The following is a 113457-nucleotide window of genomic DNA, read 5'->3' as shown; positions in this document are numbered from 1 at the left end:
CCACAGCCGCACCGTGTGCTCGTAGGCTGCGATGTCGATGGTACCGTCCGCGTTGCGATACGGCAGCAGGTTGATCGAGGCCAGGTTGCAGGCGGTGTCGTCGAGGAACATGTATTCCGAGCACGGATTGGACGCCCGGATCGCACCGGCCGAAGCGCAGGTGTGCCAGTCGTTCATCGTCGTGTTGAAGTGGAGGCCCGGATCGGCCGACGCCCAGGCGGCATAGCCGATCTTTTCCCATAGATCCCTGGCCTTCAGCGTCTTCAGCACCTTGCCGTCCTTGCGTGCGGTGAGGTGCCAGTCGCCGTCCTGCTCTACGGCGCGCAGGAAATCGTCTTTCAGCGAGACCGAATTGTTGGAGTTCTGGCCCGAAACGGTGAGGTAGGCATCCGAATCCCAGTCGGTGTCGTAGGTCTTGAACGACATCGAGGTGTAGCCCTGCTTGGCGAACTGGATGACGCGGTAGATGTAGTTCTCCGGCACCCCGTCCTTCTTGGCCAGCTTGATCTCGCGCTTCAACGCGGTGTTGATCGCAGGATCGAAGCAATCGTCGTCCTGGCCTTCGCAGTTGATGCAGGCCTTCATGATCGCTTCGAGGTGCTTCTTCACGATCTTGGAGCCGGTGACCAGCGAGGCAACCTTCTGCTCCTCATTGACCTTCCAGTCGATGAACTCCTCGATATCGGGATGGTCGGCGTCGACGATGACCATCTTTGCAGCGCGGCGCGTCGTGCCGCCCGACTTGATGGCGCCCGCGGCGCGATCGCCGATCTTGAGGAAGCTCATCAGGCCGGACGAGCGGCCGCCGCCGGACAGCTTTTCGCCTTCGCCGCGCAGGAACGAGAAGTTGGAGCCGGTGCCGGAGCCGTATTTGAACAGGCGCGCTTCACGCACCCACAAATCCATGATGCCGCCTTCGTTGACGAGATCGTCCTGCACGCCCTGGATGAAGCAGGCATGCGGCTGCGGATGCTCGTAGGAAGACTTCGACTTGGTCAGCTTGCCGGTGAACGGGTCGACATAGAAATGACCCTGGCTCGGACCGTCGATGCCGTAGGCCCAGTGCAGGCCGGTGTTGAACCATTGCGGCGAGTTCGGCGCGACGCGCTGGGTGGCCAGCATATAGGCGAGCTCGTCGCGGAAGGCGCGCGCGTCTTCCTCCGACTTGAAATAGCCGCCCTTCCAGCCCCAATAGGTCCAAGTACCGGCGAGGCGATCGAAGACCTGGCGGGCGTCGATCTCGGAGCCGTAGCGTTCGGCCTCGGGCAATTTTGCCAGTTCGGCCTCGTCGGCAACGGAGCGCCAGAGGAAGGAGGGGACGTCGTTCTCCTCGACCTTCTTCAGCCGAGCCGGCACGCCGGCCTTGCGGAAATATTTCTGCGCCAGGATGTCGGCGGCAACTTGGCTGAACTGCGCCGGCACATCGATATTGTCCAAGCGGAACACCACCGAGCCATCCGGATTCTTGATCTCCGAAAGCGCCTTGCGGAATTCGATCTCCGCGTAAGCCGATTGACCCTGCTTGGTGAAACGACGCTCGATGCGCATTGGCCCTTTTCCTTTTGTCTATATATAGCGCTTTTCCCCGGGGATTTCTGCCCCCAATGCGAAACGCGCATGTCCGCCGTCTGCCGGCGTTCGAAAACGACCGGCTCCTTTTCACAGCCTCCGCCCGCTCTGCTGGTCAAACTCCTTGCGAAGTCCCTGATCCAACGCGCCGGCGAACCCTGTGGGTCCCTCAAAACTGAAACTTTTTCGACTCCCTCAATCGAGGGGAAGTCCACACTATCTAGCGCCGAACCTACCTGCAAACACTAAATATAGTGTTAACAACAATTTATTCCAGTCCGACAATTTTCCCTTTCGTCTCCCCAAGCCCACTAATCCCAGCGCTTCCGCCGGCCTCGTAACCAGGCGGAAATGCGGGCAAAACGCACAAAATCCGGGAAAAAGACCGGGCTCAGAACTTTCCGGTCACGCTCTCAACAGGAGCGCATGGCCTATAAAAGGCGACTCGTTTTGCGCCGTCAAGGATTCGTTTGTGCCGCTTTTGTGACCCCCAACATCTTGTGTGTCACACATGTGGATAACGGGGATAGAAAGCAGCGCGGAAGGTTTCGATTTTGCTCACGCGCAGGCGACGCGGCTTTGGCTGCTGGGGCCTATGTCCAACTCAGGAGAATTGGCGCGGGTCGGCACAGAAATAGGCGATGATCTGGCAAAGGTCCGGCTCGTTGACCATGCGCACCGCCTCGGCGGGGCTGACCCATTTGCGGGTGCGCGACCGCTTTTCCTTCCACCGGTCGGCGATCTTGTCGACCTGCAGCGGAAACACCAGGACTTCGCAAGGCACTTCCTCGCCGGAAGACAATGCCTTGGCATAGAAGTAGCGACCGGCTTCGTGGTGGGAGATCGTGCCGCGCAGTCCGGCTTCCTCGCCGGCCTCGCGCGCCGCCGCCTCGCAAAGCAGTTCCTTGGCCTCAGGCCAGCCCTTGGGAAGCACCCAGCGGCCGGTATCGCGACTGGTGATCAGCATGATCTCGATGCCATGTCCGGTATCGCGCCAGGGCAATGCTGCAACCTGCAGGCGGCACGGCGCTGCACCGAAGAGCCGCTGGACCCTTTCGGCCAAATGGTTGTGCGTTGCTGGCGTCGTCAACATCGGAGAAGCTTGCCCCAGCCTCCAGAATCATCTGCCGTCTCGTGAATCTTACGGCTAATCATGGGCAATAAAAGTAAAAAACCTCATACGCACTGGTTAACCACGCCAAGAGGCGTCGATTCGGGAAATATCGTGCGCCGCTGCGTTCTTTCAAGAAGCGGTGGTCGGCAAGAAGCGGCGCCCGGCAATTCCAGGAGAAAAGCGGTTGCTGCGAATCAGCCGACGTGGTCGTCGGCGATCGGCTTTTGGTAGGTGAAGCCCATATCCCACGGAAAATAGATCCAGGTGTCCTGGCTGACTTCGGTGACGAAGGTATCGACCAGCGGCCTGCCTTTCGGCTTGGCGTAGACGGTGGCGAAATGCGCCTTGGGCATCATGGCCCGCACGATGCCCGCGGTTTTGCCGGTGTCGGTGAGATCGTCGATGATCAGCACGCCGGCGCCGTCATCGGCGAGCAGTGCAGGCGTGACCTCCTTCAGCACCTGCAACTGCCCCTGGCTGGTGTAGTCGTGGTAGGAGGCGACGCAGACCGTCTCGATGATCCGGATCCCGAGTTCACGCGAGATGATGGCAGCCGGAACCAGCCCGCCGCGCGTGATGCAGACGATCGCCTTCCATTGGCCTTTGTTGGCGCCGGCAAGCCGCCAGGCGAGCGCACGCGCGTCGCGGTGAAACTGATCCCAGGAGACGGGAAAGGCCTTTTCGGGAAGGGACATTTTTCTGCGCACTCCGCAGCGCGCGAAAACCGCGCGCAGACACTTGAGGGGATGCGCGCGGAATTAACTGGAAAGCCTAGGTGTTGGCAAGTGGCGGCGGCCAGCGATCCCTGTGGACTCGCCACCTATGGACTTGCCCCTCGCGGACCTAACGCGACAGGAAAGCTGCCACCGGCACCGTGCGCAGCACGGTGCGCGTGACCCCACCGAACAGAAGCTGGCGCAGCCAGGAATGGCTGTAGGCGCCGAGCACGAGCAGGTCGGCGCCGGTTTCGGCAACCCTGGTCTGGATCACGTCGTCGACCGAGAGGCCGCCCGATTGCAGGACCGAGACGCTGACCGCGGCGCCATGCCTGGACAGGGCAGCGGCGATTTCGGCGCCGGCCGCCTCCGGCGCCGCGTCGAGCGTATCCGGTGGGTCGATGACGACAACATCCGTCTTCTCGGCCTCGATAATGAAGGGCAGGGCGTCGAAGGCGGCGCGCGCGGCTTCCTTGCTGCCGTTCCAGGCGAGCAGCACATGCTTGAAACTGGTGACGAGCGGGCCCGAATGCGGCACGACCAGCACCGGCCGGCCGGCGTCGTAGACCAGCGTGTCGACGTCGGCGCTCGGATCGCCGCCCGACTCGCGCTGCGCGGCGATGATCAGGTCCGCCGTGCGGACGGTCGGGATACCGGTCAGCGCACTATCTCCGGAAAAGCTTTCAAGGCTGCGCCACTCGAAGGACAGGCCGGAATCCTCGACATGCCTGAGGAAAACCGCCCGCAATTTTTCAGCGCGTTCCTTGTTCATGTCGGCTGAAACCTGCAGGAATTCGGTGTCGGGAAAGCCGGTAGCCGAGGTGTAGGGGACGGGAAGCGCTTCTGCATGAATGCCGATGAGATGGCTCTCGAACTTGTCGGCAAGCGGAATGGCGCATTCGAGCACGCGCTCGGCATCCTGTTCGTTCTGCAGTATGGCGACGATGGTCTTGAATCGCATGGTAATCCCTCATTTTACGGCGATCGAAACTCGCCCGCGAGAAACGTTACAGTACCATGCTTGGTTCCGGCCTGAGGCATGTCGCTCAAAGTCCGCAGCGGTTTGGGACAGCGACATGCATGAAACAAGAACCTAAAGCCGTCGCATGGATTCCTTCAGACGACGCGCTTTAGCTCAATTGGCCGCGCTGGCGAGGCCTGCGACCATTGCCTCGACGTCGGCGCGGGCGGCGTCCAGCGCTTCCTGGCTGCGGGCACGGACGACCAGCTCAGTCCAGAATTTGCCGTCGCCATATTTCGGGTAGGACCCGATGATCGTATCCGGATGCGCCTTCTGGATGTCGCCCAGCGGTCCGCCGACAAGGCCTTCGCCAAAGGGACAGTGCACCGTGGCCGACAACATTATGGTGCCGGCCTTCAGCGTCGGCACCACATTGTCGAGCATCGCCTGGAAAATCGACGGCACGCCGGCCATCACATGGACGTTGCCGATGCGAAAACCCGGCGCGATGGACACAGGATTGTCGATATGGTCGGCGCCGCGCGGCATCCGTGCCATGCGCTTGCGCGCCTCGGTGTATTCGATGCCGCGCGCGGCGTAGCTCGCTTCCAGCATGGCATAGGCCTTGGCATCGTATTCGCAGGGCACGCCGAAGGCCCTGGCGATCGAATCCGCGGTAATGTCGTCATGCGTCGGACCGATGCCGCCGGTCGTGAAGACATAGGTGTAGCGGGCACGCACGGCATTCACCGCAGCGACGATCTCGTCTTCCTCGTCGGGAACGATGCGCACCTCCTTCAGGTCGATGCCGATCGCCGTCATGATGTCGGCGAGGTGGCCGATATTCTTGTCCTTGGTGCGGCCGGACAGAATCTCGTCGCCGATGACGAGCATGGCGGCGGTAACGATTTCAGGCATGGGAGACTCCGGCAAAGGTCACCTGAAGCAGACAGGGGTCGCGCCTGAGGCAGACAGGGTCGCCTGAGGCAGACAGGGGTCGCCTGAGATAGCGCGGCAGATGGCCGGCGGCAATGCGGTATTGATGGCGCTGCCGCAGCAGAGCAATCGCTTGAGGTTTGCGCTGCCCGTCATTGCCCTGCCGGGTGTTGCTATACGAGAGAAGGTCCCGGTACGCGGAGGCCGGCAAGGCGGCGCGGCCGACGACATGCGGTGAACATCACGTCACAAGTTTGCTGCCCGGGGCAAACAAGAGACGGGCCGAGGCCCGCCTCTTGTTTGGCGCCCGATCAATGCAGGCGGCCGCTGGCGTGGGCAAGCATCGTGTAGACCTTACCGGTGTCCGATGTCAGGTAAGTCTGCGCCATCATGTTGTCGCGGTCGTTGCGCGACACATCCTTGAGCAGCTTTTCGAAATCGTCGCAGTAGCGGTCGACGGCGGCACGGAATTCCGCCTCCATCTGGTATTTGCGGCGGATCTCGTCGAAGGTCTGCTGGCCTTTCAGCGTGTAGAGACGCCGCGTGAACACGTCACGCTCGCCGCGCCGGTAGCGGTTCCACAACTCGATCGAGGCATCGTGATCGATGGCGCGGGCGATGTCGACGGACAGCGAGTTGAGCGACTCCACGACATGAAGCGGCGAGCGCTGGGCAGGTGCCGAGCGTGGCGCTTCCGAGGGCGCCGCGGGCTTGGCGACCTCTTCGCGCGATGCCCCGGTCAAGAGATCGCGCACCCAGCCGCCCTGCGGCGCACGGCCGGGGTCGCGCTGGCGCGGCGCCGTCTCAGCCGGGCGTTCCAGGTCGAGCGTGCCGCGCAGTGCGGTGTCACCCGATGGCGCCTGCGGGGCACGAGGGTCCGGTTGCGGGGCGGAAGGACGGCGCTGCGGTTCAGCGGCGCGCGCGGCAGGCGCTTGCGGTGCCGGACGCAGATTGCGCGGTTCCGCGGAGTCAGTGCTGCGGCCCGATTTGGCAACGATTTCAGATAGTTCTTTCAGCGCGTTGATCTGCTCGGAAACGGCGCGGCGGATGGCCGTGGTCGATTCCTTTGCCTCCTCGGGCATCTCGATGACGCCCTTCTTGAGCTCGGCGCGGGTGAGGTCGAGCTCGCTTTTGATCGAGCCGGCGGTGCGTCGCATCTCCTCGGTCGCGTCGGCGAAGCGCTTCGTTGCCGAATCGACGACGTCGGAGATGGCGGTACGGATCTTGTCCGCAGATTCCAGCGTCTTGCCTTCGGCATTCTGCAACGTCTGGCCGACCAGAGTCTCGAACGAGCGCATGACCTTTTCGAGATCTTCCGATTTCTTGACCAGGCCGACGGCGAGGTCTTCAAGCGACGACTGCCTTTCCAGCGTGTGTTCGAGGTTGCTCTGGGCCGAACTCAACAGGTCCGAAGCACTGGACAGCAATCGGCTGTGCTCGTCGAACTTGGTGGCGATCGAGGCGACCTCGCGCAAGGTGGCAGACGACAATTCGGTAAGCCGTGTCGTATTCGAATCGACCAGGCGCGCCGAACTGGCGAAGGTCTGTGCGGCTTTTTCGGTGGTTGCCGCGAAGCTCTGCGTGCTGCCGCTCAGGCGTTCATCGACCTGGCCCAGATTGGCCGCCGCCTGCTCGATCAGCTGACCGAGCTGCGCGCTGGAGTTGCTCATGCGGCCGATAAGATCAGCGACACTGTCGGCAAGCGTCGAGCGCGCTCCTTCGACGGCCGACAATGTTTCGGCCGTGCGGCTGGCGAGCGCGTCGACCAAGGCGGCGTTTTCGCTGCGCAGTTTCTCGGTGGCGCGCTCGGTCACCTCTTCCATGCTCTTTTGCAGTTCCGAGCCACCCTGGGCGAAGCGCTCGACCAAAGGCCGTGCCGTTTCGTCGAGGATCTTCGAGATTTCCGCCGAACGCGCCGCAAGCATGGTGTTGAGCTCGCGGGTGTTGGTGCCGATCGTCTTCGCCGCATCGTTGGTGCTCTGGCCGATATGCTGGCCGACCGCAGTGAAGGTTTCCGCGATCGAATTGGCGCGCGAAATGAGTTGCGCCTCGGCGGTCGAAACCTGCTCGTTGAGCTTTTGGCCCAACGTCTCGGTGGTGTAGGCGAGACGGTTCTCGACGTTGGCAACCTGCTCTTCGACGCGAGCCGCCGCAGCCGCGGCGCTGGACGCCAGGCGCTCGTCGGCGCCGGCCAGCGCCTGCTCGATTTCGCGGGCATGGACGGCAAGTTCCTGACCGGTTTGCCTCGCACGTTCGGCAACCCGCTGCTCGGTGCTGGCAAATGCCCCCACGATGTTCTCGGTATGCTCTCCGATCGTCGACGAACTGTCGGCGATGCGGGACACCAGACGGTGATCCGCCTCGTCGAAGATACGGCCGATCTCGGATGCGCGGGCCGACAGCGCTTCCGAACCTTCGGCAATGCGCGACATCAGCTGCTGATCGGCGGCATCGAAAATGCGGCCAAGGTCTGACGCCCGCGCCGCGAGCGCTTCGGCCGATTCGCCGATGCGCACGCCGAGCCGTTCGTCGGCGCCTTCGAAATTGCGCAGGATATCGCCGGCGCGTGCGGCCAGCGACTGCGCCGTTTCGACTGCGCGGGCAACCAGCTTCTGGTCCGCCGCATCGAATGTGCCGGCGATCTCGCTGGCACGGACTGCCAGCTGGTCGGCTGTTTCCTGGGCGCGCGCCAGCAACGAGTTCGACGTATCGTCGACACGGGCGATGATTGCGCTCGATGTATCCTCGGCGCGGGCAATGAGCGCGCTTGACCTGTCCTCGGCACGTTCGGCGAGGCGGCGGTCCGCCTCCTCGAAGGTGCGGGCGATATCCTCCGCCCTGGCGAGCAGGGCGGCCGAAGTCTGCTCGGCACGCTCGGCGATCTTGCGATCGGCGTCGCTGAACGCCGCGCCTGCCTGTTCATGCAGCGCGCTGGTGACTTCCATCACCTTTTCACGCAGCGCTCCCGCAACGAAGACGGCGCTCTTTTCGAGCACGCTGCGGACGTTGTCGACACCGGTCGACAGCGCGCGCTCCATGGTTCCGGCGCGCTCCTCGATGATGCCGGTCTGGCGGCTGAACGCCTGCTCGATCTTTTCGACATCGGCGGCAATGGCATCGGAGATGTCGCTGCTTCTGGCGGCGATCTGGTCGATATGACCGGACAAGGAACGGTCGACTTCCTTGCGTGTGTCGGCGAGTTTGGAGAGATCGTCCTCCAGCGCACGGGTCAGCGCGTCACGGCCTTCGGCCAGCTTGCCGACATGCCCGGCGATGATCTCGTCTACGTCGCTGCGGCTCACTGCGATTTTCTGCAAATCTGCTTCCAGCGCGCGTCTGAGGATGTCGCGCCCTTCGGCCAGTTTCTCGACTTGGCCGGCAACCAGCCCGTCGATGCTCGACCGGCTCTCTGCCAGTTTGGCGAGATCGTCTTCGAGCGCCTTCGACAGAGTCGAGCGATCCTGGATGAGCTTCTCGGCGTGGCTGTTTACAAGGCCGTTGACGCTGCCGAGATCAGCCTCCAGCGCCCGAGCAAACTGTGCCCGGTTGTCGGTCAGCTGCTGCGACTGGTCGGCGACGACGCCCTTGATAGTGTTGAGGTCTGCTTCCAGCGCACGTCTGAGGATATCGCGGCCTTCGGCCAGCTTCTCGACCTGGCCGGCAACCAGCCCGTCGATGCTCGACCGGCTTTCCGCCAGCTTGGCGAGATCGTCTTCGAGCGCCTTCGACAATGTCGAGCGCTCCTGGACGAGTTTTTCGGCGTGGCTGTTGACAAGATTGCTGACGGTGCCGAGATCGGCCTCGATCGCACGGGCAAACTCTGCGCGGCTGTCGGTCAACTGCTGGGACTGGTCGGCGACGACGCCCTTGATAGTGTTGAGGTCCGCTTCCAGTGCGCGCCTGAGGATGTCGCGCCCCTCTGCCAGCTTCTCGACTTGGCCGGTCACCAGCCCATCGATGCTGGAGCGGCTTTCCGCCAGCTTGGCAAGATCGTCTTCGAGCGCCTTCGACAGGGTCGAACGATCCTGAGCAAGTCTGTTCATATGGTCGGAGATGAGGCTGTTTACGCTCTGCAAATCGGCTTCCAATGCCTGTGAGAGCTGACCACGGTCCTCCGCCAGCCTTTCCGACTGGCTCGATATGACGTCCTTGATCGTGTTGAGATCGGATTCCAGCGCGCGCTTGAGGATGTCGCGGCCTTCGGCCAGCTTCTCGACCTGGCCGGCGACCAGTCCGTCGATACTCGACCGGCTTTCAGCCAATTTGGAAAGGTCAGCCTCGAGCGTCTGCGAAAGCAGGCTGCGATCGTCGGCGAGTCTGCCCGAATGGTCCTCGATTAGCCCTCGGATGCCGGAAAGGTCAGTTTCAAGTGAGCGCGAAAGCTGCGTGCGATCTTCCGCCAGCTTGGCGGAATGGCTCTCGATGAGGCCCTTGATGCCGATAACGTCGGCCTCCAGCGCCTTGGCGAGTATGGCGCGACCTTCGGCGATCTTCTCGACCTGACCGGCGACCAGCCCGTCGATGCTGGCGCGGCTGTCGGCCAGCTTGCCGAGATCGGCTTCGAGAGCGCGTGAAAGAATGCTGCGGCCTTCGGCGAGCTTTCCAACATGGCCGGCAACCATTTCGTCAATGATCGTACGGGCTTGCACAAGTTTTCCGGAGTCTTCGTTCAAAGCCTGTGAGAGCCTGTTGCGACCCTCTTCGAGCCTTTCGAGATGGCTGCCGAGCGAAGCATCGATAGTGGCACGCGACTCGTTGACCTTGCGCAAATCCTCTTCGAGAGCGCGCGAGATCAGGTTGCGGCCTTCGGCAAGCTTCTGCACCTGGTCGGTGACCGCTGCGTCGATGCCGGCGCGGCTTTCGGCGAATTTCGCCAGATCGGCTTCCATTGCCGCCGCCATGCGTTCGCGGCTTTCGGAAAGCTTGCGGCTGTGGTTCTCGACGGCTTCCTCGATGCCGACGCGGGCATCGGCAAGCCGCTGGATGTCGGCGTCGAAGGAGCGCGACACCACATGACGGGCCGCTTCCATGCGCCCGGCGAAGTCGCCGGCGCGCGCTTCAAGCATAGACGAGGTCGACGAAACGATGTCGGCCATGTCGGCGCCGATCTGGGTTTTGCCCTGATCGATCATCGCCGATAGCGTCTCTTTGCTTTCCTGGAAGGTATGGGCGATTTCACGCGCGCGTTCGACCAAGGTCTCGTTGATCTGGCGTGCGCGGGCCTCGAGCGCGGCGTTGAGCTTCTGTGTGCCGGTGTCCAGCGCTTCGGCGCGAGTTTGGAATTCGCTAATCAGCGCCTGGCCGCGTTCGGCCAGGGTCCGCTCGATGCCGTCAAGGCTAGCTTCGAATTCGGAGTTGAGCGTGCGCGCGGCGCCGCCAAGCAGCGAAACCATGCCGGAGGTCCGATCGTCGAGCAGATCGGTCAACGACCGGGTGAGGCCGTCGGTCGTGTCCGTCAGCTTGGCAATGCGTGTATCGAGGAGACTGGCGAAGGCTTCGCCGGAAGTCGACAGCCGGTCCGTAATCGATTCGAGACGGCCTTCCACCGAATCGAAGATCGACATCGAACTTTGGTTGATCCTGTCGATCAGCGTGTCGCCTGAGTTGGTGATGGTCATCGACAGGTTGGTCGAGGCGTTGAGGATGCTGTCGCGGATGATGTCGCTGGCAGCCCCGATTTCGTCCTTCAGCGTCTCATGTGCGCCGGTGATCGAGGCGCGCACGCGTTCGGCGTGGGTGACCACCGCTTCGCGCTCGCTGCCCAGCCCGTCGACAAGCGAGCGGATGCGGGATTCATTCTCCGAGTAGGAGCGCTCGATCTGGTTGACTTCGCTGTGCACCAGGGTTTCGAGCTCGACGGCACGCGCAAGCGTACGCTCGATGCCTTCGCCCATGGCTGCGACCTCGCGGCGAACCGCCTGCCCGATCATCATGACGCGATCCTGGGCGATATTTTCCGGCTCGGTGAGGCGGAAGGCCACTTCCGTCATCGACTGAGCGGCGATGCGCATTTCCTGCGCGCGGCGAATCATGGCTGCAAACGCCCAGAACAGGAGGAGGGGCAGAATTGCAGCGGCCGCCAGGCCGATCAGTTCGGGACGGGCGAAAAACTGGTCGGGCGTGCGGATCTGCCAGATGCTTGGTCCAAACAGCATATTGGCCAATGCACCGGCACCGGCGATCCAGACGAGCGAAACGAGCGCCACGACCCAATAGATCGTGTTGGAAGCACGCCGATTGAGGGTGTGCAGCAGCGTTTTGTAATCTTTTTGACGGGGATCATTGGCTGGCGTGAAACCAGCCGGCTGCTGGCCATTGCGCGTTTCCACAGGGCGCAGTTCAGCCGGCTTGGCCTTTGCAGCGGGCTTTGCCTGGTCCTGGGCTTGGTCCTGGTTGGCGACGGGCTCCGCCTTCTGGCTCTGGTCCGCGACAGGCTCGGCGTTCGGGCTTTGACTGACGACAGGCTCGGCATTCTGGTTGCGGCCTTCGCGTGCCAGCTCGTCGGCAGCCTGCGATATCTGGGCTTCCAGATCTTCCATCGACGCCGCGATATCGAGATCGCCGCCGACGTCCCCGCTCAGGTCGATTTCAAGTGCTTTTTCGAGTTCCCTGGCTACGTCGCTGTCGAGCGTTCTTGCCGTCGTTGTTTTCTTCGCCATGCCTTCGCTACCCTGTACAAGCTGCCGCGGGACTTATTGATTCTGCTTGTCGTGTCCCACGCAAGAGGCTGAAAATGGACCTGTCGTATCGTAATGACACACCCGGGTAAAGAAAACATGCATTCGGCGCGATACGTAAAACTTTAAATATAAGGTTAACAGAACCGTGATTCCGGCGCCGTTATCGGGACATTTTTCCGGGCCAATCATTAACCCGTTATCCACAGGATGCGCCTAATTTTCCCGGCGGTCGAAGAACGGAGTTGCAGATTCATGCGTGGCGAAAACGGCATTGCCTTCTCTATGCCCGGAGGCGACGTGTCGGGAACAGCCGGGTCGCGGCCGGTGGACCTGGCGCACCTCGCACGCCAGACGATGGGCGACCGCAGCCTTGAACAAGAGGTGCTGGCGCTGTTCGTGCAGCAGGCGCTTTCCGTTCGCGATAAGATCGTCGACGCCGATGTGGGGCAAAGATTGCTTCTGGCGCATGGGCTGAAAGGCTCGGCGCGCGGTGTCGGCGCTTTCGCTATCGCAGACTGCGCCAGCGCGATCGAACATCAGCCTGAAGACACCAATACCCTCAAGCGGCTTGGCTCGCTGATCGAAGAAGTCCGCGATTTCGTCGCCGCCATCAGCCGTTAAACCCATTTCCGAGAAAAGCGGCATAGAACGCCGCTTTCGCGCGGCAGTTGACTTGTCTGCCGGAGTGATTATCTCGGCTGGGACTTCCTTCAGGTGACAAATGACCAAGCTGACCTTCATCGCCCATGACGGCACACATTTTGACGTGGATGCCGAAAACGGCTCGACCGTCATGGAGAACGCGATCCGCAACGCCGTGCCGGGGATCGAGGCCGAATGCGGTGGCGCCTGCGCCTGTGCGACCTGCCACGTCTATGTCGACGAGGCATGGACGGCGGAGGTCGGCGAGCCGGAAGCAATGGAAGAGGACATGCTGGACTTCGCCTACGACGTCCAGCCGAACTCACGGCTCTCCTGTCAGATCAAGGTGCGCGACGCTCTCGACGGCCTGGTTGTGCGCGTGCCCGCCCGCCAAGGCTGAAGAGTGAAGGCTGAAGCGCGGGTATATGGCCGATTTTTTCGGCCCCCGCTTGGCAGCGGGCCAATGGTCATGCAGTGTCGCGCCGTTCTCTACAGCGTTGCGCGCCTCTTGGACACGCAAAGTACGGCTGTAGCACCGTGATCTGGCGCATGGTCCCAACGGAAATCGATTCTGATTTTCGGGGTCATGCGCATCAAAGGCGCATTCATGACCGATATCACCAGAACGGACGTATTGATTGTCGGGGCAGGGCCTGTCGGCCTGTTCGCCGTGTTCGAACTCGGCCTCTTCGACATGAAGTGCCATCTGATCGACATACTCGACCGGCCCGGCGGGCAATGCGCCGAACTCTATCCGGAAAAGCCGATCTACGATATTCCCGGCTGGCCATCGATCTCGGCGCAGGGGCTGATCGACAAGCTGCTTGAGCAGATCGCGCCGTTCAAACCCGACTTCACCTTCAACCGCATGGTCTCGAGCCTCGAAAAGCTCGAGGACGGTAGCTTTCGCGTCGTCACCGACGAGAACGAGGTGTTCGAGGCCAAGGTTGTGGTTATCGCCGCCGGCGGCGGTTCGTTCCAGCCGAAGCGGCCGCCGATTCCCGGCATCGAGCTTTATGAAGGCAAGAGCGTCTTCTACTCGGTTCGCCGAATGGAGGAATTTCGCGGCCACGACCTTGTCATCGTCGGTGGCGGCGATTCGGCGCTCGACTGGACGCTGAACCTGCAGCCGGTGGCCAAGAGCGTGACACTGGTCCACCGACGGCCGGAGTTCCGCGCGGCACCCGACAGCGTCAACAAGATGTACGCCATGCAGGAGATGAAGGAACTGGATTTCCAGGTCGGGCAGGTGACCGGACTGACCGGCAAGGACGGCCAGCTTTCCTCCGCGACCATCAAGGGACCGGACGGTGACACCGAGGTGCCGTGCACGCGGATGCTGCCGTTCTTCGGCCTGACCATGAAGCTCGGGCCGATCGCCGAGTGGGGGCTCAATCTTCATGAGAACATGATCCCGGTCGACACCGAGAAATTCCAGACGTCGGTACCGGGCATCTTCGCCGTCGGCGACATCAACTGGTACCCCGGCAAGCTGAAGCTGATCCTGTCCGGCTTCCATGAGGTCGCGCTGATGGCGCAGGCAGCCAAGCGCATCGTCAGCCCCGGCGAGCGCATCGTATTCCAGTATACGACGTCGTCGACCAGCCTGCAGAAGAAGCTCGGCGTCGCCGGCTAGCGGTGAAGGCCTGACGCTTGGTACCCGAGTCGTGAGCTGTCGGAGCCGACATCACCCCGCGGCCCAACGATGTCAACGCTAGATCTTTTCGATGAGGGTGACGACTGGCAGGCTCTCGAAATGCTTGTCACAAGTCAGGAGCGTCGCGTCATGCGCCCGAGCGGTCGCGAAAATGATCGCATCTGCGATCGTCAATTTGTGCTTCCGGCAGGCTTCGGCGACCGCGAGGGCGATTTCCCTGTCGAGCGGACCACCGTACAAACCTGCGTAAAGGCGATGGTCTGATCGGCTTTGTCTTCGCCTGCTTCGCGAGTGAGCCATTTTGCGAGTTCCAACTGCACCATGGTCGGAATGAGCCAGTCGGCTCGCTCGGGCAGATGCTCGGCCACTTGCTCTCCAGTTGGAGAGCCTATCAGCCATTCGATCCACGCCGAGGTATCGACGAGCACCATCAGAAACGGTCCGACCGGTCGCGATATTCCGTCGCCGCAGCGTCCTTCGCCAGCCCCTTCAGCGCTTCCCGCTTCGGCACAGGGACGAGTAGCACGCCCGTTCCCTTCGGGATGAAGGCAAAGGTCAAACCCGCTTCCCAATGCTGGGCGGTCCGGATCGCCTTGGGGATCGATATCTGGAATTTCGAGGACAGGGTTGCAGTCTCCGGCATTGTCATACCCTCACTTAATCGATGCGCCAAACGTAAGACGCAATAAGGGCCAGTGCGAGGAGCTTACGGCAGCCTTCTGGCCTCGGTACATTATTGAGACATCACGGATATACGGTAGCCCGGCTTGGGGATGTCAAATGCGGACGTGGGGCACGCAGGAGAAAGTGAGACGGCGCACTCCAGACAATTCCGCGCACGATAGGTCTCAGTAGGGTTGCTTCTTGCCATCCACCGGTCAGTGTCAGACTTTCACCACCAGCAGCGGGGCTTCGAATCCCGCGAGGCGGGACCGCCGGACTACCGACCGGCATGCGTTTAGTCTAACAGCGGCGTGGCAGTAGCAGGCGATCCCCGACGTGTCGAGGCGAAGGTCCTGCCAGTGCCTAAATCGTTACCGTCTGGCGCAGGCTAGCCCGGCAGCCGGCCGTTTTCGATGCGCTCCATGCGATAACGCAGCAGCCTGAGGATGCGGCTTTCGAAATTGATGGTCTCGACGCGATCGAATTGCACCTGGGCCCGATCGTGCTTGGCAAGAATTGCAGCGGCTATCTCCGCAGCCTTGGTCTTGGCCTCCTGGCAATTCTTCCGCGGGTAGGTCGCTTTCAGCGCATCCTCGAGTTCGCGGGCATGGTTCTTGGCGATCTCGACATGGCGGTCCTCGTGGCGCTTGATGTCGGCGGACAACGTGTCCCAGAACAGCCTTACGCCCGCATCGGCTTTGCGCGAGCGGCGCCACTCGGGAAGGATCACCTTGACCTTGACGATGACGTTGGCGTCGGCAATCCGGCAGGAATTCGATTTTTCCGCGTAGCTGACGCGGGTGGTGAATGCCATCTGTGTAGCGCCCGGATGCCGCATCCCGGTGCTTTTCACTTGGGGTCCGAGTTTCGTAAGCTGGGTTCCGATGTCGTCGAGCGTCCTGCCGCCGATGCTGAAGTAGCTATATGTTTTTACCAGACTCGCCGTGCCCGCCGGCAAGGCGGAAAAAGCGAGCATCAGGGCACAGAGCAGGGAGCGTTTCATCATGTTGCCTCTTTGCCCACCTTGCGTTACGGCCGTTGCCGACGCAATGGAATTGATCTTTGATGGATCACACATGGTTGATGGACAATGACGACAGGGCGATGGCAGCTGGCGCATGGGGCCCGTCTCGACCTTTGCGGCAAGGCTGTGATCGTCGGCATTCTCAACGTCACGCCGGACAGTTTTTCCGACGGGGGGCTGTTCGTTGCGCCCGAACAGGCGGTCGCCCAGGCGCGCCGGATGGTGGAAGAGGGGGCCGCCGTCATTGACGTCGGCGGGGAATCGACACGCCCCGGCGCATCTCCGGTAACCGCCGAGGAAGAGCAGGCCCGCGTGCTGCCGATCATCGAGGCGCTCACCAGATTTGGCAAGGCACTGATTTCGGTCGATACCTATCGCGAGGACACCGCCCGGCTTGCCGTCGCCGCCGGCGCTCATATCGTCAACGATGTCTGGGGCCTGCAGCGCGAACCCGGCATCGCGCGGGTCGCGGCCGAGACCGGTGCCGGGCTTATCATCATGCACACGGGGCGTGACCGGCAGAAACTGCCCGATGTGATCGACGATCAGTTTTTCTTCCTCAGGAAATCACTGGAAATCGCCCGGCGAAGCGGCATTGCCGACGACCAGATCGTGCTTGATCCGGGCTTCGGCTTTGCCAAGGAAACAGCGGAAGAAAACCTCGACCTGATGGCACGGTTTTCCGAACTCGGTGCGTTGGGTTTTCCGCTGATGGCGGGCACTTCGCGAAAGCGCTTCATCGGCGCCGTCACCGGCCGCGACGCCTCGGCCAGAGGCGCCGGAACGGCGGCGACGAGTGTCATCCTGAGACTCAAGGGCGCGCAGCTATTTCGCGTCCACGATGTCGCAATCAATGTGGATGCGCTGGCGCTTGCGGATGCTATGCTGGCGCGTGAAACCACCGCATAGGTTCGGAAATCGGAATCGATTTCGGCGCGATGCGTAAATTTAAAGCGTTAGAGCATGTGCGTCCAGGCGGACGCACGTCGCTCTAATCGAGCGGGACGCTGAGCGATGTATGTCATCCGCATGAAGAACTGCGCCTTCTTCGCCCGGCACGGCGTGCTGGATGAGGAGGAGACGCTCGGCCAGCGCTTCTATGTCGACGCTGCGCTCACCGTCGAACCCGGCCGCGCGCTGGTCGATGATTCCATCGAGGACACCGTCCACTATGGTGTCGCCTTCGGGGTGATCGAAAGGATCATAACCGGAGAGAGGCGTTTTCTGATAGAAGCGCTGGCGCTGGAGGTGGCCCGGGCGCTGACGGCCCGGTTTCCCCAGATCAAAAGGGCCGAGATCACAGTGCGCAAGCCGAACGCGCCGGTGCCCGGCGTGCTCGATTACGTCGAGGTGACCGTTGTTTGGCCAGAATAAAAACAACAATAATAACACTGTCTATCTCAGCCTTGGTGGCAATATCGGCGACCCGGCAAGGTCGATGGGCGCGGCGCTGCGCATGATGGACGCAGACCAGGACACGCGTGTCGTCGTCGTCTCCTCGCTTTATCGCACGCCACCCTGGGGCAAGCTCGATCAGCCGGATTTTCTCAATGCGGCGGCCGAAATTTCGACCGCACTCGCACCACATGCATTGCTCGATCTTTGTCTCGACGTCGAACGCAGATTGAAGCGGGTGCGTGAGGAACGCTGGGGGCCACGCCTGATCGATATCGACATTCTGGTGTTCGGCGATCGGATCATTCACGAAACCGGGCTGGAAGTGCCGCATCCGCGCATGCTGGAGCGCGCCTTCGTTCTGGCGCCGCTGGCCGAGATCGCGCCTGGCCTCACCGTCGGCGGCAGAAGCGTGCCGGAGCGGCTAGCCGCTCTCGACAGCGCCGGCATCGAGCAATTGCCGTCTGGCCGGGATTGGTGGCGGGCCTGAAGCATCGGACCCAAACCGGTAACCACCTGTGGGTCCGACGCACTGAACTCAGCCGGAAAATCCGCCTCCGTCGAGGAACACCTGTTCTTCCGCCGTCGTTTCGCGGCCAAGCATTCTGTTTCGATGCGGAAAGCGGCCGAAGCGCTGAATGATCTCCAGGTGCTCAACCGCATATTTCAGATAGGATGGGGCTTTGGCGGTAAACAGCTCCATCGATTTGAGCTGGTCGCCGAGATCTTCCGAATGCTCATACGGCAAATAGAGGAAGGCGCGCAGGTCTTCGTCCAGCGCCAGATCCTGGCCGGCGGCGATGGCTTTTGCAGCGAAATGCCTTGCCAGCGGGTCGGTGGCATACATGTGGCCGGTGCCACGAAAGCAATTTCGCGGGAACTGGTCGAGCAGGATCATCAGCGCCAGCGAGCCTTCGGCATGCTCCGACCAGTCGTCACATTCACGCCGTGCGGCTGCGTAGTGCAGTTCGAGAAACCGGTTGCGGAACTCCGTGTCGAAGGCGTCATGCTTCTCGAACCATGCATCCTTCCCGGCGTCACGCCAGAATTTGGTGACTGAAATGGCTTGCGTGTCGATGTCCATGAGCGATTCCTCGGTCAGTCCGCAGGTTCGGATTTATGCAGCACGCCGGCGGTCTCCTCGTTGAGCGCCTGGCCGGTACGACGTGGCGGGGTGAGCGGTGTCGGAATGGGCGTGCCGATATTGCCCTTCAGGAAGCGTTGTCCGGCCCGAATGCCTTCGGCAAGCTGCGTTTCGATGCGGGCAGTATCGCGTCGTCGGACATCCTCGATCACTTCGGCGACCTCTTCCGGGTCGACACCCAGGGCTTCGAGGGTGGAACCACCGAAAACGAGGGCTGATTCGAAGGTTTCCCGGAGCTGGAAGTCGACACCTACACGAATCAATTGCAGCGCCGTGCCCCGGTCGAAGGCTCTTGCCAGCACCGTGAGTAAGGGGAACTCCGCCTTGATGAGTTCGGCAATGCGGATGGCGACATCTGCCTTGTCGACGCATATGAGCACGGCGCGTGCACGGCCGGCGCCCGCGGCATGGAGGATATCCAGCCGCGTGCCGTCGCCATAGTAGACCTTGAAGCCGAAATCGGCGGCCGCCTGGATCATTTCGACGTCATTGTCGATGATCGACACGTCGATCCCGCGCAACAGCAGCGGCTGGCTGGCGATCTGGCCGAAGCGTCCAAAGCCGATGATCAGCACGCTGCCGGTAAGGCCATCGGCAATGTCGACGCCTTCAAGCGATTGCTCGTCGCGCGGTGTCAAGTACCGCAACGCCACTATGGCCAGGGGCGTCAGCGCCATGGAGATGATGACGATCGCCGTCAGGGTCGCATTGGCCTGGCTGTCGATGATGCCGACCGCTGCTGCGGCGGAATAGAGAACGAAGGCAAATTCGCCGCCTTGCGCCATGAACACGGCACGCTCGAGCGCTTCGCGGTGACCGGTCTTGAGGATGCGGGCGACGAGATAGATGCCGATCGCCTTAATCGCCATGTAGGCGACGACGTAGACGGCGACAAGCTGCCAGTTCTCGACGACCACATGCAGGTCTAGCGACATGCCGACCGCTAGGAAGAACAGCCCGAGCAGGACACCGCGGAATGGTTCGACATCGGCCTCCAGCTGATGGCGGAAGGTGGATTCCGACAACAGCACGCCGGCCAGGAAAGCGCCCATCGCCATCGAGAGGCCGCTGAGCTGCATGACAAGCGCTGATCCTAGAACGACCAGAAGAGCGGCCGCCGTCATCACCTCGCGGGCGCGGGCATCGGCCAGGATGCGGAAGAACGGATTGAGCAGGAAACGCCCGGCCAGCACCAGTCCGAGGATGGCAGCAAGGCCGATGCCCACCTCGGTCAGCCGCTGCGTCAGGCTCATATCGGCGCCGCCCGGTGCCAGGAAAGCAATCAGCGCCAGCAGCGGCACGATCGCCAGATCCTCGAGCAGCAGGATAGAGACGATGCGCTGGCCTTTGGGCGCTGCAATCTCTCCGCGTTCTTCCAGAAGCTGCATGACGATCGCCGTCGAGGTCAGCACGAAGCCGGCGCCGGCGACAAAGGACTGCGCGATCGGAAAACCGCCTGCCAGTCCGACGCAGGTGAGCAACAGCGCGCACACGCCGACCTGCAATGCCCCAAGGCCAAAGATCTCTCGCCTGAGGCCCCATAGCCGTGACGGCTGCATCTCCAGCCCGATGATGAACAGGAACATGACGACGCCGAGTTCGGCGACGTGAAGAATGGCTTCCGATTCGGAAAAGATACGAAGTCCGAACGGCCCGATCACCACGCCGGCCGCCAGATAGCCTAGGATGGAGCCAAGCCCCATGCGCTTGAAAATCGGCACGGCGACAACACCTGCGGCCAGCAGCGCCACCACGTGGATAAGATCGCTGCCCGCTGCCTCTGCCGCCATGCCTGCCATTCCGTTCTCTAGAGGACCGCTGCATGTGCTGCGGCATCGAGCGGCCAAGATAGGGGCTTCGGCGGAGAACGAACAGTCCGAATCCGGAAACTGGTGCGGCAGTGTTGCAGGCGCGCTCCACAGCTTTTACGCACCCGGCACGCGCGTCCTATCGAACGCGCAAAATAATCACTCAGTTCGGCGCGATGGAGCCGACCTCGAGCGCATCGACCCGCTTCAGCTTCATGCCGATGACCGGCACCAATTGCTGGTCGACACGCACCGCAACCGTGACCGTCATAGAATTGTCGTTGGGGACGAGGGCTTGCATGACGCCGCGCAACTGGTTGCGGTTGATGGTGAAGACGACCTTGTTGGCGCTGACCACATTGCCGCCGACGATGTCGAGGCCGGAACCGGCGGCGCCGCCCATGAAACTGCCCTTATAGCCTTCGCGGCCCTTGCGCTGGATAGTCGCCGACATCTGCTGGGTGAACATGCCGACCCGGCAACCGCCGTCGAGCGACATGCCAATCTTGCCGTCGGGTGTCGAGCCGGTGAAGCTGCAGGTGAATTTCGTCCCCTTGTACTTGCCGGCGACGATTTCTCCGGGACCGACCCATTTGCCTTCCACTGATTGAAAGAACTGCTTGTCCGGTTCTGCTGCAAAGGTCTTTTCGACCAGGCCAGCAGTTGTTGAAACGATGACCGCCAGGGCCAGGACGTTGGACAAGATCACGCTTTTCATCGACGACACCCGGCAACAAAGAGACTGTTTTGGAACCCGTCCGACCATGAACAAGATTGGTTAATGCTTCGTCACCGCTGGTGCATGACCCGGAACCGAAGGACTGCGTCAGTGCTTACAGCATCCTTTGCGCGCCACTGAAGCTGGAGGCGGCTGTCACGCGTCGGAAGCGGATGTTTCCTTCTGCTTTTTGGTTGCGAACGACGTCAGAGCGGACAGAAAATCGCCCATGCCGGGCCGTTTCGTGGCGCTGAAGGGCAGGGGCCTCGCGGTTTCCATCGCCGCAATGCCTATACGCGCCGTCATCATCCCGTTGACGACGCCTTCGCCAAGCTTTGCCGAGAGTCGGGCAGCGAGGCCGTGGCCGACGATCTGCTGAACGAAACTATCGCCCACGGCAATCGAGCCGGTCACTGCCAGATGGGCGAGAACGCTGCGGGCCAGCCGGAAGAATCCCAGCGTGCCCGGCCGACCGCCATAAAGTTCCGACAGTCGGCGAATCAGCCGGCCGGCTTCGAACACGACATAGGCGACGTCGACCAGGGCGCGAGGGCTGACCGCCGTCACCAGCGACACACGCTTTGCCGCTTCGAGGATCATCACCTTGGCGCGCGCATCGAGGGGGCCGAGGATTTCGGTCTCGGCCAGGCGCACCAGATTGCCGCCGTCGATGATCTCGTCGCGCAATTCGGCCAGCGCGCGTCGCCCGGCTGCGGTTTCTGGCTTGGCCGCGACAAACGCCGAGAGCTCGTCGACCACGGCGCGGGCGGTCTTCGGGTCGTCGCGGGCGACGGCATCGAGCGCCCGCTTCTGCAGCTTTTCGACCTCGGCAAGGCGGGCGATCGCCAGGAATTCACGGACAAGGATGACCAAAAGCGCCAGCACCGCGATCACGGCCATCCCGGCAGCCAGCCAGCCCAGCCATTCGGCGCGTGCAAACAGATCGCGAATCAGCTGGTCGGTCCAAAGCCCGAGGGCCAGCGAAACCAGAACACTCAATGCGCCGAAGAACAGGCTGCCAAGCAGCGAACGCTTCGGCGCGGTCGCCGGCGGCGGTTCGGCGGCGACGATGTCGGGCTCGTCGAAGACATCGATCTCGGCCGGCACGACGACTGCGCCATCCGTCTTCACCGCGCGCGGCTTTCGCGCTGACGGGGCGTCGGGCTGGCGGAAGGCCGCCTGTTCCTTTGGCGGGGTTTCCGGCTCGATGCGAAATGCCGCCGGCTTGCGGGGCGCTATCATGCCAGATGATCTCCGATCAGGAACTGCAGGGCGCGGTCAAGCCTGATATGCGGCAGCGACAGCGTGATGCCCTCAGCAGTGCGTTCGAGTTTTGGCGGGCGAAAGCGCACGAAACGGATCGCCGGGTCGTCATTATTCTGCCGATGGTCTGGTCCAGGGTCACCGAACACCGCATCAATTTTCTCCGGTAAATCACCGGGAAATATGGCCGTTTCGGTGTTTCCGTCAAATGTTTCGCCGTTGATTCTCTCGCCTTTCAACGGTGTGCCGATGATGACCGGCAGCGTTTCGCGGCCTTGCTTGACCGTGCCTTCGCGGGTCGCGCGCACGGCCGCCAGGGCAACCACGTCGACATCGGCACCGGTGAAATTCGCTCGCGCCACGGCACGGTCGGCAAGCCGCCGCACGATCGCCTGCAGCCGGTCGTGGCTTTCGTGGTGCAGATGGTCCGCCTTTGTCGCCGCCACCAATATGCGGTCGATGCGCCTCGAAAAAAAGTCTGTCAGGAAATTGCCGTGGCCGGGGCGGAAACAGGCGAGGATTTCGGTCACCGCACGTTCGAGATCGGCCATCGCGCCGGGGCCTGCGTTCAAGGCCTGCAGGGCGTCGATCAGCACGATCTGGCGGTCGAGGCGTGTGATGTGTTCCCGAAAGAACGGCTTGACGACATGGGTCTTGTAGGCCTCGTAGCGCCGTTCCATCATCGCCTGAAGCGACCCCGAACGCGCCCGCCGCTCGCTCAGGTCCGGCAAAGGCGCGAAGGTCAGCGCCGGCGAGCCCTCAAGATCGCCGGGCATCAGGAAGCGACCCGGCGGCAAGGTCGAAAGCGCCCGCTCATCAAGCTTGCATGCCTTGAGATAGGCGGCGAAGCTCTCGGCCAGGCGGCGCGCCGTCATCTCGTCGGCTTCTGCATTCGGGTCGACTGCGGCCGAGAGCTGGCGCCATTCCTGCGAAAGGTCGACGCGCACCGGCAGCGCCGCCATCTCGAAAGCTTCGCGCGAGAAATCGCCGTAGGACTTGCCGAGCAGCGGCAGATCGAGCAGCCATTCGCCTGGATAATCGACGATATCGACCGACAGTCTGCCTGATGAAAACATGCGGCTCCAGCCGGAGGCCGATTCATATTCGATGGTGAGCCTCAACTCGGAAATGGCACGTGTCGAATCCGGCCAGAGGCGGTCGTTGACCAGGGCTGCGATGTGATCTTCGTACTGGAACCGCGGCACGGCGTCATCCGGTTGCTCTTCGAGGAAGGCACGGGCGATGCGTCCCGATTTCTGCGCCTCGAACAGCGGCAAGCGCCCGCCATGGATCAGATTGTGGACAAGGGCCGAGATGAACACCGTCTTGCCGGCTCGGGAGAGGCCGGTAACACCCAGCCGCAGCGATGGCGAAAAAAGCCCGGTAGCGCGCCCCGACAGCGTATCCAGGGCAATCTTCGCCTCGTCGGTGAAAGTGGTCAGCGATGATGCCAAATCGGTTCTCTCGGCTTCGGTACGCTCCGATATAGACGTTGCCGCCTAGTGTGGCGAATCTGAAATTCGCAGCAAATCCACCACGCTAGGTTCGAAATGGCGTCAGAAATCGGCCGGCGTCACGAAGGCTTCGAGATAGCCGGTGCCTTGCGCGGCGTTGGCAAGACTGCCTGGAAAACGGACGGCCGCAAGGCCGGAGGTTGGGAACCCGTAGTTCAGCATTGCCCTCGCAGCCTCGTCGCCGTCGCCCGAAAGCGCGATCGCGAGATCCTCCGTCATCGGATTGTGACCGATGAGGAGCAGCGAGCCTGGCCCGCCATTGCCGCGGATGATCGAGAGATAACCGGCGGCATCCTCGCTGTAGAGCGTGTCCAGGAACAGGACCCTGCCTGTATCGGTGTGGCCGGCAACGCCCTCCAGCGTTTGCAGCGCTCGCTTTGCTGTGGAGCAAAGGGTGAGGTCCGGAATGTAGTTGTGGGCCCGCATGGCCGCACCCATAGTTTCGGCATCGGCGAGGCCGGATGCGTCGAGCGGACGATCGAAATCACGCACGCCCGGCAGGGCCCATCCGGCCTTCGCATGCCTCAACAGATAAAGCTTGCTCACCGGCCCCTCGCTTGTGCCAAATACCGAAACCCGTCAAAAAGGCGCTGCAGGATTAGCCATGAGAAAAGCTCGGTTTACAATGGCCGGCACCCTTCAAAACCAACGAAACGTAGGCGAATTCGGTCGCACCCTTCATGCGAATGATGCCGCCAATACCTTTTTGGCCGACATTAACAATTGCGTGAAACTGTCGTCGATTACGCTTGTGCAGCATTCGGTCCGCGAATATATAGGCGCCAAATTTGGGGCTGTTTGGGTGAGTCGAATGAACGACATCGTTACCGCCAATTACGTACCCTCCGAAGACGAGCCGTTCATGAACGAGCGGCAGAAATCCTACTTTCGCCTGAAGCTCGTCACCTGGAAGAACGACATACTGCGCGAAGCGCGCGAAACTCTCGAAATCCTGCAGCAGGAAAACGCCAACCACCCCGATCTCGCCGATCGGGCCTCCTCCGAAACCGATCGCGCCATCGAACTTCGCGCCCGCGATCGCCAGCGAAAACTCATTTCAAAGATCGATTCCGCGCTGCAGCGCATTGATGAAGGCACTTACGGCTATTGCGAGGAAACCGGCGAGCCCATCGCGCTGAAACGGCTCGATGCACGGCCGATCGCGACCTTGTCGATCGAGGCGCAGGAGCGCCACGAGCGTCGCGAGAAAGTCTATCGCGACGACTGAAGCAAGACGCGAAACGTCTACCACGCCTTCGTCATCCCAGGGCGGAGCAGGAGCGAAGCGACGTCGCGGAGACCCTGGGATGACGAACGGAAGGATGCTTCGGCAATATCGCTGGGCGCTTACCTTTTCTGGCTGGACAGCTCCCCGAGAAGCTTCGTCATCTCGTCGTCGAGAGACGGCGCCGCTTTTGCCGCCGGCTTGTTTTCCGGCCGGGCGGGCTGCGGGTCATCAAGCGAGACCTCGAGCTCCCTCATCAATGTATCGTCAATAGAATCCCGGGAGTCCTGCCTGGTTGGGGATTCGTGCCTAGTCGGGGTGTCCTGTCTTGCCGACGACGGCGCGTGCCGAACGGCATTGGCGTTCGCCGATTCGAAGGCGGGCAGCGGCGTGACGGTTGCCGACTGATGGCTTTGCGCTGCCGGTGCCGCCTGATGGGATCGGGCAGGCGTTGAGGCCGCGCTCACCGGCTGTGGAGGCGGTGCTTGCCTCACTGGCGCAGGAGCGGGTTGAGGCGCGCGCGGCCGCGGGGCCGGCTGATGGCCGCCGCCATCTCCGGTCAATGCAGGACGGCGCAGCGCCGACAGCCTGATGTCGCGTTCGACGACGACGTCGGTCGGGCCTCCGATCAGCAGCAGGTGCTCGATATCGTCGCGGCGCACCAGCACCAGCCGGCGGTGACTGTCGACAGCTGTGGCGTCCATGACGGCCAGCCGTGTCTTGCGATTCCTGCCGCCGGCGACGAATGTTCCAAAGGTCAGATTGCGGATCAGCTTTACGATGAGGAGAATGACGGCCAGGAGGACAAGCGCGACAAGCGTCCACAGGATTGCCGGGGCATAACCAGGACCCGCCACGCTATCCAGCCACTGCAGCATTGGTGCCCCCAATATCGGCTATCGAAGAAGACGCGACACTAGACTGTTGCGGCACGCCACCGCAAGTTGCCTTTCGCGCTTCGTGAACGGCTTGACGGCGTCAGCGTTCCGGAACTGCAAATCCAACACGCTGGATTTTTTCAGCAAGTTGCTGGCGTGATGAAGCCGAAATTTCGCTCTGCGCTGCGCCAATGTGGTGCGAATTTCGGATTCATCACACCGGGCGCCGAACGGGCGTCATTTTTAGCGGACATTTGCCGCCAAGGCCTTTTCCAGGCCCTGAGAATGTGATTCAACCGGGCAGGGGCAAGTACCGGAATTCACGAACAAGGGGGCACATGGCCAAGGAAGCGCGCGGCGATTTCTATCCGGTACCGATCGTCGACCAGAACACGCGACCGGGTGCGGTCACCCGGCTCATCGTCTTCATCGCCGTTCTGACGGGTGCCGCGATCGTCTTCGGCCTTTTCCGCGAACGTCTTGGCGATCCCTTCCTGCTTGGAATGCTTGGTGTGCTGGCGATGATCGGCGTCGGCTTCCTGTTCGCTACCGCCATCGGTTTCGTGCAGATTACGCCGCGCTCGACGAGTGACGAGCTGTCGAAAGCCTTCGTCGATTCGATGTCGCAAGGTCTTCTCGTCACCGACACCAAGGGGCGTGTCGTCTACGCCAATCGGGCTTATGCCGATATGACCGGCGCGGCGTCGGCGGCGGATCTCAAGACAGTCGAAGGGTTGCTGTCCGATGTTCCCGAGGCCTCGGTGACCATATACCGGCTGGCCTCCGGTCTGCGCGACGGCCAGCCCGGCGATGGGGAGTTTCGGCTTGCACAATCCATTCGACCCGGCGCCGAGCCGGGCGCGCGCTGGTATCGTGCCCGCGCCCGCGCCTTCAGCGTCCCGGGCCAGCGGTTGCCCTTGCTCGCCTGGCAACTCGCCGACATCTCGGAAGAACGGGCCGAGCAGGAGCGGTTCTTCCTCGATCTGCAAAAGGCCATCGATCATCTCGATCATGCGCCGGCCGGCTTCTTTTCGGCCGACCAGGAGGGCCGCGTCACCTACATCAACGCCACGCTTGCCGAGTGGCTGGGCATCGACCTGACGAGCTTCACGCCCGGTGCCGTAACGCTTCCGGAGATCGTCGCCGGCGACGGTATGGCGCTGGTCCGCTCGGTCAAGGCCGATCCCGGCACCACGCGCAACGCCGTCATCGATCTCGATCTGACGACAGTGAAGGGCGAGGCGCTGCCCGTGCGTTTCATGCATCGGGTTTCGGCCAGCCGCGAGGGCGTCAGCGGTCCGACGCGCACCATCGTTCTCAACCGGACGCAAGGCGAGGACGCTTCCGCCGATCTTCGCGCCTCCGAGGTCCGCTTCACCCGCTTCTTCAATTCGACGCCGATGGCAATAGCGGCCGTCGACAACAGCGGGCGCATCTTGCGCACCAACGCGCCCTTCCTGTCGCTGTTTTCCTCCGTCGTCGACGGGGACGCGGTCGATCGGCGCGTGCGGCTCGACACGGTGATCCATGAGCGCGACCGGCCCGCTTTTGCCGCGGCGTTCGAGAAAGCGCGACAACGGCAGGCCGACATCGAACCGATCGATACGCTTCTGCCCGGCAATGAAGAACGGCACATGCGCTTCTACGTCAACGCGGTTGCCGACGGTACCGGCGAGGGCGCCGAAGAATCGGCCATCGTCTACGCCGTCGAAACCACCGAGCAGAAGGCGCTCGAGGGCCAGATGGCGCAAAGCCAGAAGATGCAAGCGGTCGGCCAACTCGCCGGCGGCATCGCACACGACTTCAACAATGTGCTGACCGCCATCATCATGGCGTCGGATCTTTTGTTGACCAACCACCGCCCGTCTGACCCGTCCTTCCCCGACATCATGAATATCAAGCAGAACGCCAACCGGGCGGCCTCTCTGGTGCGGCAACTCCTGGCCTTCTCGCGCAAGCAGACGCTGCGGCCGGAGGTGCTCAACCTGACCGACGTGCTTGCCGATCTCCGGATGCTGCTGGCCCGCTTGGTCGGCAACGACATCAAGCTGAAGGTCGACCATGGCCGCGACCTGTGGCCCGTGAAGGTCGATATCGGGCAGTTCGAGCAGGTGGTGGTCAATCTGGCGGTCAATGCGCGCGATGCGATGCCGACCGGCGGCGACCTTACCGTGCGCACCCGGAATGTGACCACGGAGGAGAGCAAGAGCCTTTCCTACCGCGAACTGGTGCCGGCCGACTATGTCGTGGTCGAAGTCGAAGACACCGGCAGCGGCATTGCCCCCGAAGTGCTCAAGAAGATTTTCGAACCCTTCTTCACCACCAAGGAGGTCGGCAAGGGCACCGGCCTTGGCCTGTCGATGGTCTATGGCATTATCAAGCAGACGGGCGGCTTCATCTTCTGCGATTCCGAAGTCGGCAAAGGATCGGTGTTCCGCATCTTTCTGCCGCGCTACATTGCAGAGGCGAGAACGGCGGGCGAACCCGGTGAGGCGCCGGCTGCACCGGCAAAGATCGCCGATGTCGCCAAGGATTTGTCGGGCTCGGCAACGGTGCTGCTCGTCGAGGACGAGGATGCCGTGCGCATGGGCGGCATGCGAGCGCTGACGTCGCGCGGCTACACTGTCCACGAAGCGTCGTCGGGCGTCGAGGCGCTGGAAGTGTTCGAGGCGCTCGGCGGCAAGGTCGACATTGTCGTTTCCGACGTGGTGATGCCTGAAATGGACGGGCCAACGCTGCTCGGCGAATTGCGCAAGCGGCAGCCTGACATTAAATTCGTCTTCGTTTCAGGTTACGCGGAGGACGCGTTCGCCAAAAACCTGCCGGCAGACGCGCATTTCGGCTTCCTGCCGAAGCCGTTTTCGCTCAAGCAATTGGCCACGATCGTCAAGGATGTGCTCGAATCCTAGACCAACAAGTGCTTAGCGCTCTTGGCGAAATAATCCAAGGCGCACGGCCTGAATGTGATCCAGCGCACAGACGCCAGAACCATGCCGTTTACACTTGGCGGCGCCGGAGAGCGAACCGTCCGTTCATAACCAGTGAGGTCCGGCCACTGGGGTTTCGCAATCGTGGCTTGCGTATCGACGCCAGCCTGCCATGATTGCGACGACAACGCGGCGGGGATTTGGGGTAGATGCCGTGACGCCGCACAACGAGGCAAGCAGGGGCGATTATGCCGAAACGGTGCTGTTGCCGGGTGACCCGCAGCGCGCCGAATGGATGGCCGAGACTTTTCTCGAGGCGCCGCGCTGCGTTAACCGCCGCAGGGGCGCCCTCGGTTTCACCGGTCTTTTCCAAGGCATGCCGGTCAGCATCCAGTCGACGGGGATCGGTGTCTCGTCATTTCTCATCTACGCGCATGAATTACTGGACTTCCATCGCGTCAGGACGCTGATCCGCACCGGTACCTGTGGGGCCTTGACCGCCAAGGTCGGGCTGCGCAGCCTGGTGATCTCGCAATCGGTTCATGGTGAAAGTGCGGGGAGTGGCCAGGTCTATGGGCTCTACGACGCCGCTGCTGGCCCCGATCCGGTGCTGCTTGCCCGCGCTGTGGCCAGGGCTGGCGAACTCGGCATCGAACATCATGCCGGGCTGACCGCCTGCAGTGACATATTCTATCATCCGGAGGGGTGTGCCCGCTTTGCCGGGGTGCAGGCTGAAGGCGCGCTCGCCGTGGATATGGAGACCAGCGCGCTTTATCGCATCGCTGCGCATTTCGGCGCCCGGGCCCTGTCGATCCTGACTGTCGTCGACAACGTGGTGACCGGCGAGCAAACCGACTATTCCGAACGCCAGGCGCTTTTCACCGATATGACCCGGCTGGCGCTCGATGTTGCAGCTGAAAACTAAGCCGCCTGCCGCTTGGGCGCCGTGTGTTCTTCGATGCCTGGCCGATGGCCTTTCAGATAGAGAGCACAGGTCGTGCGCAACATCGAGGCGAAGTTCGGAATCTGGCCGTTGATTTCGATAGCCTCGTCATAGAGCTTCGAGATGAATTTCGGCGTCGTCAGGCCCTGGCTGTCGGCGATCTCGTCGAGCAATGCCCAGAACGTCGCCTCAAGCTGGATGCTCGTCGAGTGCCCATCGATACGGATCGATCGGTTGATCTGTCGATAGCCCTCCGGATCCTGCCCGGCAAAAACCCTGCACATCTTTACCTCCCGTTCTATTCGTTTGGCCGTTCTTATTGGTCTTGGCCATTCTTGTTGATTTTGGGCGCAATCAGCAGCGATTCGCGCCTTTGAGCAATGCCTGTCGTAGCCGATTATCTTCAGCCGGAAAGCGGAAAACAGCAATCGGACTTTCGTCCTTAAACGGTCTTTCATCCCGCCGTTAGCGTAGCGCGTGGTAATCGGCTGCCACCACCTTTGCAGTAACCCGCGCATAATCACCCCGACGCGCATAAGGCGCCGCTGCGACGGAGTGTCATTTGGCGAAGACGATTCACACCATGATCCGGGTTCTGGACGAGGCCCGGTCCGTCGACTTCTATCGGAAAGCCTTTGGGCTTGATGTCGCCGAACGGCTCGATTTCGAAACCTTCACGCTCGTCTATTTGAGCAATGCCGAGGCGGAGTTCGAAGTCGAGCTCACCGTCAATAAGGGCCGACAGGAGCCCTATTCGCTCGGCGACGGCTACGGCCATATCGCGGTTTCGGTCGTCGATCTGGACGGCGAACACGACCGGCTTGGCGCGCTTGATCTGAACCCGAAGAAGATCGTCGAGTTCAATCGCGACGGAGCGCTGCTCGCGCGCTTCTTCTTCATCGAGGATCCCGACGGCTACAAGATCGAGGTCCTGCAGCGTCAGGGCCGGTTCAAATAGGAGACATCAGGTCGCGCCGGCCAGCGCGGTGCCAGCCACGGCACCTTTACGGTGCAAATAGCAAGCAAGGGAGGAAGAAATGGTCACGATTTACGAAAGCAAGCCCGGGCTGTCGCGCCGCGAACTTCTGAAACGCGGCGGTGTCGGCGCGTTGCTGGTCATTTCGGGCAGCGCCGTCATCAGCCCGCAACATGCCTGGGGTCTCGAAACCTCGGCGCTCAAGCCTGAAACCATGGCGACCCTGATCCAGATGGCGCGCGACATCTACCCGCACGACCAAGTGCCTGACAAATATTACGCAATCGCCGTCAAGGCTCATGACGGGCAGGCCGGTAAAGACCCAGCCCACAAGGATCTCATCGAAAAGGGCATCGCCGATCTCGACTTGAAGTCGGGCAAGGACGGTTACACCGGCCTCGGCTGGGAGGAGCAGCGCGTCGCGGTGCTGAAGGAGATCGAGGACACGCCGTTCTTCCAGGCGGTCCGCGGCGGACTTGTCGTTGGACTCTACAACCAGAAGGAGGTCTGGCCGATCTTCGGCTACGAGGGCGAGTCCTACTCCAAGGGCGGCTACATGGCGCGCGGTTTCGACGACATCGAGTGGCTCTGAGCCCGTCGTCCCGACCGCATACAACAGACATCATGGGAGGATACCATGGCAGCACCATTTGATCTCAAGAACGATGGCGTGGTCGTCATCATCGGCTCGGGCGCCGGCGGCGGCACGCTTGGCAACGAACTCGCCCAGAAGGGCATCGATGTCGTCATCCTGGAGGCGGGCGCCCGCCACGAATACGAGGATTTCATCAACGATGAGTGGGATTCGTTCGCCCAACTCGCCTGGACGGACAAGCGCACGACCTCGGGCGACTGGCGGGTGGCGAAGGATTTCCCCAACCTGCCGGCGTGGATCGTCAAGTCTGTCGGCGGTTCGACGACGCACTGGGCAGGCGCCTCGCTGCGCCTCCAGGAGCACGAATTCAAAACGCTTTCGACCTACGGAAAGCTGGAAGGCGCCAACCTGCTCGACTGGCCGATCACGCTGACCGACCTGGAGCCCTACTACGCGAAGGCTGAAGACAAGCTCGGTGTGACGCTCACCAACAACATCCCAGGCCTTCCCGGCAACAACAACTTCAAGGTGATGAAGGCCGGCGCCGACAAGCTCGGCTACAAGGAGTGCCACACCGGTCGGATGGCGATCAATTCCGAGCCGCGCGACGACCGCAATGCCTGTCAGCAGACCGGCTTCTGCTTCCAGGGCTGCAAATGGGGCGCCAAATGGTCGACGCTGTATACCGAAATCCCAAAGGGCGAGGCGACCGGCCATCTCGAGGTCAGGCCAAATGCCATGGCGATCAAGATCAACCACGATGCGTCAGGCAAGGTGACCGGCGTCGTCTATGCCGACAAGGACGGCAAGCTTCAGGAACAGAAGGCCCGCATCGTCGCCGTCGCCGGAAACTCGATCGAGAGCCCGCGGCTGCTGCTCAACTCGGCATCGAGCCAGTTTCCCGACGGCCTTGCCAATTCGTCGGGACAGGTCGGCAAGAACTACATGCGCCACACCACGGGCTCGGTCTACGGCATCTTCGACAAGCCGGTGTATATGTATCGCGGCACCACCATGGCCGGGATCATCCGCGACGAGGCACGCAACGATCCTTCGCGCGGCTTTGTCGGCGGCTATGAGCTGGAGACGCTGTCGCTCGGCCTGCCATTCATGGCCGCCTTCCTCAATCCCGGCGGGTGGGGACGTTCCTTCACCACGGCGCTCGATCACTACGACCATATGGCAGGCATGTGGATCGTTGGCGAAGACATGCCGCGCGAGGAAAACCGCATCACCCTGCATGCCGATATCAAGGACGAGCACGGCATGCCGGTGGCGGATGTCCATTTCGACGACCACGCCAACGACACGGCGATGCGCAACCACGCTTACAAGCAGGGCTCGGCCCTTTACGCGGCGGTGGGCGCGACGCGGACCTTCCCGACGCCGCCCTATCCTTCGACTCACAATCTCGGCACCAACCGGATGAGCGAAAAGGCGGCCGACGGCGTCGTGAACAAGCATGGCCAGGCGCACGACATCAAGAACCTGTTCGTGTCGGACGGCAGCCAGTTCACCACCGGCGGTGCCGAAAATCCGACATTGACGATCGTGTCGCTGGCGATCCGTCAGGCCGATTATATCGCCGAACAGATGTCGGCGAAGAGCATCTAGCCGTAGCCCTCCCGGCTGCTTGCTGGCGCGGAGCCTCGCAAGGTTCCGCGCCTCTTTTTGTCGGCGCCAGAGCTACGCGCCGACCGGCTTGCCATCCTTGCGGCGGATGGCGACCACGGCGGGCCGCGGCGGTTGGCCGTCCTTGAAGTCGGGCCACAGCGTCGCGGCCTTGTCGAGTGTCTCGGCGTCCTCGGCCGGGTGCTGGACCGATAGGAACAGCGTCGTGCCATCCGGCGTGAAGCAGGGGCCACTAGCCTCGGCGCCCTGCGGGCAGGTGAAAAGCAGCTTTGGCAGGCCGCGTGCCGGACCTTCGGTGTCTATGCCGTAGACGCCATCCGGCAGGTCGAAGTCGTTGGCGCCATCGGTTCCGACCCAGAGCCGCCCGGCCGGATCGAAGGTGATGTTGTCGGGGCAGACGAACCAGCCATCCTCCGACGTGTCCGCATGGAAGGTCGCGCCGACTGCCGCGTCCTTGGGATTGCCACAGAGCACGAACAGGTCCCATTCGTATTTTTCGGCGGTATGGTCGGCCTCGGCGCCACGGCCGCCGGGCGGGATCAACTCGACGATATGGCCCCAGAGGTTTTCGGGCCGCGTGTTGGCCGGATTGACCTTCGACTGGTCGCGTTTCTTGTTCTTGGTCATCACCGCATAGACGCGGCCGGTCACCGGGCTGGTCTCGATGTCCTCTGGCCGGTCCATCGGCGTGGCACCCAGTGCATCGGCAGCCAGCCGTGTCTTCAGCAGCACCTCGGCCTGATCGGCAAAGCCGTTTTCGGTGGTGAGCTTGCCCTGGCCGTGAACCAGCGGCAGCCAGGTCATGGTGCCGTCGGCATCGAAACGCGCCACCGACAGCACGCCGTCATCGAGAAGGTCCTTGCCGGAGGCCGGGTTCGCCGGATCGTAGGCCTTGTTCGAGACGAAGCGGTACATGTATTCGAAATAGTCGTCGTCGCCCATGTAGACGGCAACGCGGCCATCCTTGTTGACGACGACAGTGGAGGCTTCGTGCGACATGCGGCCGAGTGCAGTGCGCTTCACCGGCTTCGAAGTCGGATCATAGGGATCGATCTCGACCACCCAATCGAAACGGTTCGCCTCGTTCGGCTCCTTGTCGAGGTTGAACCGGTCATGGAAACGGGCGCGGCCATAGAAGTCGGAGCCGTCGAAAGCGTAGCGATCGAGGATGTCGGCAATGGGTGCCTTTTTCGGATCGCCACCGAAAATGTCGGAAACGCCTTCCTCGCAGGTGAGCACCGTGCCCCATGGGGTGACGCCTCCGCCGCAATTGTAGCTGGTGCCGAGAACCTTGGTGCCGGTTGCATCCGCCGAGGTTTTCATCAGCGCATGGCCGGCGGCGGGACCGGATACGGTCATTTCGGTGTTGGCCGTGATGCGGCGGTTGAGCGGGCTGTCCTCGACGGTCGCCCACTTGCCATCTTTCAGGACAATCTCGACGACCGAATGGCCCATCGCGGCCATGCCGAGGTCGACCTGTTCCCTGGTCATCGTCTTGCCGGCATCGTCCTCGGTCATGCCGGGAAACATCACATTGGGAGAGATGTACTCGTTGTTGACGCAGAGCAGGCCGTGGTCGGAATTGACCGAGCCTTTCGGCAGCGGCATGAAGGCGATGTAGTCGCAATTGTAGCCGAAGCGCTTCTCCTGCTCGTCGGCGGCGACCTTGTTGCCATCGAAATCCGGCAGGCCGGTTGCGAGCGCGTCGCCCCAGCGTGCCACGATCGTGGTCTCGTACCCTTCGGCGGCGGCATGGGTCTTGTCGTAGACGCGCTTCAGCTCGGGAAAGCCCAGCGTCGAGAGCGCAGCAGCGGCATGTGTTTCGCCGGCAAACAGTGAGCCGACGAAGCTGCCGCCGGCAATCAGCGCGCCGGATGCAAGGCCGCCTTTCAGCAGACCGCGGCGTGAGACGCGGTCGGCGATGACGTCGCGAATGACAGGGGAGGGTGATGACGGGGAGTTGGCCATGATGTCTGCCTCTCTGGGTGGATGGTGACGGCGCAGCGCTGCCTATGCTGCTTCGGCAACATCCGGATGACATGAGAGGAAAAATACTTCTTGGTAAGAGGTCGGCGGCCCTGAGCCGTCGCTCAACGTTTTGTGCAGGTTGAGGCGGTGAAGGCGCCGTCAGGTTGCTTCATGATGATGTCGAAGGACGGGCTGGTTTGACCGTCCAGAGTGGCTTGCGTGAGCGAGATCGAGTTGCCGCCGGTCGTGTAGCCGCCCAACGGGCCCAGCCAGGTGATCTCGCCATTTGCATTCATCTGATAATTGTAGCCCTGCCGGGCGGCTCCGAAGGTCACCGGGCCGCTATAGACATTTCCCTTGATGGTGATCTCGCCGAGACTGAGGAACATGCCCAGCAGATAGACTTCGCAGTGATAGGCCCCGTCGGGCAGTTTGCCGTCGGTGAAGTCGGCGCGTGCGCTGCCGGTGGCCGCAACCAGAAGCATGGTGATGAAAATACGAGAGATCCTGGAGGGCATGACGTCGCTCTTTTGAAGATCGAATTTGCCCTATTTTCCCGCAAAGCTGCAACGGGTCATCGCTCGTAATATAGGATTGCTCAAAATTTACGCACTAATTGGCACTTGGGCAAAAATTAGGCGGTGGTTTGCGGTTTTTTCTCAAGCGGAACACGGATGACAGCGCCCACATCTGGCCGCTAATATACTAACCAGCTGATAGACCTAGGAAATCTCAGCGCGTTCAATTTTGCTCCCGCGGTTGGCACAGCCGTTGCATGGTCTGTTGCGATGCGATCAACCAGCTTGGGAGTGTGGAATATGAGGGGCAGTTTCTCGACAATAACAAGAATGGTTTCGGCAGGCGTGGTCACGGCCGGCCTGCTGACGAGCGTCCCGGCCAAGGCGGCCGACGATACCATCAAGGTGGGCATTCTCCATTCGCTGTCGGGGACCATGGCGATTTCGGAGACGACGTTGAAGGACGCCATGCTGATGCTCATCGAAGAGCAGAATGCAAAGGGCGGTCTGCTCGGCAAGAAACTCGAAGCGGTCGTCGTCGACCCGGCTTCCAACTGGCCGCTGTTCGCCGAAAAGGCACGCGAGCTGATTTCCAAGGACAAGGTCGCGGCGGTGTTCGGCTGCTGGACTTCCGTGTCGCGCAAGTCGGTGCTGCCGGTGTTCAGCGAGCTCGACAACATCCTGTTCTACCCCGTCCAGTATGAGGGCGAGGAGAGCGAGCGCAACGTGTTCTACACCGGAGCGGCGCCGAACCAGCAGGCCATTCCCGCGGTCGACTATCTGATGAGCGAGGACGGCGGCTCGGTGAAACGCTGGGTGCTTGAAGGCACCGACTACGTCTATCCGCGCACCACCAACAAGATTCTCGAGGCCTATCTGAAGGCCAAGGGCGTCGCCGCCGAAGACATCATGGTCAACTACACGCCGTTCGGCTTCTCCGATTGGCAGACCGAGGTGTCGGCGATCAAGAAGTTCGGCTCGGCCGGCAAGAAAACCGCCGTCGTCTCGACCGTCAACGGCGATGCCAACGTGCCGTTCTACAAGGAGCTCGGTAATCAGGGCATCAAGGCCGAGGACATCCCGGTCATGGCCTTCTCGGTCGGCGAGGAAGAGCTTGCCGGTCTCGACACCGCGCCGCTGGTCGGCCATCTCGCTGCCTGGAATTACTTCCAGAGCATCGACACGCCCGAGAATGCGAAGTTCATCGCCGACTGGCACAAGTTCATCAAGAACGACAAGCGCACCACCAACGACCCGATGGAAGCCCACTATGTCGGCTTCAACATGTGGGTGAAGGCGGTCGAGAAGGCCGGCACCACAGATCCTGACAAGGTCATCGATGCCGTGATCGGCGTCTCAGTGCCGAACCTGACCGGCGGCTATTCGACCATGATGCCGAACCATCACATCACCAAGCCGGTGCTGATCGGCGAAATCCAGGCCGACGGCCAATTCGAGACCGTCTCGCAGACGCCCGGCCTGGTGATGGGTGACGAGTGGTCCGACTTCTTGCCCGATTCGAAGGACCTGATCTCCGATTGGCGTGCGCCATTGTCCTGTGGCAACTTCAATGTCGCCACCGGCAAGTGCGGCGGCAAGGGAACCAACTGATCCTCCCGGGTCTGACGGTCGTGGATTTCTCCACGACCTAGACCGCGATGCGTCCGGGCGAGCTCCTCTCCTCCAGCCCGCCCGGACGCCAAATTCAACCCTTCGAGAGTCGCCAGAAACCGATGATCTTCATCCGCGCGATTGGGCTGACGCTGCTGCTCCTCCTGGGGATGCTGTTGCCGTCGAACGCTGCCGAAGCGGATCTGCGCGCCATCATCGCCAAATTTGCCTCCGCCTCGAATTTTTCGGCGATCGAAGCCGTCGTGGACGAGCTCGCGGCCACCGGCGATACTGCCGTCGAACGCCCGCTTGGCGCGCTTGCGGAGGGCAATCTCTACGTCCGCAAGGCCGATTCCCTGGTTTTCATCGGCAAGGAAGGTGGCGGTAGCGTTGAGTTGCTCGATCCGCTGAGCGGTGAAAAATCCGGCGATGCGGCCAAGGGCGAGATCACCAAGATCAAGGTCAACAACACGCTGCGCCGCGCCGTCCGCGATGCTCTGGGCACACTGACGCTCGGCGCGAAGGACCCGGCTGCGCGCATCGCTGCCGCCGACACAATGTTCAAGACGCCCGATGCCACAAACATCGAGCCCCTCGATGCCGCGATCGCCAGCGAAACCGTGGCAAGCGTCAAAGCGTTGCTCGAACAGGCCCGCGCCGCATCCGTTCTGGTATCGGACAGGCCGGAGGCCGACAAACTGGCGGCCATCGCCCTGATCGGCGCGCGCGGCGACCGCAACGCGGTGTCCCTGCTCACCTCCGTCGAGGCCAATTCCGAGGGCACGGTCAAGGACGCGGCGACGGCGGCGATCGGTAACATAAATTCGACGCTGGCGCTGTGGGATGCTGGCCAGAACATCTGGTACGGCATTTCGCTGGGGTCGGTGCTGCTGCTCGCGGCGATCGGCCTCGCCATCACCTTCGGCGTCATGGGCGTCATCAACATGGCGCATGGCGAGATGGTCATGCTCGGCGCCTACACCACCTTTGTCGTGCAGGAAGTGATCCGCAATTCCTTTCCCGGCCTGTTCGACTGGTCGCTGGCCATCGCACTGCCGCTCGCCTTCCTCGTCGCGGCGCTCGTCGGCCTTGCCATCGAGCGCGGCGTCATCCGTTTCCTATACGGCCGCCCGCTGGAGACGCTTCTGGCGACATGGGGCGTCTCGCTGATCCTGCAGCAGGCGGTGCGCACCATCTTTGGACCGACGAACCAGGAGGTCGGCAATCCCTCCTGGATGTCCGGATCGTTCGATGTCGGCCAGCTTGCAATCACCTGGAACCGGCTCTGGATACTGGTATTCGCGCTCGGCGTGTTCGCGGTGCTGCTCTATGTGATGAAGCGCACGCCCTGGGGCCTGCAGATGCGCGCCGTCACCGCCAACCGCCGCATGGCCGCGTCGATGGGCATCAGGACGCCATGGGTCGACGCACTGACCTTCGCATTGGGCTCCGGCATCGCCGGCATCGCCGGCGTCGCGCTCAGCCAGATCGACAATGTCTCGCCCAATCTCGGCCGCGGCTACATCATCGACAGCTTCATGGTCGTCGTCTTCGGCGGCGTCGGCAATCTCTGGGGCACGCTGGTCGGCGCCTTCTCGCTCGGCATCGTCAACAAGTTCCTCGAACCTTATGCCGGGGCAGTCCTCGGCAAGATCGTCGTCCTGGTCCTCATCATCCTATTCATCCAGAAACGCCCGCGCGGCTTGTTCGCGCTGAAGGGCAGGTCGGTGGAAGCATGATCACGGGACGCTTCTTCGCCGCCGGCGCCGACCGCCGCATCGCCATCACCATCTTCATCCTGCTGGCGGTCGCCATCATCGTGCCGCTGCTCAATCTTGCGGTCTCGCCGACGAGTGCGTTCTACGTGCCGTCCTATATCGTCGCGCTCACCGGCAAATATCTGTGTTACGCGCTGCTAGCCTTGGCGCTCGATCTCGTCTGGGGCTATTGCGGCATCCTTTCGCTCGGCCACGGTGCCTTCTTCGCGCTCGGCGGTTATGCGATGGGCATGTATCTGATGCGCCAGATCGGCTCGCGCGGCGTCTACGGCAATCCTGTGCTGCCCGATTTCATGGTTTTCCTGAACTACAAGGAATTGCCATGGTTCTGGTACGGTTTCGACCATTTCTGGTTTGCCGCGATCATGGTGCTAGCGGTGCCCGGCCTGCTCGCCTTCGTGTTCGGCTGGTTCGCCTTCCGCAGCCGCGTCACCGGCGTTTATCTTTCGATCATCACCCAGGCGATGACCTATGCGCTGCTGCTGGCGTTTTTCCGCAACGACATGGGTTTCGGCGGCAACAACGGCCTGACCGATTTCAAGGATATTCTGGGCTTCAACGTGCAGGCCGATGCGACACGCTCGGCGTTGTTCGCGGCCAGCGCCGTCACGCTCGCGCTCGCCGTCTACGTCACCTGGGCCATCGTCGGTTCCAAATACGGCAAGCTGCTGATGGCGGTGCGTGACGCCGAGAGCCGCACGCGCTTTCTCGGCTGGCGGGCGGAGAACGTCAAACTGTTCGCCTTCACCGTTTCGGCCGTCATGGCCGGTATCGCCGGAGCGCTCTACGTGCCGCAGGTCGGCATCATCAATCCGGGCGAGTTTGAACCGTCGAATTCGATTGAGGTCGTGGTGTGGGCAGCCGTTGGCGGACGCGGTACCATCGTCGGGCCGATCATTGGTGCGCTTGTGGTCAATGCCGGAAAATCCTGGTTCACCGGCGTGCTGCCCGAGTTCTGGCTGTTTGCGCTGGGCGGGCTGTTTGTCGCCGTCACGCTGTTCCTGCCCAAGGGCATTATCGGCATGTGGGATTCCTGGCGTGGCAATGCCAAGGCGCTCCGCGCGGCCTCGATCGCCGAGGAAGCCGGCACCGATCCTGACGTCCCGGCGCCACCGAAGGTCGTTCGCGGTGCGGCGAGAGCGCCCGGCGATTGGTCCGCTTCCGGCCCTGAACCGCAGCCGGCGGAGTAGAGCGATGTCGAAGTCGAACACGATCCTCTATCTCGACGGCGTCTCGGTTTCCTTCGACGGCTTTCGCGCCATCAACAATTTGTCGCTGGTGCTCGACAAGGGCGAGATGCGCGCGATCATCGGTCCCAACGGCGCCGGCAAGACCACGATGATGGACATCGTCACCGGCAAGACGCGGCCCGACCAGGGCGAGGTTTACTTCGACGGTCAGGTCGACCTGACGAAACATGACGAGGCCGAGATCGCCATGATGGGCATCGGCAGGAAATTCCAGAAGCCGACCGTCTTCGAAAGCCACACGATCGAAGAGAATCTGATGCTGGCGCTGAAAGGCCCGCGCTCGATTTTCCCAGCGCTGTTCCATCGCCGCTCGGCGGCGGAAGTGCGGCAAATCGAAGAGATCCTCGGCGTCATCCGGCTCGGCGACAAGCGCGACGAAATCGCCGCCAATCTCAGCCATGGCCAGAAGCAATGGCTCGAGATCGGCATGCTCTTGGCACAGGATCCAAAACTACTGCTGGTCGATGAACCGGTCGCCGGCATGACCGACGCCGAGACCGAGGAAACTGCGCGGCTGCTCAAGGATATTGCGCGCGATCATTCGGTCATCGTCGTCGAGCACGACATGCATTTCGTGCGCGAGCTCGGCGTCAAGGTCACCTGCCTGCACGAAGGCTCGGTCCTTTCCGAAGGCTCGCTCGATTTCGTTTCGGCCGACGAGCGTGTCGTCGAAGTCTACCTGGGGAGATGAATATGGTCTGGCGCGTTCCGTTCCATCATTTCGACCTTTCGTTCTTCAGGCGTTGGAGAAGGCGCTGACCATGCTCGAAGTCTCCAACGCCACGCTCCACTATGGCGCCGCCCAGGCGCTGCGCGGCGTCTCGCTCAAGGCCGGCGCGGGCAAGATCACCTGCGTGCTCGGCCGCAATGGCGTTGGCAAAACCAGTTTGATGAGATCGATCGTCGGCCACCACCGGCTGACGAGCGGAAGTGTTGCCTTCGAGGGGAAGGCGCTCGACCGGAGCGCGGCGTATGATCGCGCCCGGTCGGGCATCGCATTCGTGCCACAGGGCAGGGAGATCTTCCCGCTGCTCACCGTGCGGGAAAACCTCGAATCGGGCTTTGCGCCGTTAAAGCGCGCCGATCGCAACATTCCCGGCCACATCTTCGAATTGTTTCCGGTGCTGAAGCAGATGCTGGCGCGCCGCGGCGGTGACCTCTCCGGCGGCCAGCAGCAGCAGCTCGCCATCGGCAGGGCATTGGTGATGCGGCCGAAGCTCTTGGTGCTCGACGAGCCGACTGAAGGCATCCAGCCGTCGATCATCAAAGACATCGGCCGCGCCATCCGCTATCTGCGCGACCAGGCAGGCATCGCCGTGCTTTTGGTCGAACAATATCTGGATTTCTGCCGGGAACTGGCGGATGAGGTCAACATCATGGACCGCGGCCAGATCGTCCACACCGGCCCGGCCGAGGATCTCGACCGGGCGGACGTCAGGAAGTTCCTGACCGTCTAGTCGCAAACCTCCAGGATTAGCCGAAACATCTCTCCCGTCGCCATCTTAGGGCGAAGCAAGGAGCGAAGCGGCGTGGCGCAGACCCAGGGATGACGAAATCACAAAGGCCTACGAGATTTTCTTCAATCCCACCGTTTGCAACTCTGGCGCGCTGAAGATTGCATGCTAGGCTTTACTTGGCCTTGTTGAGTCGGCCGCTTTCCGTATCAGTCTCGTTGACAGATCAAGGTGAGGCGCGGGCTCAGCCGGCATGTTCCATGCGAGCAGCCCCATTCCTGCGATCTGATCGTTGTTCAATACATTGGGGCATTTGGCGCCAGGGACAGCCGATGGAACGTTATGTCGAGGACTACCAGAAACGACGGCTCATCGAGCGCGTCGACATCATGACCGCCATCAATATTCTGAAATCGCAAGGATACGATCACGACGAGCTGATTGCGGAGATCACCAAGGTCTTCTACGTCGATCTCGATGCCTACAACGAAATCGTCATGGCAGCATAAGAGCTGGCGGAGGGGGCGGCTGCCCGCCGCAAGCGGCTAGCTCGCTCGTAGCAATGTCGAGGCCGCGACGCGGTTGCGGCCGCTGCGCTTGGCCGTATACAGCGCCTTGTCGGCGGCGCTGAGCACTTTGTCGAAGCTCATCCCGTCCTTGCTGCCGAAAGCGTATCCGGCGCTGACCGTACATGTCAGCGGACGGGTTTCGGTCACGATGACGCGCGCGGCGAAGGCGCTGCGTATACGCTCGGCGGTGAATTCCACCGTTTCGGGCAGCGTCCGCTTCAGAACCAGCGCGAATTCCTCACCGCCCATGCGCGCGGCGACATCGGTCGGGCGAAGGGCCTCGGTGAGTTCCTCGGCGAACACTTTCAGCACCTGATCGCCGGTAGCGTGGCCGAATTCATCATTGATGGCCTTGAAGCCGTCGAGGTCGAATACGACGACCGCCGTGAAGGCTCCGATCGGGGCGTCGCCATTGAGATCGAACAGGGCGCGGCGATTGAGAAGGCCGGTCAGCGGATCGGTCAGCGCATCCAGACGGTGATGCCGAGCCAGACGGCCCTGGTTGAGCGCCAGCGAAAGCGCGCCAATGCCGGTCAGGCCGGCAATGACGATGACGAGGCTCAGATCCTCGGCCCAGTTGCTGGGCGCATGTCCGAGGACAAGCTTCCCATCCCATGCCAGAGCCATGGCACACAGCAGGAAGGAAATGCCGGTGGTCGAGTAGAGCACGGCGAGGCCGACGATCGGGACGGGGGCCTCGGCGCGCCCGATCCAGTACTGATAGGCCGTTGCAAACAGCAGCAGGGCGGCAAGGGAATTTTCGAAAATGAAGCCGAGGCCGTCATAGCCGAGCGCCATCGGCGGTAGCGCCAGGGCAAGTGTGATGCAGCTGCCGAGAACCGTCAGCGGGATCGGCGATCGGCCCGACCTGAACTGGTAGGCGGCGCCCAGCATGGTCGAGAACCCCACCAGGAGCAGCGTGAACGTCGCGATGCCGAGAATGCGTCCGGGCGTCTCGATATAATCTTCGTAGATAAAAACGTCGCCGACGATCAACAGCGCACTGATCGACCATGTCAGCAGGAACTTTTCGGTTCGCGCAGTCAGCCAGATGCCGAACAACGTCAGGCTCAGGCAGGCGGCGGAAAAACCGACGGCCAGCAGAAGTGAGTGGTAGTCGAGCGACATGCCCTAACCCGCGGCTGCCCTAGCTCCGCGGATTCATGCAGCAAGGAGGTATCGATAAGGTTACGATGGTGATGAAGATGTCACAATTCCAGGCCGTTAGCCTGTAACACGCTTCATCAGCGCCATGGCGCCGAACGGCGCGCGGACCTTGCCCTCGGTGATAAAGTAGACGAACACATCACGCGGTTTGACCGGTGCATCGGTTGCCGCATCGGCGCGCGGCAGATCGGCCGGCGCCTGGCCTTTCGCCCAGACCTTCGCCCGCGCCGCCCACTCGTCGAGCCCCTTGGGCGTATAGCAGTCGGGATTGTCGTCGCTGCCGGTCTGCAGCCGGGCATAGATGAAATCCCCGGTGACGTCGGCAATACCAGGATATTTGGCGTGGTCGGCATAGACGATCGCGACCTTGTATTTGCGTGCCAGCGCGGCGAATTCCGGCACGACAAAACTGTCGTTGCGCACCTCGATCGCGTGGCGCAGCGCAACGCCGTCCTGTTTTTCCGGCAACAGTTTGAGGAAGGCTTCGAAATCGTCCGGATCGAACTTTTTCGTCGGCGCGAACTGCCACAGGATCGGCCCGAGCTTATCGCCGAGTGCGGCGACACCCGATCCCAGAAAGCGCATCATCGACTCGCCGGCCTCGCCGAGCACGCGGCGGTTGGTGACGAAGCGGTTGCCTTTCAGCGAATAGACGAAGCCGTCCGGCGCCTCGTTAGCCCATTTGACGAAGGTCGGCTCCTTGAAACTCGAATAATAGGTGCCGTTGACCTCGATGCTCGGCACCTGCCGGCTGGCATAGTTCAGTTGCTTGGCCTTGGGGAGCTTGTCCGGATAGAAGGACGTATCCCATGGCTCGAAGGTCCAGCCGCCCATGCCGGCGCGGATTGTTCCATGGCTGCTCATTGTCGTCCTCCCTAAAAAGCGATCAAGCCGGCTCACGGTTTCGACCGGCTTTGCCATGTCGACGACCATCCATCCCGGCCGATAGGGGTTTGGCCGGCGGCCTGTCTCGCGAAAGCCGTAGGCTGTGTAGAGCGCAATGTTCCGTTCCATCCTGGCGTTGGTGTAGAGCCGCACCTCCGGCAGATGCCACAGCCGTGCCTGCTCGTCAGCGAAGTTGAGCAGCGCGATGCCGAAGCCCTTGCCCTGGAAGGCTGGCGCGACCGCGACGCTGAAAATCATCGCGTGATCCGGGTGCCGTTCGAGAACCAGAAGTCCGGCCACCTCCTTGCCGTTCTCCAGCAGCCAGACTTCGCCACGTTCGATCCGTGGAGCATAATCCTCAGTGACCGGGATTGGCGGCGCGCCAAGCAAGGCGGTGTAGGGCGCATAGGCCGCTTCGGTCAGCCGGACGACTGCATCAAGATCACCGGCAAGCGCTTTTCTGATCTTCATTTAAAAGTTCTTCCAAACGCCAGCCAGTCCTCATTCACTCCGCCGCTTCGCGCTTGCCTCCGGGCCGCCGCTCCAGCAATTCTCGCAGGAACTGGCCGGTGTAGCTGCGCTTCTCGCGAACGATGTCCTCCGGCGTGCCCGACGCCACCAACTCGCCGCCACCGTCGCCGCCTTCGGGACCGAGGTCGAGCACCCAGTCGGCGGTTTTTATCACCTCGAGATTGTGCTCGATGACGACGACCGTGTTGCCTTGATCGACCAGTTCGTGCAGCACTTCGAGCAGCTTGGCGACGTCGTGGAAATGCAGTCCGGTGGTCGGCTCGTCGAGAATGTAGAGCGTCTTGCCGGTCGCCTTGCGCGACAGCTCCTTGGCGAGTTTGATGCGCTGCGCCTCGCCGCCCGACAAAGTCGTCGCCTGCTGGCCGACATGGATGTAGCCGAGGCCGACCTGCTTCAGAGTCTCCAGTTTGTCGCGCACGCCGGGCACGGCGGCGAAGAAATCGACGCCTTCCTCGACCGTCATGTCGAGGACGTCGGCAATCGACTTGCCCTTGAACAAGACGTCGAGCGTTTCGCGATTGTAGCGCTTGCCATGGCAGACGTCGCAGGTGACGTAGACGTCGGGCAGGAAGTGCATCTCGATCTTGATGACGCCGTCGCCCTGGCAGGCCTCGCAGCGGCCGCCCTTAACGTTGAACGAGAAGCGACCTGGCTGATAGCCGCGCGCTTTGGACTCCGGCAGCCCGGCGAACCAGTCGCGGATCGGCGTGAATGCGCCGGTGTAGGTGGCGGGATTGGAGCGCGGCGTCCTTCCGATCGGCGACTGGTCGATATCGATGACCTTGTCGAGGAATTCGAGCCCCTCGATGCGGTCATGCTCGGCCGGATGCTCGCGCGAACCCATGATGCGGCGCGAAGCCGCCTTGAACAGCGTCTCGATCAGGAAGGTCGACTTGCCGCCGCCGGACACGCCGGTGACGGCGGTGAACGTGCCGAGCGGGATTTCGGCGGTGACGTTCTTCAGATTGTTGCCGCGCGCGCCGACGATCTTCAGGCGCCGGTTCTTCTTGGCCTCGCGCCGCACCGCAGGTGTGGCCACTTCAAGCTCGCCCGACAGATATTTACCGGTGATCGAAGCGGGGCTCGCCATGATCTGCTGCGGCGTTCCCTGGGCGATGATGTGGCCGCCATGGATGCCGGCGGCTGGGCCGATATCGACGACATAGTCGGCATGCAGGATGGCGTCCTCGTCATGCTCGACGACGATCACCGTGTTGCCGATGTCGCGCAGATGCTTCAGCGTGTCGAGGAGCCGCGCATTGTCGCGCTGGTGCAGGCCGATCGACGGCTCGTCCAGCACATAGAGCACGCCGGTCAGGCCGGAGCCGATCTGCGAGGCTAGCCGGATGCGCTGGCTCTCACCGCCCGACAGCGTGCCGGAATTGCGCGACAGCGTCAGATAGTCGAGCCCGACATCGTTGAGGAAGCGCAGCCGCTCGCGGATCTCCTTGAGCACGCGCACCGCGATCTCGTTCTGCTTGTCGCTGAGCGAGGCGGGCAGCTCGGTGAACCAATGGTCGGCTTTGCGGATCGACAGCTCGGTGATCTCGCCGATATGCTTTCCGGCGACCTTCACCGCAAGCGATTCCGGCTTCAGACGGTAGCCGCGGCAGGCCGGGCAAGGCGTGGCCGACATAAAGCGCTCGATCTCTTCGCGCATCCAGGCCGATTCGGTCTCCTTCCAGCGCCGCTCCAGATTGGGAATGACGCCCTCGAAGGTTTTCGTCGTCTTATAGGAACGCAGGCCGTCATCATACTGGAAGGTGACCTCGCGCTCGCCGGTGCCATGCAGGATGGCATGCTTTGCCTCTTCGGTCAGATCCCTGAACTTGTCGCCGAGCTTGAAGCCATAGGCCTTGCCGAGCGCTTCCAGCGTCTGCACGTAGTAGGGCGAGGTCGATTTCGCCCACGGGCTGACGGCGCCGGCACGCAGCGACAGGTTGTCGTCGGGCACGATCAGGCTGGCGTCGATGGCGCGCTGGCTGCCGAGGCCGTCGCAGGTCGGGCAGGCGCCGAACGGGTTGTTGAAGGAGAACAGCCTGGGTTCGATTTCGGGGATGGTGAAGCCGGATACCGGACAAGCAAATTTTTCCGAGAACAGGATGCGCTCATGCGTCTCGTTCTTCGACTTGTTGACCGAATCCTCGCCGGTCTGGCTGGCGTCGAGCGGCCGGTCGGCAAATTCGGCCACCGCCAGCCCGTCGGCGAGCTTCAGCGCGGTTTCGATGGAATCCGCAAGCCGCGTCGCCAGATCGCCGCGCACGACGATGCGATCGACGACCACGTCGAGGTCATGCTTGTACTTCTTGTCCAGCGCCGGCACGTCGGCGATTTCGTAAAAGACACCGTCGACCTTGACCCGCTGAAAACCCTTCTTCTGCAGCTCCAGCAGTTCCTTGCGGTACTCGCCTTTGCGGCCGCGCACCATCGGCGCCAGGATGAACAGGCGCGTGCCTTCTTCGACCGCCAGCACGCGGTCGACCATCTGCGACACCGTCTGGCTCTCGATCGGCAGGCCGGTGGCCGGCGAATAGGGGATGCCGACGCGCGCGAACAGCAGCCGCATGTAGTCGTAGATCTCGGTGACGGTGCCGACCGTCGAGCGCGGGTTCTTCGACGTGGTTTTCTGCTCGATGGAGATAGCCGGCGACAGACCGTCGATCTGGTCGACATCAGGCTTCTGCATCATTTCGAGGAATTGCCTGGCATAGGCCGACAGGCTCTCGACATAGCGGCGCTGGCCCTCGGCATAGATGGTGTCGAAGGCGAGCGACGACTTGCCGGACCCCGACAGGCCGGTCATGACGATCAGGCTGTCACGCGGCAGGTCGAGATCGACATTCTTCAGATTGTGTTCGCGCGCCCCGCGAATGGAAAGATATTTATGGTCGGCCATCGCCGGTCGCCGCCTCAGATCTGGAATCTCATGGGATGGCAGGTTGTCCCGGCCATCCCCTATGTAGGTAATTTCGTCACCTTTTCGAGAGACGCCACAACTCTCGACCAAAGCCTTTAACCGTCTTTCGCGCGAGCGAGCAAGCGGAAAGAACAAAGACCGAACACGCTCCTGACAAAAGCGTCCATGAAACCAGCTTCACAAAGCGCCCGATCAAGTGGACTTTGAGTTCCCAGACTTTGTCAGCTTGCGAACGCAGCAAGTAGCGTTCTAATCCAAGGCCGACGCCGCGCTGCTCAAAACGGATGCAAATTTCGGATTCGCCACACGAGCGATCACATTTTCTGTAATCGGCTATCCAACTGTTGACGTTCCGGCCTCGCAGAGTCAGACTCCCAATGTCACCGGAGCCGACCGTCTTTCGATGGCCTCGCCACCTTATGGCGGCCTGCGAGACGCCGCAGGCTTTTGCGATGTGCGCTTCGGGCGACACCGGTCGCAATGGACAGAAAAGGAGAGCAGAGGAATGACTCCACCGGACAGTCCCTTGAGGCTCCACGTGTCGCTGGAGCCGCGGCAGGCATAAGTGCCAGGGCCAGGCGTGTGCGCCGCCCGACAAACCGTGACCTGCCGATCCCACTAAAATCAGAGACTACTAGTCGGATCGTCGGCTGAACGCCGCGAAGCATCCGAAATCAAAAGCCGGCAGTGTACTCCCGGCGAATTGGATTTTAGATCCAAGAAAGCCCCGACCGTATGCGGAAGCAGCGGCGGGGCTGTTCATTTCAGACAACCGCGAGCACGAGCACCTTCAGATTGTGCCAGCGATGAAGACTGTCTATCGCCTGGGCGCGTTGACCGCGCCGGCGCCGACATCGAAGGTTATGCTGCCGGAAATCCTGACATCGGTATCGCCGATCTTGAACTCGCCGTTACCGTTGCCGGGCACGGCATCGTCGGGCTCGGGAGCCGGCTTGGCGATGCGATAGTCGTCGGCCACGCCGGGCAGCGTGTCTTTTTGCGGCGAACTGTCATCGGCAAACGCGTTGCCGGTCAGCAAGCCGGCACTGGCAAGTGCTGCGGCGGCAAGGCGCAATGGTCTTGATGAGCGGCTGTCGGTCATTTTGCGGACTATAGTGTTACGCCGCGCACCAGGCCAGACCGCTGCGATCAAATTGCCGCGTGTGAGCCGGCTTGCTTCACGCCGCCTTCTTGCGCGTATCAAAAACATGGTCGACAAGGCCCCATGTCTTTGCCTCCGCGGCGGTCATGAAATAGTCACGGTCGAGCGTGCGTTCGACCTCTTCATAGGTGCGGCCGCAGTGATGCGCATAGAGTTCGGTCATGCGCTTCTTGGTGCGCAGGATGCCTTCGGCGTGACGCTGGATATCGGAAGCCTGGCCCTGAAAACCGCCCAGCGGCTGGTGCAGCACGATGCTGGTGTTGGGCAGCGCGATGCGTCGCCCCGGAGTGCCAGCCATCAGCAGGAACGAGGCCATCGACGCGGCAAAGCCCATGCAGACGGTGGATACGGGGCAAGAGATGTATTGCATCGTGTCGTAGATGGCGAAGCCGCTGGTCACCACGCCGCCCGGCGAGTTGATGTAGAGCGAGATCTCCTTGTCTGGATTGTCGGATTCCAGCGACAGAAGCTGCGCACAGACCAGCGCCGACACGCCGTCGTTGATCTCTCCGTTGATGAAGACGATGCGCTCGCGCAGCAGCCGCGAAAAAATGTCGAAGGCGCGTTCGCCGCGGCTCGACTGCTCGATCACCATCGGCACCAGATTGGCAAAACCGCTCATCGCTTTTCTCCGTTGTGTCGCTCAGGCCGCGCGCAGGAAGAGGCGAGGCGTGTTTGCGGCAATGGTCTGTTTGGGGCGGTGTGCGTTGAGCGAAAGCCGGCAACCGGCGCCCACCATCGCAACCGCAGGCGTAGCGACCCGCGCAAATCCATCGTGGACGATGCGCAGATGCGTGCCGCCCGACACGGTGCGGTCGAGCGTGAAGGTGACGATACTGTCAAACGGATCCGGTGCATTGCCCGGCGCTGCTCGCTCCCGCCAAGAATAGCGCAGCAGGCGTCCGGGCTCGGCGTCGAGGATTTCGCACTCGATCGCGCATCCGCCTTGGCAAAGGCAAAGCGGCTGCCGATCTCGGGCTTGATGTCGTTCGGCATCATCCAGGCCGCGAGCAGGTCCGGCACCGTCAGCGCCCGCCACACTTTTTCCGGCGGGTCTGGAAGCTCGCACTCGAACTCGATCGAGTCTGCTGCGATGTCCGAATGCTGTTTTACCGTCATTGGTCCATATCCTTCAAAACCGCCTTGAGCCGTTCGATACGCTCGGGCCAGAACGCACGGTAGCGTTCGATCCAGCCGAGCAGAGGGTCAAGCCCTTGCGGATCGGCGCGATAATAGGCGTTGCGGCCGGCCCGCCGCTCGGCCACAAGGCCGGCGCCGCGCAATACCGCGAGATGCTGCGACACGGCCGGTTGCGACACGGTCATGCCGCTGCGCAGTTCCGACACCGTCATCTCGCCGGCGGCGAGCCGTTCGTAGACGGCGCGGCGTGTCGGGTCGGAAAGTGCTCGAAAAATCTCTGCTTCGATCATGGGGGAAGCATAAGTCTACACTTATCGATTTGGCAAGCGGTCTTTTGCGCCCATATGAAATGGCGTGGCCAACCCAGCGATTGCTGACATTCCTTGACAGTTCACGGTAGAACTCCTAGAACGAAAAGAGAACAAAAACCTTGTGGGAAAAGGCAGCCACGGCAGGCGGCGATTGTCCGCAGTCTATAAGGTATGCGACAGAAATTTTGTTTCGGATGAGCGCGGAGAAGTATGATGGCGGGTAGCGTCAACAAGGTCATTCTGGTGGGCAATCTCGGGGCGGACCCGGAAATCCGCCGTTTGAATTCGGGTGAGCCGGTCGTCAACATCCGCGTCGCCACGTCGGAAAGCTGGCGCGACAAGACTTCCGGCGAACGCAAGGAAAAGACCGAGTGGCACAATGTCGTCATCTTCAACGACCAGCTCGCCAAGGTCGCCGAGCAGTATCTGAAGAAGGGTGCGAAGGTTTATGTCGAGGGCCAATTGCAGACGCGCAAATGGCAGGACCAGACCGGCAATGATCGCTACACGACCGAAATCGTGCTGCAGAAATTCCGCGGTGAGCTGCAGATGCTCGACGCACGCGGGCAGGGCGAGGGCGGTCAGGTCGGCAGCTATGCCGGTGGCGGCAGCAGCCGCGGTTCCGATTTCGGCCAGTCGGGCCCGGGCGAGAGTTTCAATCGCGGCGGCGGTGGCGGAAACAAGGGTGGTGGCGGCGGTTCGTCGCGCGAACTGGACGACGAAATCCCGTTCTGAATCCTAAGGGCGGATGGCCCTTACGCGGGCGAAAAACGCCAGCTACTTGAGGCCACGAATTGGCGTCCCGAAAATCTGTCTTGGATTTTCGGGACGTTCTGCGTTTGAGTGGTGCGCGGTGAAAGGACATATCAGGTGAAAGCACGGGTCAAATGGGTCGAGGAGCGCACCTTTGTCGGCGAGTCCGGCAGCGGTCACAAGCTGGTGTTGGGAACCGCGTTCGGACCGGACGGCAAGACGCCGGGGCCGAGCCCGATGGAACTGGTGTTGCTCGGCACCGGCGGCTGCGCGGCCTATGATGTGGTTCACATCCTCGAAAAGGGGCGCGAGGCGGTCGAAGACTGCGTGGTCGAGCTCGACGCCGACCGGGCGGAAGTCGATCCCAGGGTGTTCACGCGCATCCATATGCATTTTATCGTAAAGGGCCGGGCGCTTTCGCCCGACAAGGTGAGGCGGGCGATCAACCTTTCGATCGAAAAATACTGCTCGGCCTCGGCAATGATAGCCAAGACCGCCGAGATCACCCACGACTTCGAAGTCATCGATACGACGGCTAGATAGGATAGCGCCTGGTGGCGGCGGTTCGCCGCGCGAGCTGGGGCGCCGAAAATGACGGCCTCGGCAGTCAAGCGCGAGGCCGCTTTCATTTTCATCCTGCCATCAGCGCCTTGACGCCATCGGCGACGAACTGCACGGCGAGCGCCGCCAGGATGACACCGAGCAGCCGGGTCATGATCGGCGCCTTCTAGAACCCCTGCCAGCACTCATTTTCGAAATGAATCGTCAGATTATCCTAGTCGATATAGGGTCACTATTCGGTTGAGTTTTCATACTGGATTGGCGCTCTGGCGCACCGCAACAGGCCAATGGCCACCAGCGGATGCCCTATGGTAATCTGCGGTTCTGGAGAGGAACGTGGAGCGCCGTCTCGCAGCAGTCCTATTCGCCGACGTGGCGGGTTACAGCCGCCTCATGCAGGCAAGCGAAGCCGCTACCCTTGCGGCCTTGAGGGCGCGCCATGCTGAAATCATAGAGCCAGTCGTTGCTTTGCACAAAGGACGAGTGGTCAAGCTCATTGGGGACGGTGTCCTTCTGGAGTTTCCAAGTGCCGTCGGGGCAGTGGAATGCGGCGTCGAGCTACAGGCAGCGTTGGCCACAGCCAACGTCGGGATAACGCCTGACAGGCAACTGGTCTACCGCATAGGAATCAGTTTGGGCGATGTGATCGTCCAAGGTGACGACCTTTACGGGGAAGGCGTCAACATTGCGTCGCGCTTGGAACATCTCGCGGTTCCGGGGAGCGTTCTCGTGTCGGAAGCTGTTTACAGCCAGGTTCGGGGCAAGGTCGGCTTTCACCTCGAAGACATGGGCGAGAAGACGCTGAAGAACATCGCTCAGCCAGTGCGGGCGTACATGGTTTCTAACCCTCCGTCCGGCCAGTCGCGGCTAGGGGGGTCGAAGGAAGTCCATAAGGCGGGCATTTCAATCGCCGTGCTTCCGTTCGCCAATGTGAGTGGCGACCCTGAACAGGAGTATTTCAGCGACGGCATTACCGACGACATCATCACTGACTTGTCCAAGATATCGGCACTCAAGGTGCTCTCCCGCAGCACGGCATTTACGTTCAAGGGCAGGGCCGTCAATGTCGGCCACGCCGCCAGGGAACTGCAGGTCGCTTATGTGCTCGAAGGCAGCGTTCGCAAGTCCGGCGGACGCGTCCGTATCAGCGCGCAGCTCATCGACGCAGCCAGCGACGCACATGTGTGGGCAGAGCGATACGACCGTAACCTAAGCGATGTTTTTGAACTTCAGGACGATCTTTCGCTGGCTATCGTTTCAGCTCTGAAGGTCAGGCTCCTGCCGGAAGAAGAACGCGCGATCGAGGCCAGGTCGACCTACGACACTGAGGCCTATCGGATGTACCTGATGGGCCGCCGCTATTTGAACCTGCGCGGCGCGAGGAACTACGAGATCGCCCTGCGTTTCTGCCGGCAGGCTCTCCAGTCAGACCCGGAATACGCCCGCGCATGGGCCTTGTCCGCGCTCTGCCTTTCGTATCTCAATCACAGCGGCCGGACGTCGGATTCCGGATTCGAAGCCGCCCAGAAGGCCTTGTCCGCCGATCCGACGTTGGCGGAAGCACACGCCGCAATGGGACGCATCATGGCGGAAGAAGGCAAGTTCGAGGAGGCCCTCGCCGCGCACCGCGAATCTCTGCGGCTTGAGCCGGATTCATTCGACGTGCACCACAACTTCGGCACCACCTATCTCGAACTCGGAAAGTACGAGGAAGCTGTAGGTCATTTCGAGGAGGCGTCCCGGTTACTTGAATCAGACCATACTTCGCTGAACCTGCTCGCCCTGTCGCTAAAGTCGCTCGGCCGCAATGAGGAGTCCGCGACCGCGACATACCGTGCGCTTGAGCGCATCGAGAGGGAGGTAGCAGCCCGGCCCGACAACGCCAACGCCCTCGCGCACGGGGCGCTCGCCCTTGCCAGGCTCGGCGAAAAGGAACGCGCCAGCGAGTGGATCCACCGCGCGCTGATCATCGAACCCGACGACGCGACCGATCAATACAACCTTGCCTGTGCGTTTGCCCAAATGGGAGAGCCGGAGCGGGCGATGGACCTTCTTGAAGCCAGCATCCCCAGGAAGCCAACCGAATTCCTCCTGTGGATGAAACTGGACCTCGATCTCGAGCCGATCCGGGACCACCCACGATATTTGAAGCTTTCGGCAGACTGCGAAGCAAGGATGGCACATGCCAGTGAAGCACAGGATGTCGCCTGATCCGGCTTTACGCGAAATCACGTACGATCGGATTGTCCACTGAAGCGCGGAAGTCAGTGAAGAACTCAGTCTCGTGGAACGTGAAAGGCACACGGGCAGGCTTGGCGTCGCTGTGCTTCAGCGCTCTCACGGCGGCAACAAGTTCCAGGGCATCGAGCATTTTTTGGTCAACCCGGTTTTGCATGACCCAGTCCCGGGCCGCTGCCGAAACACGGTTATCGGGATGGCGGGCGTTGAAGGCGTCGAAGCAGTCTCCGAGGTTCCGGCGTGGGTAGAACGTACGGATCGCGATCTCGGCCAGTTCCCCGCGGACGTCCTCGGTGATTCTTCCGTGCGCGGCGGCGTTGGCCAGCGTGTAGCGAATGTTGACGAGCGCCTCGGAGACAGGAGGGTAGCCGAGTTCGGCAGGGCCGTGTTCGATCGCGACTTCGTCGTCCCTGGAGAGGCGTCCGTTTGCGAAATCTCGGAAAATCGCGCCGATCCCGACCATTCCGAACGGATGCAGTTCCGCGGCACGAAGCGCGCCCATGCTCGCCGCGCCGAATACGGCGCAGCCGCGTTCAAGGGCCCAGAGTATTTCTTTGTGAAGCACGGCGGGAACGTTTCCGAAAAATCCGTCGATCAGGCCTATGACGGAAACGTCCGGACTGCTTGCTGCCAGATAGATGTCGCCACGCTTCGCGGGCGGCCACCATTTGATCTCCGGATCGGCAACAGTCCCCCGAAGTCCCGGCCGAAGAGTTGGTCCCGAAAAGACGACCGTATTCATGACCGAATCCTTGCCTTTGTCGCTCGTGCTCCGGGCCTGTATCCTCGAGAGTGCGGAAACCCCTCCAAACCCGGAACGACAACCCTGGCGAACGCGAGTTCCGGCGATTTGCTCTTCAGGTCGACGGTCACCGCCCGGGAGAAACCGGCGTCTTCCAGCCGTTCCAGGATGAACCCGATCATCCCGTCGGCTGACGACTTGCAACCGGTTTCCGCGGGAAACCGGGATTCCGTTCCCCTGTCTTCGGGAGCAGGGTTTCTGGCGGAATAAAACCGCGCTCGAATGTCGTCGCGCGCCCCCGAGACGAGCAGCACCCTTGTCTGGATCGCCTCCATGAAAGCGCGCCTCAGCGCGACGGCCGGATCGGGATGGCAACCGGCCCCGTCAGTGGAGCTTGCAAGGCTGGATGGCCCCTTACTGCGCTCGACAAGCCGACAGTAGAAGGCCGGCACCATGACGTCGGTCGTGATGTCCCAAGCTGCGGCGCTGACACCGCGTATGCGGCAGGCATCCAAAAGGCGGCACACTGTCGGGTCTTCGACCGAATCCCAGGCGACCCTGGAGAAGGAGTCAGGCGAAGATGTCCGGTAGAGCGCGACCGCATCGCCTTCAATGGCCTCGCACAGTCCATGCGCTATGGCCTCGCCGCTGGAGCTTCCGCCCCCGAGGCCGTTGCTGCTGACGAGAAAGCCGTCGTTGTTCCTGACGGCTTCAGTCGAGAAATCGGCGTGGACCAGGTCAAAGGGAACCGCCGCCTGAACTCCTGAGAACAGGTCGTACCCGACAGCCATCCTCGGTAAGCTATCGGTCTGGCACTTGCCGCCCGGTCGGACAGATTTCGGGAAACCGCCAAGGTCTGGCGCGGCCGCAAGATGCGAGACCTCGCCGAACGGCAGCCAGTCGGAAAATTCTTCCGCATGGAAGAGTTCAAGCGCTTCCATGACTCCGGAAACGCGTGCCTCCAGATCGGTCGTTCCCTTGCCCGATGACACGCTCATCGATCGGGAGTTTGGGCGAACCACCGACACTACAGGGAGGCCGATACCGTCCAGCCCGCTTATGTCTGCGATCCGCGTGATGCCGGCGTGACGCCGCAAGGCAAGCGCCGCATCGAACGTTTGTCGCAGGCCGCGGTTTGGCAATAGTTCGGTTAATGTCCCGACCGGAAGTTGCTCAGGCCCTGCCCATGATGACCATTCCGTCTCCAATGACGATCGGTTCGTAAATGGGATAATCATCGTCGCCTAGCCTGAGATGCACCGCGCCCGTTACGTTTATGACGTTGCTTCGCACCACATCGAGCGCTTTGCCGATCCGTTCGTCGATCAGGTCCCAAGCCTTGTCTTTCAGGTTCTGGTCGTATGCGAGCAGGGCGTACGCAGGGATTGCGAACAGGCGTCGGTCTCCGGTGCCGACGACCGGATCAATGTCGACCCGCACGAACAAAGCGCCGTTGATTATGTACTTTTCATCGTCGGACAGGTCGAGTCCCGAGAAATACTTGGCGAGCGTTGCCCGAAACGCCTTTAGCGCGGGATTGCCACCAGGGGTTTTGAAAAACTCGAGATTTGACGCGAAATTTTCGTCGAATACGGGTCCGACTCTTCTGCGCTCAGAAACAAACGTGTTGAACACTTCGCAGTCCTTCTTGAGGATGCCGCCTTTCCCGCTCCTGCCTCTCCCGAGCTTGAGCTTGGCTTCGGCTTCGTCAGTCGTCCCGAAAATGTTCAGCATGACCAATGTGGAACTGGGTTCTCCCGCCTCCCGCCAGTTCCTGTAGCGGACGTAAAACTCTTCGTTCCCGACGGATATGTTGGCCATCACCTCATCATCGTTTGATGAGTATTGTCCACAATAGTCATCTTGGCCGACTTTAGCCATGGAAGTCTCCCCTCACAGAAAGCGATCAAGAAACTTGCGGCAATTATGCAGCTTAAGCTGCTTACCAGTGCTGGCAATATTGCTACTAAAAAATTCCATTAGCAATAGCTAAAGTTTAGGCCGGCGTTGGCTTGGACTTCTTGTTCGGCTTCCCGCTCGCGCGCTCTTTCCCTAACGTCCGCCACCGCGGCCTCCGCCAAGCGCATCGACCCGAAGCCCCGGAACCCGGCACCGTCTGCGCTGCTCGGCCTTTCCAATCCCCTTGTGCGTCGGCGAGGCCGGCAGCGGCCACAAAATGGTGCTGGGGACCGCGTTCGGACCGGACGGCAAGACGCCGGGGCCGAGCCCGATGGAACTGGTGCTGCTCGGCACTGGCGGCTGCTCGGCCTATGATGTGGTGCACATCCTCGAAAAGGGGCGCGAGGCGTCCAGTAGCGGCGGTTCGTTGCGCGAGATGGACGACAAATCCGTTCAAGCAAACGCAACTGAACTGAGAAAATAACGGCCTCGGCATCAACCGCGAGGCCGCTTTCGTATCATGCCGCCATCAGGGCCTTGATACCGTCGGCGACGAACTGCACGGCAAGCGCCGCCAGGATGACCCCGAGCAGCCGCGTCAGGATCGAGCGGCCGGTCTGGCCGAGGATGCGGTCGATGCGCTCGGCCAGCACGAACACCAGATAGGTGATAACAAGGCAGATCGCGATGATGCCGACAAGGGCTGCCTGCGCGCCAAAACCTGGAAAAGAGCCGGAAAGCAGGACGGTCGCTGAGATCGCACCCGGACCGGCGATCAGTGGGATCGCCAGCGGGAAGGCGGCGATGTTGTGGATCATGTCCTTGGTAATGGCGACGTCGCCGATCTTTTCCTTGCGGTCCTGCCGGCGCTCGAACACCATTTCGAAGGCGATGAAGAACAGCAGGAACCCGCCGGCGACGCGGAAGGCCGGCAGTGTGATGCCGAACACCGATAGGATCGACGCGCCGGCGATTGCGAACAGCGCCATCACCAGGAAACCGATGATCGAGGCGCGCACGGAAACCTGGTTGCGCTCCTCGCGGTTCATGCCGCGTGTCACGGCGAGGAAAAGCGGCGCCAAGCCGGGCGGGTCGATGGTCACGAGAATGGTGACGAAGGCGTTGAACAGGCTGTCGAAGCTCGGCATCTCTAACCCTCCCCGCCGGGCCGTGCCCGAGACCTTGCATTGGTAGAGCAAAGCAGCGGCAGGGGAAACCGTGCAAGTCAGGTGCTGCCGGCTCGCCGCGCTAGGAACTCGACTTCGAGCCGCCAGGTCGCGCCGTCGTCCTGCGAGCGTTCGCCCAGCCAGCGGAACGAATTTTCGGTAATGCGGGAAAAACTCCAGCGCACCGAGGCGCCACTACCGTCTGCGCCTTCCTGGACGATGGTGTCGCCCTCGGCTCGGCCGAGCTGGCGGCTGTAATATTGGGTGCGCGGATCGCTCCAGAAGATGTGCCAGGCGTCGACGCCGGGGTCATAGACGCGCAGTGTCGTGCCATAGAAGGTCCATTTGCCGAGCGACGGCGAGGGGCCGGCGTCGCGCGCGGGCAGGATCCATACGTCCTGGATCGCCCGGCCTTCGAGAACCCAGCCGAAATGTACTTCGCCGCGCCCGGTCAGCACCTGGCCGTCTTCGAGATGGCGCGTGGCGTCGAATGTCCAGGCGCCGATGAAGCGGCCGTAAAGGTGCAGTTTTTCGGCAAGGTCCGTGGCCGGGCCGTTGCTATGCAGGGCTTCGGCAAAGGAAGATGAATTGAACATGATTTCGACCTCATCCGTCAGGAGACCCCATTTTGTCAGGAGATTGGTGGGAATAGGCGGCAGCAGGGTTCTGGTGCTTGGGAAAAATTGCTATCTTTCAAGCCATGACAACGAGCGCGCGCATACTGGCGTCCGGACGAGGCTGGCAGGTCTCGGACTTGGTCTGCACCGCCGGCGCCGCTGATCGCCCGTTCGAGGAAGAGCATCGCAACTTCTGCATCGCCGTCGTGACCAACGGCACATTCCGCTACCGCGCGCAACAGGGAACCGCGATGCTGGCGCCGGGCGCGCTTCTGCTCGGCAACCCCGGCACATGCTATGAATGCGGACACGAGCATGGCGCTGGCGACCGTTGCCTCTCCTTCCATTTCGAGCCGGCCTATATGGAACAGATCGTCGCTGGCATGCCGGATGCAAAGAAGCTGAATTTCAAGATGCCGCGCCTGCCGCCCATGCCGGCGCTGGCAGCGCTGTTTGCCGAGGCGGAATCCGCACGCGAGATGACCGACGTCGATGCATTCGAGGAAATCGGCCTGCGGCTTGCCGGCGCAGCCGCCGCCTCCGGCGCCACGCCTGCTGCCCGGTCACCGAGCCGCCGCGACCAGAAACGTGTCGCGGACGCGGTACGGCGCATTGAAAAGGATGCCGAAAGGCCGGTCTCGCTAGCCGAGCTTGCAAGCGAGACGGCGACCAGCCCCTACCATTTCCTACGCAGTTTCCGGCGCGTGGCGGGCGTGACGCCCTACCAGTTCCTGCTGAAAACCAAGCTGCACAGGGCGGCGGTGCGGCTGCGCATATCGGACGAGGCGATCTCGACGATCGCCTTCGAGGCGGGGTTCAACGATTTGTCGACCTTCAACCGCCGTTTCCGGCGCGCGATGGGGGAGGCGCCCGGCGCCTATCGGGTCCGGCGGCGAGGTGAGAGATTGTCGAATGCATCTGCCGTTCCGACTTTGTAACGCAAAATTGGCCGGACAATCAGCTTTAACCGGCGACCACGAAAAAGCGCCTCGGCCATATCGTCGCAATCAGCGATATCCTTTTGAAATCGCCACAAAAATCGTCATTGGAAAACGGCCGCGGACATTGGAGTTTCGGCTGCGCTTCCTATATAAGCACCGAGTGATTCCTGATTAGATTGTGACCTGATTTGACCGACCAGAAGACACCGCGCGGCGCCGACGGCGGCCCCACCGGCATCGAGCCGATATCCATCATCGAGGAGATGCAGCGCTCCTATCTCGATTACGCCATGAGCGTGATCGTCAGCCGTGCGCTGCCCGACGTGCGCGACGGGTTGAAGCCGGTGCATCGCCGCATCCTCTATGCCGCCCATGAAAGCGGTTACCACTGGAACCGCAAATATGTGAAGTCGGCCCGTCCGGTCGCCGACGTGATGGGTAAATACCATCCGCATGGCGACGCCTCGATCTACGACGCCTTGGTGCGTATGGCGCAGGACTGGTCGCTGCGCGTGCCGCTGATCGACGGACAAGGTAATTTCGGCTCGATCGACGGCGATCCGCCGGCGGCGATGCGCTACACCGAATCGCGGCTGACCAAGGTCGCGCATGAGTTGCTGGAAGATATCGACAAGGACACCGTCGATTTCCAGGACACTTATGATGCATCCGACACCGAGCCGAAGGTGCTGCCGGCTCGCTTCCCCAACCTTCTGGTCAACGGTTCCGGCGGCATTGCCGTTGGTATGGCCACCAACATTCCGCCGCACAATCTCGGCGAAGTATGCAACGGCGCCATTGCCCTCATCGACAATCCGGCGATCGATCTGCCAGCGCTGATGGAGATCATCCCTGGACCGGATTTCCCGACCGGCGGCATCGTGCTCGGCCGTTCCGGCATTTACAGCGCCTATTCGACGGGCCGCGGCTCCATCGTCATGCGCGGCCGCGTCAATGTCGAGCAGCGCGGCAACGACCGTGAGTCGATCGTCATCACCGAGGTCCCCTACCAGGTGAACAAGGCCTCGATGATCGAGAAGATGGCCGAGCTTGTGCGCGACAAGCGCATCGAGGGCATATCCGACATCCGCGACGAGAGCGACCGCCAAGGTTACCGGGTCGTCATCGAACTGAAGCGCGACGCGGTCGCCGACGTCATCCTCAATCAGCTCTATCGCTTTACGCCGCTGCAGACCTCCTTCGGCGCCAATATGGTGGCGCTGAACGGCGGCAAGCCGGAAGTTCTGACGCTGATCGACATGCTGAAGGCGTTCGTCGCCTTCCGCGAGGAGGTGATCAGCCGGCGCACCAAATTCCTGCTGCGCAAGGCGCGCGACAGCGCCCATGTGCTAGTCGGTCTCGCCATCGCCGTTGCCAATATCGACGAGGTGATCAAGCTGATCCGCACGGCGCCGGATCCGCAGACGGCGCGCGAGCAGTTGATGGAACGGCGCTGGCCGGCCAGCGACGTCGAATCGCTGATCCTCCTGATCGACGATCCGCGCCATCGCATCAATGAGGACGGTACCTACAATCTGTCCGAGGAACAGGCGCGCGCCATCCTCGACCTGCGCCTGCAACGGCTGACCGCGCTCGGGCGCGACGAGATTGCCGACAGATTGAACACGATTGGCACCGAGATTGTCGATTATCTGGATATCTTGTCGTCACGCGCGCGTGTCCAGCAGATCATCAAGGACGAGCTCATCGCCGTGCGCGACGAGTTCGGCACGCCGCGCCGCACCGAGCTCTCCGAGGGCGGGGCGGACATGGAAGACGAGGACCTGATCCAGCGCGAGGACATGGTCGTGACAGTCAGCCATTCCGGCTATATCAAGCGCGTGCCGCTGTCGCTCTACCGGGCGCAGCGCCGCGGCGGCAAGGGCCGCTCCGGCATGTCGACCAAGGAAGAGGATTTCGTCACCCGGCTATTCGTCGCCAACACGCACACGCCGGTGCTGTTCTTCTCCTCGCGTGGCATCGTCTACAAGGAAAAGGTTTGGCGCCTGCCGATCGGCAATCCGCAGTCACGCGGCAAGGCGCTGATCAACATGCTGCCGCTGGAGCAGGGCGAACGGATCACCACCATCATGCCGCTGCCTGAGGACGAGACCAGCTGGGGCGAGCTCGACGTAATGTTCGCCACGACGCGCGGCACCGTCCGCCGCAACAAGCTGTCGGACTTCGTCCAGGTCAACCGCAACGGCAAGATCGCCATGAAGCTGGAAGAGGAAGGCGACGAGATTCTCGGCGTCGAGACCTGCACCGACAATGACGACGTGCTTTTGACCGCCAGCTCTGGCCAGTGCATCCGCTTCTCGGTCAGCGACGTGCGCGTCTTCCAGAGCCGCAATTCGGTCGGCGTGCGCGGCATCGCGATGGCTGCCACCGACCGCGTCATCTCGATGGCGGTGATCGAACATGTCGATGCATCGCCCGCCGAGCGCGCCGCTTATCTCAGGCGGGTGGTCTCCGAACGGCGCCTGGCCGCTGGCATCGCCGCCGGCGAGGAAGAGGAAATCGCGCTGACCAACGAGGAGGTCGGCGAGGAAGCGGAGCTTTCCGACGAACGCTACGAATTCCTTAGGGCACACGAGCAGTTCGTGCTGACGGTGACGGAATATGGCTATGGCAAGCGCTCATCGTCCTACGACTTCCGTCTGACTGGGCGCGGCGGCAAGGGCATTCGCGCCACCGACGTGTCGAAAGCGGCCGAGATCGGCAGATTGGTGGCAACGTTCCCGGTCGGCAATGACGACCAGATCATGCTTGTCTCGGACGGCGGCACTGTCATCCGCGTGCCGGTCAACGGCATTCGTTTCGCCAGCCGCGCCACCAAGGGCGTGACCATCTTCAACACGGCTGACGGAGAGAAGGTCGTGTCGGTGGAGCGTATATCGGAGCCGCAGTCGGACGAGGACGCCGAAGAAAGCGTCGAGGGCGACGATACGGGTGCTGGGGACGCTGGCCCGGACAGCGCCGAGTAGGTTTTGGCGGGTAAATGCCGGCCGAGGGGCCGGCGCCGTCAACAGATGGCGGCCGGATCAGAAGTGGCGATAAGGCTTGCGGATGCCGAAGCCTTCGAATCGCTTGATATTGGCCTTGGCGCGGACGCGGCCTGCTTCCTGATGCAGCCCGAATACGGTGGCTATCAGCATGGCGACGGTCATTGCGGCGGCGAGCATGTAGATCAGCATGTGCTTGTTCTCCTGCGCCTAACAACGTTCAAATGGGGTTTTGGTTTCATCTTCTGAAGCTGTAACCTAGTGAACGCTGCGTGAAGCCTTCGTGATCGGCCTGTTCATTTGTCGTTCATCTCGGCCAGAAGCTTCATTCAAAGCGCATCGCGATTAACGTGGCTCAGACGATGCGCTTTGGATCCCGTTGGGGTGCATGTCGTTGTCCCAAACCGCTGCGCACCCTCGGGTCAGGCCCAAGGCCAGGTTTTTTGGGCGACATGCATTGGCGGCTCGTTAATCGGATTTGCCTTTGCGAGAGAGGCTCGCTAGAAGCACCCTGCCATGACTGAACGCATCGCTCTTTACGCCGGCTCCTTCGACCCGCTGACCAACGGCCACCTCGACGTGCTGAAGGCGTCGCTGGCCGTCGCGGACACCGTCTATGCGGCGATCGGCATTCATCCCGGCAAGAAGCCGTTGTTTTCGTTCGAGGAACGGGTTGGGCTTATAGAAGCGGCGACGAAGGCCGAATTCGGCAACGACAGCGTCCGCATCAAGGTCGTCGCTTTCGACGGGCTAGTCATCGACGCGGCCAGGAAGCACGGCGCGTCGATCATGATCCGCGGCCTGCGCGACGGCACCGACCTCGACTATGAGATGCAGATGGCCGGCATGAACGAAACCATGGCGCCGGAACTGCAGACGGTTTTTCTACCCGCCAGCCCTTCGGTGCGAACCATTACCGCCACACTTGTCCGTCAGATAGCCTCGATGGGAGGCGACATCCGCCCCTTCGTGCCGGCGGCTGTGGCTGGCGTACTCACCGCCAAATTCGCGAAATAAGGCATGTCGACCAGAAGTCGAACCCGGTTTCGGGACAGCGATATGCATGAAACAAAGGTTTTCGGAGAAAGATCCATGCAGCTCAAAAGGCTTGCCACCTGCTTCGTCGTTCTTTTCGGCCTTGTGGCTGCATCCGTTTCGGCGCTCGCAGCCGATCCGGAAAACACCATGATCATAACGCTGAAGGATGGCGACGTGACCATCGCGCTCAGGCCCGATCTCGCGCCCAAGCATGTCGAGCAGATCAAAAAGCTGGTCCGCCAGGGCGCTTACGACAATGTCGCTTTCCACCGCGTCATCGACGGCTTCATGGCACAGACCGGCGACGTAAAGTTCGGCAACATGAAGAACGGTTTCAGCGCCGATGCTGTCGGCACCGGCGGTTCAGATCTTCCCGACCTGCCGGCCGAATTCTCGACGTCCGAGCGCTACGTGCGCGGCGTGGTCGGCATGGCCCGCTCGCAAAACCCGGATTCCGCCAATTCGCAGTTCTTCATCATGTTCGCGCCGGCGCCGCCGCTCGATGGCCAGTACACCATCGTCGGCAATGTCGAAAAAGGCATGGAGTTGGTGGACCAGATAAAGAAAGGCGACGAGGCGCAAAACGGGGTTGTCACCGGTCCCGATCGCATGATCAAGGTGCGTATCGCCGCCGACGGCAAGTAAACCCATTAGCTTCAAAGGATATTCTGACATGGCCGAGATCAAGGACCGCGAGAACGCGCTCATCATGGAAACGACCAAGGGCAAGGTCGTCATCGAACTGTTTCCCGATCTGGCGCCTGGCCATGTCGGTCGCATCAAGGAATTGGCGCGCGAAGGCGCCTATGACGGCGTCGTGTTCCACCGCGTCATCGACGGCTTCATGGCGCAGACCGGCGACGTGAAATTCGGCAATTCCAGCAAACCCTCTTTCGCGCCCGCCCGTGCCGGCACCGGCGGCTCCGACAAGCCCGACCTGAAGGCAGAGTTCTCCAACGCCAACCATGGCCGCGGCACCTGCTCGATGGCGCGCTCGCAGAACCCGAACTCGGCCAACTCGCAGTTCTTCATCTGCTTCGACGATGCCGCCTTCCTCAACCGTCAGTACACGGTCTGGGGCCAGGTCATCGAAGGCATGGACAATGTCGACAAGATCAAGCGCGGCGAGCCGGTGCCGGATCCCGACAAGATCGTGTCGCTGAAGGTCGCGGCCGACGTGAAATGACCTATCGGGCTGTCGCGACTACTCTGATGCTTGTCGCGGCGGCCACTCCGGCGCTGGCAACGGAATCGATGATTTGCAGCGCAGAAGGCGACGCGGCATCGATCGATGTCCTGATGGGGAACACCGCCACGATCGCAGTCGCGCGCGTGTGGCTGGATGCCGGCGGCAAGACATGGACCACCGATGGTCAGCCGGGATCGATGAAAGTGATCGTCGGACAGGCATTCGAGGACGACCAGCACATGGCGATCGATCTCACCGACGAGGGTATCAGCTCGATTGTCGCCAAACTGCGACTGGTCAAGGCCAGCGAACAGTCCAATGTCGCAATGGGCGGCACGCTGAGCATCGACGGTGTTGGCGCCTGGGCGGTAACCTGCCCGGAACCTTGAGGCGGGGTTTTCTTGCGCGTCGACCTTTTCGACTTTGAACTGCCGGAGGAGCGCATCGCGCTTCGACCGGCAGAACCGCGCGACAGCGCCAACATGCTGGTGGTCAGGCCGGGTGAGGGGCTCGAAGACCGAACGGTGCGTGAGCTGCCGTCGCTGCTCGAGACCGGTGACGTGCTGGTGTTCAACGACACCAAAGTCATTCCGGCACAGTTGAAAGGCATCAGGCGGCGCGGCGAGGCGATGGCGCAAGTCGAAGCCACGTTGCACATGCGGGTAGGGCCGGACCGCTGGCTGGCTTTCATGCGTCCGGGCAAGCGCATCGCCGCCGGCGACCGCATCCATTTCGGCCATGACGCCAATTCCTGCTTTCTCGGCCAACTCGACGCCACCGTGATCGAGAAGGGCGAGGCCGGCGAAGCGCTGCTCGGTTTCGACCTCTCGGGCCCGTTTCTCGACGAGGCACTGCACGCCGTCGGTCACATTCCGCTGCCGCCCTACATCGCCTCGAAGCGTGACGACGACGAACGCGACCGCATCGACTACCAGACCATCTATGCCAGTGAGGAGGGGGCTGTCGCCGCTCCCACTGCCGGCCTGCATTTCACGCCCGAGCTTTTCGCCGCACTCGATGCCAAGGGCATCGAGCGGCGCTTCGTCACCTTGCATGTCGGTGCCGGCACGTTCCTGCCGGTGAAAGTCGACGACACGGCCGATCACAAGATGCATGCCGAGATCGGTTCGGTCAGCCCGGAAACGGCCGCGGCGCTCAACGCGGCAAAGGCGCGTGGCGGGCGCATCATAGCCGTCGGTACGACGTCGCTGCGCCTGCTGGAGAGCGCCGCGCGGGAGGACGGCACATTGGCCGGATGGTCAGGTCCGACCGATATCTTCATCATGCCCGGCTATCGTTTCAAGGCCGCCGACATGCTGATGACCAATTTCCATCTCCCGCGCTCGACGCTGTTCATGCTGGTTTCGGCGTTTTGCGGGCTGCAAACGATGCGTGCGGCCTACGAGCATGCCATCGAGAACCGCTACAGGTTTTACTCCTATGGAGATGCAAGTCTTCTGTTCAAGGAGGAGAACGATGGACGCGCGCCCAGTATACAACAAGGAATTCAATGACTAAGGCGTTCACCTTCAAGGTGCTGGCGACCGACGGGAAAGCGCGGCGCGGCTCCATCACCATGCCGCGCGGCGAAATCCGCACGCCGGCCTTCATGCCGGTCGGCACCGGCGGCACCGTCAAGGCCATGTATATGGATCAGGTGCGCGGTGTCGGTTCGGACATCATCCTGGGCAACACCTATCATCTGATGCTGCGACCCGGCGCCGAACGTGTGGCGCGGCTTGGCGGCCTGCACGAATTCGCCCGCTGGCCGCATCCGATCCTGACCGACAGCGGCGGCTTCCAGGTGATGTCGCTGTCGAAGCTGAGGAAACTCACCGAAAAGGGCGTCACCTTCCGTTCGCACATCGACGGCGCCGCCTACGAGATGTCCCCAGAACGCTCGATCGAGATCCAGGGACTGCTCGATTCCGACATCCAGATGCAGCTCGACGAATGCACCGCGCTGCCGGCCAAGGAGAACGAGATCGAGCGGGCCATGGAGCTATCGCTGCGCTGGGCCGAGCGTTGCAAGACGGCGTTCGGCGACCAGCAGGGGAAGGCGATGTTCGGCATCGTCCAGGGCGGCGACATAGCCGCGTTGCGGCTGCGCTCGGCGCAGGCGCTGAAAGCGATGGACCTCAAGGGCTACGCGATCGGCGGGCTGGCGGTCGGCGAACCGCAAGCGGTGATGCTCGAAATGCTCGATATCACCTGCCCGGAGCTGCCGGCGGACAGGCCCCGCTATCTGATGGGTGTCGGCACGCCGGACGATATATTGAAATCGGTGGCGCGCGGCATCGACATGTTCGACTGCGTGATGCCGACCCGCGCCGGCCGCCATGGCCTCGCCTATACAAGGCGCGGCAAGGTCAATCTGCGCAACGCCCGCCACGCCGATGATCCGCGTCCGCTCGACGACGAGAGCGACTGCCCGGCCGCGCGGGATTATTCACGTGCCTATCTGCACCACCTCGTGCGCTCGCAAGAGGCGCTGGGGGCGATGCTGCTGACCTGGAACAATCTTTCCTACTACCAGAGGCTGATGCAGGAGATTCGTGCCGCCATCGAAGCCGGCGCTTTCGAGGCGCGGGCGGCAGAGATTTCCGAGGGCTGGGCGAGGGGCGTTATTCCGGCGATGTGAGCGACCGCTCCGCCCGGTTCGACTATCCACGTCTGCGAAGATTCGGCGATTGGCTGCACTTAAGCTTCCTTCAGGGGAGCGCCGTCCTGATGCTTGAAAGCCGGGCGGCAGTCTGCCACAAGGGCCGCCTATGCGCATGACCCCGAAAATCGGAATCGATTTTCGGAAAGGATCATGCGCAATCAAAGTGCTACAGCGTCCTTTGCGCGTCCAAAAAGGACGCGCGGCGCTGTAGGTGCAAGCTTGAGCAGGACCGGGCAATGAAGGCATTTTTCGTGCAGATAAAGTGCGATCTGGGCAAGGCCTATGAGGTTGCCAGCGCTTTGGCCGATGCCGAGATCGCTTCGGAAATTTACTCTACAGCCGGCAATTACGATCTGCTCGCCAAATTCTATGTCGACGACGAGGAAGACATCGGCCATTTCGTCAACGAGAAGGTGCAAGTCCTTCCGGGCATCAAGGACACGTTCACGGTCGTCACCTTTCGTGCGTTCTGAGCAGTGCCGGCCGCCTGCCTGGACATAAGGCAAAGCCTGATCACAGCCATATTGGTGCTGCCCTAATTTTAGGCAGCCGCGACATACTGATCGCCAGCACCCTCCAAATCACCGATTGCGCTTGATTTTCTCCGGTGACGCCAGTGAAATGGCCTCACAGGGGAGTATGCGATTGGCAGCGTTCGACGAAATGCTTCCGGAAATCTCCGGATTGAGAACACCATATTCGGCTTACGATCGCTGGCTGAAGGAGCAGGATCCGGCCAGGCTTACCGAAAAGATGCAGGACGCCGAGCGCGTCTTCCGCAAGACCGGCATCACCTTTGCCGTCTATGGCGAGCAGGAAGCCTCCGAGCGGCTGATCCCCTTCGACATCGTTCCGCGCATCATTTCCGGCAATGAATGGCGACGGCTGACGCAAGGCATCGAGCAGCGCGTGCAGGCGCTGAACGCCTTTCTCGACGACATCTATCACCGCCAGGAGATCTTGCGCGCCGGGCGCGTCCCCAAGGAATTGATCGCCAAGAACGAGGCGTTTCTGCCGGAAATGATCGGGGTTCGGCCGCCGGCCGGCGTCTACACCCATATCATCGGCGTCGATATCGTGCGTATCAGCGAGAACGAATTCTATGTGCTGGAGGACAATGCGCGCACGCCCTCCGGCGTCTCCTACATGCTGGAGAACCGCGAGACGATGATGCAGCTCTTTCCCGAGCTGTTCCAGCAGATCAAGGTGCGGCCGGTGGAAAACTATCCGCAGCTCTTGCGCCAGTCTCTGGCAGCGGTGCGGCCGCAGAGCACCAAGGGCGCGCCAACCATCGCCGTGCTGACGCCGGGCAGCTTCAACTCCGCCTATTTCGAACATGCCTTCCTTGCCGACCAGATGGGCGTGCAGCTTGTCGAGGGGCAGGATCTGCGCGTCGTCGACGGCCACGTCGCGATGCGCACGACCGAAGGCTACAAGCAGATAGACGTGCTTTACCGGAGGGTCGACGATTCTTTCCTCGATCCGCTGACCTTTCGGGCGGACTCGGCACTTGGCGTGCCTGGAATCATGGATGTCTACCGCGCCGGCAACATCACCATCGCCAATGCGCCGGGAACCGGTATCGCCGACGACAAGGCGATCTATTCCTACATGCCCGAGATTGTCGAATTCTACACCGGCCGCAAGGCGATCCTCGGCAACATCCCGACCTGGCGCTGCTCGGAACCGGACAGCCTGAAATACGTGCTCGAACATATCGACGAGTTGGTGGTCAAGGAAGTTCACGGGTCCGGCGGCTACGGCATGCTGGTCGGGCCGGCGGCGACCAAAAAGGAATGCGAGGATTTTTCCAAGAAACTCGCGGCAAAACCGTCGAACTACATCGCCCAGCCGACCTTGGCGCTGTCGACCTGTCCGATCCTGACCGACAAGGGGCTGGCGCCGCGCCATGTCGATCTCAGGCCCTATGTGCTGGTTTCCGACCGCATCCAGATCGTGCCCGGCGGGCTGACGCGCGTGGCGCTGAAGGAAGGCTCGCTGGTGGTCAATTCCTCGCAGGGCGGCGGCACCAAGGATACGTGGGTGCTGGATGATTAGAGAGTGAATAGTGAATAGTGAATGGTGAATAGTGAATAGATAAGGATGACATGTCGTTGATGTTGGTGAAATGCCCTGAAATGAAGCACGCGGCGTCGTGCCCGAGAAAAATTCGGCCATTCACCATTCACCATTCACCATTCACCGTCCGAAGGACCGCGTAGAATGCTTCTCGGCCGCACCGCCAACGGGCTCTACTGGATGAACCGCTACATCGAGCGGGCGGAAAACATGGCGCGGCTGGTCGATGCCGGGCTGCGCATGGCGCTGACACGTACGCAGAACGCTTCGGAGGAGTGGAATTCGGTGCTGCTCAGCGCCGGCTCGGACGCTGCCTTCACGCAGAAATATTCCGACTATACCGCCGCCAATGTCGCCGATTTCCTGCTGCGCGACACGTCGAACCCGTCGAGCACGATGGCGTCGATCGAGACGGCCCGCAACAATGCCCGCATGGTGCGCACCGCGCTGACCCGCGAAACCTGGGAAAGCATCAACGAAGCCTGGATGTCGCTGAAGCGGATGCTGGCCAGGCCGATAGACGAACGCGACCTGCCCAGCGTGCTCGATGCGATCAAGCGCGAGACGGCGCTGATCCGCGGCTCGTTCTACGGCACCATGCTGCGCAACGAGATCTTCGATTTCTCCCAGCTCGGCACCTATGTGGAGCGCGCCGACAACACGGCGCGCATCCTCGACGTGAAATACTATGTGCTGTTGCCGTCGATCTCATGGGTCGGTTCGACGCTGGACAATTACCAGTGGGAATCGATCCTGCGCTCGGTGTCGGCGCACCGCTCCTATCGCTGGGTCTACGAGGCCGACTACAAGCCGACCAACATCGCCGACTATCTGATCCTCAATGTGCGCATGCCGCGCTCGCTGACCTTCTGCTACCGATTCCTGACCGAGCATCTCAGGTTCCTGGGCGACGATTATGGCGAGCGTCATGCCTGTCATGCGACGGCGGGCAAGACCCAGGCCATGCTGACGGCCGGCTCGATCAAGGACATATTCGACGCCGGCCTGCATGAATTCCTGGCCAATTTCATTCGCGACAACACCAGGCTCGGCGACGAGATCGCGCAGGACTATCGATTCTACTGAGGAAGCCATGCGGCTGAAGATCACCCACCGGACCGAATACCGCTACGATGCGCCGGTGCATTATCTGCTGCAGCGGTTACGGCTGCTTCCGGTCAGCGGATCGACGCAAACCGTGTTGTCATGGGCGCTGAAGATCGAAGGCGCGCGCGAGGAAGTGCGCTTCACCGACCATTTCGGCAACGACACGCGGCTTTTGAGTGTTGAAGGCGAGCGCGATTTTATCACCGTCGCGGCATCGGGCGAGGTGGTGACACGCGACACGTCGGGCGTCTCCGGGCCACATCAGGGTTTCGCGCCGCTCTGGCTGTTTGGCCACGAAACGCCGTTGACGACGATCGGCAGCGGCATTCGCGAGCTCGCGGCGTCGGTCGGCGAGGGGACGGATATCGAAAGATTGCATAGACTGATGGCCACGATCGGCGAGCGCGTCGCCTATACGCCGGGCACTACCAACGCGGCGACCCCGGCCGAGGATGCGCTGGCACTCAAGACCGGCGTCTGCCAGGATCACAGCCATATCTTTGCCGCCGCCGCGCGCGCCATGGGGTTTCCGGCCCGCTACGTCAGCGGCTATCTAATGATGGATGCGGCAGTCGAGCAGGCAGCAAGCCATGCCTGGGCCGAGGCGCATGTTGCGGGCCTCGGTTGGGTTGCGTTTGACGTCGCTAACGGCATTTCGCCTGACGAACGCTATGTAAAAGTGGCGACCGGCCGTGACTATCGCGACGCGACGCCCGTATCGGGGATTCGGCTGGGACAAGCAGAAGAACAGCTTGCGGTCACGGTCACGGTGGAGCAGTAATCCTCGACAAGATTGCTGCCAAAGAGATTCGATGACCTATTGCGTCGGCCTGAAGATCGATCGCGGGCTCGTGTTCATGTCCGACACGCGCACCAATGCCGGCATGGATTCGATCTCGACCTTCAAGAAGATGCATGTCTGGGAAGAGCCGGGCGAGCGCGTCATCGTGCTGATGTCGGCCGGCAATCTGGCTACGACGCAGGCGGTCGTCAGCCTGCTCGACGAGCGCACCAAGGCAGTTGGCGATCGCCACGCGACACTGCTCGAAACGCCCTCCATGTACCAGACGGTGCGGATGGTCGGCGACACCGTCAAGGAAGTCATCGCCAGTTCGTCACCGTCCGGCGACAAGGCGGATTCCTATTTCAATGCCTCCTTCATCCTCGGTGGCCAGATCAAGGGCAGCGCGCCGCGGCTGTTCATGATCTATCCGGAAGGCAATTTCATCGAATCGACCGACGACACGCCGTTTTTCCAGATCGGCGAGACCAAATACGGCAAGCCGATCATCATTCGCGCCTATGAAAAGACGATGAGTTTCGCCGAGACGGTGAAACTGCTGCTGGTGTCGTTCGACTCGACGCTGAAATCGAACCTGTCGGTCGGTCTGCCGCTCGACCTGCTGTTCTACGAAAAGGACGCCTACAAGGTCAGCCTGAAGAAGCGGATAGCCCAGGACGATCAATACTACCGCACCATTTCGGACGGCTGGTCGAACGCATTGAAGGCTGCTTTTGCGAGCCTGCCTGACTTTCCCGAATAGACCGCTTGTCTTTCCGGAGGTGCGATGAACAACGACGAATTCCGGCAATGGTCGAGGCGGGCCGCGGATTGGGGCGCCGATTACCGCAACTCGCTGCGTGAAAGACCGGTGCGGCCGCTGGTCGATCCCGGTGACATCTTCAAGAGCGTTGAGACTTCGCCGCCTGAAACGGCCGAGCCGATGGATGAGATCTTCGCCGATTTCGAGCAGAAAATCCTGCCGGGCATGACGCATTGGCAGCATCCGCGCTTCTTCGCCTATTTCCCGGCCAATGCCGCACCGGTTTCGGTGGTGGCCGAATATTTGGTCTCGGCGATGGCCGCGCAATGCATGCTCTGGCAGACCTCGCCGGCAGCGACCGAACTTGAGACGCGCGTCGTCGACTGGATGCGTCAGGCGCTTGGCCTGCCGGAAGGGTTTTCCGGTGTCATGCAGGATTCGGCGTCTTCGGCGACGCTTGCCGCCATGTTGACCATGCGCGAGCGCGCGCTCGACTGGCGGGGCAACGAGAAGGGCCTGCAAGGCCAGCCGACATTGCGCGTCTATTCTTCCGACCAGGTTCATACCTCCATCGACCGGGCGATCTGGGTATCGGGCATCGGCGAGGACAACCTCGTGCGCATTCCGGTTGCCGGCCGCTTTCGCGCCATGGATGTCGCAGCCCTCGACACAGCGATCGTCGCCGACCGTGAAGCTGGCATGCTGCCGGCCGGCATCATCGCCTGTGTCGGCGGCACCAGCACCGGTGGTACGGATGATGTTGCCGGCGTCGCCGCGGTAGCCAAGCGCCATGGACTCTATCTGCATGTCGATGCGGCCTGGGCCGGATCGGCAATGATCTGTCCCGAGTTTCGCCATTTCTGGACTGGCGCTGAGCAGGCGGATTCCATCGTCTTCAATCCGCATAAGTGGCTGGGCGCGCAGTTCGACTGCTCAGTGCAGTTTATCCGCCAGCCGGAGGATCTGGTTCGCACACTGGCGATCAAGCCCGAATTCCTGAAGACGCATGGACGCGACGGCATCATCAATTATTCCGAATGGTCGGTGCCGCTCGGCAGGCGTTTTCGTGCGCTGAAGCTGTGGTTCCTGCTGCGCGCCCATGGGCTGGAGAATCTCCGAACCATGATCCGCAACCATGTCGCCTGGAGCGAAGGCTTCGCTGCTCGGCTGGCCCGGGAATCGGACTTCGAGCTCGTCACGGAGCCGATGCTGTCGCTGTTTTCGTTCCGGCATCTGGCGGCGGCCGGCATCGATTCGGACGAACACAATCTGCGGCTGGTCAACGCGATCAACGACGATGGTCGCATCTACCTGACACAGACGCGGGTGAACGGTCAGGTCGCGATCCGCTTTCAGGTCGGACAGTTCGAGACGACGGCTGCAGACATCGACACCGCTTTCGAGGTCGTCACCGAAATCGCCCGTAAGCTGACTTGAGTTGAAATTGGTCGGAAAAGTTGCGCTGAGGTTTGTCTCCGGGCGCATGGAATTTCGTTAGCCGGCTTATGCCTTTTTATCACTTTCGTTTTCCGCTATAGACAAGAAAAACGAAAACGGGAGCTTCCCCAATGTATCTATCGCCGCGTCATTCAGAAATCATCCAGATGGCCAAGGACCATGGCCGCGTGCTGGTCGACGATCTGGCGACGCATTTCAACGTGACGCCCCAGACCATCCGCAAGGACCTCAACGATCTGTGCGACCAGCGGCTGCTGTCGCGCATTCATGGCGGGGCGCTGTTTCCCTCCGGCATCGAGAACATGGAATATGAGGCACGGCGCAAGATCGCTGCCGACGAAAAGGAGGCGATCGGCCGCGCAGCGGCCAGGCTGATCCCGGACAATGCCTCGCTGTTCATCAATATCGGCACCACGACGGAGTCGGTCAGCAAGGCGCTCCTTGATCATAGCGGCTTGATGGTGATCACCAATAATATCAATGTTGCCAATAGGATGCGCATATATCCTTCGATTGAGGTGGTGATCGCGGGCGGTGTCGTGCGCGGCTCCGATGGCGGCGTGGTCGGCGAGGCGGCGGTCGATTTCATCAGGCAGTTCAAGGTCGATTACGCGGTGATCGGCGCCTCGGCAATCGACCATGACGGCGCGCTGCTCGATTTCGATTTTCGCGAAGTGAAGGTGGCGCAGGCCATCATCGCCAATGCAAGGCATGTCATCCTCGTTTCCGACCAGACCAAATTCGAGCGGACGGCGCCGGTCCGCATCGGCCACCTGTCGCAGGTCAACACCTTCATCACTGACCGCTGCGACATTCCCTCGGTGCGCAAGATCTGCCAGGAGGCAGAGGTTCAACTGATCGAGACGTCGCTGCCCTAGAGGCTGCCGTTGCGGCAACAGCGGCCGTTTACATTTCGTTTGACATTCGTTCTCATTTCGAAATAATCCCGACACGGTTTCGTAAAAACCTAAAATTGCTGCAATGCGAAATCCGGGAGGACTATTGTGGGCGCATCCCCGATCCATGACATCTTCGTCATCGGCGGCGGAATCAATGGTTGCGGCATTGCCCGCGATGCAGCTGGGCGCGGCTTTTCGGTCTTCCTTGCCGAAATGAACGATCTGGCCAGCGGAACCTCTTCCGGCTCGACCAAACTGATCCATGGCGGCCTGCGCTATCTCGAATTTTACGAATTCCGCCTGGTGCGCGAGGCGCTGATGGAGCGCGAAATTCTCTGGAAGAACGCGCCGCACATCATCTGGCCGATGCGCTTCGTGCTGCCTTATGCCAAGGGCCTGCGCCCGGCCTGGCTGATCAGGCTCGGCTTGTTCCTTTACGATCACATTGGCGGGCGCAAATTGCTGCCGGCGACCAAGACGCTGGACATGGCAAAGGACCCAGCCGGCAAGCCGCTGAAGCCGTTGTTTCGAAAGGCCTTCGAATATTCCGACGGCTGGGTCAACGATGCGCGGCTGGTGGCGTTGAACGCCCGCGATGCTGCCGATCGCGGCGCAACGATCCGAACCCGCACGAAAGTCATCAGCGCACGCCGTGAAGGCGAGCTTTGGACGGTCAGGCTGGAAGACCTGCAGACCGGCGACACCGAGGAGATCAAGGCGCGGCTTTTGGTCAATGCCGCCGGTCCATGGGTCGACCATGTGCTATCTGCTACGGTCGGCCTGAACGACGTGCACAATGTCCGGCTGGTGCAGGGCAGCCATATCGTCATCGGCAAGAAATTCGACGATCCGCGCGCCTATTTCTTCCAGAACAAGGATGGCCGCATCATCTTTGCTATTCCCTATGAAGATGAGTTCACGCTGATCGGCACCACGGACCAGGACTATTCTGGCGACCCTCGTGAGGTGAAGATCAGCGATGCCGAGATCGATTACCTGTGTGCCGCGGCGAGCGAATATTTCGCGCAACCAGTCAAGCGTTCGGACATCGTCTGGACTTATTCGGCCGTGCGCCCGCTTTATGACGACGGCGCTTCGAAAGCGCAGGAAGCGACCCGCGACTATGTGCTGAAGACTGACGGCGGCGAGGGCATGGCGCCGATCATCAACACGTTTGGCGGCAAGATCACCACCTATCGCCGGCTGTCGGAATCGATGCTGGAGAAGATCGAAGGTTTTCTCGGCAAGCGCGGCAAGCAGTGGACCGCAAACGCGTCGCTACCGGGTGGCGATTTCCCGGCCGGCGGCTTCGACGCCGAAGTGGCGAAACTGAAAACGGCCTATCCGTTCCTCGACGCGCGTCTGGCGCGACGCTTGACCCGGCTTTACGGAACTCGCGCAAGGATGCTGCTGGGCCTCGCCAGATCGAATGCCGACCTTGGCCGCAACTTCGGCGCCGATCTCTACGAGGCCGAGGTGCGCTACCTCGTTCAAAATGAATGGGCGATGACGGCCGAAGATGTATTGTGGCGCAGGACCAAGCGTGGCCTGCATCTGAGCCGCGAGCAGGCGGCAGCGCTCGACGAATTCATGCGCGGGATAAGCCGGCGCCATGTCGCCGCTGCCGAATAGTGATGCAGAAAGCCTGGGAGGAGGCATCATGCTGGAACTGAGAAACGTGACGAAAACGGTCGCCGCGACGGAGCATATACGCGACGTGTCGCTGACGCTTCAGCACGGCTCGCTCAACGTCCTTCTCGGACCGACGCTTTCCGGCAAGACCAGCCTGATGCGGTTGATGGCCGGCCTTGATGTTCCAACATCCGGTTCGGTCTGGTTCGATGGCAAGGATGTCACCGGCATCCCGGTGCAGAAGCGCAACGTCGCCATGGTTTACCAGCAGTTCATCAATTATCCGGCGATGACCGTCTACGAGAACATCGCCTCGCCGCTAAGGGTAGCCGGCACCGATCGGGCGAAGATCGACAAGGAGGTGCGCAATGCCGCCGCACTTCTCAAGCTAACGCCCTTTCTCGACCGCACGCCGCTCAGCCTCTCCGGCGGCCAGCAGCAGCGCACCGCGCTGGCTCGTGCCATCGTCAAGAACGCCAGCCTTGTGCTACTCGACGAGCCGCTCGCCAATCTCGACTACAAGCTGCGCGAGGAGCTGCGCGCGGAATTGCCCAGGATTTTCGCGGCGACCGGCACCATCTTCGTCTACGCCACGACGGAGCCGCATGAAGCCTTGCTGCTCGGCGGCAACACGGCGACGCTTTCCGAGGGCCGCATCACCCAGTTCGGCCCGACGATCGACGTTTTCCGCAGACCGAACGACCTCGTCACGGCCAAGACTTTCGCGGATCCACCGCTCAACACGATCGTGCTGAAGAAGAGCGGTTCGAGCTTCCTTCTTGATGGTGGGGTGAACCTCCCGGTGCCGGCTGAGCTCGCCGGTATTGCCGATACGAGTTACACGATCGGCTTCCAGCCCCACCATCTCTCTCTTGCCCGGCCGAGCCCGTCGGCCGTTCCGGTGAGAGCCAAGGTCTCGGTCACCGAGATCACCGGTTCCGAAAGCTTTGTGCATCTCGACTTCGCCGATGTCCGCTGGGTGATGCTGGAGCACGGCATCCTGGTGTTCGAGCCCGACCAGACCATCGAGGTGTTCATCGATCCGCGCCACATCATGGTTTTCGACGCGAACGGCCGCTCGGCCGCGCCGCCACAAATGCTGGCGGCTTGAGGGAGGAGGGCACATGGCGCGCATCGACTGCAACCACATCCGCCACGCCTACGGACCGCATCCGAAGTCGGACAAGGACTATGCGCTGAAGGAGGTGCATCACACCTTCGAGGACGGCGGCGCCTATGCGCTGCTGGGGCCGTCGGGCTGCGGCAAGACCACGCTGCTCAACATCATTTCCGGCCTGTTGTACCCGTCGCATGGCGAGCTTCTGTTCGACGGCAAGGACGTGACCAATCTGTCGACGCAGGAGCGCAATATCGCGCAGGTGTTCCAGTTCCCGGTCATCTACGACACCATGACCGTCTACGACAATTTGGCCTTCCCGCTGCGCAACCGCGGCGTTGCGGAACCTGACGTCGACCGCAAGGTGCGCGAAACGCTTGAGATGACGGGGTTGGCCGATATGGCCCGGAGAAAGGCGAGGGGGCTGACCGCCGACCAGAAACAGAAGATCTCGCTCGGACGTGGGCTGGTGCGCTCCGATGTCAACGCGATCCTGTTCGACGAGCCACTGACCGTTATCGACCCGCATATGAAATGGGTGCTGCGCTCGCAGCTGAAGCAGCTGCACAGGCGCTTTGGTTTCACCATGGTCTATGTCACCCACGACCAGACCGAGGCGCTCACCTTCGCCGAAAACGTCGTCGTCATGTATGAGGGCGAGATCGTGCAGATCGGCTCTCCAGCCGAGCTGTTCGAGCGCCCCAAACATACATTCGTCGGCTATTTCATCGGCTCGCCGGGCATGAACGTCATGCCGGTCGCGGTCGAAGGCAGGAGCGCGCGGCTCGGCAGCCAGACGATCGAATTGCCGGGCACGCCCAAGGCTGGAACCACAGGCGCGATCGAACTCGGCATCCGCCCCGAATATGTCAGGCTTGGCGCCATCGGCATGCCGGTTTCAATCAGGAAGGTCGAGGATATCGGCCGCCACAAGGTGGTGCGCGCCAGTTTCGAAGGCCGCGACATCGCGGCGATCGTCGGCGAGGATGAGAACATTCCCGCCGATCCGAAGATCGCTTTCGATCCGGCCGGCATCAACCTCTATGCCGATTCCTGGCGCGTCGAGATGGGAGGCTGAGCATGGAAAGGACCTGGAACAACAAGGCCTGGTTCATGGTGCTGCCGGTGCTTCTGCTGGTGGCGTTCTCGGCAATCATCCCGCTGATGACGGTCGTGAATTATTCGGTGCAGGATACTTTCGGCAACAACGTCTTCTTCTGGGCGGGCTCGGAATGGTTCGAGGAGATCCTGCATTCCGACCGCTTTTGGGAAGCGATGGCCCGCAACCTGGCCTTCTCGGCCATCATCCTGATCATCGAGATTCCGCTCGGCATCTTCATTGCGCTCAACATGCCGAAGAAAGGCTGGGGCGTGCCGGTCTGCCTGGTGCTGATGGCGCTGCCGCTGCTCATTCCTTGGAACGTCGTCGGCACGATCTGGCAAGTGTTCGGCCGCGTCGATATCGGCCTGCTCGGATATACGCTGCGGGCGCTCGGCTTCAACTACAACTATGTCAACGACCCGTTCGACGCCTGGGTCACCGTCATCGTCATGGACGTCTGGCACTGGACCAGCCTCGTCGTGTTGCTCTGCTACGCAGGATTGGTCTCGATCCCCGACGCCTATTACCAGGCAGCCAAGATCGATGGGGCGTCGCGCTGGGCGATCTTCCGCTACATTCAGCTGCCGAAGATGAACCGCGTGCTGCTGATCGCGGTTCTGCTGCGCTTCATGGACAGTTTCATGATCTACACCGAGCCGTTCGTCGTCACCGGCGGCGGCCCCGGCAACACCACCACTTTCCTGTCGATCGATCTGGTGAAGCTGGCGATCGGCGAGTTCAACCTCGGCGAGGCGGCGGCGATGTCGATTGTCTATTTCCTGATCATCATGCTCCTGTCCTGGGTGTTCTACACCGTCATGACAGCCTACGACGCGGAGCGGTGAGATGGCGCGCCTAGATGAAAGCACGGCCGACGGACGAACACTGATGCGGCAAGCCCCCGCTAGCGGGGAAACACAGGCGGCGAACGCTGCGCTGGCCCGCAAGATGCGGCGGCGGGGCGAGGAGTCGCGGTTCTGGTGGCTGGTGCCGACGATCTACATCATCTTCCTGATGCTGCCGATCTATTGGCTGGTCAATATGAGCTTCAAGACCAACCAGGAGATCCTGGGCGCCTTCTCGCTGTGGCCGAGAAACCCGACGATCGCCAACTACATGGTGATCTTCACCGACCCGTCCTGGTACAAGGGTTACATCAACTCGATCATCTATGTGGTTATGAACACGGTGATTTCCGTCGCCGTGGCGCTTCCGGCAGCCTACGCGTTCTCGCGCTACCGGTTCCTCGGCGACAAGCACCTGTTCTTCTGGCTGTTGACCAACCGCATGGCGCCGCCGGCGGTGTTCGCGCTGCCTTTCTTCCAGCTCTATTCGGCATTCGGGCTGATCGACACGCACATCGCGGTGGCGCTGGCGCATTGCCTGTTCAACGTGCCGCTGGCGGTCTGGATTCTCGAAGGCTTCATGTCGGGCGTGCCGAAGGAGATCGACGAGACCGCCTATATCGACGGCTATTCCTTCCCGCGCTTCTTCCTCAGGATATTCATGCCGCTGATCGCGAGCGGTGTAGGCGTGGCCTGCTTCTTCTGCTTCATGTTTTCCTGGGTCGAGTTGCTGATCGCGCGGACTTTGACCACGACCGCCGCCAAGCCGATCGCCGCGATCATGACGCGCACGGTCTCGGCCTCGGGCCTCGACTGGGGCGTGCTGGCTGCAGCCGGCGTGCTCACTATCCTTCCGGGCGCGCTCGTGATCTGGTTCGTACGCAACTATATCGCCAAGGGCTTTGCCCTGGGGAGGGTGTGACGATGAACCTTTCCTGGATGGCGTGGACGCTGCCGACTGCGGTCTTTTTCATCACGATCCTGATGCTGCTCTGCGGCATGGCGATCTGGGAGTACGTCTCGCCGGGCGGCAATCCGCGGGTTGGCGTACTGCGGTTCGAGACGACGCGCGGCGACCGTCTCTTCCTATCGCTGCTTGGCAGCGCCTTTATCCATCTCGCTTGGCTGGGTCTTGTTGGACCCAACCTGTGGTGGGCTCTCGCTCTCTCCGTGGTCTACGCCATCGGCGTGTTCCGCTACGTATAGAGGGGGAAACTGTTGGAGCGGCCGCGTGCCGGCGTCTGCTCCGATCGAACTTGAAAAATGAAACAGTGGAGGAAACACATGAAACGGCAATTTTTGACATCGACGACTGCGCTTGTCCTGTTGCTAGGGGCAGGCCACGCCTATGCCGGAATGGACGAAGCCAAGGCGTTTCTCGACGCCGAGATCAAGGACATGTCGACGCTCGATCGCGCTGCCCAGGAAGCCGAGATGCAATGGTTCGTCGATGCCGCGAAGCCCTTTGCCGGCATGGACATCAAGGTCGTATCCGAAACCATCACAACGCACGAGTATGAATCGAAGACGCTTGCGAAGGCGTTCACCGACATAACCGGCATCAAGATCACCCACGATCTGATCGGCGAAGGCGATGTCGTCGAAAAGCTGCAGACGCAGATGCAGTCGGGCGAAAACGTCTACGACGCCTATGTCAATGACTCCGACCTGATCGGCACCCATTGGCGCTACCAGCAGGCGCGCAGCCTGACCGACTGGATGGCGAACGAGGGCAAGGACGTCACCAACCCGAACCTCGACCTCGCCGACTTCATCGGCACCAAGTTCACGACAGCTCCGGACGGCGATCTTTATCAGCTGCCCGACCAGCAGTTCGCGAACCTCTACTGGTTCCGTTACGACTGGTTCAACGACGAGAAGAACAAGGCGGACTTCAAGGCGAAGTACGGCTACGACCTCGGCGTGCCGGTCAACTGGTCGGCCTATGAGGACATCGCCGAATTCTTCACCGGCCGCGAGATCGACGGCAAGAAGGTCTACGGCCACATGGACTACGGCAAGAAGGACCCGTCACTCGGCTGGCGCTTCACTGACGCTTGGCTGTCGATGGCCGGCAATGGCGACAAGGGACTGCCGAACGGTCTTCCTGTCGATGAATGGGGCATCAAGGTCGACGAGAAGTCGCGGCCGGTCGGCTCCTGCGTGGCTCGGGGCGGCGACACCAACGGTCCGGCGGCGGTCTACTCCATCCAGAAATATCTCGACTGGATGAAGGCTTACGCTCCGGCCGCGGCCCAAGGCATGACCTTCTCTGAATCCGGACCCGTTCCGGCGCAGGGCGAAATTGCCCAGCAGATGTTCATGTACACGGCCTTCACCGCCGACATGGTGAAGGACGGCCTTCCCGTCGTGAACGAGGACGGTACGCCGAAATGGCGCTTCGCTCCGTCGCCGCACGGCGTCTACTGGAAGGACGGCATGAAGCTCGGCTACCAGGACGTGGGTTCGTGGACGCTGCTCAAGTCGACGCCTGACGACCGCGCCAAGGCAGCCTGGCTCTACGCGCAGTTCGTCACCTCGAAGACAGTCGACGTGAAGAAAAGCCACGTCGGCCTGACGCTGATCCGCGAAAGCACGATCCAGCACAAGAGCTTCACGGACCGCGCGCCGAAGCTCGGCGGCCTGATCGAGTTCTATCGCTCGCCGGCCCGCGTCCAGTGGTCGCCGACGGGTACGAACGTTCCTGACTATCCGAAGCTGGCACAGCTTTGGTGGCAGGCGATCGGCGATGCCTCGTCGGGTGCCAAAACCCCGCAGGAGGCGATGGACTCGCTCTGCGCCGAGCAGGAAAAGGTGCTTGAGCGCCTCGAGCGCGCCGGCGTGCAGGGCGACATCGGACCGAAACTCGCCGAGGAAAAGACCCTCGAAGAGTGGAACGCCGATGCCGTCGCCAAGGGCAATCTCGCGCCGCAGCTGAAGATCGAGCCGGAGAAGGACAAGGCGCAGACCATCAACTACGACGAGCTGGTCAAGAGCTGGAGCAACTGAGCATCGGTCCGGGCGTTCGCGCCCGCATCGCAACAATCGGGGGAGGCGGCATCTTGCCGTCTCCCCTGTTTGCGCCGAGGGAAATGGTAATGAGCAGCTTTATCCTTGCAATCGACCAGGGAACGACATCGAGCCGGGCGATCCTGTTCGACCGTGAGATGAAGGTGGTGGGCAGCGGGCAGAAGGAATTCACTCAGTATTATCCGGCTTCTGGCTGGGTCGAGCACGATCCCGAGGAGATCTGGTCGAGCGTCGTGGCGACGGTGAAGGCCGCGCTGAAGAGCGCCGGCCGCGATGCGTCGGATGTCGCGGCAATTGGCATCACCAACCAGCGCGAGACTGTCGTCATCTGGGACGGGGCGACCGGCAAGCCGATCCACAACGCGATTGTCTGGCAGGACCGCCGCACCGCGCCGCTGTGCCAGAAATTGAAGAAGCAGGGGCTGGAGAAGAAGTTCACCAGAAAGACCGGTCTGCTGCTCGATCCCTATTTCTCCGGCACCAAGATCGCCTGGATGCTGGACAAGGTGAAGGGCGCCAGAAAACGCGCCGAGAAGGGCGAATTGCTGGCCGGCACCATCGACAGTTTTTTGATCTGGCGGCTGACCGGCGGCAAGGTTCACGCCACCGACGCCACCAACGCCTCGCGCACGCTGGTCTATAACATCGAAAAGAACGTCTGGGACGACGAGCTGCTGACCATTCTGCGCATACCGGCAAAAATGCTGCCGCAGGTGAAGGATTGCGCCGACGATTATGGAATGACAGAGAAAACCCTGTTCGGCGCAGAGATAAAAATCCTTGGCGTGGCCGGCGACCAGCACGCGGCGGCCATCGGCCAGGCCTGTTTCCAGCCGGGCATGATGAAATCCACTTATGGCACCGGTTGTTTCGCGTTGCTCAACACCGGCAGCGATCTGGTGCGCTCGAAAAACCGTTTGTTGACGACCATTGCCTACAGGCTGAACGGCAAGACCACCTATGCGCTGGAAGGGTCGATCTTCATCGCCGGTGCGGCCGTGCAGTGGCTGCGCGACGGTATCAAGGTGATCGGCAAGGCCGAGCAGAGCGGCGTGCTAGCCGCAACGGCGGACCCGACGCAGAATGTCTACCTGGTGCCGGCTTTCGTCGGGCTTGGCGCGCCGCGCTGGGACGCCGACGCGCGCGGTGCTATCTTCGGGCTGACCCGCAATTCGGGCCCGGCCGAGTTTGCCAGCGCCGCACTGGAATCCGTTGCCTTCCAGACCCGCGACCTGCTCGACGCGATGCGCAAGGACTGGAAGGGCGCGTCAGCGAAGACCGTTCTCAGGGTCGATGGCGGCATGGTGGCCTCTGACTGGACGATGCAGCGGCTGGCCGACATCCTCGATGCGCCGGTCGATCGCCCGACGATCCTGGAGACGACCGCGCTGGGCGCCGCCTGGCTGGCCGGCTCGAAGGCCGGTGTCTGGCCGAAGGCGAGGGACTTCGCCAGGAGCTGGGCGCTTGAACGGCGGTTTCGACCGAACATGGATGCGTCCGCCCGTATTGCCAAGTTGGCGGGCTGGCGCGATGCTGTGCGCAGGACGCTGAGCGTGCAGTAAGCACGCAGTAGGAAGGTGGAGCCCTCAGGTTCGCACCTCGTTTGAATAAGGTGGGCGGCGGTACCTACGAAAACCGCATAATCCCAGTTCGTGGCGATCCATGACACATCCCGATTGGTATCTTGATTGGCGCGATGAGGCCTTCCACCAACTACAAATGAAGAATGCGCGCTTGCAGGATGATTTTCGCCTCGCTAGCTGGGCCCGTTACGACTGCGATTTTGAGGCTGGAAAGCTTCTTTTCTCGGGACAAGGCGTTGTTAAGGTAGTCGCCGAGATCCAGATTGCCGGCTCTACGAGCGCCACAGCTGGTAACTGGCTCTGGGCTTGGGCAAATTCAAACTGGCCTCGCGAACTCGTTAGGGACGGGCAGTTGGCTCGATCTTTCGGTGAGAAACACGGCATCGACGAACTGGCTCAGGCCTACGTGAAGGACGATGACCTGAACGGACTCGGCTGGGAATTGACCTCGGCAATGGTTCGGATTTGCGACTCTTGCGGAGCTTACCGTCCGCCTCGCGACGAAGGTGGAGGTGTGTATCTGATCTTCAGGAGCATCAGTTGGGCGAGCTGATCGCAATGCCCGCGCTCCCAGCTATTCGGGAGACCATGGCAGCCTTGACTGTCGTGGCCCAGAAGAGAAACCCGCGCCGTTGCCGACGCAGGCTCTCATCAACCACTCAGTCCGGGCTTTCTCAATAGGGCGAATAACACTGCCGGCGCGGGCCGTTGTAGGGCTGATACGTGTTGTCATAGGCCCGGTAGGATCTGTACCGGTTGTAGCACCACTCCGTGTGCGAATCGCCTCGATAGACGCGGCGGCTCTGGTTGTTGACGATCGCGCCGGTGATCAGCGCGCCAGTGGCGAAAGCAGCCAGCGGGAACCAATAGTCGCCGTGACGGCGATAGCCGCGACGATAACTGCGATAGCCGCGATGGCCGCGCCAATACCTGCCGTCGTCGCGCGAGAAACGACGAAAATCGCGGCGGGAAAAATCGCGATCGCGGTTGAAACTACGCCTCCACCGCCTGTGGTCGACAGTCTGGACATTCGACGAGACGTTCTGACCAAGCGGCACGTAGGTGGGCTGGGCGTTGACGGGCACGATCTCCGCTACAGCGAATGACGCTGACAGCGCGGTCGCCAGCAGGCCCGACATGATCCTGTTCATGATCTTCTCCTTGAAAGCGTCGTCCCTTGTAGCGACAAAAACGGGCAGGTTGCGCAATTGTTCCCGCAAAAATCGCAAGGCGCTGATTTGTAATGCGTCTCGGCTTTCCGCGGGGCAGCAAGTCCGGCCTTGCCGAAGCGGTTTGCGAGGCGCCACGAGACCGCGAAAACTCCAGCTTGCGCAGCCTCTTTTTCCGGTTGACCGGTCGAGACACTCTCCCTATGTTCCGCGCAATTTCGAGGGCGGCATTCTGAGCCCGCGGGAGCGCGTAGCTCAGCCGGTAGAGCAACTGACTTTTAATCAGTAGGTCCAGGGTTCGAATCCCTGCGCGCTCACCACAGTTTCACCTGGGACTTCAATAAGTTAGCGTTTTGGGGTCTGGAACAGAGCCGGAACTGTGCGACTTTTTGCGACCCGTGCGACCGCAAAAAGTCGCACGGCCCGTTCACTGGTTGTTCCATGCCTAAGCGCGAGGTGCTATGGCGCAGGAGCAGATGTTGGGTCCGCTGCCGCACGCCGGGCCGTCGTCTGTTAGCTGCTTGCTGAGATTGACGACCTGCCAGTCTAGCTTTGCAGCACTCGGCCGTTACAAGTTGGCACCGGCTTAGCGCCTTGCAAGTCCTCAAAGTTAGATCGACTTGCGCAAATACGTCTTTTGCACGATCCTGTCTCGAAATTCGAGGGAGGGGATTATGGGTGTCGAAGAAAAACTCCGCGTTCTTGCTGACCGTATCAAGACGCATTCCAGCGCAATGCTTACCGAGGAGGCCCTAAAAACGGCAATAGTGCTGCCATTTTTGGCAGCCTTGGATTACGACGTTTTCAATCCTGATGAGGTCATTCCGGAGTTCTGCGCCGACGCGGTTGGAAAGAAAGGAGAGAAAGTAGACTACGCCATCAAAATTGACGGGGAGATCAGGATTCTTGTCGAATGCAAGCCGATCACCACAGTGCTCGACCGAGTCCATCTTGCACAGCTCTACCGATACTTTTCCGTCACAAACGCCAAATTTGCCATTCTGACAAACGGCCGCGCCTTCCACTTCCACACTGATCTGGTTGCACCGAACAAGCTCGATGATCGTCCGTTCCTCACATTCGACCTTTCGGACCTACAGGGTCAATTGATATCCGAACTGAAGAAGTTCGCGAAAGCTGATTTCAACGTTGATGGAATCCTGCAATCCGCTCATCGCTTGAAGTACACTTCAGCAATCAAGAAAGAGATCGGGAACGTGATGGAGAATCCACCCGAGGATTTTGTCCGGTTGGTGACGGTCGGGCTTTACCAAGGCCGGTTCACCGGCCAGGTAAAGGAGCAGTTCACGCCGATGGTCAAAGCGGCTTTTCGCGAGATTGTTCGGGAATCCGTCCAGTCGCGTCTATCCACCGCGTTGGCTGAAACTGAGGTTTCGGAAATCGGCGCGGACGGAATTGGCACCGAAGAGGAGGTTATCACAACTGAGGACGAACGCGAGGGTTTCATGGTCGTCCGGGCAATCGTTCGCGACCTTTTAAAGCCAGCAAGGGTAATCATGCGCGACCAGAAAAGCTATTGCGGCATTCTTGTCGATAATAACAACCGCAAGCCGCTGGCCCGACTATGGTTCAACAGGACCGTCAAATATCTCGGGCTATTCGATGGTGAGAAGGAAGAGAAGGTCAAGATCGACTCGCTGGATGAAATCTACGACTACGCCGAGCGCTTACGAGCTACCGCAAAGGAATACCTTGCTGTGGCAATCGCCGCGCCATCTGTCGCTTCCTAACCTTCGCGATCGCGCGATACTTCTGGCGGTCGATCCTGCCAAATATCAAGAACCCCCGAAAACCAGCGAGACATTGCCGCCCGCATGTCGCTCCAGCCGGCCGGCGAGATCCAGTTCAAGCAGCACCATGAAAACCTGGGCCGGATGCAGGCCGGTGTGGCGGATGATCTCGTCGATCGCTACGGGCGTCGGGCCGAGGGCTTCGACGACGCGGGCGCGGTCGTCCTCGCCGGGTGGCGGCGTTGCCGAAAAGTCGGGCGGCTCGCCAAGCGGCGCCGTCCTTGGTGCCAGTGCGCCGACCAGCGGGGCGATCGCACTGGTAATGTCCGATGCCTCAGTGACCAGGGTGGCGCCGTCCTTGAGCAGAGCGTTGGTGCCGGCGGCGCGCGGATCGAGCGGCGAGCCGGGGACGGCGAAGACCAACCGGCCCATCTCGCCGGCAAGCCTGGCGCTGATCAGCGAGCCGGAGCGTTGCGCCGCCTCGACCACGACCAGCCCCAATGCTGCACCGGCGACAAGGCGGTTGCGGCGCGGAAAATCCTGGGCGCGCGGCTGCCAGCCGAACGGCATCTCTGAAATGATGGCGCCGCCGCGCTCGGCAATCTCCTCGCACAGGCCGGCATTCTCGGGCGGGTAGGGCAGGTCGAGGCCGCCGGCCAACACCCCGATCGTGCCTGACGCAAGGCTGCCCTGATGTGCTGCCGTGTCGATGCCGCGCGCCAGACCGGAGACGATGCCGTAGCCGTTGCGGCCGAGTTCGGCGGCGAGCGTTCGCGCCATCTTGATGCCGGCCAGCGAGGCGTTGCGGGCGCCGACGATGGCAACCGTCGGCAGCCGGAACACCGCGCCTTCGCCCTTGATCGCGAGCAGCGGCGGCGGATGGTCCATGCTTTTCATCAGCGGCGGATAGTCGGCCTCGCCAATGCCGACAAAGCGGGCGCCGGCCCGGCGGGCCGTCTCCAGCTCCGCCTCGGCCTCGGCAATCGACGGGATGCGGACGATCTTCCTGGCACCGCCCGAAATCATCAGCTCAGGCAGCATCTCGAGCGCCGTCTCGGCCGAGCCAAAGCGGTTGATCAGGTCACGAAAGGTGGCCGGGCCGACATTCGGCGTGCGGATCAAGCGAAGCCAGCTCAGCCGCTGCCGGTCGCTGAGCCGCGGCCCGGCGGCGCGCTGGCTCACTCCTTGGCCCCGATCTTGCCCTCGGTGCCGGCCAGCAGCCGCGTAATGTTGGCCCGGTGTTTAATGATGACGATCAGGCTCATCAGCGCGAACAGCCCGGCAATCTCAGGCGTGCTGAGGACATAGAGCGCGATCGGCACGACGACTGCTGCCGTCAGCGCCGCCAACGAGGAGAAGCGAAACAGGAAAGCAATGGCCAGCCAGACGACGGCGAAGATCAGCGCCACCTGCCAGGCAAGGCCGATCAACACGCCGAGATAGGTGGCGACACCCTTGCCGCCCTTGAAGCCGAGCCAGACCGGAAAGAGATGACCGAGGAAGGCGCCGAGGCCGGCCCAGAGCCCGAGCTCCGGTGCAAAGCGACTGGCGATCAGCACGGCCGCCGTGCCTTTCAGCGCGTCGAGCAACAGCGTGGCGGCGGCCAGGCCCTTGTTGCCGGTGCGCAGCACATTGGTGGCGCCGATATTGCCGGAGCCGATGTTGCGGACGTCGCCAAGGCCGGCGGCTCGGGTGATCAGGAGCCCGAACGGGATCGAGCCGAGCAGATAGCCGAATACCAGCGCCAAGACGATGCCGTAAGCCATTGTTCCCCCGAATTCCAACTGTCGGCCTTAGGGAGTGTTGAGATTCAGGTCAGGCCGAGCCGAGAATGGTGGTTTTCCGGGAACCGGAACGCAGCGTACTTTTGGGTACGTGAGTACCGGAAGCACAGGAAACCACCGTTCGCAGGCCGGCATCACCTGAATATCGACACTCCCTAGGCTGAAAACACTGTGCGGCCCGCCACCATCGTTTGCAAGACCTTGCCCTGCAGCCGCGCGCCTTCGAAACAGGTGTTTTTCGAGCGCGAACGGATGCCGCTTTCGCTGACGATCCATGGCTCGTCCAGATCGACAAGCGCAAGATCGGCCGCCGCCCCCGGCTTCAGCGTGCCGCCCGGCAGGCCGAACAATCTTGCCGGCGCAGTGGATAACGTCTCGACCAATCTAAGCAGCGTCACGTCGCCATTGTGATAGAGCCGCAACGCTGCGCCCAGCAGCGTTTCCAGCCCGATGGCGCCGGCCGCGGCATCGGCGAAAGGCAGGCGCTTGGTGTCGACGTCCTGCGGGTCGTGCGAGGAGACGATGATGTCGATCGTGCCGTCCTTGACCGCCTCGATCATCGCCAGCCGGTCTTCCTCGGCGCGCAGCGGCGGCGTCAGCCGGAAGAAGGTTCGATACTCCCCGACATCGTTCTCGTTGAGCGACAGATTGTGGATCGACACGCCCGACGTGACATTCGCGCCGTCGGCTTTCGCCCGCGTTACCGCGTTTGCCGCCATGGCCGTCGAGATCTTGGCCGCGTGATAGGCGCCGCCGGTCAGCCGCGCCAGCGCAAGGTCGCGCTCCAGCGGAATGGACTCGGCTTCGCGCGGAATCCCGGCAAGGCCGAGCCAGCTTGCATAGAGGCCTTCATTCATGACGCCCGAGGAGGCGAGGTCGGCATCTTGGGTTTCATGCGCGATTACGCCGCCGAAATCGCGCGCATAGGTCAGCGCGCGGCGCATCACCAACGCGCTTGATATGGTGTGCCGCCCGTCGGTGAAGGCGACCGCGCCGGCCTCGCGCAGCAGGCCGAACTCGGTCATTTCGCGGCCTTCGAGACCCTTAGTGATCGCAGCCGCCGGAAAGATATTGACGATGGCCGTATCCTTGGCGGTACGCAGCACGAACTCGACCAGCGCGACATTGTCGATCACCGGATCAGTGTCGGGCATCATGACGATCGAAGTGACGCCGCCGGCGGCGGCGGCCACGCTGGCCGAAGCGATGGTTTCGCGGTGTTCGCCGCCCGGTTCGCCAATGAAGACGCGCGCATCGATCAGGCCGGGGATAACAGCCTTGCCGGCGCAGTCGATGACGGCAGCATCTTGCGGAACGCCCTGGTTCAAGGCCGCTTTGCCGGCAGCGACGATCTTGCGGCCCTCGACAATGACCGTGCCGACCTCGTCGATGCCGCGTGACGGATCGATGATGCGGGCCCGGCTGAAGACCGTTGCGCTCATCAGGCACCCTCGCGATTGCGGCGGGGATCGAGCAGCGCTTCCATTACCGCCATACGCACGGCGACACCCATCTCCACCTGTTCCTGGATGACGCTTTGCGGACCGTCGGCGATTTCCGAGGCAATCTCGACGCCGCGGTTCATCGGGCCGGGATGCATGACCAGCGCGCCGTCCTTGGCCCCCTTCAGCTTTTCGGCGTCGAGCCCGAAATAGCGGAAATATTCGCGTACCGATGGCACGAAGGCGCCTTCCATCCGCTCGCGCTGCAGGCGCAGCATCATCACCACATCCGCATCCTTGAGCCCTTCGGCCATCGAACGGGTGACGATCACGCCCATTTTCTCAATGCCGGCGGGCAGAAGCGTCGACGGCGCAACCACGCGGACCTGCGCGCCGAGCGCGTTGAGCAGCATGATATTGGAGCGCGCTACCCGCGAATGCAGGATGTCGCCGCAGATCGCCACGATCAGCTTCGACAGCGGGCCCCTGGCGCGGCGGATGGTCAGCGCGTCGAGCAGCGCCTGCGTCGGGTGCTCATGGGCGCCGTCGCCGGCATTGATCACCGAGCAGCCGACCTTTTGCGCCAGCAGGGCTGCGGCACCTGCTGACTGGTGGCGGATGATCAATATGTCGGGACGCATGGCGTTCAGCGTCATCGCTGTGTCGATCAGCGTCTCGCCCTTCTTGACCGAAGAACTGGCCACCGACATGTTCATGACGTCGGCGCCGAGCCGCTTTCCAGCCAGCTCGAACGACGATTGCGTGCGGGTCGAGGCTTCGTAGAAGAGGTTGATCTGGGTGCGGCCGCGCAGCGTCGAAGTCTTCTTCTCCGACTGCCGCGAGATCGCGACCGCCCGATCCGCCCGGTCCAGCAAAAGCTCGATGTCGGCGGGGGAAAGATCGCGGATGCCCAGAAGATGGCGGTGGGGATAAAGTGGCAGGGACGAAGCGTCGGTCATCTCAAGGCGCTGCTATAGGGTGGAGGACCTTTGGCTGCAAGCACCAGCTTTGGATTGCCGCCTTTCTCCCCGGTATTTTCGTCGCGCGCCTTGCGCGGCTTGGGCTATATCTAGCTGATAGCTTCGGATTCGTGGCCTTGTGATGGTAAGGCCTTTCTGCCGATAGAAGGATTGGGCGTGACCGACGACGTGACGAACCAGCCGCCGCCGCTGGCAGGCGGCAACGCCTGGCGGGGCGATCCGTTGCTGATCCAACTTGCCGAGCGTTTTTCGGATCCAGTGCGCAGGGATCTCGATGGGCTTGGTCGCTTCGTGCTGACGCCGGAGGCGCAGGAACTGGCCCGCCTCGCCAATGTCGAGACGCCGAAGCTCAAGACCCATGATCGGCAGGGCAGGCGCATCGACCTGGTCGAATTCCATCCGGCCTATCATGCGCTGATGCGCCGGTCGGTGGCGAACGGGCTGCACTCGTCGGTCTGGGAAAATGGCGATACCGAGATCGGCCGCCGTCATCAGGTGCGCGCCGCCCGTTTCTATCTGACGGCCGAGCTCGAAACCGGGCATCTCTGTCCCATCACCATGACCAGCGCGTCGCTGGCAGCGCTGATGGCCAACCCAAAACTGTTTCGCGAATGGGCGCCCAGGGTAACGACGCGAAAATACGACCAGAGCCAGAAGCCGCCGGTCGAAAAGACCGGGCTGACGCTCGGCATGGGCATGACCGAGAAGCAGGGCGGCACCGATGTGCGCGCCAATGTCACCCGGGCCGAGCGCGTCGGCAGCGGCTTTTATCGGCTGACCGGCCACAAATGGTTTATGTCGGCGCCGATGTCGGATGCGTTCCTGGTGCTTGGACAAGCGCCGGAAGGGCTTTCGTGCTTTCTCGTCCCCCGCATTCTCGGCGACGGTTCGAGCAATGGCTTCCGCTTCCAGCGGCTGAAGGACAAACTCGGCAACCGCTCCAACGCATCGTCCGAGGTGGAGTTCGTCAACGCCATCGGCGAGATGATCGGCGAGCCCGGAGCGGGTGTGAAGACGATCATGGACATGGTGACGCTGACCCGGCTCGACTGCGCGATCGCTTCGTCGGCGATCATGCGTGCCGGGCTGGCCGAGGCCGTCCACCACGCCCGCCACCGCCAGGTGTTTGGAACCAATCTGATCGAACAGCCGCTGATGCAGCGCGTGCTGGCCGACATGGCGCTCGACGTCGCTGCCGCCACCGCGCTGTCATTTCGGTTGGCGCGCTCCTTTGACGAGGCGGCCAGCGACCGTGGTGAGGCGGCGTTTGCCCGCGCCATGACGCCCGTCGTCAAATACTGGGTCTGCAAGATTGCGCCGCCGCTGCTCTACGAAGCGATGGAGTGTCTCGGCGGTAATGGCTATGTCGAGGAGGGACCGCTCGCCCGCTACTATCGCGAAGCTCCGGTCAACGCGATCTGGGAGGGGTCCGGGAATGTGATGGCACTCGACGTGCTGCGCGTTCTGGGGCGTGCACCCGGCCTGTTCGAGGACGTGCTGGCCGGCATCGACCGCGATCTCGGCGCCGGCGGACGCGGCACCGTCGGTGTGCTCAAGGCGGCAATGCAGGTCGCGGCAACCGATGAGGGTTCGGCCCGTCTGCTTACCGAACAACTGGCGCTTTCGGCGGCAGCGGCGGAGCTGCGCCGGCTGGGGGCAGGACGGATCGCCGACGCCTTCGTCGAGACGCGCCTCGCCGGCCAGTGGCGTAACACGTACGGCATGCTCGATTCGCGCCATGACGCGCGCATGATCATCGACACGCTCTATCCGCCGGTCACCTGAGAAGAGATTTCGGGGAAGGTTTCTCGCCCTCCATCGCGCCCCTGTGGATGACCGTTAACCTTAACAAATGGTTTCCATTGCGGTGGCAAGCCGCAAAGCCCACTGTCCTGTTTACCGAAGCAGGAACGCCATGCGGTACATGTTGAGCTCCTTTCTGGCCTTGCACTGGGCGGTCGTTTTCGCCCTGCTGGCGTTGATCTGCATCGACGGCAATCGCGGCATCGCGGCAGCGTTGGCTGTGCTCGGCGTTGCCGCCCAGAACACCCGCTTCGTAGACCTAGAAAACGCTGCCGTCGTGGCACCGCTTGCCGTAGCGCTGCTCGTCGTTGCGGTGTTGTTTTGCTGGGCCTTTGTCGAAACTCTGATCAGCGACCCGACGAATCCGGACGCCAAAGACAGCGTCGTGCGGGTCGCCTTCATCTCCGCCTCCGGCGTGCTGTCGCTGATCGTGGTCGCCGGCGCCGCGCAAGGCATCAACGGGCTGTTCCTGGCCGTCGCGGTGCAACTGGCGGCACTGCTGGCCTCCTATGTCGCCATACTCGCAGAGCGGCGATCGGCCTTTGCCGCAGCGGTTTCGGATACCGGTGAAATCCGTGCCGCCGCGCATGTGATGGCGAAGGCCGCCGCGCACAACTCGTCGCTTTCGCGTATTTCCGGCCGGCCCGACACGAACTTGCGGCCGGACACGAATTTCAGGCCCGACTTCCGGCCCGACACAAACTTCAGGCCCGACACGAACTTCAGGGATGGCCGCTGATGCGCACGTTGTTCGCCCTGTGGGCGACCCCACTCGTTCTGTTCTGGGGCTGGTTCTTCCTGTCGCTCAACAACATCAATTTCGGCTATGTCATGCTGAGCCGCCCATTGCATGACCTCGTCTTCCAGCTCTATGGGGAGATGCTTGGCATCGATCCGGCGGTCATACCCGGCATGGTGGCAAGGGCCTGCATCCTCGACAGTCTGCTGCTCGTAGCGTTTTGGGCGTTTCGCCGCCGCCGGGTGATCGGCGGCTGGTTGAGGACGATGCGGGACCGCTATTTCGACCAGGCATCGACGCCGAGCGCCTGAAGCCGGTCGAGAACGCCCTGCAGAATAAAGGCCGCCGCGGCGGAATCGATCTTGCCGGCGCGTTTGCGGCGCGAAAAATCCATCTCGATCAATGTCCGCTCGGCCGCCACCGTCGACAGTCGCTCGTCCCACAAGACGAAGGGCAGGTCGCTCACACCTGCCATGTTGCGGACGAAAGCGCGGGATTTCTGGGCGCGCGGGCCTTCCGACCCGTCCATGTTGATCGGCAGGCCGAGCACCACCGCTCCGACATTCTCTTTCTGCAGCAAAGCGAGCAGTTCTGCGGCGTCGAGCGAAAATTTCCTGCGCATGATGACCGGGCGCGGATGGGCGAAGGCAAAGGTCCGGTCCGAAACCGCCACGCCAATCGTCTTGTCTCCGAGGTCGAGGCCGGCCAGCGTCTTGCCGCCGCTAAGTCGCGCCGGCAACTCTTCGATGGTGATGATGCTCAACGGCTTTTCCTTTGACCACGATGCCGCACGTCCTATAACCATGCCGTTGGACCTTTAATTTCGCCCTCGGTGTTCTATCCTCTACCGCAGCAAAAATCGAGGAAGGCATTGATGAAACTGACCTGGTACGGACATTCGGCATTCCGCATCGAAACCGAAGGCGCGACGATCCTTATCGACCCTTATCTAGTCGGCAATCCGTCATGGACAGGTGGCTGGGAAGGACCGGCCGAAGGGGTCACTCACGTGTTGCTGACGCATGGCCATAGCGATCACATTAGCGGCGCGGTCGAAGTGCTTGGGAAAAGCGGCGCGATGCTGGTCGCCAATTTCGAGATCTGCATGTATCTGGTCGGCAAGGGCGTCAGCGACAAGAAGATCAATCCCGGCAATATCGGCGGCACCGTCGATTGCGGCGGCTTCACCACCACTTTCGTCCAGGCTTTGCATTCATCGTCCTTCCCGGGCGAGGGCGGGCAGAACACCTATCTCGGCAATCCGGGCGGGCTCGTCCTGCACTTCCCCGAGGACAAGACGCTCTACCACATGGGCGACACAGACATCTTTTCCGACATGGCGCTGATCAACGAGTTGCATGAACCGAAGATTGGTATCGTACCGGTCGGCGACCGCTTCACCATGGGTGGCGCGGTGGCAGCCCTTGCCTGCCGGCGCTTCTTTCAGTTCGAGACGGTCATTCCCGCTCATTTCGGCACATTTCCAATGATCGACCAGAGCGCCGACAAGTTCGTGGCAGGGCTAGACGGATCGGGTGTGAAAGTGGCGTTGCCGGAGATTGGCGGGACGATCACCTTGTAGAGGATGGCAAGGGCCGCTACGGCGGCAGCTAGCTTCTCTGCGACAGGTGCTGCCATGGCTGAATCGCAGCCAAGGACGGCGCGCCGCGCATAACGATGCATGTTGCGCGCCACGCGCCGCGCCGCTATAGCGCGGACTGGTTTTCCCGAGGCACAAATAAACATGTCCGTTGATGTCAAGACTGTGAAGCGCGTCGCGCGTCTCGCCCGCATTGCGGTGAGCGAGGAGGATGCCGAGCGCATGACCGGCGAGTTGAATGCCATTCTTGGCTTTGTCGAGCAGTTGAATGAGGTCGACGTTTCCGGGGTCGAGCCGATGACCTCGGTGATTCCGATGGAGATGAAGAAGCGCCAGGACCTCGTCACCGACGGCAGCAAGGCGGCCGACATCGTCGCCAACGCGCCGGCCACCGAAGAGAATTTCTTCCTCGTTCCGAAGGTCGTGGAGTAGCGGGCCGATGGCAATCGAGATCGCCATCGAGACGCCGCTGCAGGACGATGTGCGCGGGCTGGTCAACGAGCTCAACGACACGCTGCTGGAATTGACGCCGCCGGAGCACTGCTACCACATGACCGTCGAGCAGATGGCCGACAACGACACAACGGTCTTTATCGCTCGCGACAATGGCCTTGCCATCGGCTGCGGCGCGCTGAAACGCCACGACGGCGCCGTCGGCGAGGTCAAGCGCATGTACACGCGGCCTTCGCATCGCGGGCAGAAGATCGGCGCAAAGATCGTCGAGCGGGTCGAGGCGCTGGCGCGCAATGAAGGGCTGAAGCGTCTGGTGCTGGAGACGGGCGACCGCCATCCGGCTGCATGGACCGTCTATGAACGCGCCGGGTTTTCGCGCTGCGGCCCGGTGCTGGACTATCCTGATACCGAGTGGTCGGTGTTTTACGAAAAGAGCCTTGCCTGATGAGCGACCTGACCCACCTGACGATTTCGCAGGCCCGCGCCAAGCTGCGCGCCAAGGAAATCACCGCAACCGAGATCACCGAAGCCTATCTCCAGGCGATCGAGCGGGCAAATCCGGCGCTCAACGCCTATGTCGTCGTTACCGACGACAAGGCGCGCAACATGGCTAAGGCCTCGGACGCGAAATTGGCGAAGGGCGAGGGCGGTTCGCTCGAAGGCATTCCGCTCGGCATCAAGGACCTGTTCGGCACCGAAGGCATTCACACCCAGGCCTGCAGCCATGTTCTGGATGGTTTCAAGCCGCACTACGAATCGACCGTCACCGCCAATCTGTGGGCCGATGGCGCCGTCATGCTCGGCAAGCTCAACATGGATGAGTTCGCCATGGGCTCGTCAAACGAGACCTCCTACTACGGCCCCGTCGTCAATCCGTGGCGGCGTTCGCGCGTGGACACGGTGGTGATGCCGACCACGCATCAGGGCGATGGCGGCTTCGTCTCGGCCGGCGGCACCAGGACCGCGCGCACGCTGGACAACGCCCAGCTTGTGCCGGGCGGCTCGTCGGGCGGCTCGGCTTCAGCGGTTTCCGCGTTTCTCTGTGCCGGCGCCACTGCCACCGACACCGGCGGCTCGATCCGGCAGCCAGCCGCCTTTACCGGCACGGTCGGCATCAAGCCGACCTACGGCCGCTGCTCGCGCTGGGGCATCGTTGCGTTCGCCTCGTCGCTCGACCAGGCCGGACCGATCGCCCGCGATGTGCGTGACGCCGCGATCCTCTTGAAATCCATGGCCTCGGTCGACCCGAAGGATACCACCTCGGTTGACCGGCCGGTGCCGGACTACGAGGCGGCGATCGGCAAGCCGATCAAGGGTATGAAAGTCGGCATTCCCAGGGAATACCGCGTTGACGGCATGCCTGAGGAGATCGAGGCGCTGTGGCAGAAGGGCATTGCCTGGCTGAAAGATGCCGGTGCCGAGATCGTCGACATTTCGCTCCCACATACCAAATATGCGCTGCCGGCCTATTATATCGTTGCGCCCGCCGAAGCCTCGTCGAACCTCGCCCGCTATGACGGCGTCCGCTACGGGTTGCGCGTACCGGGCAAGGACATCGTCGACATGTACGAGAAGACCCGCGCCGCCGGCTTCGGCCGCGAGGTCAAGCGCCGCATCATGATCGGCACCTATGTCCTCTCCGCCGGCTACTACGATGCCTACTATCTGCAGGCGCAGAAGGTTCGGAACCTCATCAAGCGGGATTTCGAGAATACGTTCGCGGCTGGCGTCGACGTCATTTTGACACCGGCGACGCCGTCGGCGGCCTTCGGCATCGCCGACGAGGACATGGCCGCCGACCCGGTCAAGATGTATCTCAACGACATCTTCACGGTGACGGTGAACATGGCCGGACTGCCGGGCATCGCCGTGCCCGCGGGGCTTGACGCCAAGGGCCTGCCGCTCGGCCTGCAACTCATCGGCCGGCCTTTCGACGAGGAAACTCTGTTCCAGACCGCCCATGTCATCGAACAGGCGGCGGGTACGTTCCAACCGGAAAAGTGGTGGTAGTGTCGTCTCCCATCTGAGGGGTGAGGGATGTTCTACTATCTTTCCAAGGTATTCTGGCTCCTCGTCCAGCCTCTGAATCTGTCGATTATCCTGCTGTTGGCCGGACTGCTTGCGGCAATGGTTGGCTGGCGGCGACTGGCGGCCACCGGCAGCATGCTCGCCTTCCTGATCCTCGGGCTCTCGGCCTGGACCTCACTTGGCGCAATGATACTCAGCCCCTTGGAAGAGCGCTTTCCGCGACCGCCGCTGCCGGAAAGGGTTGACGGCATCATCGTGCTGGGTGGCGGCATGGAGGGCGCCATCAATTTCGTGCGTGCCGGCTATGAACTGAACGCCAGCGGCGATCGGATGGTGGAAGCGGCCGTGCTGGCACGGCATTTCCCGGCGGCGAAAGTCGTTATCTCAGGCGGCACCATCGCAATGATCGGCGAAGGCGAGGGCGATGCAGTGTCGGCGCCACGTCTGCTCACTGCGCTTGGCGTGACGACCGATCGGCTGATTCTCGAGAACAAATCCCGCAACACCTACGAGAACGCCGTCTTCAGCCGGGAACTGGTCACCCCGAAACCAGGCGAGACCTGGCTGCTGGTGACCTCGGCCTTTCACATGCCGCGCGCCAAGGCGCTGTTCGACAAGGCCGGCTTTGCGACCGTTCCCTGGCCGGTCGATTACCGCACCTCCGGCAAGCAAGGCTTCGGCCTGTTCCGCGACGATCCCTTTGGTTCGCTGCAGACCACCACGACGGCGGTGCGTGAATGGATAGGGCTCGCCGCCTACTGGCTGTCGGGCCGCATCGATCGGCTTTTCCCCGGACCGGATGCTGGCTCGGGTGGCTGACCGATCACGGCTTGCCGCGCCGCCGAGAAGAACTGGCGACGCACCAGAACCGCCAGCAACAGCAGCGTCGACAGTACGAACACCAGTGGGTCGACGAACCAGCCGAGATAGCCGATCGAGAAGAACACGCCGCGCAGGCCGGAGTTGAAGTGTTTTCCGGCCAGCATGTTCATCCGCGCCGCCCGCCATACCGCCGTCTCGCTAGCCGGGTTGCGTGAAGCCTCGCCATACGGGATCGGCACCGCGCCGATCAGGATCGAGCAGTAGTTGAACAGCCGGTAGGCCCAGCCGAACTTGAAAAAGGCATAGGCCAGGATCAGCACCAATCCGAACACTTTCATCTGAAAGGCGGAGCGGGACGATGTCGCGCCGAGCGGCAGGTTACTCAGCACCGAAACAACCTGATCGGAGGCGCCGAGCAGGGCGAAACAGCCTCCGATCGCAATCAGCGAACTGGAGGCGAAGAAGGCGGTTCCCTGTTGAAGACCTGCCATGATGGCGGTGTCGACAATGCGGATCTCGCGTTCGGCCATAGTCCGCATCCAGGCTTCACGCTGGGTGTTCATCGCCATCGTCAGCGACATGCGGCTGACCAGCTTTCCGTCGGAGGCGAGCGTATGCAGCACCCATACGAGAAGGAAGAAAGCCAGCGCCGCGAGATCAGCCGTCGATAGATGGAAGGAATCGCCCATGCAACCCTTTTACCACAAGCCGCGGCGTCGCTTCGATGGCAGAACGCACGATGTCGCTGCCGGAGCAAACAAGGTCGGCAGGTGCAGCGCCGCGATCTTCGAAAGAGCGGAAACATCATGGGAATTCCTATATGTAATTCCAATAGGAGAGAATGGCGCGTGTTCCTTTCGGTTTTCGACCTGTTCAAGATCGGCATTGGGCCATCGAGTTCGCACACGATGGGACCGATGACGGCTGCGCGGCGTTTTCTCGACGAGGTCGCGGGAGATGACTGGCCACGCCCGGCCGGCGCCAAGGTCGACCGCATAGCCGCCAGCTTGCACGGCTCGCTTGCCTATACCGGCATCGGCCATGGTTCCGATCGCGCCGTCGTGCTCGGCCTTGCCGGCCAGACGCCGCAGAAAGTGGATCCCGATCAGGCGAACGGCATCGTCGATCGTATCGTCGCCGACAAGCGGATTTCGCCGCCCGGCCATCCCTCCTATCGCTTCGACCCGGCGACCGATCTGGTGCTGGACCGCAAGACGCCGCTGTCCGGCCATGCCAATGGCATGGCTTTCTCCGCATATGATGCCGACGATCGCCTGCTGCTCAAGCGCATCTACTATTCGATCGGCGGCGGCTTTGTGGTTTCCGAGGAGGAACTGCAGCGGATGAAGGTGAAGGGCTCGGTGACGACGGAAGGCAAGAAGGTGCCATACCCCTTCAAGAACGCCGTCGAGATGCTGTCGATGGCGGCGAAGAGTGGCCTTTCGATCGCCGATATGAAGCGCGTCAACGAAGAGACGCAGATGTCGCGCGAGAAGCTCGATGCCGGCCTCGACGACATCTGGAGCGCCATGAAGAGCTGCATCGAGCGTGGACTGTCGCAGGACGGCATCATGCCGGGCGGACTGAAGGTGCGCCGCCGCGCGCGGCAATTGCATGACAAGCTGCAGGAGCAGTGGCGGCAGAACCGGCCCAATCCGCTGCTAGCCAACGACTGGTTGTCGATCTATGCCATGGCGGTAAACGAGGAGAACGCCGCCGGCGGGCGCGTCGTAACCGCGCCGACCAATGGTGCTGCGGGCACGCTGCCCGCCGTGCTGCGCTACTGGCTGCATTTCCATCCCGAAGCCGACCAGCCAAGCATCCGCGATTTCCTGCTGACTGCGGCGGCAATCGGCGGCATCATCAAGACCAATGCTTCGATCTCAGGCGCCGAAGTCGGCTGTCAGGGCGAGGTCGGTTCGGCCTCGGCTATGGCGGCGGCGGGGCTGTGCGCCGTCATGGGCGGCACGCCCGAGCAGGTCGAGAACGCCGCCGAGATCGCGCTTGAACATCATCTCGGCATGACCTGCGATCCGGTCGGCGGGCTGGTGCAGGTGCCCTGTATCGAGCGCAATGCGCTCGGCGCCGTCAAGGCTGTGACTGCCGCTTCGCTGGCCATCAAGGGCGACGGCGTTCACTTCGTGCCGCTCGATGCTGCGATCGAGACCATGCGCCAGACCGGCCTCGACATGAACGAGAAATACAAGGAAACCAGCCTCGGCGGGCTGGCCGTCAATATCGTGGAGTGCTGAGCCAACCTTGCCACTGTGGAGACGGGCACCGCAGAGACTGGCACTGTGGAGAAAGTCGACCAGCCCGTTGACGCCTTCGTGCGCCGGACTAAACCTTAATCCATGTCTCTCAATCTCATAAAGCTCTGTGTCGGTTGCGACAGTGTCGAAGATCTCGAAGAGTGGATCGCCTTCCGCCTCGACGAACGGCGGCGCGCCGGTGAACCGGTCGAGCATTACCATACCACCCGCATGATGCCGACGCGCGGCGCCGAGGTTACCGATGGTGGTTCCCTCTACTGGGTGATCAAGGGCAATGTGCAGTGTCGCCAGTTGATCACGGAGATCCGTCCTTTCACCGATGACGAGGGCATCGGCCGCTGTCACCTGATCCTCGATCCCGCGATCGTGCGCACCGACTGGCAGCCGCGCCGCGCCTTTCAGGGCTGGCGCTACCTGAAACCCTCGGACGCACCGGCCGATCTCGGTAAGGGCAAAGCGGGATTGGTCGAGATGCCGCCGAAGCTTAGGCGCGAGCTTGCCGATCTCGGCCTTCTCTGAGAGGGCCAAAGATTTCAAAGCTGCCGGGATCGCTGGCCCTCAAGGTCGCCTCGTGCTGGGCTTGCAAGCTGTGCGACAACGCCACATCTTGAATATCATGAGCGACAAGAAGCAGCAGCCCGTGCCTGCAAAGGACAATCCTGCGCCGATCGAGTCCCAATCGAGCACCGGCGAGATCGATGCCTTTATCCGTCAGGCCAGAACACTCGCGTCATCCGCGACCGGTTCTGGGAGGCTGATCCTTTCACTCGACGCGACGATGAGCCGCCAGCCAACATGGGATCTCGCCTGCGCGCTGCAGGGCGAGATGTTCGACGCCGTTGGCAAGGCCGGGGCGCTCAGCGTGCAACTCGTCTATTTTCGTGGTCTTGGCGAGTGCCGCTCATCCGCTTTCGTCACCGACACCGATGCCCTGAAGCAGCTGATGACCCGGATCGAATGCCGCAGCGGCCACACTCAGATCGGCAAGGTGCTCGCCCATACGCTCAAACAGACGGCGGCGACCAAGGTCAACGCATTGGTCTATATCGGCGATGCGATGGAAGAAAACTTAGATGACCTAGCTGAAAAGGCCGGCAGCCTCGGCCTGCACGGCGTTCCTGTCTTTGTCTTTCAGGAGGGCCATGATTCCGGTGCGGAAAAGGCGTTCAAGGAAATTGCGCGGCTGTCCAAAGGGGCTTGGTTCCGATTTGATCGACAGGCTGGCGCAACCTTGGCCAGCCTGCTTTCGGCGGTGGCGGTGTTTGCGACCGGCGGGCTGAAGGCACTGGAGGCCAGGGGCAGGCCGGAAGACCGGCTGATGATCGAAAATCTGCGGGGTGGCAGGAAATAATGGGCGCGATTATCGCATTCGTGGCATTGCTTCTGGTGCTGCTCGGCGTGGTCACGGTCTTTCTCCGTGCCGATCCCGCGAGATTAGCAGGCGCGATGCGGACGCTTGGGCCCGTCCTGCTGGGGCTGGTCGGCGTCGCCGTGCTTCTGGTCGGTCGCGAAGGCATCGGCGGGCTGATCCTGTCGATGGCGCTCGCCTGGTATGGGTCCATGCGGATGAAGCGGCCGGCGGCGAAACTCGAGCCTGGCAAGCGTTCGACGGTGCGCACCGCGGCACTCGAGATGGAGCTTGATCACGATACCGGCAGTCTGGAGGGGCTCGTGCTCGCCGGCCGGCATGAAGGAAAGATGCTAGGCACGATGAGCCTTGCGGAATTGCAGCAGCTTTACCGCGAACTGCCCGGCGACCCGGAGAGCCGCCAGCTGCTAGAGACGTATCTTGACGGCAGGTTTCCCATCTGGCGCAAAGACGCTGAGGCGAATGGTGGCGAAGGGCTGGGTGTTTCGCCAGGTTCGGGCGCCATGACTAAGGAGGAGGCCTACAAGATCCTTGGTCTTGAAGCGGGGGCCGCCGCGGCGGATGTCCGCAAGGCGCACCGCCGCCTGATGCAGCGCCTGCACCCCGATATCGGCGGCACGTCGTTTCTGGCGGCGCGGATCAACGAAGCCAAGGACGTCTTGCTCTCCAATCACAACTAGTCTCCTTCGACGCAGAATTTTCCGGGAGATCGTCTCCACGCCGCTACTGCTGGACGGCGTAGCACGCGATTTTCTGTTTCTTCAAAGCGTTGCAGGCTTTCCTCGCGGCAGTCTTGGAATCAAAGCCGAACCGGGCGCGGTAATAGGTGACGCCGTCCTTTTCGAAAGGGACGGTGAAGCCCGCAGCATCGGCCAGGACCGAAGGCGCCTGTTTGCTCGTCTCGTCCAGGAGCGCCTGGGCTTCGGACTGTTTTGGCGAGGAGGCGACCTGAACTGCCCAGCCGGACGGCACCGATGCCGTGTTGACGGGGTCGACCGCTGCCACCGGTTCGGCGTAGGCTGCTGCGACCCGTGCGGTCGCTACGTCGTCCGCCGTGGCTGCGGCCACTGTGCTGATTTTTTTGGTCCGAGAGACGGGCGTGGTCTGGACGACAGGGGTGATTTCTTCAGCGCCTGGCTCAGTGTCCTCAACAAGAGAGGCAATGACATCGTCGTCCGGCCTGGTGTCCGGCGTCGGCGCGTTGCGCTTGGGCAGGAACACCTTTGCCAGCGCGGTGATCGGATTGCCGCCGCCTGCCTTGGCGATCAGCATGCCGCTGCCGCGCGACGACGCCTTCGGCATGTAGGTGTTGATCAATTCGGCCATCTGGTTGTCGCGGCTGCCGCCGGACTTGCCGCCTATTACCACCGCGACGATGCGGCGGTCGCCGTCGTCGACCGACGAGACGAGATTGTAGCCGGAGGCCCGAGTGTAGCCCGTCTTGATGCCGTCGACGCCCTTGATGCGCCCAAGCAAGCGATTATGGCCGTTGATGCGCTTGCGGCCGTAGAGAAAGGAACGCTGCGAGAAATAACCGTAATATTGAGGAAAATGCTCCCGCAGCGCGATGCCGAGCACCGCCATGTCGCGCGCGGTCGTGAACTGGCCGGGATTTGGCAATCCGTGCGCGTTGCGAAAAACGGTCCCCTTCATGCCCAGCGCCCGCGCCTTGGCTGTCATCATCTGGGCGAAATTGGTTTCATTGCCGCCGAGAAGTTCGCCGAGCGCCGTTGCCGAGTCGTTTGCCGACTTGGTCACCATCGACAGGATCGCGGTCTCGACCGTGATCGCGCCGCCCGGCCTGACGCCGAGTTTCGTCGGCGGTTCGGCAGCAGCATTGGCCGAGAAGACGACCCGGGAGTTCTTGCTGATCTTGCCCTTCGCCATGGCCTCGAAGGCCAGGTAAAGCGTCATCATCTTGGTGAGCGAGGCGGGATAGCGCCGACCATCCGCATTCGAAGAATAAAGCACCTTGCCGGTCTTGGCATCGATGACGATGGCCGCCGACCTCGCCGCCATGGACGAAGCAGCATCGGCGACGACGAATGTCATCGCTAAAGCGAGGATCATGACCGTTTTCAAAGAAGACGCGGATTTGGAGAAAATGCCCGACAACGCCTGACGCACCGATGGTTCCTTTGAATTTTTGTTGCGTTGGAGGCGGCAAAGGTCCTGCCCCACTCCAAGCCACGCTATCGCGGCCAGCGTTACCAATCCGTTTATGGTAACCGCCGCGTTCACCATTTTCTTCGGGCTTGAGCTTTTGTTTATTCGAATTTTAGCCATTGCCGATGCACTGGGTCAGGGCACCGTGCGGGCATGATGGGCCATTGTGTCGGGCCGCACCCGGCGAAACATTGACTTTTTGTGCGCTGCACAATACATTGCTTGCACTGCACAAGCGGCCCGGGCAGGGCCTGTTCAATGGCAACCGTCAAGGAATGCGTGAAATGACCCAGACCTATGAAGATTTCAGCAAATACGGCAAGGAATTTGCCGATACCGGATTGAAGAGCTTCGCATCCTTTTCCAAAAGTGCGCAGGCCATCGCCACCGAGGCGGGCGAGTACACCAAGAAAAGCTTCGAAGCCGGCAGCGCAGCAGCCGAGAAGCTTCTGTCTGCCAAGTCGCTGGAGAAGGCGATTGAGATCCAGTCCGACTTTGCCAAGCAGTCCTACGAATCTTTCGTTTCCGAAGCCACCAAGTTTGGCGATCTTTACGCCGAACTCGCCAAAGAGGCCTACAAGCCGTTCGAATCAATCGTCGCAAAAGCGAAATAATTTCGTTATAAGACGTAAAGTCGGCCCTCGGGCCTGCAGGACAGACCCGGTCGCGAACGCGCGGCCGGGTTTTTTCATGACAATTTGAAAACAGGAGGCTTTGCTGGCTTCACGATTTCGAAAATCCGCCAAGTTTGGCCACCTAGCCATATTGTCAGCTAAACAGAAGGGCTTAAAATCGTCCATCGAACACCTACATGTCGAGCTCGCATGGGGATTTCGAAAAGGCAGGACTACGTGACTACAGGTTTGACTGCCACAAGGGATGTGGCGCGTATGCAAAACGGCGGCGACGGCAACGAGGCCGGTCGCGGCACGGCTGTCATCACGCGCACCAAAACCAAGACCAAGAAGCCTAGCCTTTATCGGGTCCTCATTCTCAACGACGACTACACGCCCATGGAGTTCGTGGTTCACGTATTGGAGCGTTTTTTCCAGAAGGACCGCGAAGCCGCCACACGCATCATGCTACATGTTCACAATCATGGAGTGGGCGAGTGCGGGGTCTATACATTCGAGGTGGCCGAGACCAAAGTGTCTCAGGTCATGGATTTCGCCCGACAGAATCAGCATCCGCTGCAATGCGTGATGGAGAAGAAGTGAGGTAACATGCCGGCTTTCTCCCAAGGCCTGGAAAAGGCGCTTCACCAGGCGCTGACGCTCGCCAATGAGCGGCACCACGAATACGCAACCCTTGAACATCTGCTGCTCGCGCTCATCGACGACACCGAGGCGGCCGCGGTCATGCGCGCCTGCAACGTCGATCTCGACGAGCTGAAGCATACGGTTCTCACCTATATCGACACCGAGCTCGACAATCTCGTCACCGGCTACGATGAGGATTCCAAGCCGACGGCCGGGTTCCAGCGCGTCATCCAGCGCGCGGTGATCCATGTGCAGTCGTCCGGCCGCGAGGAAGTCTCCGGCGCCAACGTGCTCGTTGCCATCTTCGCCGAGCGCGAGAGCCATGCGGCCTATTTCCTGCAGGAACAGCAGATGACCCGCTACGACGCGGTCAACTATATCTCGCACGGCATCGCCAAGCGTCCCGGCGCATCCGAGACGCGGTCGCCGCGCGGCGCCGACGACGAGCAAGGCGGCCAGAGCGGCGCCGAGCCGCAAGAGGATGGCGGCAAGAAAAAGCAGCAGCAGGACGCGCTGACCGCCTATTGCGTCAATCTGAACAACAAGGCCAAGGCCGGCAAGATCGATCCGCTGATCGGCCGCGAGTCCGAGATCAACCGCACCATCCAGGTGCTGTGCCGCCGTTCCAAGAACAATCCGCTCTATGTCGGCGATCCCGGCGTCGGCAAGACGGCGATCGCCGAAGGCCTTGCCAAACGCATCGTGGAGGGCGACGTGCCCGAAGTGCTGCACAACGCCACCATCTTCGCGCTCGACATGGGAACATTGCTGGCCGGCACCCGCTACCGTGGCGATTTCGAGGAGCGGCTGAAGCAGGTCGTCAAGGAACTCGAGGATTATCCGGGCGCTGTTCTGTTCATCGACGAGATCCACACCGTGATCGGGGCAGGGGCAACGTCGGGCGGCGCCATGGATGCGTCCAACCTGCTGAAGCCGGCGCTATCGTCCGGAACGATCCGCTGCATCGGCTCGACCACCTACAAGGAGTTCCGCCAGTTCTTCGAGAAGGATCGCGCGTTGGTGCGGCGCTTCCAGAAGATCGACGTCAATGAGCCGACCATTGAGGACGCGATCGAGATCATGAAGGGCCTGAAGCCCTATTTCGAGGAGTTCCACAAGGTTCGCTACACGGCTGAGGCGATCAAGGCTTCGGTCGAACTGTCGGCGCGCTATATCAACGACCGCAAGCTGCCGGACAAGGCGATCGACGTGATCGACGAGACCGGCGCCTCGCAAATGCTGGTGCCGGAGGCCAAGCGCAAGAAGACCATTGGCATCAAGGAGATCGAAGCGACGATCGCCACCATCGCCCGCATTCCGCCGAAGACGGTTTCCGCCGACGACGAGAAGGTGCTGGCCGGTCTCGACGTCGAGCTGAAGCGCGTCGTATACGGTCAGGATACCGCAATCACGGCGTTGACCTCGGCGATCAAGCTGGCGCGGGCCGGCCTGCGCGAGCCGGAGAAGCCGATCGGCTCCTATCTGTTCTCGGGACCGACGGGCGTCGGCAAGACCGAAGTGGCAAAGCAGCTCGCCGCCTCGCTCGGTGTCGAGCTGATCCGCTTCGACATGTCGGAATATATGGAACGCCACACCGTCTCGCGGCTGATCGGCGCGCCCCCCGGCTATGTCGGCTTCGACCAGGGCGGCCTGTTGACCGACGGCGTCGACCAGCATCCGCATTGCGTGCTGCTGCTGGACGAGGTCGAGAAGGCGCATCCGGACCTGTTCAACATCCTGTTGCAGGTCATGGACCATGGCAAGCTGACCGATCACAACGGCAAGCAGATCGACTTCCGCAACGTTATCCTGATCATGACCACCAATGCGGGCGCCTCGGATGCGCAGCGCGCGGCGATCGGTTTCGGCTCGACCAAGCGCGAAGGGGACGATGTCGAGGCGATCAACCGGCTGTTCACGCCGGAGTTCCGCAATCGTCTCGATGCGATCATCCCCTTCGGCTCGCTGCCGGTCCCGGTCATCCACCAGGTGGTGCAGAAGTTCGTCATGCAGCTCGAGGCCCAGCTCTCAGAGCGTGGCGTCACCTTCGACCTGTCGCAGGAGGCGATCGCCTGGCTGGCCGAGAAGGGCTATGACGAGCGCATGGGTGCGCGGCCGCTCGGCCGGGTTATCCAGGAGCACATCAAGAAGCCGTTGGCCGACGAGGTGCTGTTCGGCAAGCTGAAGAAGGGCGGTACGGTGCGCGTCACCGTCGAGAAGAAGGAGACCGGCGAGACCGGCCTGAAGCTCGAGTCTCTCGCCGACGAGGCGCCGGTCAAGCCGAAGAAGGAAGAACCGGACGACTCGCCGAAGCCCAAGAAAGCTGCCGCCAAGAAGCCCGTCGCGAAAAAGGCGATCGCGCAGAAGCCGGAGCCCAAGGGCAAGGATGGCAGCAAGCGCAGCCTGGTGCCGCAACTGCCCCGCAAGGGTTGACGGTCTGAAAGAAAAAAGCCCCGGCAACGGGGCTTTTTTTGTTGGATGGAGAGATAGACCCGGAGGCTATGCCCCGGCTTCAGTTTCCCAGCGCCGTTCGTATTTTGCCAGCGTTCTCAGCCAGCACTTCCGGCTTCTCCATCTGCCCGCTATGCGGCTTCAAGGGGATGCCCTCGAAGCGTGGAATGACATGCACATGGAGGTGATAGACGGTCTGGCCCGAAGCGGGCTCGTTGAACTGCATGACTGTAACGCCATCGGCATCGAAGGCCTTTTTCACCGCCACCGCCACCTTCTGAACAATTGCGAAGAGTGGGCCGAAGGTTGCCGGATCCGCGTCAAGCAGGTTGCGCGACGGCGCCTTCGGCACAACCAGCGTATGACCCGGCCCTTGCGGCATTACATCCATGAAAGCGACAACCGCGTCATCTTCATAGACGCGGTGCGATGGGATTTCACCGCGCAGGATTTTCGCGAAGATATTGTTGCTGTCGTAGGTGGCTTCGGCCATGGCGTGCGCTCCCGATTGTGCCTTGCTCTACCGCACCGACCCGAAAATCGGAATCGATTTTCGGAAAGTACGATGCGGAGATTCAACGTGTTAGAGCGTACTTTGTGCGTCCAATTGGACGCACGTCGCTCTAATCGTCTGCTAGATCCTTGCGGAATGGGGTGTGCTCTTCGAGATAGTCGCCCATCCGCTCCACTTCGCGCCGCTCGCGTCTGAGATAGTCGGCGACCGCATTGCGCAAGCCGGGATGCGCGATGTAATGCGCCGAATGCATGGTCACCGGCCTGTAGCCGCGCGCCAGCTTGTGCTCGCCTTGCGCGCCCGCCTCGACCACTTTCAGCTTACGGTCGATCGCGAAGTCGATCGCCTGATGATAGCAGACCTCGAAATGCAGGAAAGGATGGTCTTCGATACAGCCCCAGTTGCGGCCGTAGAGCGCGTCGGAACCGATGAAATTGATGGCGCCGGCAATGTAGCGTCCATTGCGCTTGGCCATCACCAGCAGGATGTCGTCGGCCATGCGCTCGCCGATCATCGAGAAGAACTCACGGCTAAGATAGGGCCGCCCCCATTTCCTGCTGCCGGTATCCATGTAGAAAGCAAAGAAGTCGTCCCAGACCCTTTCGGTCAGGTCCTTGCCGGTCAGCCAGTCGATCGAAATGCCGTGAGCGAGCGCCTCGCGCCGCTCCTTCTTCATCGCCTTGCGCTTGCGCGATGCCAGGGTGGCGAGAAAATCATCGTAGGTCGAAAAGCCTTCATTGAAGAAGTGGAACTGCTGGTCGGTGCGGTGCAGGAAGCCCGCCGCTTCCAGCGCCTCGACATCTTTCTCCTGCACGAAGGTCACGTGCGCGGAAGACACGCCGAGCTTTTCCGTCACCGCCTTCAGGCCTGCTGCCAAGCTGGCCTTCACGGCGCGACTGTCCTCGCCTTTGTTGACCAGCAGGCGAGGGCCGGTGACCGGCGTGAACGGCACGGCGCATTGCAGCTTTGGATAGTAGCGACCGCCGGCGCGCTCGAACGCGTCCGACCAGCCGTGATCGAAAACATATTCGCCCTGGCTATGCGATTTCAGGTAGCAGGGAACGGCGCCGAGCAGTTTTCCCTTGGCTGTCTCCAGCCTGAGATGATGACCCTGCCAGCCGGTGCGCCGCACGGCGCAGCCAGAATCTTCGAGTGCGCTCAGAAAAGCGAACGAAACGAGAGGATTGTAGCCGTTTTCTGTATCACCGCGTGCGGTGCCGCTGAGGCCGTCCCATTCCGCGCAGGTGAAGGCGCCGATGCCGGCGGCGACGCGGATCGCGTACTCCGCATTCGCCGTTTGCCCGTCGCCTTCATCGCCTTGATCCATAGGGCTTATTTAAGCTCCGTGCCGGTCCATGCAAGCCCGGCTCAAGCGACCTGCACAAGATCAGGCTCGAATCCCTCGAACGTCATCTGGTCGGCATATCTGAAGGTTAAGTCGACCGCCGGCTGGTCGAGCACGGTCCAGGTGATGACAGGCATTTTGAGCTTTTCGCGCACGAAGGAGACGAACCGGTTGGGCAGGTCGCCGGCGGCATACGAGGTGAAGGCAATGTCGTGTGCCAGCATGGCGAAATGCGCCTCGATCAGCTTGACGTCCTTGCCATAGGCGATCAGCCCGCCCGGAATGCCGGGTGCAAGTTTTGGGAAATCCCGGATCAGCCAGTGGTCGAACGACATGATCGCCGCCTTGCCCTTGTAGCGCTTGAGCATCTTGCCAACGCTTTCCACCAGGCCTTCGTCGTGACCGGGAACCCCTTTCAGCTCGACGACCAGCGGCACGCGGCCGTCGACCAGGTCGAGCGCCTGTTGCAGCGTCGGCAGATGGTCTGATGTGCCGCCGACCTTGAGCGCCGTCATCTCCGCCGCCGTGCGCTGCCAGACAAAACCGTCCTGGCCGGTCAGCCGCTTCAGGTCGCCATCGTGAATGACCACCGGGATGCGGTCGGACGACAGATGCACGTCGCATTCGATGGCATAGCCGCGCTCGGCTGCTGCGGCAAAGGCGGAAAGCGTGTTCTCCCACCGCGTCTTGTTCATGTCGTGCAGGCCGCGATGGGCGACGGGTCGGGCGGTCAGCCAGGAAAGATCGGTCATATCTGGCTCATTCGATTTCGAAGATGGCTTCGATTTCCACTGCGGCATTAAGCGGCAGCGAGGCGGCGCCGACGGCGGAGCGCGCATGTTTGCCGCGATCGCCGAGCACTGCAACCAGAAAATCCGAAGCGCCGTTGGCAACCAGGTGCTGTTCGACAAACTCCGGTGCCGAGGCAACGAAGACGGTGATCTTCACAAGGCGGCGGATTTTCTCGAGATCGCCGAGGGCTGCCTTGGCCTGCGCCAATATGTTGATCGCGCAGTATTTTGCTGCGTCCTTGCCGGTTGGCGTGTCAACCTCGCGGCCGAGCAGTCCGCTCGCCTGCAGCTTGCCATCCTTGAGTGGCAGCTGCCCGGCGGTGAACAGCAGATCGCCTGACCTTGAATAGGGCACGTAATTGGCGGCGGGTGCGGCGGCTACCGGAAGCGTCACGCCGAGCTCGCTTAGCCGCTTTTCGATTGTTTCGCTCATGGTATTTCCCTATTGCTTGATGACGCCGCGCAGGCCGGGCCGAAATTGCTATTTTTGCCTCGCTTCCGCCACGACTTTTTTTAAGCTGGACTATCTTTCCCTGCGGCCTGCCATCAGGCGCGACGATCGGAGCACCTCATGCGCGCAACACGCCTCGCATTCCATGCAGTCCTGCTGCCAGCGGTGTTCTCGATGGCGCCGGCTTTTGCGGTACCGGCGCTGCAGGCGCATCGCGCGGTCTATGACCTGAGCCTGGACAAAGCCTCAGACCGTTCGGGCATTACCGGCATTTCCGGCCGCATGGTCTATGAGTTCAACGGCTCGCCTTGCGAAGGCTATACGGTGAAGTTCCGCTTCGTCACCCAAATCGCCACCAACGACAATACAACAAAACTGACCGACCAGCAGACGACCACTTTCGAGGACGCCGAAGGCAAGACGTTCTCGTTCGTGACAAAATCCTTCGTCGACCAGAACCTCGACAAGGAGGTCAAGGGCACAGCGACGAAGGAGACGAAGGGGCTCAAGGTAGACATCGACAAGCCGGAGAAGAACAGCCTGGAACTCGCTGCTACCCAGTTTCCGACCCAGCATCTGGTCGAACTGATCGACAAGGCTGAAAAGGGTGAAAATTTCTACGAGACCAACCTGTTCGATGGCTCGGAAGATGCAGACAAGGTGATGACCACCACCGTCGTCGTTGGCAAGAAAGCCGATGCCGACAAAACTGATCCTGAAGCGCCCGCGCTGGCAAAGCTCGCCACTGACAAATATTGGCCTGTCGACATCGCCTATTTCGACGGCACCGACAAGTCAGGCGAGGAGGTGCCGGAATACCGGATCAGCTTCAAGTTGCATGAGAATGGCATCACGCGCGACCTGGTCATGGACTACAATGAATTCTCGATGACCGGCAAGCTGGTCAATCTGTCGTTGTTCGATCAGCCGAAAGCCTGTCCGCCGAAATAGGTCTTCAGGCCGCAGGCGGCTGCGAATGACTTGAACACGCCGCAATTGCCTTGCAGCCTCTACGCCGACCGGCGGTCGGGGGGTGGGGTTGAACAGGATCGATGTGTTCGTAGCGCCGAAGCCCAATCCGGCGCTGATCAAGATCATGACATCAGTCAACCGGCTTGTCATGCTGCACGGTATTCCCGGGTTTCGCGATCTGTTGCCGTTCAACCGCCTGGCCGGACTGCGCGGCGTCGCCAATGTCCGCCACATCGACTTTCCTGACGACGACCGACAGCGGCTGAGGGCCTGTTGCGGTGCAGGCAAGGCAACGTTCATCACGCCTAACCATCCGGAATTCTTTACCGACTGGATGATCGACAAGGAGATTGTCTCGCAGGTCAGTCCGCTCGCGGCATCCTGGGCCACGCATGGCGTCGTCAACGGCCTCGGCCGGTTCATGCAGAAATTCTGGCTGGCCAATAACCTGATCGCCCAGATTCCCGGCAACAGCGGGGCCGCCAAGGAACACTCGATCGCCTGGGCACTCAAAGGGCAGGGTGTGCTCTTGCATCCCGAAGGCGGCGTCGGCTGGCATGCCAACATCGTCGGTCCGCTGCTACCGGGGGCGGTCGAAATGGGGTTCGAAGCGCTCAAGCGCGGTCGCGCCACGGATCGGGATTCCAAGGTTTGGATAGCGCCGGTTGTCTGGAAGCTCGCTTTCACCAAAAACGCCGAGCCGGCGCTGGCGCGGGAATGTGCCTATGTCGAGAAAAGCCTGAAGATCGAACGTCGCGGCGCCGCCGATACGCTGCCGGAGCGCGTCCACCATATCTATGCGACGTTGCTGTCGCGCGATGAGATTGCCTGCGGCATGGCGCCCGACGAACGGGCTTCGTATGACGCGCGTCAGAAGCAACTGCTACTCGAACTGAGCCGGCGCCTGGGGGAGGGTATTTCGCTCGAACCCGATACCGACGAGATCGCCGAGCTTTTACGCAGGTCGCGCCGCTGGTTGCGGGAAGACACCGGTGACGCCGAGCGACAAAAACAGGTCCGGACGCTGGCAGACACGATCCAGCGTCTCCAACGCGTCGGACCTTGGGCCTGGGCCAACCCGCGCATCACGCAAGAGGAGATCGCCGAGCATTTGAAGCGCATTCGCAACGATTATTGCAAGGGCACGCTGCGCGACGCGATCAACCGGTTCGTGCCGCAACCGGCTGGGCCGCGCTGTGCTCATATCCGGGTGCCGGAGCCGTTGGGATTGCACGCCTATTCGGGCACGGTCGAAGACGCGCTCGCCGAACTGCATCGTCGCATGCAGGAGGCCATCACCAGGACCGTAGCCGAACTCGAAGCCGCTGGCGGCTTCATTTTTTATCCGAATCCCTTCTATCATCATTAGCAATGGATCTTGGCTCCGCTGGTCGGCGCAAGATGAAGGAGTGCGGCAAGCCCCATGGCGGTCTATGTCGACGCGGCGATCTGGAAATGGGTCGGCCACCGCTGGTGTCACCTGCTGGCCGACGACACCGACGAGTTGCACCGTTTTGCAGCACAGCTCGGCATCAAGCGCTCGTCCTATCAGGGACCGCCGAAGACATCGGCGCCGCATTATGACATAACCGGCTTCGAGCGCGACCGCGCGGTGCGGCTGGGCGCCATCGAATGCAGCCGCGAGGAGATAGTGGCTGTTTTCCGGCGTGTCCGCGTGCCGAAGGGGAAGATACGACTATAGCCCGGGTGCGCTGATCGCCGCACACTGAGCCGCAACACACCGCAGCGCTGTCGGTAGCTAATCAAGTTGTCCGGTTTTGGTAGCACATCACTTGTCCGCTTCAGTTTGCGTCGAAGCGGTTCACGCGGCTTGCCTGATGGGG

At 61.8% G+C, this 113457-nt stretch carries 107 protein-coding genes, 1 tRNA gene and 5 pseudogenes (1 of these 113 only partly in view); 66 read left to right on the top strand and 47 right to left on the bottom strand.

Features of this window, described 5'->3' with window-relative positions:
• From ABID19_RS23730 to ABID19_RS23705, 6 genes are all read right to left on the bottom strand, one after another.
• Nucleotides 1–1548, bottom strand: the 5' end (the start) of a protein-coding gene (locus ABID19_RS23730; protein ID WP_354493355.1) for a vitamin B12-dependent ribonucleotide reductase. The gene continues 2232 nt to the left of window position 1, outside the view; only the first 1548 of its 3780 coding nucleotides appear in the window; the start codon lies at nt 1546–1548; its stop codon lies beyond the left edge, outside the window.
• Nucleotides 1549–2173: 625 nt separating this feature from the next.
• On the bottom strand, nt 2174–2662 hold the full coding sequence (locus tag ABID19_RS23725; RefSeq protein WP_352934722.1) for an NUDIX hydrolase: 489 nt from the start codon (nt 2660–2662) through the stop codon (nt 2174–2176).
• Between the two features lie 215 nt (nt 2663–2877).
• Nucleotides 2878–3378, bottom strand: coding sequence for a xanthine phosphoribosyltransferase (gene gpt, locus ABID19_RS23720; RefSeq protein WP_352934719.1), 501 nt, complete (start codon nt 3376–3378; stop codon nt 2878–2880).
• Between the two features lie 148 nt (nt 3379–3526).
• Nucleotides 3527–4360 carry a universal stress protein gene (locus tag ABID19_RS23715; protein WP_354493354.1) on the bottom strand — a complete coding sequence of 278 codons (834 nt, stop codon included), beginning with the start codon at nt 4358–4360 and terminating at the stop codon, nt 3527–3529.
• 174 nt (nt 4361–4534) lie between these two features.
• The gene (locus ABID19_RS23710; protein WP_354493353.1) at nt 4535–5278 is read right to left on the bottom strand and encodes a competence/damage-inducible protein A; all 744 of its coding nucleotides are present in this window, start codon (nt 5276–5278) and stop codon (nt 4535–4537) included.
• A gap of 329 nt (nt 5279–5607) precedes the next feature.
• Complete coding sequence (locus tag ABID19_RS23705; RefSeq protein ID WP_354493352.1) at nt 5608–11955, bottom strand: kinesin; 6348 nt, start codon at nt 11953–11955, stop codon at nt 5608–5610.
• 273 nt (nt 11956–12228) lie between these two features.
• Between ABID19_RS23705 and ABID19_RS23700 the strand changes: the two genes are divergently transcribed.
• The 3 genes from ABID19_RS23700 (at nt 12229) to ABID19_RS23690 (ending at nt 14254) form a co-directional block, all read left to right on the top strand.
• Nucleotides 12229–12597, top strand: coding sequence for an Hpt domain-containing protein (locus ABID19_RS23700; RefSeq protein WP_354493351.1), 369 nt, complete (start codon nt 12229–12231; stop codon nt 12595–12597).
• Nucleotides 12598–12697: 100 nt separating this feature from the next.
• Nucleotides 12698–13018, top strand: a complete 321-nt coding sequence (locus ABID19_RS23695) for a 2Fe-2S iron-sulfur cluster-binding protein (protein ID WP_006334837.1) — start codon at nt 12698–12700, stop codon at nt 13016–13018.
• A gap of 207 nt (nt 13019–13225) precedes the next feature.
• Nucleotides 13226–14254, top strand: coding sequence for an NAD(P)/FAD-dependent oxidoreductase (locus ABID19_RS23690; RefSeq protein WP_354493350.1), 1029 nt, complete (start codon nt 13226–13228; stop codon nt 14252–14254).
• A gap of 78 nt (nt 14255–14332) precedes the next feature.
• On the opposite strand, the pseudogene ABID19_RS23685 reads toward ABID19_RS23690, so the two are convergent.
• The 3 genes and pseudogenes from ABID19_RS23685 to ABID19_RS23675 all read right to left on the bottom strand — a co-directional run bounded on the left by ABID19_RS23685 (nt 14333) and on the right by ABID19_RS23675 (nt 15944).
• Nucleotides 14333–14706, bottom strand: a pseudogene (locus ABID19_RS23685) (PIN domain-containing protein).
• Nucleotides 14706–14924: an AbrB/MazE/SpoVT family DNA-binding domain-containing protein gene (locus ABID19_RS23680; protein ID WP_354493349.1), complete on the bottom strand. Its 219-nt coding sequence runs from the start codon at nt 14922–14924 to the stop codon at nt 14706–14708. Before ABID19_RS23680 ends, ABID19_RS23685 begins: the two are co-directional and overlap by 1 nt.
• Nucleotides 14925–15326: 402 nt before the next feature.
• A complete protein-coding gene (locus tag ABID19_RS23675) occupies nt 15327–15944 on the bottom strand; it encodes a DUF922 domain-containing Zn-dependent protease (protein WP_354493348.1) in 618 nt (205 codons plus the stop codon).
• A gap of 84 nt (nt 15945–16028) precedes the next feature.
• Here ABID19_RS23675 and folP point away from each other — a divergent pair, with 84 nt between their 5' ends.
• The 3 genes from folP to folK all read left to right on the top strand — a co-directional run bounded on the left by folP (nt 16029) and on the right by folK (nt 17847).
• Nucleotides 16029–16871: a dihydropteroate synthase gene (gene folP, locus ABID19_RS23670; RefSeq protein WP_354493347.1), complete on the top strand. Its 843-nt coding sequence runs from the start codon at nt 16029–16031 to the stop codon at nt 16869–16871.
• A gap of 105 nt (nt 16872–16976) precedes the next feature.
• Entirely contained in the window at nt 16977–17336 is a 360-nt protein-coding gene (gene folB / locus ABID19_RS23665; protein WP_354493346.1) for a dihydroneopterin aldolase, read from the top strand.
• The gene (gene folK / locus ABID19_RS23660; RefSeq protein ID WP_354493345.1) at nt 17320–17847 is read left to right on the top strand and encodes a 2-amino-4-hydroxy-6-hydroxymethyldihydropteridine diphosphokinase; all 528 of its coding nucleotides are present in this window, start codon (nt 17320–17322) and stop codon (nt 17845–17847) included. The genes folB and folK overlap by 17 nt, the downstream gene beginning before the upstream one ends.
• Nucleotides 17848–17895: 48 nt before the next feature.
• Here folK and ABID19_RS23655 read toward each other — a convergent pair whose 3' ends face one another.
• From ABID19_RS23655 to ABID19_RS23630, 6 genes are all read right to left on the bottom strand, one after another.
• Complete coding sequence (locus ABID19_RS23655; protein ID WP_354493344.1) at nt 17896–18441, bottom strand: DUF924 family protein; 546 nt, start codon at nt 18439–18441, stop codon at nt 17896–17898.
• Nucleotides 18442–18455: 14 nt separating this feature from the next.
• Nucleotides 18456–20291, bottom strand: coding sequence for a monovalent cation:proton antiporter-2 (CPA2) family protein (locus ABID19_RS23650; RefSeq protein WP_354493343.1), 1836 nt, complete (start codon nt 20289–20291; stop codon nt 18456–18458).
• A 181-nt stretch (nt 20292–20472) separates the two neighbouring features.
• Nucleotides 20473–21027, bottom strand: a complete 555-nt coding sequence (locus tag ABID19_RS23645; RefSeq protein ID WP_354493342.1) for a hypothetical protein — start codon at nt 21025–21027, stop codon at nt 20473–20475.
• A gap of 156 nt (nt 21028–21183) precedes the next feature.
• Entirely contained in the window at nt 21184–22269 is a 1086-nt protein-coding gene (locus ABID19_RS23640) for a YcjF family protein (protein WP_354493341.1), read from the bottom strand.
• The gene (locus tag ABID19_RS23635; protein WP_354493340.1) at nt 22266–23744 is read right to left on the bottom strand and encodes a YcjX family GTP-binding protein; all 1479 of its coding nucleotides are present in this window, start codon (nt 23742–23744) and stop codon (nt 22266–22268) included. Before ABID19_RS23635 ends, ABID19_RS23640 begins: the two co-directional genes overlap by 4 nt.
• 102 nt (nt 23745–23846) lie before the next feature.
• The gene (locus ABID19_RS23630; RefSeq protein ID WP_354493339.1) at nt 23847–24350 is read right to left on the bottom strand and encodes a SixA phosphatase family protein; all 504 of its coding nucleotides are present in this window, start codon (nt 24348–24350) and stop codon (nt 23847–23849) included.
• Nucleotides 24351–24615: 265 nt separating this feature from the next.
• On the opposite strand from ABID19_RS23630, the gene dksA reads away from it, so the two are divergent.
• Complete coding sequence (dksA, locus tag ABID19_RS23625) at nt 24616–25032, top strand: RNA polymerase-binding protein DksA (RefSeq protein WP_181057150.1); 417 nt, start codon at nt 24616–24618, stop codon at nt 25030–25032.
• Between the two features lie 119 nt (nt 25033–25151).
• Here dksA and ABID19_RS23620 read toward each other — a convergent pair whose 3' ends face one another.
• Nucleotides 25152–25907 carry a hypothetical protein gene (locus ABID19_RS23620; protein WP_354493338.1) on the bottom strand — a complete coding sequence of 252 codons (756 nt, stop codon included), beginning with the start codon at nt 25905–25907 and terminating at the stop codon, nt 25152–25154.
• A gap of 338 nt (nt 25908–26245) precedes the next feature.
• On the opposite strand from ABID19_RS23620, the gene cckA reads away from it, so the two are divergent.
• Entirely contained in the window at nt 26246–28816 is a 2571-nt protein-coding gene (gene cckA / locus ABID19_RS23615) for a cell cycle histidine kinase CckA (protein WP_354493337.1), read from the top strand.
• Nucleotides 28817–29048: 232 nt separating this feature from the next.
• Nucleotides 29049–29759 carry a purine-nucleoside phosphorylase gene (locus ABID19_RS23610; protein ID WP_354493336.1) on the top strand — a complete coding sequence of 237 codons (711 nt, stop codon included), beginning with the start codon at nt 29049–29051 and terminating at the stop codon, nt 29757–29759.
• Here ABID19_RS23610 and ABID19_RS23605 read toward each other — a convergent pair.
• Nucleotides 29756–30061, bottom strand: a complete 306-nt coding sequence (locus ABID19_RS23605; protein ID WP_127204129.1) for a ribbon-helix-helix domain-containing protein — start codon at nt 30059–30061, stop codon at nt 29756–29758. The two genes, ABID19_RS23610 and ABID19_RS23605, sit on opposite strands and share 4 nt — an antisense overlap.
• A 278-nt stretch (nt 30062–30339) precedes the next feature.
• Between ABID19_RS23605 and ABID19_RS23600 the strand changes: the two genes are divergently transcribed.
• From ABID19_RS23600 to ABID19_RS23590, 3 genes are all read left to right on the top strand, one after another.
• Nucleotides 30340–30735, top strand: a complete 396-nt coding sequence (locus ABID19_RS23600) for a VOC family protein (RefSeq protein ID WP_354493335.1) — start codon at nt 30340–30342, stop codon at nt 30733–30735.
• 79 nt (nt 30736–30814) lie between these two features.
• The gene (locus ABID19_RS23595; protein ID WP_354493334.1) at nt 30815–31345 is read left to right on the top strand and encodes a gluconate 2-dehydrogenase subunit 3 family protein; all 531 of its coding nucleotides are present in this window, start codon (nt 30815–30817) and stop codon (nt 31343–31345) included.
• 45 nt (nt 31346–31390) lie between these two features.
• Nucleotides 31391–32962, top strand: a complete 1572-nt coding sequence (locus ABID19_RS23590) for a GMC family oxidoreductase (RefSeq protein WP_354493333.1) — start codon at nt 31391–31393, stop codon at nt 32960–32962.
• A 72-nt stretch (nt 32963–33034) separates the two neighbouring features.
• Here ABID19_RS23590 and ABID19_RS23585 read toward each other — a convergent pair whose 3' ends face one another.
• Both ABID19_RS23585 and ABID19_RS23580 read right to left on the bottom strand, forming a co-directional pair.
• On the bottom strand, nt 33035–34948 hold the full coding sequence (locus ABID19_RS23585; RefSeq protein WP_354493332.1) for a PhoX family protein: 1914 nt from the start codon (nt 34946–34948) through the stop codon (nt 33035–33037).
• A 122-nt stretch (nt 34949–35070) separates the two neighbouring features.
• On the bottom strand, nt 35071–35466 hold the full coding sequence (locus ABID19_RS23580) for a hypothetical protein (RefSeq protein ID WP_354493331.1): 396 nt from the start codon (nt 35464–35466) through the stop codon (nt 35071–35073).
• A gap of 330 nt (nt 35467–35796) precedes the next feature.
• On the opposite strand from ABID19_RS23580, the gene urtA reads away from it, so the two are divergent.
• The 6 genes from urtA to ABID19_RS23550 all read left to right on the top strand — a co-directional run bounded on the left by urtA (nt 35797) and on the right by ABID19_RS23550 (nt 42068).
• On the top strand, nt 35797–37077 hold the full coding sequence (gene urtA / locus ABID19_RS23575) for an urea ABC transporter substrate-binding protein (RefSeq protein WP_354493495.1): 1281 nt from the start codon (nt 35797–35799) through the stop codon (nt 37075–37077).
• Between the two features lie 122 nt (nt 37078–37199).
• A complete protein-coding gene (gene urtB / locus ABID19_RS23570) occupies nt 37200–38816 on the top strand; it encodes an urea ABC transporter permease subunit UrtB (RefSeq protein WP_354493330.1) in 1617 nt (538 codons plus the stop codon).
• Entirely contained in the window at nt 38813–40045 is a 1233-nt protein-coding gene (gene urtC / locus ABID19_RS23565; RefSeq protein ID WP_354493329.1) for an urea ABC transporter permease subunit UrtC, read from the top strand. The genes urtB and urtC overlap by 4 nt, the downstream gene beginning before the upstream one ends.
• 4 nt (nt 40046–40049) lie before the next feature.
• Nucleotides 40050–40796 carry an urea ABC transporter ATP-binding protein UrtD gene (gene urtD / locus ABID19_RS23560; RefSeq protein ID WP_354493328.1) on the top strand — a complete coding sequence of 249 codons (747 nt, stop codon included), beginning with the start codon at nt 40050–40052 and terminating at the stop codon, nt 40794–40796.
• A gap of 70 nt (nt 40797–40866) precedes the next feature.
• Nucleotides 40867–41562 carry an urea ABC transporter ATP-binding subunit UrtE gene (urtE, locus tag ABID19_RS23555; RefSeq protein ID WP_292502702.1) on the top strand — a complete coding sequence of 232 codons (696 nt, stop codon included), beginning with the start codon at nt 40867–40869 and terminating at the stop codon, nt 41560–41562.
• 329 nt (nt 41563–41891) lie between these two features.
• Nucleotides 41892–42068, top strand: a complete 177-nt coding sequence (locus tag ABID19_RS23550; protein WP_354493327.1) for a hypothetical protein — start codon at nt 41892–41894, stop codon at nt 42066–42068.
• Nucleotides 42069–42104: 36 nt separating this feature from the next.
• On the opposite strand, the gene ABID19_RS23545 is transcribed toward ABID19_RS23550, so the two are convergent.
• The 9 genes and pseudogenes from ABID19_RS23545 to ABID19_RS23505 form a co-directional block, all read right to left on the bottom strand.
• Nucleotides 42105–43256 (bottom strand): GGDEF domain-containing protein, encoded by a 1152-nt coding sequence (locus ABID19_RS23545; protein ID WP_354493326.1) that lies wholly within the window; start codon nt 43254–43256, stop codon nt 42105–42107.
• A 96-nt stretch (nt 43257–43352) separates the two neighbouring features.
• Nucleotides 43353–44159 (bottom strand): DUF72 domain-containing protein, encoded by an 807-nt coding sequence (locus ABID19_RS23540; protein WP_354493494.1) that lies wholly within the window; start codon nt 44157–44159, stop codon nt 43353–43355.
• Nucleotides 44160–44219: 60 nt separating this feature from the next.
• Nucleotides 44220–44651: pseudogene (locus ABID19_RS23535) on the bottom strand (GNAT family N-acetyltransferase); the annotation flags it as partial.
• 34 nt (nt 44652–44685) lie between these two features.
• Nucleotides 44686–47607 (bottom strand): excinuclease ABC subunit UvrA, encoded by a 2922-nt coding sequence (gene uvrA / locus ABID19_RS23530; RefSeq protein ID WP_354493325.1) that lies wholly within the window; start codon nt 47605–47607, stop codon nt 44686–44688.
• Between the two features lie 838 nt (nt 47608–48445).
• Entirely contained in the window at nt 48446–48730 is a 285-nt protein-coding gene (locus ABID19_RS23525) for a hypothetical protein (RefSeq protein WP_354493324.1), read from the bottom strand.
• Between the two features lie 76 nt (nt 48731–48806).
• Nucleotides 48807–49412: an ATP-dependent Clp protease proteolytic subunit gene (locus ABID19_RS23520; protein ID WP_352934628.1), complete on the bottom strand. Its 606-nt coding sequence runs from the start codon at nt 49410–49412 to the stop codon at nt 48807–48809.
• Between the two features lie 21 nt (nt 49413–49433).
• Nucleotides 49434–49829: an SRPBCC domain-containing protein gene (locus tag ABID19_RS23515; RefSeq protein ID WP_354493323.1), complete on the bottom strand. Its 396-nt coding sequence runs from the start codon at nt 49827–49829 to the stop codon at nt 49434–49436.
• Nucleotides 49787–49909 (bottom strand): annotated as a pseudogene (locus ABID19_RS23510) (SRPBCC family protein); the annotation flags it as partial. The pseudogene ABID19_RS23510 and the gene ABID19_RS23515, both read right to left, overlap by 43 nt.
• Nucleotides 49906–50220 (bottom strand): ArsR/SmtB family transcription factor, encoded by a 315-nt coding sequence (locus ABID19_RS23505; RefSeq protein ID WP_095492810.1) that lies wholly within the window; start codon nt 50218–50220, stop codon nt 49906–49908. The pseudogene ABID19_RS23510 and the gene ABID19_RS23505, both read right to left, overlap by 4 nt.
• A gap of 234 nt (nt 50221–50454) precedes the next feature.
• Here ABID19_RS23505 and ssb point away from each other — a divergent pair, with 234 nt between their 5' ends.
• Together ssb and ABID19_RS23495 are read left to right on the top strand one after the other, a co-directional pair.
• Complete coding sequence (gene ssb / locus ABID19_RS23500; protein ID WP_095485305.1) at nt 50455–50976, top strand: single-stranded DNA-binding protein; 522 nt, start codon at nt 50455–50457, stop codon at nt 50974–50976.
• A 135-nt stretch (nt 50977–51111) separates the two neighbouring features.
• Nucleotides 51112–51537: an OsmC family protein gene (locus ABID19_RS23495; protein ID WP_354493322.1), complete on the top strand. Its 426-nt coding sequence runs from the start codon at nt 51112–51114 to the stop codon at nt 51535–51537.
• Between the two features lie 88 nt (nt 51538–51625).
• On the opposite strand, the pseudogene ABID19_RS23490 reads toward ABID19_RS23495, so the two are convergent.
• Nucleotides 51626–51712, bottom strand: a pseudogene (locus ABID19_RS23490) (MarC family protein); the annotation flags it as partial.
• A gap of 179 nt (nt 51713–51891) precedes the next feature.
• Here ABID19_RS23490 and ABID19_RS23485 point away from each other — a divergent pair.
• A complete protein-coding gene (locus ABID19_RS23485; RefSeq protein WP_354493321.1) occupies nt 51892–53766 on the top strand; it encodes an adenylate/guanylate cyclase domain-containing protein in 1875 nt (624 codons plus the stop codon).
• Nucleotides 53767–53773: 7 nt separating this feature from the next.
• Here ABID19_RS23485 and ABID19_RS23480 read toward each other — a convergent pair whose 3' ends face one another.
• From ABID19_RS23480 to ABID19_RS23470, 3 genes are all read right to left on the bottom strand, one after another.
• On the bottom strand, nt 53774–54535 hold the full coding sequence (locus ABID19_RS23480; RefSeq protein WP_354493320.1) for a TfuA-like protein: 762 nt from the start codon (nt 54533–54535) through the stop codon (nt 53774–53776).
• A complete protein-coding gene (locus ABID19_RS23475) occupies nt 54532–55632 on the bottom strand; it encodes a YcaO-like family protein (RefSeq protein ID WP_354493319.1) in 1101 nt (366 codons plus the stop codon). Before ABID19_RS23475 ends, ABID19_RS23480 begins: the two co-directional genes overlap by 4 nt.
• 76 nt (nt 55633–55708) lie before the next feature.
• On the bottom strand, nt 55709–56416 hold the full coding sequence (locus ABID19_RS23470) for a hypothetical protein (protein ID WP_354493318.1): 708 nt from the start codon (nt 56414–56416) through the stop codon (nt 55709–55711).
• A 235-nt stretch (nt 56417–56651) separates the two neighbouring features.
• On the opposite strand from ABID19_RS23470, the pseudogene ABID19_RS23465 reads away from it, so the two are divergent.
• Nucleotides 56652–56843, top strand: a pseudogene (locus tag ABID19_RS23465) (hypothetical protein); the annotation flags it as partial.
• A 109-nt stretch (nt 56844–56952) separates the two neighbouring features.
• Here the strand turns inward: ABID19_RS23465 and ABID19_RS23460 are convergent.
• Both ABID19_RS23460 and ABID19_RS23455 read right to left on the bottom strand, forming a co-directional pair.
• Nucleotides 56953–57582, bottom strand: a complete 630-nt coding sequence (locus tag ABID19_RS23460) for a MarC family protein (protein ID WP_029352879.1) — start codon at nt 57580–57582, stop codon at nt 56953–56955.
• Nucleotides 57583–57659: 77 nt separating this feature from the next.
• Nucleotides 57660–58196 carry a hypothetical protein gene (locus ABID19_RS23455; protein WP_354493317.1) on the bottom strand — a complete coding sequence of 179 codons (537 nt, stop codon included), beginning with the start codon at nt 58194–58196 and terminating at the stop codon, nt 57660–57662.
• A 104-nt stretch (nt 58197–58300) separates the two neighbouring features.
• Here ABID19_RS23455 and ABID19_RS23450 point away from each other — a divergent pair, with 104 nt between their 5' ends.
• On the top strand, nt 58301–59155 hold the full coding sequence (locus ABID19_RS23450) for an AraC family transcriptional regulator (RefSeq protein ID WP_354493316.1): 855 nt from the start codon (nt 58301–58303) through the stop codon (nt 59153–59155).
• A gap of 191 nt (nt 59156–59346) precedes the next feature.
• On the top strand, nt 59347–62145 hold the full coding sequence (gene gyrA / locus ABID19_RS23445; RefSeq protein ID WP_354493315.1) for a DNA gyrase subunit A: 2799 nt from the start codon (nt 59347–59349) through the stop codon (nt 62143–62145).
• A 57-nt stretch (nt 62146–62202) separates the two neighbouring features.
• Here the strand turns inward: gyrA and ABID19_RS23440 are convergent, their stop codons facing one another.
• A complete protein-coding gene (locus tag ABID19_RS23440) occupies nt 62203–62355 on the bottom strand; it encodes a hypothetical protein (protein WP_352934604.1) in 153 nt (50 codons plus the stop codon).
• 324 nt (nt 62356–62679) lie between these two features.
• On the opposite strand from ABID19_RS23440, the gene coaD reads away from it, so the two are divergent.
• The 22 genes from coaD to ABID19_RS23330 all read left to right on the top strand — a co-directional run bounded on the left by coaD (nt 62680) and on the right by ABID19_RS23330 (nt 84004).
• Nucleotides 62680–63180: a pantetheine-phosphate adenylyltransferase gene (gene coaD / locus ABID19_RS23435; protein WP_352934602.1), complete on the top strand. Its 501-nt coding sequence runs from the start codon at nt 62680–62682 to the stop codon at nt 63178–63180.
• Nucleotides 63181–63255: 75 nt separating this feature from the next.
• On the top strand, nt 63256–63846 hold the full coding sequence (locus ABID19_RS23430; RefSeq protein ID WP_354493314.1) for a peptidylprolyl isomerase: 591 nt from the start codon (nt 63256–63258) through the stop codon (nt 63844–63846).
• 28 nt (nt 63847–63874) lie between these two features.
• Nucleotides 63875–64387, top strand: coding sequence for a peptidylprolyl isomerase (locus ABID19_RS23425; protein WP_091593716.1), 513 nt, complete (start codon nt 63875–63877; stop codon nt 64385–64387).
• Nucleotides 64384–64779 carry a hypothetical protein gene (locus ABID19_RS23420; RefSeq protein ID WP_352934596.1) on the top strand — a complete coding sequence of 132 codons (396 nt, stop codon included), beginning with the start codon at nt 64384–64386 and terminating at the stop codon, nt 64777–64779. Before ABID19_RS23425 ends, ABID19_RS23420 begins: the two co-directional genes overlap by 4 nt.
• Nucleotides 64780–64791: 12 nt before the next feature.
• Complete coding sequence (gene queA / locus ABID19_RS23415; protein ID WP_352934592.1) at nt 64792–65904, top strand: tRNA preQ1(34) S-adenosylmethionine ribosyltransferase-isomerase QueA; 1113 nt, start codon at nt 64792–64794, stop codon at nt 65902–65904.
• Nucleotides 65901–67031, top strand: coding sequence for a tRNA guanosine(34) transglycosylase Tgt (gene tgt / locus ABID19_RS23410; RefSeq protein WP_354493313.1), 1131 nt, complete (start codon nt 65901–65903; stop codon nt 67029–67031). The genes queA and tgt overlap by 4 nt, the downstream gene beginning before the upstream one ends.
• 260 nt (nt 67032–67291) lie before the next feature.
• Nucleotides 67292–67528 carry an Lrp/AsnC ligand binding domain-containing protein gene (locus ABID19_RS23405; RefSeq protein ID WP_352934586.1) on the top strand — a complete coding sequence of 79 codons (237 nt, stop codon included), beginning with the start codon at nt 67292–67294 and terminating at the stop codon, nt 67526–67528.
• Between the two features lie 172 nt (nt 67529–67700).
• Nucleotides 67701–69113, top strand: a complete 1413-nt coding sequence (locus tag ABID19_RS23400) for a circularly permuted type 2 ATP-grasp protein (RefSeq protein ID WP_435528767.1) — start codon at nt 67701–67703, stop codon at nt 69111–69113.
• Between the two features lie 165 nt (nt 69114–69278).
• Nucleotides 69279–70220 (top strand): alpha-E domain-containing protein, encoded by a 942-nt coding sequence (locus ABID19_RS23395; RefSeq protein WP_352934582.1) that lies wholly within the window; start codon nt 69279–69281, stop codon nt 70218–70220.
• Nucleotides 70221–70227: 7 nt separating this feature from the next.
• The gene (locus ABID19_RS23390; protein ID WP_354493312.1) at nt 70228–71022 is read left to right on the top strand and encodes a transglutaminase family protein; all 795 of its coding nucleotides are present in this window, start codon (nt 70228–70230) and stop codon (nt 71020–71022) included.
• Between the two features lie 31 nt (nt 71023–71053).
• Nucleotides 71054–71785 (top strand): peptidase, encoded by a 732-nt coding sequence (locus ABID19_RS23385; protein ID WP_354493311.1) that lies wholly within the window; start codon nt 71054–71056, stop codon nt 71783–71785.
• A gap of 24 nt (nt 71786–71809) precedes the next feature.
• Complete coding sequence (locus ABID19_RS23380; RefSeq protein ID WP_354493310.1) at nt 71810–73222, top strand: pyridoxal phosphate-dependent decarboxylase family protein; 1413 nt, start codon at nt 71810–71812, stop codon at nt 73220–73222.
• A gap of 131 nt (nt 73223–73353) precedes the next feature.
• On the top strand, nt 73354–74121 hold the full coding sequence (locus ABID19_RS23375) for a DeoR/GlpR family DNA-binding transcription regulator (protein WP_354493309.1): 768 nt from the start codon (nt 73354–73356) through the stop codon (nt 74119–74121).
• A 126-nt stretch (nt 74122–74247) separates the two neighbouring features.
• Nucleotides 74248–75774: a glycerol-3-phosphate dehydrogenase gene (glpD, locus tag ABID19_RS23370; protein ID WP_354493308.1), complete on the top strand. Its 1527-nt coding sequence runs from the start codon at nt 74248–74250 to the stop codon at nt 75772–75774.
• A 28-nt stretch (nt 75775–75802) separates the two neighbouring features.
• Nucleotides 75803–76885: an ABC transporter ATP-binding protein gene (locus ABID19_RS23365; protein WP_354493307.1), complete on the top strand. Its 1083-nt coding sequence runs from the start codon at nt 75803–75805 to the stop codon at nt 76883–76885.
• Between the two features lie 13 nt (nt 76886–76898).
• On the top strand, nt 76899–77969 hold the full coding sequence (locus ABID19_RS23360; RefSeq protein ID WP_354493306.1) for an ABC transporter ATP-binding protein: 1071 nt from the start codon (nt 76899–76901) through the stop codon (nt 77967–77969).
• A gap of 2 nt (nt 77970–77971) precedes the next feature.
• Nucleotides 77972–78838, top strand: a complete 867-nt coding sequence (locus ABID19_RS23355) for a carbohydrate ABC transporter permease (protein ID WP_354493305.1) — start codon at nt 77972–77974, stop codon at nt 78836–78838.
• 43 nt (nt 78839–78881) lie between these two features.
• Nucleotides 78882–79760 (top strand): carbohydrate ABC transporter permease, encoded by an 879-nt coding sequence (locus tag ABID19_RS23350; protein ID WP_435528770.1) that lies wholly within the window; start codon nt 78882–78884, stop codon nt 79758–79760.
• 2 nt (nt 79761–79762) lie between these two features.
• Nucleotides 79763–80044, top strand: a complete 282-nt coding sequence (locus tag ABID19_RS23345) for a DUF2160 domain-containing protein (RefSeq protein WP_352934560.1) — start codon at nt 79763–79765, stop codon at nt 80042–80044.
• 78 nt (nt 80045–80122) lie between these two features.
• Complete coding sequence (locus ABID19_RS23340) at nt 80123–81847, top strand: ABC transporter substrate-binding protein (RefSeq protein ID WP_354493303.1); 1725 nt, start codon at nt 80123–80125, stop codon at nt 81845–81847.
• An 89-nt stretch (nt 81848–81936) separates the two neighbouring features.
• Nucleotides 81937–83430 carry a glycerol kinase GlpK gene (glpK, locus tag ABID19_RS23335; RefSeq protein WP_354493302.1) on the top strand — a complete coding sequence of 498 codons (1494 nt, stop codon included), beginning with the start codon at nt 81937–81939 and terminating at the stop codon, nt 83428–83430.
• A 100-nt stretch (nt 83431–83530) separates the two neighbouring features.
• Complete coding sequence (locus ABID19_RS23330; protein ID WP_354493301.1) at nt 83531–84004, top strand: DUF6882 domain-containing protein; 474 nt, start codon at nt 83531–83533, stop codon at nt 84002–84004.
• Between the two features lie 121 nt (nt 84005–84125).
• Here the strand turns inward: ABID19_RS23330 and ABID19_RS23325 are convergent, their stop codons facing one another.
• The gene (locus tag ABID19_RS23325; RefSeq protein WP_354493300.1) at nt 84126–84602 is read right to left on the bottom strand and encodes a BA14K family protein; all 477 of its coding nucleotides are present in this window, start codon (nt 84600–84602) and stop codon (nt 84126–84128) included.
• A 262-nt stretch (nt 84603–84864) separates the two neighbouring features.
• Between ABID19_RS23325 and ABID19_RS23320 the strand changes: the two genes are divergently transcribed.
• Both ABID19_RS23320 and ABID19_RS23315 read left to right on the top strand, forming a co-directional pair.
• Nucleotides 84865–84940: transfer RNA gene (locus tag ABID19_RS23320), tRNA-Lys, on the top strand.
• Nucleotides 84941–85294: 354 nt separating this feature from the next.
• Nucleotides 85295–86371, top strand: a complete 1077-nt coding sequence (locus tag ABID19_RS23315) for a type I restriction enzyme HsdR N-terminal domain-containing protein (protein WP_354493299.1) — start codon at nt 85295–85297, stop codon at nt 86369–86371.
• Nucleotides 86372–86416: 45 nt separating this feature from the next.
• On the opposite strand, the gene dprA is transcribed toward ABID19_RS23315, so the two are convergent.
• The 4 genes from dprA to ABID19_RS23295 all read right to left on the bottom strand — a co-directional run bounded on the left by dprA (nt 86417) and on the right by ABID19_RS23295 (nt 90556).
• Nucleotides 86417–87553, bottom strand: coding sequence for a DNA-processing protein DprA (dprA, locus tag ABID19_RS23310; protein ID WP_354493298.1), 1137 nt, complete (start codon nt 87551–87553; stop codon nt 86417–86419).
• Nucleotides 87550–88137 (bottom strand): glycerol-3-phosphate 1-O-acyltransferase PlsY, encoded by a 588-nt coding sequence (plsY, locus tag ABID19_RS23305; RefSeq protein ID WP_354493297.1) that lies wholly within the window; start codon nt 88135–88137, stop codon nt 87550–87552. Before plsY ends, dprA begins: the two co-directional genes overlap by 4 nt.
• A 173-nt stretch (nt 88138–88310) precedes the next feature.
• Complete coding sequence (locus ABID19_RS23300) at nt 88311–89597, bottom strand: dihydroorotase (RefSeq protein WP_354493296.1); 1287 nt, start codon at nt 89595–89597, stop codon at nt 88311–88313.
• On the bottom strand, nt 89597–90556 hold the full coding sequence (locus tag ABID19_RS23295; RefSeq protein WP_354493295.1) for an aspartate carbamoyltransferase catalytic subunit: 960 nt from the start codon (nt 90554–90556) through the stop codon (nt 89597–89599). The genes ABID19_RS23300 and ABID19_RS23295 overlap by 1 nt, the downstream gene beginning before the upstream one ends.
• A 177-nt stretch (nt 90557–90733) precedes the next feature.
• Here ABID19_RS23295 and ABID19_RS23290 point away from each other — a divergent pair, with 177 nt between their 5' ends.
• From ABID19_RS23290 to ABID19_RS23280, 3 genes are all read left to right on the top strand, one after another.
• Nucleotides 90734–92362: a DNA alkylation response protein gene (locus tag ABID19_RS23290; RefSeq protein WP_354493294.1), complete on the top strand. Its 1629-nt coding sequence runs from the start codon at nt 90734–90736 to the stop codon at nt 92360–92362.
• Between the two features lie 130 nt (nt 92363–92492).
• Nucleotides 92493–93119, top strand: coding sequence for a hypothetical protein (locus ABID19_RS23285; protein WP_354493293.1), 627 nt, complete (start codon nt 92493–92495; stop codon nt 93117–93119).
• Entirely contained in the window at nt 93119–93430 is a 312-nt protein-coding gene (locus ABID19_RS23280) for a DUF6105 family protein (protein WP_352934536.1), read from the top strand. The genes ABID19_RS23285 and ABID19_RS23280 overlap by 1 nt, the downstream gene beginning before the upstream one ends.
• Here ABID19_RS23280 and ruvX read toward each other — a convergent pair.
• A complete protein-coding gene (gene ruvX / locus ABID19_RS23275; protein WP_354493292.1) occupies nt 93397–93882 on the bottom strand; it encodes a Holliday junction resolvase RuvX in 486 nt (161 codons plus the stop codon). The two genes, ABID19_RS23280 and ruvX, sit on opposite strands and share 34 nt — an antisense overlap.
• 111 nt (nt 93883–93993) lie before the next feature.
• Here ruvX and ABID19_RS23270 point away from each other — a divergent pair, with 111 nt between their 5' ends.
• The 5 genes from ABID19_RS23270 (at nt 93994) to ABID19_RS23250 (ending at nt 98019) form a co-directional block, all read left to right on the top strand.
• Nucleotides 93994–94701, top strand: a complete 708-nt coding sequence (locus ABID19_RS23270; protein ID WP_352934532.1) for a metal-dependent hydrolase — start codon at nt 93994–93996, stop codon at nt 94699–94701.
• A gap of 162 nt (nt 94702–94863) precedes the next feature.
• Entirely contained in the window at nt 94864–95151 is a 288-nt protein-coding gene (gene gatC / locus ABID19_RS23265; protein WP_352934530.1) for an Asp-tRNA(Asn)/Glu-tRNA(Gln) amidotransferase subunit GatC, read from the top strand.
• Nucleotides 95152–95158: 7 nt separating this feature from the next.
• On the top strand, nt 95159–95617 hold the full coding sequence (locus ABID19_RS23260) for a GNAT family N-acetyltransferase (protein WP_354493291.1): 459 nt from the start codon (nt 95159–95161) through the stop codon (nt 95615–95617).
• The gene (locus tag ABID19_RS23255) at nt 95617–97182 is read left to right on the top strand and encodes an amidase (RefSeq protein ID WP_354493290.1); all 1566 of its coding nucleotides are present in this window, start codon (nt 95617–95619) and stop codon (nt 97180–97182) included. Before ABID19_RS23260 ends, ABID19_RS23255 begins: the two co-directional genes overlap by 1 nt.
• Before the next feature lie 27 nt (nt 97183–97209).
• A complete protein-coding gene (locus tag ABID19_RS23250) occupies nt 97210–98019 on the top strand; it encodes a YdcF family protein (RefSeq protein ID WP_354493289.1) in 810 nt (269 codons plus the stop codon).
• Here ABID19_RS23250 and ABID19_RS23245 read toward each other — a convergent pair.
• Nucleotides 97956–98711, bottom strand: a complete 756-nt coding sequence (locus tag ABID19_RS23245) for a DUF599 domain-containing protein (protein WP_354493288.1) — start codon at nt 98709–98711, stop codon at nt 97956–97958. The two genes, ABID19_RS23250 and ABID19_RS23245, sit on opposite strands and share 64 nt — an antisense overlap.
• 159 nt (nt 98712–98870) lie before the next feature.
• On the opposite strand from ABID19_RS23245, the gene ABID19_RS23240 reads away from it, so the two are divergent.
• The 4 genes from ABID19_RS23240 (at nt 98871) to ABID19_RS23225 (ending at nt 102344) form a co-directional block, all read left to right on the top strand.
• Complete coding sequence (locus ABID19_RS23240) at nt 98871–100274, top strand: L-serine ammonia-lyase (RefSeq protein WP_354493287.1); 1404 nt, start codon at nt 98871–98873, stop codon at nt 100272–100274.
• Nucleotides 100275–100376: 102 nt separating this feature from the next.
• Nucleotides 100377–100814 (top strand): DUF1489 family protein, encoded by a 438-nt coding sequence (locus tag ABID19_RS23235; RefSeq protein ID WP_354493286.1) that lies wholly within the window; start codon nt 100377–100379, stop codon nt 100812–100814.
• Nucleotides 100815–100911: 97 nt separating this feature from the next.
• Nucleotides 100912–101646, top strand: a complete 735-nt coding sequence (locus ABID19_RS23230; protein WP_354493493.1) for a VWA domain-containing protein — start codon at nt 100912–100914, stop codon at nt 101644–101646.
• Nucleotides 101646–102344, top strand: a complete 699-nt coding sequence (locus ABID19_RS23225; RefSeq protein ID WP_354493285.1) for a DnaJ domain-containing protein — start codon at nt 101646–101648, stop codon at nt 102342–102344. Before ABID19_RS23230 ends, ABID19_RS23225 begins: the two co-directional genes overlap by 1 nt.
• Before the next feature lie 43 nt (nt 102345–102387).
• Here the strand turns inward: ABID19_RS23225 and ABID19_RS23220 are convergent, their stop codons facing one another.
• Nucleotides 102388–103791 (bottom strand): D-alanyl-D-alanine carboxypeptidase, encoded by a 1404-nt coding sequence (locus ABID19_RS23220; protein WP_354493284.1) that lies wholly within the window; start codon nt 103789–103791, stop codon nt 102388–102390.
• Between the two features lie 323 nt (nt 103792–104114).
• Here ABID19_RS23220 and ABID19_RS23215 point away from each other — a divergent pair, with 323 nt between their 5' ends.
• The 3 genes from ABID19_RS23215 (at nt 104115) to clpA (ending at nt 107522) form a co-directional block, all read left to right on the top strand.
• The gene (locus ABID19_RS23215; protein WP_354493492.1) at nt 104115–104444 is read left to right on the top strand and encodes a phasin family protein; all 330 of its coding nucleotides are present in this window, start codon (nt 104115–104117) and stop codon (nt 104442–104444) included.
• A 276-nt stretch (nt 104445–104720) separates the two neighbouring features.
• Nucleotides 104721–105047 carry an ATP-dependent Clp protease adapter ClpS gene (clpS, locus tag ABID19_RS23210; protein ID WP_189501641.1) on the top strand — a complete coding sequence of 109 codons (327 nt, stop codon included), beginning with the start codon at nt 104721–104723 and terminating at the stop codon, nt 105045–105047.
• A 6-nt stretch (nt 105048–105053) separates the two neighbouring features.
• A complete protein-coding gene (clpA, locus tag ABID19_RS23205; RefSeq protein WP_354493283.1) occupies nt 105054–107522 on the top strand; it encodes an ATP-dependent Clp protease ATP-binding subunit ClpA in 2469 nt (822 codons plus the stop codon).
• 79 nt (nt 107523–107601) lie between these two features.
• On the opposite strand, the gene ABID19_RS23200 is transcribed toward clpA, so the two are convergent.
• From ABID19_RS23200 to ABID19_RS23185, 4 genes are all read right to left on the bottom strand, one after another.
• The gene (locus ABID19_RS23200; RefSeq protein WP_354493282.1) at nt 107602–108033 is read right to left on the bottom strand and encodes an HIT family protein; all 432 of its coding nucleotides are present in this window, start codon (nt 108031–108033) and stop codon (nt 107602–107604) included.
• 130 nt (nt 108034–108163) lie between these two features.
• Nucleotides 108164–109381: a GNAT family N-acetyltransferase gene (locus ABID19_RS23195; RefSeq protein WP_354493281.1), complete on the bottom strand. Its 1218-nt coding sequence runs from the start codon at nt 109379–109381 to the stop codon at nt 108164–108166.
• Nucleotides 109382–109422: 41 nt separating this feature from the next.
• A complete protein-coding gene (locus ABID19_RS23190) occupies nt 109423–110151 on the bottom strand; it encodes a glycerophosphodiester phosphodiesterase (RefSeq protein WP_354493280.1) in 729 nt (242 codons plus the stop codon).
• 7 nt (nt 110152–110158) lie between these two features.
• A complete protein-coding gene (locus ABID19_RS23185; RefSeq protein WP_354493279.1) occupies nt 110159–110623 on the bottom strand; it encodes a RidA family protein in 465 nt (154 codons plus the stop codon).
• Nucleotides 110624–110761: 138 nt separating this feature from the next.
• On the opposite strand from ABID19_RS23185, the gene ABID19_RS23180 reads away from it, so the two are divergent.
• The 3 genes from ABID19_RS23180 (at nt 110762) to ABID19_RS23170 (ending at nt 113315) form a co-directional block, all read left to right on the top strand.
• Nucleotides 110762–111592 carry a cell envelope integrity EipB family protein gene (locus tag ABID19_RS23180; RefSeq protein ID WP_354493278.1) on the top strand — a complete coding sequence of 277 codons (831 nt, stop codon included), beginning with the start codon at nt 110762–110764 and terminating at the stop codon, nt 111590–111592.
• 88 nt (nt 111593–111680) lie between these two features.
• Nucleotides 111681–112982, top strand: a complete 1302-nt coding sequence (locus ABID19_RS23175) for a lysophospholipid acyltransferase family protein (RefSeq protein ID WP_354493277.1) — start codon at nt 111681–111683, stop codon at nt 112980–112982.
• Between the two features lie 54 nt (nt 112983–113036).
• Nucleotides 113037–113315: a DUF4031 domain-containing protein gene (locus ABID19_RS23170; RefSeq protein ID WP_352953466.1), complete on the top strand. Its 279-nt coding sequence runs from the start codon at nt 113037–113039 to the stop codon at nt 113313–113315.
• The last annotated feature ends 142 nt before the right edge of the window (nt 113316–113457 follow it).

The sequence above is a fragment of the Mesorhizobium robiniae genome (assembly GCF_040545535.1).
GTDB lineage: Bacteria > Pseudomonadota > Alphaproteobacteria > Rhizobiales > Rhizobiaceae > Mesorhizobium > Mesorhizobium robiniae.
Note: the sequence above shows the minus strand (reverse complement) of the source record. Positions and strands in the feature narration are given on the sequence as shown.

Coding starts and splice junctions, on each gene's coding strand:
- ABID19_RS23480 (WP_354493320.1), bottom strand. CDS start 54,535: ATGAATACGGTCGTCTTTTCGGGACCAACTCTTCGGCCGGGACTTCGG.
- ABID19_RS23190 (WP_354493280.1), bottom strand. CDS start 110,151: ATGACCGATCTTTCCTGGCTGACCGCCCGACCCGTCGCCCATCGCGGC.
- urtE (WP_292502702.1), top strand. CDS start 40,867: ATGCTCGAAGTCTCCAACGCCACGCTCCACTATGGCGCCGCCCAGGCG.
- urtD (WP_354493328.1), top strand. CDS start 40,050: ATGTCGAAGTCGAACACGATCCTCTATCTCGACGGCGTCTCGGTTTCC.
- ABID19_RS23315 (WP_354493299.1), top strand. CDS start 85,295: ATGGGTGTCGAAGAAAAACTCCGCGTTCTTGCTGACCGTATCAAGACG.
- ABID19_RS23285 (WP_354493293.1), top strand. CDS start 92,493: ATGCGGTACATGTTGAGCTCCTTTCTGGCCTTGCACTGGGCGGTCGTT.
- ABID19_RS23215 (WP_354493492.1), top strand. CDS start 104,115: ATGACCCAGACCTATGAAGATTTCAGCAAATACGGCAAGGAATTTGCC.
- ABID19_RS23225 (WP_354493285.1), top strand. CDS start 101,646: ATGGGCGCGATTATCGCATTCGTGGCATTGCTTCTGGTGCTGCTCGGC.
- ABID19_RS23675 (WP_354493348.1), bottom strand. CDS start 15,944: ATGATGAAACGCTCCCTGCTCTGTGCCCTGATGCTCGCTTTTTCCGCC.
- folP (WP_354493347.1), top strand. CDS start 16,029: ATGACGACAGGGCGATGGCAGCTGGCGCATGGGGCCCGTCTCGACCTT.
- ABID19_RS23245 (WP_354493288.1), bottom strand. CDS start 98,711: ATGGGCGATTCCTTCCATCTATCGACGGCTGATCTCGCGGCGCTGGCT.
- ABID19_RS23455 (WP_354493317.1), bottom strand. CDS start 58,196: ATGTTCAATTCATCTTCCTTTGCCGAAGCCCTGCATAGCAACGGCCCG.
- ABID19_RS23620 (WP_354493338.1), bottom strand. CDS start 25,907: ATGCTGCAGTGGCTGGATAGCGTGGCGGGTCCTGGTTATGCCCCGGCA.
- ABID19_RS23450 (WP_354493316.1), top strand. CDS start 58,301: ATGACAACGAGCGCGCGCATACTGGCGTCCGGACGAGGCTGGCAGGTC.
- ABID19_RS23645 (WP_354493342.1), bottom strand. CDS start 21,027: ATGAAAAGCGTGATCTTGTCCAACGTCCTGGCCCTGGCGGTCATCGTT.
- uvrA (WP_354493325.1), bottom strand. CDS start 47,607: ATGGCCGACCATAAATATCTTTCCATTCGCGGGGCGCGCGAACACAAT.
- ABID19_RS23460 (WP_029352879.1), bottom strand. CDS start 57,582: ATGCCGAGCTTCGACAGCCTGTTCAACGCCTTCGTCACCATTCTCGTG.
- urtA (WP_354493495.1), top strand. CDS start 35,797: ATGGTTTCGGCAGGCGTGGTCACGGCCGGCCTGCTGACGAGCGTCCCG.
- ABID19_RS23390 (WP_354493312.1), top strand. CDS start 70,228: ATGCGGCTGAAGATCACCCACCGGACCGAATACCGCTACGATGCGCCG.
- dksA (WP_181057150.1), top strand. CDS start 24,616: ATGAACGACATCGTTACCGCCAATTACGTACCCTCCGAAGACGAGCCG.
- urtB (WP_354493330.1), top strand. CDS start 37,200: ATGATCTTCATCCGCGCGATTGGGCTGACGCTGCTGCTCCTCCTGGGG.
- ABID19_RS23380 (WP_354493310.1), top strand. CDS start 71,810: ATGAACAACGACGAATTCCGGCAATGGTCGAGGCGGGCCGCGGATTGG.
- ABID19_RS23375 (WP_354493309.1), top strand. CDS start 73,354: ATGTATCTATCGCCGCGTCATTCAGAAATCATCCAGATGGCCAAGGAC.
- ABID19_RS23690 (WP_354493350.1), top strand. CDS start 13,226: ATGACCGATATCACCAGAACGGACGTATTGATTGTCGGGGCAGGGCCT.
- ABID19_RS23270 (WP_352934532.1), top strand. CDS start 93,994: ATGAAACTGACCTGGTACGGACATTCGGCATTCCGCATCGAAACCGAA.
- clpS (WP_189501641.1), top strand. CDS start 104,721: ATGCAAAACGGCGGCGACGGCAACGAGGCCGGTCGCGGCACGGCTGTC.
- ssb (WP_095485305.1), top strand. CDS start 50,455: ATGGCGGGTAGCGTCAACAAGGTCATTCTGGTGGGCAATCTCGGGGCG.
- ABID19_RS23280 (WP_352934536.1), top strand. CDS start 93,119: ATGCGCACGTTGTTCGCCCTGTGGGCGACCCCACTCGTTCTGTTCTGG.
- glpK (WP_354493302.1), top strand. CDS start 81,937: ATGAGCAGCTTTATCCTTGCAATCGACCAGGGAACGACATCGAGCCGG.
- folB (WP_354493346.1), top strand. CDS start 16,977: ATGTATGTCATCCGCATGAAGAACTGCGCCTTCTTCGCCCGGCACGGC.
- ABID19_RS23425 (WP_091593716.1), top strand. CDS start 63,875: ATGGCCGAGATCAAGGACCGCGAGAACGCGCTCATCATGGAAACGACC.
- ABID19_RS23550 (WP_354493327.1), top strand. CDS start 41,892: ATGGAACGTTATGTCGAGGACTACCAGAAACGACGGCTCATCGAGCGC.
- ABID19_RS23655 (WP_354493344.1), bottom strand. CDS start 18,441: ATGGACATCGACACGCAAGCCATTTCAGTCACCAAATTCTGGCGTGAC.
- ABID19_RS23170 (WP_352953466.1), top strand. CDS start 113,037: ATGGCGGTCTATGTCGACGCGGCGATCTGGAAATGGGTCGGCCACCGC.
- ABID19_RS23345 (WP_352934560.1), top strand. CDS start 79,763: ATGAACCTTTCCTGGATGGCGTGGACGCTGCCGACTGCGGTCTTTTTC.
- coaD (WP_352934602.1), top strand. CDS start 62,680: ATGACTGAACGCATCGCTCTTTACGCCGGCTCCTTCGACCCGCTGACC.
- tgt (WP_354493313.1), top strand. CDS start 65,901: ATGACTAAGGCGTTCACCTTCAAGGTGCTGGCGACCGACGGGAAAGCG.
- ABID19_RS23405 (WP_352934586.1), top strand. CDS start 67,292: ATGAAGGCATTTTTCGTGCAGATAAAGTGCGATCTGGGCAAGGCCTAT.
- urtC (WP_354493329.1), top strand. CDS start 38,813: ATGATCACGGGACGCTTCTTCGCCGCCGGCGCCGACCGCCGCATCGCC.
- ABID19_RS23650 (WP_354493343.1), bottom strand. CDS start 20,291: ATGGCGGCAGAGGCAGCGGGCAGCGATCTTATCCACGTGGTGGCGCTG.
- ABID19_RS23195 (WP_354493281.1), bottom strand. CDS start 109,381: ATGGATCAAGGCGATGAAGGCGACGGGCAAACGGCGAATGCGGAGTAC.
- plsY (WP_354493297.1), bottom strand. CDS start 88,137: ATGGCTTACGGCATCGTCTTGGCGCTGGTATTCGGCTATCTGCTCGGC.
- gatC (WP_352934530.1), top strand. CDS start 94,864: ATGTCCGTTGATGTCAAGACTGTGAAGCGCGTCGCGCGTCTCGCCCGC.
- ABID19_RS23695 (WP_006334837.1), top strand. CDS start 12,698: ATGACCAAGCTGACCTTCATCGCCCATGACGGCACACATTTTGACGTG.
- ABID19_RS23725 (WP_352934722.1), bottom strand. CDS start 2,662: ATGTTGACGACGCCAGCAACGCACAACCATTTGGCCGAAAGGGTCCAG.
- ABID19_RS23470 (WP_354493318.1), bottom strand. CDS start 56,416: ATGGCTAAAGTCGGCCAAGATGACTATTGTGGACAATACTCATCAAAC.
- ABID19_RS23260 (WP_354493291.1), top strand. CDS start 95,159: ATGGCAATCGAGATCGCCATCGAGACGCCGCTGCAGGACGATGTGCGC.
- ABID19_RS23255 (WP_354493290.1), top strand. CDS start 95,617: ATGAGCGACCTGACCCACCTGACGATTTCGCAGGCCCGCGCCAAGCTG.
- ABID19_RS23605 (WP_127204129.1), bottom strand. CDS start 30,061: ATGTGCAGGGTTTTTGCCGGGCAGGATCCGGAGGGCTATCGACAGATC.
- ABID19_RS23355 (WP_354493305.1), top strand. CDS start 77,972: ATGGAAAGGACCTGGAACAACAAGGCCTGGTTCATGGTGCTGCCGGTG.
- ABID19_RS23540 (WP_354493494.1), bottom strand. CDS start 44,159: ATGAGCAGCCATGGAACAATCCGCGCCGGCATGGGCGGCTGGACCTTC.
- clpA (WP_354493283.1), top strand. CDS start 105,054: ATGCCGGCTTTCTCCCAAGGCCTGGAAAAGGCGCTTCACCAGGCGCTG.
- ABID19_RS23590 (WP_354493333.1), top strand. CDS start 31,391: ATGGCAGCACCATTTGATCTCAAGAACGATGGCGTGGTCGTCATCATC.
- ABID19_RS23330 (WP_354493301.1), top strand. CDS start 83,531: ATGACACATCCCGATTGGTATCTTGATTGGCGCGATGAGGCCTTCCAC.
- ABID19_RS23385 (WP_354493311.1), top strand. CDS start 71,054: ATGACCTATTGCGTCGGCCTGAAGATCGATCGCGGGCTCGTGTTCATG.
- ABID19_RS23395 (WP_352934582.1), top strand. CDS start 69,279: ATGCTTCTCGGCCGCACCGCCAACGGGCTCTACTGGATGAACCGCTAC.
- ABID19_RS23430 (WP_354493314.1), top strand. CDS start 63,256: ATGCAGCTCAAAAGGCTTGCCACCTGCTTCGTCGTTCTTTTCGGCCTT.
- ABID19_RS23680 (WP_354493349.1), bottom strand. CDS start 14,924: ATGACAATGCCGGAGACTGCAACCCTGTCCTCGAAATTCCAGATATCG.
- ABID19_RS23520 (WP_352934628.1), bottom strand. CDS start 49,412: ATGAGCGGTTTTGCCAATCTGGTGCCGATGGTGATCGAGCAGTCGAGC.
- ABID19_RS23200 (WP_354493282.1), bottom strand. CDS start 108,033: ATGGCCGAAGCCACCTACGACAGCAACAATATCTTCGCGAAAATCCTG.
- ABID19_RS23640 (WP_354493341.1), bottom strand. CDS start 22,269: ATGATAGCGCCCCGCAAGCCGGCGGCATTTCGCATCGAGCCGGAAACC.
- ABID19_RS23420 (WP_352934596.1), top strand. CDS start 64,384: ATGACCTATCGGGCTGTCGCGACTACTCTGATGCTTGTCGCGGCGGCC.
- ABID19_RS23230 (WP_354493493.1), top strand. CDS start 100,912: ATGAGCGACAAGAAGCAGCAGCCCGTGCCTGCAAAGGACAATCCTGCG.
- ABID19_RS23360 (WP_354493306.1), top strand. CDS start 76,899: ATGGCGCGCATCGACTGCAACCACATCCGCCACGCCTACGGACCGCAT.
- ABID19_RS23250 (WP_354493289.1), top strand. CDS start 97,210: ATGTTCTACTATCTTTCCAAGGTATTCTGGCTCCTCGTCCAGCCTCTG.
- ABID19_RS23715 (WP_354493354.1), bottom strand. CDS start 4,360: ATGCGATTCAAGACCATCGTCGCCATACTGCAGAACGAACAGGATGCC.
- cckA (WP_354493337.1), top strand. CDS start 26,246: ATGGCCAAGGAAGCGCGCGGCGATTTCTATCCGGTACCGATCGTCGAC.
- ABID19_RS23180 (WP_354493278.1), top strand. CDS start 110,762: ATGCGCGCAACACGCCTCGCATTCCATGCAGTCCTGCTGCCAGCGGTG.
- ABID19_RS23580 (WP_354493331.1), bottom strand. CDS start 35,466: ATGCCCTCCAGGATCTCTCGTATTTTCATCACCATGCTTCTGGTTGCG.
- ABID19_RS23595 (WP_354493334.1), top strand. CDS start 30,815: ATGGTCACGATTTACGAAAGCAAGCCCGGGCTGTCGCGCCGCGAACTT.
- ABID19_RS23585 (WP_354493332.1), bottom strand. CDS start 34,948: ATGGCCAACTCCCCGTCATCACCCTCCCCTGTCATTCGCGACGTCATC.
- ABID19_RS23185 (WP_354493279.1), bottom strand. CDS start 110,623: ATGAGCGAAACAATCGAAAAGCGGCTAAGCGAGCTCGGCGTGACGCTT.
- ABID19_RS23235 (WP_354493286.1), top strand. CDS start 100,377: ATGTCTCTCAATCTCATAAAGCTCTGTGTCGGTTGCGACAGTGTCGAA.
- ABID19_RS23440 (WP_352934604.1), bottom strand. CDS start 62,355: ATGCTGATCTACATGCTCGCCGCCGCAATGACCGTCGCCATGCTGATA.
- ABID19_RS23525 (WP_354493324.1), bottom strand. CDS start 48,730: ATGACCGACAGCCGCTCATCAAGACCATTGCGCCTTGCCGCCGCAGCA.
- ABID19_RS23350 (WP_435528770.1), top strand. CDS start 78,882: ATGCGGCAAGCCCCCGCTAGCGGGGAAACACAGGCGGCGAACGCTGCG.
- ABID19_RS23295 (WP_354493295.1), bottom strand. CDS start 90,556: ATGACCGACGCTTCGTCCCTGCCACTTTATCCCCACCGCCATCTTCTG.
- ABID19_RS23705 (WP_354493352.1), bottom strand. CDS start 11,955: ATGGCGAAGAAAACAACGACGGCAAGAACGCTCGACAGCGACGTAGCC.
- ABID19_RS23300 (WP_354493296.1), bottom strand. CDS start 89,597: ATGAGCGCAACGGTCTTCAGCCGGGCCCGCATCATCGATCCGTCACGC.
- ABID19_RS23700 (WP_354493351.1), top strand. CDS start 12,229: ATGCGTGGCGAAAACGGCATTGCCTTCTCTATGCCCGGAGGCGACGTG.
- ABID19_RS23325 (WP_354493300.1), bottom strand. CDS start 84,602: ATGAACAGGATCATGTCGGGCCTGCTGGCGACCGCGCTGTCAGCGTCA.
- gpt (WP_352934719.1), bottom strand. CDS start 3,378: ATGTCCCTTCCCGAAAAGGCCTTTCCCGTCTCCTGGGATCAGTTTCAC.
- ABID19_RS23545 (WP_354493326.1), bottom strand. CDS start 43,256: ATGTCGCTCGACTACCACTCACTTCTGCTGGCCGTCGGTTTTTCCGCC.
- ABID19_RS23340 (WP_354493303.1), top strand. CDS start 80,123: ATGAAACGGCAATTTTTGACATCGACGACTGCGCTTGTCCTGTTGCTA.
- ABID19_RS23365 (WP_354493307.1), top strand. CDS start 75,803: ATGCTGGAACTGAGAAACGTGACGAAAACGGTCGCCGCGACGGAGCAT.
- ABID19_RS23505 (WP_095492810.1), bottom strand. CDS start 50,220: ATGATCGAAGCAGAGATTTTTCGAGCACTTTCCGACCCGACACGCCGC.
- ABID19_RS23710 (WP_354493353.1), bottom strand. CDS start 5,278: ATGCCTGAAATCGTTACCGCCGCCATGCTCGTCATCGGCGACGAGATT.